The 115,343-nt window shown below is 66.4% G+C and carries 89 protein-coding genes and 2 pseudogenes (1 of these 91 running past the window's edge); 45 read left to right on the top strand and 46 right to left on the bottom strand.

Translation table 11 applies throughout. The features are described 5' to 3' along the window. On the bottom strand, positions 1 to 650 hold the 5' end (the start) of the coding sequence (gene pgm, locus ACQKQA_RS03050; protein ID WP_427553358.1) for a phosphoglucomutase (alpha-D-glucose-1,6-bisphosphate-dependent). 994 nt of this gene lie to the left of the window's left edge; 650 of the gene's 1,644 nt are visible here — the first part of the coding sequence; its start codon is at positions 648 to 650; its stop codon lies off the left edge, out of view. Between the two features lie 231 nt (positions 651 to 881). Then, positions 882 to 1,904, bottom strand: a complete 1,023-nt coding sequence (locus tag ACQKQA_RS03045) for a zinc-dependent alcohol dehydrogenase family protein (RefSeq protein ID WP_427553356.1) — start codon at positions 1,902 to 1,904, stop codon at positions 882 to 884. Positions 1,905 to 2,175: 271 nt separating this feature from the next. Between ACQKQA_RS03045 and ACQKQA_RS03040 the strand changes: the two genes are divergently transcribed. Continuing rightward, a complete protein-coding gene (locus ACQKQA_RS03040; RefSeq protein WP_075120078.1) occupies positions 2,176 to 3,090 on the top strand; it encodes a LysR family transcriptional regulator in 915 nt (304 codons plus the stop codon). A 71-nt stretch (positions 3,091 to 3,161) separates the two neighbouring features. On the opposite strand, the gene ACQKQA_RS03035 is transcribed toward ACQKQA_RS03040, so the two are convergent. The 10 genes from ACQKQA_RS03035 to ACQKQA_RS02990 all read right to left on the bottom strand — a co-directional run bounded on the left by ACQKQA_RS03035 (position 3,162) and on the right by ACQKQA_RS02990 (position 23,730). Then, a complete protein-coding gene (locus ACQKQA_RS03035; RefSeq protein WP_427553354.1) occupies positions 3,162 to 4,388 on the bottom strand; it encodes a RhtX/FptX family siderophore transporter in 1,227 nt (408 codons plus the stop codon). A gap of 12 nt (positions 4,389 to 4,400) precedes the next feature. Next, positions 4,401 to 5,903 (bottom strand): PepSY-associated TM helix domain-containing protein, encoded by a 1,503-nt coding sequence (locus ACQKQA_RS03030; protein WP_427553352.1) that lies wholly within the window; start codon positions 5,901 to 5,903, stop codon positions 4,401 to 4,403. Further along, positions 5,900 to 6,181, bottom strand: a complete 282-nt coding sequence (locus ACQKQA_RS03025) for a hypothetical protein (RefSeq protein WP_427553351.1) — start codon at positions 6,179 to 6,181, stop codon at positions 5,900 to 5,902. Before ACQKQA_RS03025 ends, ACQKQA_RS03030 begins: the two co-directional genes overlap by 4 nt. Next, complete coding sequence (locus tag ACQKQA_RS03020; RefSeq protein ID WP_427553349.1) at positions 6,181 to 8,337, bottom strand: TonB-dependent siderophore receptor; 2,157 nt, start codon at positions 8,335 to 8,337, stop codon at positions 6,181 to 6,183. Before ACQKQA_RS03020 ends, ACQKQA_RS03025 begins: the two co-directional genes overlap by 1 nt. 105 nt (positions 8,338 to 8,442) lie before the next feature. Continuing rightward, positions 8,443 to 10,140 (bottom strand): ABC transporter ATP-binding protein, encoded by a 1,698-nt coding sequence (locus tag ACQKQA_RS03015; protein WP_427553346.1) that lies wholly within the window; start codon positions 10,138 to 10,140, stop codon positions 8,443 to 8,445. After that, a complete protein-coding gene (locus ACQKQA_RS03010) occupies positions 10,137 to 11,876 on the bottom strand; it encodes an ABC transporter ATP-binding protein (RefSeq protein ID WP_427553344.1) in 1,740 nt (579 codons plus the stop codon). The genes ACQKQA_RS03015 and ACQKQA_RS03010 overlap by 4 nt, the downstream gene beginning before the upstream one ends. Beyond that, positions 11,873 to 12,910 carry a Gfo/Idh/MocA family oxidoreductase gene (locus ACQKQA_RS03005; RefSeq protein ID WP_427553342.1) on the bottom strand — a complete coding sequence of 346 codons (1,038 nt, stop codon included), beginning with the start codon at positions 12,908 to 12,910 and terminating at the stop codon, positions 11,873 to 11,875. Before ACQKQA_RS03005 ends, ACQKQA_RS03010 begins: the two co-directional genes overlap by 4 nt. Continuing rightward, the gene (locus ACQKQA_RS03000; RefSeq protein ID WP_427553340.1) at positions 12,907 to 18,342 is read right to left on the bottom strand and encodes an amino acid adenylation domain-containing protein; all 5,436 of its coding nucleotides are present in this window, start codon (positions 18,340 to 18,342) and stop codon (positions 12,907 to 12,909) included. The genes ACQKQA_RS03005 and ACQKQA_RS03000 overlap by 4 nt, the downstream gene beginning before the upstream one ends. Further along, entirely contained in the window at positions 18,339 to 22,670 is a 4,332-nt protein-coding gene (locus tag ACQKQA_RS02995; protein WP_427553338.1) for an amino acid adenylation domain-containing protein, read from the bottom strand. The genes ACQKQA_RS03000 and ACQKQA_RS02995 overlap by 4 nt, the downstream gene beginning before the upstream one ends. Before the next feature lie 166 nt (positions 22,671 to 22,836). Beyond that, positions 22,837 to 23,730 carry a helix-turn-helix transcriptional regulator gene (locus ACQKQA_RS02990; protein ID WP_427553336.1) on the bottom strand — a complete coding sequence of 298 codons (894 nt, stop codon included), beginning with the start codon at positions 23,728 to 23,730 and terminating at the stop codon, positions 22,837 to 22,839. Between the two features lie 220 nt (positions 23,731 to 23,950). On the opposite strand from ACQKQA_RS02990, the gene ACQKQA_RS02985 reads away from it, so the two are divergent. From ACQKQA_RS02985 to ACQKQA_RS02970, 4 genes are read left to right on the top strand one after another with little or no spacing between them, the layout of a single operon-like run. After that, on the top strand, positions 23,951 to 25,618 hold the full coding sequence (locus ACQKQA_RS02985; protein ID WP_427553334.1) for a (2,3-dihydroxybenzoyl)adenylate synthase: 1,668 nt from the start codon (positions 23,951 to 23,953) through the stop codon (positions 25,616 to 25,618). Between the two features lie 56 nt (positions 25,619 to 25,674). After that, positions 25,675 to 26,412: a thioesterase II family protein gene (locus tag ACQKQA_RS02980; RefSeq protein ID WP_427553443.1), complete on the top strand. Its 738-nt coding sequence runs from the start codon at positions 25,675 to 25,677 to the stop codon at positions 26,410 to 26,412. Beyond that, the gene (locus ACQKQA_RS02975) at positions 26,399 to 26,704 is read left to right on the top strand and encodes an isochorismate lyase (RefSeq protein WP_427553332.1); all 306 of its coding nucleotides are present in this window, start codon (positions 26,399 to 26,401) and stop codon (positions 26,702 to 26,704) included. The genes ACQKQA_RS02980 and ACQKQA_RS02975 overlap by 14 nt, the downstream gene beginning before the upstream one ends. Then, the gene (locus ACQKQA_RS02970) at positions 26,701 to 28,098 is read left to right on the top strand and encodes an isochorismate synthase (RefSeq protein WP_427553330.1); all 1,398 of its coding nucleotides are present in this window, start codon (positions 26,701 to 26,703) and stop codon (positions 28,096 to 28,098) included. The genes ACQKQA_RS02975 and ACQKQA_RS02970 overlap by 4 nt, the downstream gene beginning before the upstream one ends. A gap of 365 nt (positions 28,099 to 28,463) precedes the next feature. On the opposite strand, the pseudogene ACQKQA_RS02965 reads toward ACQKQA_RS02970, so the two are convergent. The 5 genes and pseudogenes from ACQKQA_RS02965 to ACQKQA_RS02945 all read right to left on the bottom strand — a co-directional run. After that, positions 28,464 to 29,474, bottom strand: a pseudogene (locus tag ACQKQA_RS02965) (chitinase); the annotation flags it as partial. A gap of 37 nt (positions 29,475 to 29,511) precedes the next feature. After that, entirely contained in the window at positions 29,512 to 30,147 is a 636-nt protein-coding gene (locus tag ACQKQA_RS02960) for a lytic polysaccharide monooxygenase auxiliary activity family 9 protein (protein ID WP_427553328.1), read from the bottom strand. 308 nt (positions 30,148 to 30,455) lie between these two features. Then, complete coding sequence (locus tag ACQKQA_RS02955) at positions 30,456 to 31,796, bottom strand: MFS transporter (RefSeq protein ID WP_427553325.1); 1,341 nt, start codon at positions 31,794 to 31,796, stop codon at positions 30,456 to 30,458. Positions 31,797 to 31,839: 43 nt separating this feature from the next. Next, positions 31,840 to 33,381, bottom strand: a complete 1,542-nt coding sequence (locus ACQKQA_RS02950) for a class I adenylate-forming enzyme family protein (protein ID WP_427553323.1) — start codon at positions 33,379 to 33,381, stop codon at positions 31,840 to 31,842. A gap of 2 nt (positions 33,382 to 33,383) precedes the next feature. Beyond that, positions 33,384 to 34,562, bottom strand: a complete 1,179-nt coding sequence (locus ACQKQA_RS02945) for an acetyl-CoA acetyltransferase (protein WP_427553321.1) — start codon at positions 34,560 to 34,562, stop codon at positions 33,384 to 33,386. Positions 34,563 to 34,705: 143 nt separating this feature from the next. Here ACQKQA_RS02945 and ACQKQA_RS02940 point away from each other — a divergent pair, with 143 nt between their 5' ends. Together ACQKQA_RS02940 and ACQKQA_RS02935 are read left to right on the top strand one after the other, a co-directional pair. Further along, positions 34,706 to 35,278, top strand: coding sequence for a LuxR C-terminal-related transcriptional regulator (locus ACQKQA_RS02940; RefSeq protein WP_427553319.1), 573 nt, complete (start codon positions 34,706 to 34,708; stop codon positions 35,276 to 35,278). A gap of 104 nt (positions 35,279 to 35,382) precedes the next feature. Further along, positions 35,383 to 36,294 (top strand): LysR family transcriptional regulator, encoded by a 912-nt coding sequence (locus ACQKQA_RS02935; RefSeq protein ID WP_427553317.1) that lies wholly within the window; start codon positions 35,383 to 35,385, stop codon positions 36,292 to 36,294. 60 nt (positions 36,295 to 36,354) lie between these two features. Here ACQKQA_RS02935 and ACQKQA_RS02930 read toward each other — a convergent pair whose 3' ends face one another. From ACQKQA_RS02930 to ACQKQA_RS02895, 8 genes are all read right to left on the bottom strand, one after another. After that, positions 36,355 to 37,395, bottom strand: a complete 1,041-nt coding sequence (locus ACQKQA_RS02930; RefSeq protein ID WP_427553315.1) for an ABC transporter substrate-binding protein — start codon at positions 37,393 to 37,395, stop codon at positions 36,355 to 36,357. Positions 37,396 to 37,449: 54 nt separating this feature from the next. Then, positions 37,450 to 38,832: an aspartate aminotransferase family protein gene (locus tag ACQKQA_RS02925; protein ID WP_427553313.1), complete on the bottom strand. Its 1,383-nt coding sequence runs from the start codon at positions 38,830 to 38,832 to the stop codon at positions 37,450 to 37,452. Beyond that, positions 38,829 to 40,265, bottom strand: a complete 1,437-nt coding sequence (locus tag ACQKQA_RS02920) for an APC family permease (protein WP_427553311.1) — start codon at positions 40,263 to 40,265, stop codon at positions 38,829 to 38,831. Before ACQKQA_RS02920 ends, ACQKQA_RS02925 begins: the two co-directional genes overlap by 4 nt. Positions 40,266 to 40,370: 105 nt before the next feature. Next, entirely contained in the window at positions 40,371 to 41,864 is a 1,494-nt protein-coding gene (locus ACQKQA_RS02915) for an aldehyde dehydrogenase (RefSeq protein WP_427553309.1), read from the bottom strand. A 16-nt stretch (positions 41,865 to 41,880) separates the two neighbouring features. Then, a complete protein-coding gene (gene argE / locus ACQKQA_RS02910) occupies positions 41,881 to 43,044 on the bottom strand; it encodes an acetylornithine deacetylase (RefSeq protein WP_427553307.1) in 1,164 nt (387 codons plus the stop codon). Beyond that, positions 43,037 to 43,711: a DUF1028 domain-containing protein gene (locus tag ACQKQA_RS02905; protein ID WP_427553305.1), complete on the bottom strand. Its 675-nt coding sequence runs from the start codon at positions 43,709 to 43,711 to the stop codon at positions 43,037 to 43,039. The genes argE and ACQKQA_RS02905 overlap by 8 nt, the downstream gene beginning before the upstream one ends. 10 nt (positions 43,712 to 43,721) lie before the next feature. Continuing rightward, positions 43,722 to 44,132, bottom strand: coding sequence for a RidA family protein (locus ACQKQA_RS02900; RefSeq protein ID WP_427553303.1), 411 nt, complete (start codon positions 44,130 to 44,132; stop codon positions 43,722 to 43,724). Next, the gene (locus tag ACQKQA_RS02895) at positions 44,132 to 45,445 is read right to left on the bottom strand and encodes a flavin-containing monooxygenase (RefSeq protein ID WP_427553301.1); all 1,314 of its coding nucleotides are present in this window, start codon (positions 45,443 to 45,445) and stop codon (positions 44,132 to 44,134) included. Before ACQKQA_RS02895 ends, ACQKQA_RS02900 begins: the two co-directional genes overlap by 1 nt. 256 nt (positions 45,446 to 45,701) lie before the next feature. Between ACQKQA_RS02895 and ACQKQA_RS02890 the strand changes: the two genes are divergently transcribed. From ACQKQA_RS02890 to ACQKQA_RS02870, 5 genes are all read left to right on the top strand, one after another. Further along, a complete protein-coding gene (locus ACQKQA_RS02890; protein ID WP_427553299.1) occupies positions 45,702 to 47,276 on the top strand; it encodes a phospholipase effector Tle1 domain-containing protein in 1,575 nt (524 codons plus the stop codon). Next, positions 47,276 to 47,932, top strand: coding sequence for a DUF2931 family protein (locus tag ACQKQA_RS02885; protein ID WP_427553297.1), 657 nt, complete (start codon positions 47,276 to 47,278; stop codon positions 47,930 to 47,932). The genes ACQKQA_RS02890 and ACQKQA_RS02885 overlap by 1 nt, the downstream gene beginning before the upstream one ends. A gap of 257 nt (positions 47,933 to 48,189) precedes the next feature. After that, on the top strand, positions 48,190 to 49,446 hold the full coding sequence (gene mexE / locus ACQKQA_RS02880; protein ID WP_427553295.1) for a multidrug efflux RND transporter periplasmic adaptor subunit MexE: 1,257 nt from the start codon (positions 48,190 to 48,192) through the stop codon (positions 49,444 to 49,446). A 9-nt stretch (positions 49,447 to 49,455) separates the two neighbouring features. After that, positions 49,456 to 52,635 carry an efflux RND transporter permease subunit gene (locus ACQKQA_RS02875; protein ID WP_427553293.1) on the top strand — a complete coding sequence of 1,060 codons (3,180 nt, stop codon included), beginning with the start codon at positions 49,456 to 49,458 and terminating at the stop codon, positions 52,633 to 52,635. Then, positions 52,632 to 54,053, top strand: a complete 1,422-nt coding sequence (locus tag ACQKQA_RS02870; RefSeq protein WP_427553291.1) for an efflux transporter outer membrane subunit — start codon at positions 52,632 to 52,634, stop codon at positions 54,051 to 54,053. The genes ACQKQA_RS02875 and ACQKQA_RS02870 overlap by 4 nt, the downstream gene beginning before the upstream one ends. Positions 54,054 to 54,257: 204 nt before the next feature. On the opposite strand, the gene ACQKQA_RS02865 is transcribed toward ACQKQA_RS02870, so the two are convergent. The 3 genes from ACQKQA_RS02865 to ACQKQA_RS02855 are packed head-to-tail and all read right to left on the bottom strand — an operon-like array spanning position 54,258 to position 57,545. Next, the gene (locus tag ACQKQA_RS02865) at positions 54,258 to 55,205 is read right to left on the bottom strand and encodes a biotin/lipoyl-binding protein (RefSeq protein ID WP_427553289.1); all 948 of its coding nucleotides are present in this window, start codon (positions 55,203 to 55,205) and stop codon (positions 54,258 to 54,260) included. Next, positions 55,202 to 55,405, bottom strand: a complete 204-nt coding sequence (locus ACQKQA_RS02860) for a DUF1656 domain-containing protein (protein ID WP_427553287.1) — start codon at positions 55,403 to 55,405, stop codon at positions 55,202 to 55,204. The genes ACQKQA_RS02865 and ACQKQA_RS02860 overlap by 4 nt, the downstream gene beginning before the upstream one ends. Next, a complete protein-coding gene (locus ACQKQA_RS02855) occupies positions 55,395 to 57,545 on the bottom strand; it encodes an FUSC family protein (protein WP_427553284.1) in 2,151 nt (716 codons plus the stop codon). Before ACQKQA_RS02855 ends, ACQKQA_RS02860 begins: the two co-directional genes overlap by 11 nt. A 209-nt stretch (positions 57,546 to 57,754) precedes the next feature. Here ACQKQA_RS02855 and ACQKQA_RS02850 point away from each other — a divergent pair, with 209 nt between their 5' ends. Further along, a complete protein-coding gene (locus tag ACQKQA_RS02850; protein ID WP_427553282.1) occupies positions 57,755 to 58,654 on the top strand; it encodes a bestrophin family protein in 900 nt (299 codons plus the stop codon). Positions 58,655 to 58,767: 113 nt separating this feature from the next. Next, positions 58,768 to 59,823 (top strand): tetratricopeptide repeat protein, encoded by a 1,056-nt coding sequence (locus ACQKQA_RS02845; RefSeq protein ID WP_427553280.1) that lies wholly within the window; start codon positions 58,768 to 58,770, stop codon positions 59,821 to 59,823. 177 nt (positions 59,824 to 60,000) lie between these two features. On the opposite strand, the gene ACQKQA_RS02840 is transcribed toward ACQKQA_RS02845, so the two are convergent. The 5 genes from ACQKQA_RS02840 to ACQKQA_RS02820 form a co-directional block, all read right to left on the bottom strand. Beyond that, complete coding sequence (locus ACQKQA_RS02840; RefSeq protein WP_427553278.1) at positions 60,001 to 60,378, bottom strand: response regulator; 378 nt, start codon at positions 60,376 to 60,378, stop codon at positions 60,001 to 60,003. A 77-nt stretch (positions 60,379 to 60,455) separates the two neighbouring features. After that, on the bottom strand, positions 60,456 to 61,637 hold the full coding sequence (locus tag ACQKQA_RS02835; RefSeq protein WP_427553276.1) for a hybrid sensor histidine kinase/response regulator: 1,182 nt from the start codon (positions 61,635 to 61,637) through the stop codon (positions 60,456 to 60,458). After that, the gene (locus tag ACQKQA_RS02830; protein ID WP_427553274.1) at positions 61,631 to 62,233 is read right to left on the bottom strand and encodes a chemotaxis protein CheB; all 603 of its coding nucleotides are present in this window, start codon (positions 62,231 to 62,233) and stop codon (positions 61,631 to 61,633) included. The genes ACQKQA_RS02835 and ACQKQA_RS02830 overlap by 7 nt, the downstream gene beginning before the upstream one ends. Next, positions 62,230 to 63,045: a CheR family methyltransferase gene (locus ACQKQA_RS02825; RefSeq protein WP_427553271.1), complete on the bottom strand. Its 816-nt coding sequence runs from the start codon at positions 63,043 to 63,045 to the stop codon at positions 62,230 to 62,232. The genes ACQKQA_RS02830 and ACQKQA_RS02825 overlap by 4 nt, the downstream gene beginning before the upstream one ends. Next, positions 63,045 to 66,560: a response regulator gene (locus tag ACQKQA_RS02820; protein ID WP_427553269.1), complete on the bottom strand. Its 3,516-nt coding sequence runs from the start codon at positions 66,558 to 66,560 to the stop codon at positions 63,045 to 63,047. The genes ACQKQA_RS02825 and ACQKQA_RS02820 overlap by 1 nt, the downstream gene beginning before the upstream one ends. Before the next feature lie 224 nt (positions 66,561 to 66,784). Here ACQKQA_RS02820 and ACQKQA_RS02815 point away from each other — a divergent pair, with 224 nt between their 5' ends. The 4 genes from ACQKQA_RS02815 to ACQKQA_RS02800 all read left to right on the top strand — a co-directional run bounded on the left by ACQKQA_RS02815 (position 66,785) and on the right by ACQKQA_RS02800 (position 71,120). Continuing rightward, a complete protein-coding gene (locus ACQKQA_RS02815; protein WP_427553267.1) occupies positions 66,785 to 67,144 on the top strand; it encodes a response regulator in 360 nt (119 codons plus the stop codon). A 97-nt stretch (positions 67,145 to 67,241) separates the two neighbouring features. Beyond that, entirely contained in the window at positions 67,242 to 68,534 is a 1,293-nt protein-coding gene (locus tag ACQKQA_RS02810) for a glycosyltransferase (protein WP_427553265.1), read from the top strand. A gap of 352 nt (positions 68,535 to 68,886) precedes the next feature. Then, a complete protein-coding gene (locus ACQKQA_RS02805; protein ID WP_427553263.1) occupies positions 68,887 to 69,792 on the top strand; it encodes an AraC family transcriptional regulator in 906 nt (301 codons plus the stop codon). Between the two features lie 125 nt (positions 69,793 to 69,917). Then, a complete protein-coding gene (locus ACQKQA_RS02800) occupies positions 69,918 to 71,120 on the top strand; it encodes an MFS transporter (RefSeq protein ID WP_427553260.1) in 1,203 nt (400 codons plus the stop codon). A 254-nt stretch (positions 71,121 to 71,374) separates the two neighbouring features. Here the strand turns inward: ACQKQA_RS02800 and pssA are convergent, their stop codons facing one another. Next, positions 71,375 to 72,718, bottom strand: coding sequence for a CDP-diacylglycerol--serine O-phosphatidyltransferase (gene pssA, locus ACQKQA_RS02795; RefSeq protein WP_427553258.1), 1,344 nt, complete (start codon positions 72,716 to 72,718; stop codon positions 71,375 to 71,377). A gap of 207 nt (positions 72,719 to 72,925) precedes the next feature. On the opposite strand from pssA, the gene ACQKQA_RS02790 reads away from it, so the two are divergent. Both ACQKQA_RS02790 and ACQKQA_RS02785 read left to right on the top strand, forming a co-directional pair. Beyond that, positions 72,926 to 73,513 (top strand): TetR/AcrR family transcriptional regulator, encoded by a 588-nt coding sequence (locus tag ACQKQA_RS02790; RefSeq protein ID WP_427553441.1) that lies wholly within the window; start codon positions 72,926 to 72,928, stop codon positions 73,511 to 73,513. Between the two features lie 47 nt (positions 73,514 to 73,560). Next, complete coding sequence (locus tag ACQKQA_RS02785) at positions 73,561 to 74,040, top strand: DUF1348 family protein (protein ID WP_427553256.1); 480 nt, start codon at positions 73,561 to 73,563, stop codon at positions 74,038 to 74,040. Between the two features lie 107 nt (positions 74,041 to 74,147). Here ACQKQA_RS02785 and sfnG read toward each other — a convergent pair whose 3' ends face one another. Further along, positions 74,148 to 75,242 carry a dimethylsulfone monooxygenase SfnG gene (sfnG, locus tag ACQKQA_RS02780; RefSeq protein ID WP_427553254.1) on the bottom strand — a complete coding sequence of 365 codons (1,095 nt, stop codon included), beginning with the start codon at positions 75,240 to 75,242 and terminating at the stop codon, positions 74,148 to 74,150. Positions 75,243 to 75,716: 474 nt separating this feature from the next. Between sfnG and ACQKQA_RS02775 the strand changes: the two genes are divergently transcribed. Beyond that, the gene (locus ACQKQA_RS02775) at positions 75,717 to 76,496 is read left to right on the top strand and encodes a TSUP family transporter (RefSeq protein WP_427553252.1); all 780 of its coding nucleotides are present in this window, start codon (positions 75,717 to 75,719) and stop codon (positions 76,494 to 76,496) included. Between the two features lie 77 nt (positions 76,497 to 76,573). Here the strand turns inward: ACQKQA_RS02775 and nudC are convergent, their stop codons facing one another. Both nudC and ACQKQA_RS02765 read right to left on the bottom strand, forming a co-directional pair. After that, a complete protein-coding gene (gene nudC, locus ACQKQA_RS02770; RefSeq protein ID WP_427553250.1) occupies positions 76,574 to 77,404 on the bottom strand; it encodes an NAD(+) diphosphatase in 831 nt (276 codons plus the stop codon). A gap of 6 nt (positions 77,405 to 77,410) precedes the next feature. Beyond that, positions 77,411 to 78,223 carry a crotonase/enoyl-CoA hydratase family protein gene (locus ACQKQA_RS02765; RefSeq protein ID WP_427553248.1) on the bottom strand — a complete coding sequence of 271 codons (813 nt, stop codon included), beginning with the start codon at positions 78,221 to 78,223 and terminating at the stop codon, positions 77,411 to 77,413. Between the two features lie 806 nt (positions 78,224 to 79,029). Here ACQKQA_RS02765 and pncA point away from each other — a divergent pair. After that, entirely contained in the window at positions 79,030 to 79,689 is a 660-nt protein-coding gene (gene pncA / locus ACQKQA_RS02760) for a bifunctional nicotinamidase/pyrazinamidase (RefSeq protein WP_427553246.1), read from the top strand. Between the two features lie 97 nt (positions 79,690 to 79,786). On the opposite strand, the gene ACQKQA_RS02755 is transcribed toward pncA, so the two are convergent. Both ACQKQA_RS02755 and ACQKQA_RS02750 read right to left on the bottom strand, forming a co-directional pair. Continuing rightward, positions 79,787 to 81,088, bottom strand: coding sequence for an ATP-binding protein (locus ACQKQA_RS02755; RefSeq protein ID WP_427553244.1), 1,302 nt, complete (start codon positions 81,086 to 81,088; stop codon positions 79,787 to 79,789). A gap of 4 nt (positions 81,089 to 81,092) precedes the next feature. Further along, the gene (locus ACQKQA_RS02750) at positions 81,093 to 81,794 is read right to left on the bottom strand and encodes a response regulator (RefSeq protein WP_427553242.1); all 702 of its coding nucleotides are present in this window, start codon (positions 81,792 to 81,794) and stop codon (positions 81,093 to 81,095) included. A gap of 203 nt (positions 81,795 to 81,997) precedes the next feature. Between ACQKQA_RS02750 and ACQKQA_RS02745 the strand changes: the two genes are divergently transcribed. The 7 genes from ACQKQA_RS02745 to ACQKQA_RS02715 all read left to right on the top strand — a co-directional run bounded on the left by ACQKQA_RS02745 (position 81,998) and on the right by ACQKQA_RS02715 (position 90,753). Further along, complete coding sequence (locus tag ACQKQA_RS02745; protein WP_427553240.1) at positions 81,998 to 83,158, top strand: efflux RND transporter periplasmic adaptor subunit; 1,161 nt, start codon at positions 81,998 to 82,000, stop codon at positions 83,156 to 83,158. A gap of 8 nt (positions 83,159 to 83,166) precedes the next feature. Then, positions 83,167 to 86,292 carry an efflux RND transporter permease subunit gene (locus tag ACQKQA_RS02740; RefSeq protein ID WP_427553238.1) on the top strand — a complete coding sequence of 1,042 codons (3,126 nt, stop codon included), beginning with the start codon at positions 83,167 to 83,169 and terminating at the stop codon, positions 86,290 to 86,292. Between the two features lie 97 nt (positions 86,293 to 86,389). Beyond that, complete coding sequence (locus ACQKQA_RS02735) at positions 86,390 to 87,031, top strand: DUF1345 domain-containing protein (protein WP_427553236.1); 642 nt, start codon at positions 86,390 to 86,392, stop codon at positions 87,029 to 87,031. A gap of 75 nt (positions 87,032 to 87,106) precedes the next feature. Beyond that, on the top strand, positions 87,107 to 87,946 hold the full coding sequence (locus tag ACQKQA_RS02730; protein ID WP_427553234.1) for an AraC family ligand binding domain-containing protein: 840 nt from the start codon (positions 87,107 to 87,109) through the stop codon (positions 87,944 to 87,946). 50 nt (positions 87,947 to 87,996) lie between these two features. Continuing rightward, on the top strand, positions 87,997 to 88,614 hold the full coding sequence (locus ACQKQA_RS02725; RefSeq protein WP_427553232.1) for a LysE family translocator: 618 nt from the start codon (positions 87,997 to 87,999) through the stop codon (positions 88,612 to 88,614). A gap of 150 nt (positions 88,615 to 88,764) precedes the next feature. Then, complete coding sequence (locus tag ACQKQA_RS02720; protein ID WP_427553230.1) at positions 88,765 to 89,709, top strand: choline ABC transporter substrate-binding protein; 945 nt, start codon at positions 88,765 to 88,767, stop codon at positions 89,707 to 89,709. 117 nt (positions 89,710 to 89,826) lie between these two features. Then, positions 89,827 to 90,753: an alpha/beta hydrolase gene (locus ACQKQA_RS02715; protein WP_427553228.1), complete on the top strand. Its 927-nt coding sequence runs from the start codon at positions 89,827 to 89,829 to the stop codon at positions 90,751 to 90,753. Positions 90,754 to 90,756: 3 nt separating this feature from the next. Here ACQKQA_RS02715 and ACQKQA_RS02710 read toward each other — a convergent pair whose 3' ends face one another. After that, positions 90,757 to 90,972: a hypothetical protein gene (locus ACQKQA_RS02710; RefSeq protein ID WP_427553226.1), complete on the bottom strand. Its 216-nt coding sequence runs from the start codon at positions 90,970 to 90,972 to the stop codon at positions 90,757 to 90,759. A 16-nt stretch (positions 90,973 to 90,988) separates the two neighbouring features. On the opposite strand from ACQKQA_RS02710, the gene ACQKQA_RS02705 reads away from it, so the two are divergent. The 5 genes from ACQKQA_RS02705 (at position 90,989) to ACQKQA_RS02685 (ending at position 96,441) form a co-directional block, all read left to right on the top strand. Further along, entirely contained in the window at positions 90,989 to 92,017 is a 1,029-nt protein-coding gene (locus ACQKQA_RS02705) for a LacI family DNA-binding transcriptional regulator (RefSeq protein ID WP_427553224.1), read from the top strand. 270 nt (positions 92,018 to 92,287) lie between these two features. Then, entirely contained in the window at positions 92,288 to 93,070 is a 783-nt protein-coding gene (locus ACQKQA_RS02700) for a sugar phosphate isomerase/epimerase family protein (protein WP_427553222.1), read from the top strand. After that, positions 93,063 to 94,067, top strand: coding sequence for a sugar kinase (locus ACQKQA_RS02695; RefSeq protein WP_427553220.1), 1,005 nt, complete (start codon positions 93,063 to 93,065; stop codon positions 94,065 to 94,067). Before ACQKQA_RS02700 ends, ACQKQA_RS02695 begins: the two co-directional genes overlap by 8 nt. 70 nt (positions 94,068 to 94,137) lie before the next feature. Then, on the top strand, positions 94,138 to 95,430 hold the full coding sequence (locus ACQKQA_RS02690) for an MFS transporter (RefSeq protein WP_427553218.1): 1,293 nt from the start codon (positions 94,138 to 94,140) through the stop codon (positions 95,428 to 95,430). Between the two features lie 18 nt (positions 95,431 to 95,448). Next, positions 95,449 to 96,441: a 2-hydroxyacid dehydrogenase gene (locus ACQKQA_RS02685; protein ID WP_427553216.1), complete on the top strand. Its 993-nt coding sequence runs from the start codon at positions 95,449 to 95,451 to the stop codon at positions 96,439 to 96,441. Positions 96,442 to 96,596: 155 nt separating this feature from the next. Here ACQKQA_RS02685 and ACQKQA_RS02680 read toward each other — a convergent pair whose 3' ends face one another. The 3 genes and pseudogenes from ACQKQA_RS02680 to ACQKQA_RS02670 all read right to left on the bottom strand — a co-directional run. After that, positions 96,597 to 97,793, bottom strand: a complete 1,197-nt coding sequence (locus tag ACQKQA_RS02680; protein WP_427553214.1) for a pyridoxal phosphate-dependent aminotransferase — start codon at positions 97,791 to 97,793, stop codon at positions 96,597 to 96,599. 36 nt (positions 97,794 to 97,829) lie between these two features. After that, positions 97,830 to 98,693: a methyl-accepting chemotaxis protein gene (locus ACQKQA_RS02675; RefSeq protein WP_427553439.1), complete on the bottom strand. Its 864-nt coding sequence runs from the start codon at positions 98,691 to 98,693 to the stop codon at positions 97,830 to 97,832. Then, a pseudogene (locus ACQKQA_RS02670) lies at positions 98,688 to 99,440 on the bottom strand (MCP four helix bundle domain-containing protein); the annotation flags it as partial. The gene ACQKQA_RS02675 and the pseudogene ACQKQA_RS02670, both read right to left, overlap by 6 nt. A 384-nt stretch (positions 99,441 to 99,824) precedes the next feature. Here ACQKQA_RS02670 and hpaB point away from each other — a divergent pair. After that, on the top strand, positions 99,825 to 101,387 hold the full coding sequence (hpaB, locus tag ACQKQA_RS02665) for a 4-hydroxyphenylacetate 3-monooxygenase, oxygenase component (RefSeq protein WP_427553212.1): 1,563 nt from the start codon (positions 99,825 to 99,827) through the stop codon (positions 101,385 to 101,387). A gap of 37 nt (positions 101,388 to 101,424) precedes the next feature. After that, complete coding sequence (hpaC, locus tag ACQKQA_RS02660; RefSeq protein ID WP_427553210.1) at positions 101,425 to 101,937, top strand: 4-hydroxyphenylacetate 3-monooxygenase, reductase component; 513 nt, start codon at positions 101,425 to 101,427, stop codon at positions 101,935 to 101,937. Positions 101,938 to 102,100: 163 nt separating this feature from the next. On the opposite strand, the gene ACQKQA_RS02655 is transcribed toward hpaC, so the two are convergent. Next, positions 102,101 to 103,063: a helix-turn-helix domain-containing protein gene (locus ACQKQA_RS02655; protein ID WP_427553208.1), complete on the bottom strand. Its 963-nt coding sequence runs from the start codon at positions 103,061 to 103,063 to the stop codon at positions 102,101 to 102,103. Positions 103,064 to 103,351: 288 nt separating this feature from the next. Between ACQKQA_RS02655 and ACQKQA_RS02650 the strand changes: the two genes are divergently transcribed. The 6 genes from ACQKQA_RS02650 (at position 103,352) to ACQKQA_RS02625 (ending at position 110,530) form a co-directional block, all read left to right on the top strand. Continuing rightward, positions 103,352 to 103,885, top strand: coding sequence for a 2,4'-dihydroxyacetophenone dioxygenase family protein (locus ACQKQA_RS02650; RefSeq protein WP_427553205.1), 534 nt, complete (start codon positions 103,352 to 103,354; stop codon positions 103,883 to 103,885). 39 nt (positions 103,886 to 103,924) lie between these two features. Then, complete coding sequence (locus tag ACQKQA_RS02645; RefSeq protein WP_427553203.1) at positions 103,925 to 105,190, top strand: MFS transporter; 1,266 nt, start codon at positions 103,925 to 103,927, stop codon at positions 105,188 to 105,190. Beyond that, a complete protein-coding gene (locus tag ACQKQA_RS02640) occupies positions 105,187 to 106,251 on the top strand; it encodes a 2,3-butanediol dehydrogenase (RefSeq protein ID WP_427553201.1) in 1,065 nt (354 codons plus the stop codon). The genes ACQKQA_RS02645 and ACQKQA_RS02640 overlap by 4 nt, the downstream gene beginning before the upstream one ends. Before the next feature lie 78 nt (positions 106,252 to 106,329). Further along, positions 106,330 to 107,631 (top strand): carbohydrate porin, encoded by a 1,302-nt coding sequence (locus ACQKQA_RS02635; protein WP_427553199.1) that lies wholly within the window; start codon positions 106,330 to 106,332, stop codon positions 107,629 to 107,631. Positions 107,632 to 107,663: 32 nt separating this feature from the next. Further along, entirely contained in the window at positions 107,664 to 109,343 is a 1,680-nt protein-coding gene (locus ACQKQA_RS02630) for a GMC family oxidoreductase (protein ID WP_427553197.1), read from the top strand. 209 nt (positions 109,344 to 109,552) lie between these two features. After that, positions 109,553 to 110,530: a bifunctional helix-turn-helix transcriptional regulator/GNAT family N-acetyltransferase gene (locus ACQKQA_RS02625; protein WP_427553195.1), complete on the top strand. Its 978-nt coding sequence runs from the start codon at positions 109,553 to 109,555 to the stop codon at positions 110,528 to 110,530. An 8-nt stretch (positions 110,531 to 110,538) separates the two neighbouring features. On the opposite strand, the gene ACQKQA_RS02620 is transcribed toward ACQKQA_RS02625, so the two are convergent. After that, complete coding sequence (locus tag ACQKQA_RS02620) at positions 110,539 to 111,633, bottom strand: DUF1176 domain-containing protein (protein ID WP_427553193.1); 1,095 nt, start codon at positions 111,631 to 111,633, stop codon at positions 110,539 to 110,541. A gap of 71 nt (positions 111,634 to 111,704) precedes the next feature. Next, the gene (gene hpaA, locus ACQKQA_RS02615) at positions 111,705 to 112,616 is read right to left on the bottom strand and encodes a 4-hydroxyphenylacetate catabolism regulatory protein HpaA (protein WP_427553191.1); all 912 of its coding nucleotides are present in this window, start codon (positions 112,614 to 112,616) and stop codon (positions 111,705 to 111,707) included. A 241-nt stretch (positions 112,617 to 112,857) separates the two neighbouring features. Between hpaA and ACQKQA_RS02610 the strand changes: the two genes are divergently transcribed. The 3 genes from ACQKQA_RS02610 to ACQKQA_RS02600 form a co-directional block, all read left to right on the top strand. Continuing rightward, positions 112,858 to 113,517 carry a fumarylacetoacetate hydrolase family protein gene (locus ACQKQA_RS02610; RefSeq protein WP_427553189.1) on the top strand — a complete coding sequence of 220 codons (660 nt, stop codon included), beginning with the start codon at positions 112,858 to 112,860 and terminating at the stop codon, positions 113,515 to 113,517. A gap of 10 nt (positions 113,518 to 113,527) precedes the next feature. Further along, entirely contained in the window at positions 113,528 to 114,328 is an 801-nt protein-coding gene (locus ACQKQA_RS02605) for a fumarylacetoacetate hydrolase family protein (RefSeq protein ID WP_427553187.1), read from the top strand. Further along, positions 114,329 to 115,343 (top strand): aldehyde dehydrogenase family protein (locus ACQKQA_RS02600; protein WP_427553185.1); only part of this gene is annotated, 1,015 nt, incomplete at its 3' end.

Here is a 115,343-nt window from a genome sequence, read left to right as displayed (position 1 = left end):
ATCAGGTCGGCGACATAGCTGTTGACGTAGTCGTGGCGGTGGGTGGTCGGGGCTTTCAGCGCCTGCTCGTAGCTGATGCGCTTGACGCCGGCCAGCTTGTTGGCCAGCAGTTCGTTGGCCTTGGCTTCGATCCACTTGGTGATGTGGGTGTCGGCCGGGCCGCCGTTGGTGGGGTTGTACTTGAAGCCACCGCTTTGCGGCGGGTTGTGCGACGGGGTGATCACGATGCCGTCGGCCAGGCCGCTGGTACGGCCGCGGTTGTAGCAGAGAATCGCATGGGACACCGCCGGCGTCGGGGTGTACTCATCGCCCGCGGCGATCATCACGGTCACGCCGTTGGCGGCCAGTACTTCCAGAGCGCTGGCGCCGGCCGGCGTGGACAGTGCGTGGGTATCGATGCCGACGAACAGCGGGCCATCGATGCCCTGGGACTGGCGATACAGGCAGATCGCCTGGCTGATGGCCAGGACATGCCATTCGTTGAAACTCAGATCGAACGAGCTGCCACGATGCCCCGAGGTGCCGAAGGCGACACGCTGGGTGGAGATGGCGGCATCGGGCTGGCCGGTGTAATAGGCCGTTACCAGTCGCGGAATATCGACCAACAATTCTGTCGGTGCCGGCTTGCCCGCAAAAGGACTGAGTGTCATGCAAAACCTCGGGAAAAGGATGGTTCGGTGAGTGCTGCGCAGTTTACTGGCAGTTTGACCGCAGCGCGACGGGATCTATCCGTGACGGCCCGCACAGTCGGCAGGCGTAACGGTCTGTCCAAGATAGGCCATTCCCCGCAAGCGCGCAGAAGCCCCTCGGGACCGAGGCCGGAATAAGGAAAGGAGAAACAGAAACGCCAGGGCCCACGATGGTGGGCCCTGGCATCGGGATCAGGCCGGTTCGACCTGCAAGGCGACCCGTTCGCGACACGGACACTCGTCCATGTAGCGGTGGGCTTCGACGAACTGGTCGAAGCCGAAGACCCGGGTCTTCAGCGGTATCAGCACCCGATCCGCCGTCAGCTGGTTGATGTCGCGCAAGGCGCGCTGCAGGGCCACCTGGTCCTGGACGATGCCCAGTTCGGGCTTGCCGGTGAAGTTGCCGATGCAGTGCACGAAAAACTGGATGTTCTTCTGGAACGCCGCGCAGGCCGGGAACGGGGTCTGGTTGCCGCCCTGCAGGCCGTACAGCACCAGGCTGCCACGCGGCGCCAGGACATCGCCGAGCATCGACATCTGCGGGCCGCCCAGGCCATCGAACACCACGTCGACGCCGCGGTTGTCGGTGTACTTGTTGATCTGCATGAGCAGGTCCTGCTCTTCGGTGACGATGACCTTCTCGGCACCCAGGGACAGCAGGTATTCACGCTCTTCGGCGGTCTTGGTCGCGGCGATCACCCGCACGCCGAGCGCCTTGCCCAACTGGACGAAGGACGGACCGGCGCAATGGCTGGCATCGGTGACCAGGGCGAACTGCCCGGGCTTGACCCGCGCCAGGTCGGCATAGGCGAAGTAGGCCACCAGCAGCGGCGTGTAGTGCACGGCCGCTTCGATCGGGCTGAGCACGTCGGGATAGCGGGTCAGCGCCGAGCGCGGCAGCACGATCAGTTCGCCGTAGACTGGGTAATCGTTCGGGCTTTCGGCCGGGAAACTGGCGACCTTGTCACCGACGGCCAGGTCGTCGACGCCTTCGCCGACGGCGGTCACCACGCCGGCCATCTCATGGCCCAGGCCGGACGGCAGGCGGGCATGGGAGGACGCCAGGTTCTGGCGCCAGAGTACGTCGTACCAACTGATGCCGATCGCTTCGACACGTACCTGCACTTCGCCTGGCGCAGGCAAAGCGGCCGCATGCTCTTCGCACTTGAGCACCTCGGCCGGACCAAACTTGTGAAAACGGATCGTGCGGGACATCGCAAACCTCGTCAAAGTAACCTCTAATGCCCTGAACTCTATCTGGGCTTTCTGGCCAAGACCATCAGTGGCTATTAATAGTCGACATGCCTGTCATTGATTCCGCAGCACCTGCAACAACGCCAAAACAGCGTGCCAGAGCGAAGGGCTGCTTACAGGAAAAAAACAATTAGCCGGTGCAGAGTAGCAGCCTTTCCCCGTAAGATTCATGCCGGCCATTGTTCTCATATGGCTGCTCTCGTCAAGTTTGCTGACTCTGCCAGGACTCAAGATGAATCGTAATGACCTGCGTCGTGTCGACCTGAACCTGTTGATCGTGTTCGAAACACTGATGCATGAACGCAGCGTGACCCGGGCGGCGGAGAAACTGTTCCTCGGCCAGCCGGCCATCAGCGCGGCGTTGTCGCGCCTGCGCAGCCTGTTCGACGATCCGCTGTTCGTGCGCACCGGGCGCAGCATGGAACCTTCGGCCCGGGCGGTGGAAATCTTCGCCCTGCTCTCGCCCGCCCTGGACTCGATCTCCACCGCGGTCAGCCGCGCCGCCGAATTCGACCCGGCGACCAGCACCGCGGTGTTCCGCATCGGCCTGTCCGACGATGTCGAGTTCGCCCTGCTGCCGATGCTGCTCAAGCGCCTGCGCGCCGAAGCGCCGGGCATCGTGCTGGTGGTGCGCCGCGCCAACTACCTGCTGATGCCGGCCCTGCTGGCTTCCGGCGAAATTTCCATCGGCGTCAGCTACACCCAGGACCTGCCGGCCAACGCCAAGCGCAAGGTGCTGCGCCGCAGCCTGCCCAAGTTGCTACGGGCCGACAGCATGCCGGGCGCCCTGAGCCTCGACGACTTCTGCGCCCGGCCCCACGCCCTGGTGTCGTTCGCCGGCGACCTCAGCGGCTTCATCGACGAAGAACTGGAAAAACTCGGACGCAAGCGCCACGTGGTGCTCGCAGTGCCGCAGTTCAACGGCCTGAGCACCCTGCTCACCGGCACCGATATCGTCGCCACCGTCCCGGACTACACCGCCGACGCCCTGACCGCCGCTGGCGGCGTGCGCGCCGAAGACCCGCCCCTGCCGACCCGCAGCTTCGAGCTGCATATGGCCTGGCGCGGCTCCCAGGACAACGACCCGGGCGAACGCTGGTTGCGCTCGCGGATCCAGATGTTTTTTGGCGATCCGGACAGCCTCTGAAACCAGGGGATACCCCCTTGCACGCCTGATCGGCACATCGTTCCCACCCGGGAACGATGCCTGCCTCTCCCCTAAACCTGCGCCCTGCGCCCGGCCCGATAGCGGGCCAGGTTCGACGCCACCAGCAATGCCAGCAGCGCCATCGCGGCGCCGGCGAGGAAGCCGCCGCTGTAGCCGACCTGGGCGGTCAGGGCCAGCAAGAGCGAGGACGAGAGCATTTCGCCGAGGTCGCGGGTGCTCTGCACCGCGGTCATGTCGGTGCCGGCCTGGTCGCCCTGCGCGGCGAAGGCCATGGAGGCGGTCATGATCGCCACCGAAGTCGCCCCGGTGGCGAACGAACCCAGGCCTACCGCCAGCCAGATCAAGCCGATCTGCGGCGCCACCGTTCCCGTGGCCTGCAGCAGCCAGATCATCGCGGCGCAGCCGGCCATGCCCACCGCCAGCATGAACGCCGGCCACAAGCCCAGGACCCGGATCAGCCAGGCGCCGCCCCCGCAACCCAGGACGATGGTCACCACCCCGCCGCTGATGCCCAGCTGGCCGATGGCCTGCAAGGACCAGCCGGCATCGTTGAGGAACAGCTTCGACAGGCCGAACCCCGAGACCGAGGTCATGGCCGACAGCAACGCCAGCAGCACCAGGGCCAGGGCCTGCGGCCGCTTGATAAAGCGCAGCAGGCTGGCGTGCGCCACGTCCCGCTGCATTGGCGCGACCGATGCCGCGCTCAGCCAGCCGACGCAGCACAGGCTCGCCAGCGGCACCAGCGCCAACAGGCCAAAGGCGCTGGCCTGCCCCAGGTAGCCGCTGAGCAGCAAGGTCCCGGCGCCGCCGACAAAGAAGCCGACCATGGTGCCGCCGACCTGGATCGCGTTGATCCGGGCCAGCAGGTCGCCACTGAAATACTCGGCGGCCATGCCGTCGGTGGCGATGTCCTGGGTGGCACTGGCCAGCGAGGCGAGGATCAGCAGGGCCACGGCCCAGCCGGCGGTTTCGACACTCAGGCCGATGCTCGCCAGGGTGGCGATGCACAGCAGCACCAGCACCTGCATCGGTATGATCCAGCTGCGCCGCCGCCCCAGGCGGGCGTTCCAGTGATTGTCGACCACCGGCGCCCAGATGAACTTCACCACCCACGGCACGCCCACCAACGGCAGGAAGGCCAGGGCGTGGAGCGCGGCGCCGTCGTGGCGCAGCAGGGTCGGCAAAGCGTCCATGGCGATGCCGAAGCAAATGCCCTGGGACAGGTACAACAGGGCGAACGTCAGCACCATGCGCCAGTGTTTCAATAGATCCAGCATGTGAGTCTCCAATCAGTAAGCGTTGGCGTCGGCAATCCGTGCCGAACGCGTAGAAAAAACCAGCCGGCGCGCCGCCCACAGCGCGCTGGCGCCGCCCAGCGACAGCACCAGGTCGACGGGCCAGACGGCCAGGTTCTGGTGGCTCAGGCTGGCGCCCAGGTGCAGCGTCCCGGCGGCCAGATACGCCACGCCGGCCACGGCCAGCAGCAAAGGCAGCGGTTGCCGCCGCGGCGGCAGAACGCAGGCCAGCAAAAGGCTGGCGCCCCAGCCACCCCAGAACCACCAGCCCAGGCCATGGCGCGGAAGCAGTCCCAGGCTGACTAGAGCCCCCGCGCAGAGCAGCACGGCGCTGGCCACCAGCAAGCCGCCGCAGCCGCCGACCACCAGGCGCAGCAGCACCTGCCAACCGGCGCCCGGCCGGACCCGCCGCCGCTCCAGCCACAGGTACAGGCCGCTGAGGACCAGCCCCGCCGCCGCCAGCGCCATGCTGAAATGCAGCGCGCGCAGCAGCGGCCCCGCCTGGGGCAGCCAGCGATAGTCGGCAAAGTGCAGCGGCTGCACGGCAATGAACGCCTGCAACCAGAAGCTGCGCCCGCTGGCACTGCTATTGCCCAGCGGCAAGCCGTCGTCCCCGCGGTAGGTATGGCGCTCGAACACCGCAGTGCTGGGCAGCCCCTGCTGAATGCCGGCCACTTCCAGCCACGCCTGGGGCTCGCCCCAGCGATGCAGCGCGATGCTCTGGGCGACGAAGCCCGGGTGCGCCGCGGCGTCGTTGCGCAGCAGCCAATCGAGATCGAGCGCCGGCGCCGCAGTGGCCTGCGGGTCGACCTGGGGCGGCGCGCCCAGCAGTTGCATGAACGCCTGCTGCGGCGCCCCGGGAAACGCCTGCCCGGCCAGGCCCAGGGTGCCGAGGGCGCCCAGCCCGGACAGCGCCCCGGTGACCCCGAACAGCACCAGCCAGGGCCCGGCCCAGCAGCCGATCAAGCTGTGCAGGTCATGGGCCAGCACCCGCGCCCCCCGGTCCCGGCGCAAGCGCTTGAGGTCCCGCAGGCGCCCGCTGTGCAGAGCGCTGCCGGCCACGATCAGCAGCAACAACACCACACCCAGCAGGCTGACCAGGACCCGTCCGGGGAAACCGAGGAACAGGCTCTTGTGCAGGTTGAACGGGATATCCGCGGCGCTCACGGGCGCCAGTTCGCGGCCCGTGGCCGGGTCCAATACCAGGGCGCAGTCCTTGGGTGACGCGCAGAGTTCCACCGCCGGATGAGCGCTGTCCGGCAGGCGAATGCGCAATTCCCCCAGCGCCAGGCCCCGGGCGCGGGCGATGTCCAGCCATTGCCCCAGCGGCAGCGCCGGCCCCGGGGCCAGCGCCGCCGGGCCGCGGAACCAGGTGCGCAACTCTTCATGGGCCATGCTCCAGGCCCCGGTCAGCAGAATCACGAACAGCAGCGCGCCGAACACGCCGCCGGCGCCGGCATGCACGCGCTGCACCAGCGCCCGGGGTGCGCCCATCATGACCAGGCCCCGTCCCACAGCAGCCAGGGGGTGAACAGCAGCAACCAGACGCCCGAGCGATAGACCACGCGCTGGCGATCGGGGGCCAGCAGCGCCCACAGCAGTACCGCCACCAGGAATCCCAACCCGAGGAAGATGCCGGCGTACAGACGCTCCAGCCCGCCGCCCCAGGGATAATGCCGCGCCAGCAGCACCGCCAGTTGCAGGCTGCTGAGCACGCTGCCCGCCAGCGCGAGGCCGACGCGCAGCGGCCAGGGCCCGAGGCCTGGCGCGGCCATCAGAACGTGCCTCGCAGGGTCAGGTTGAGGCTGCGCGGCTCGCCGTAGCGGTTGTTCCAGTTGGGGCTCGCCAGGCTCTGGTAATACTTGCGGTCCGCCAGGTTGTTGCCGTTGACCGAGGCGGTCCAGTGCTCGTCGATGCGATAGGCCACCCGCGCATTGAGCAAGGCGTAGCCGCCCTGCTCCATCGACACGCTGCCCGATTGCGTGGAGAAATCGCTCTGCGCCTGCACCCCGGCGCCCAGGCTCCAGCGCCGGTCCTGCCACGGCAGGTCGTATTGGCTCCACAACCGCAGCAGGTGCCGCGGGGTGAACTCGGCGTAGCGCGCGCCCGAAGAACTGCTGGTGTCCTTGAGGTACTCGGTGGTGGTGTAGGTATAGCCGGCGAACAGGCTCCAGTCGGGGGTGAGGTAGCCGCTGCTTTCCAGCTCGAAGCCCTGGCTGCGGACCTTGCCGCCGCTGATGTAGAAGGTGTTCGGCCCCGCGCCCGGGTGGTCCGGGTCGACCTGGGGGTTGTTTTCCAGGTCGATGCGGAACGCCGCCAGGGACAGATTCAGGCGGCCGTCCATCAACTCGCCCTTGATCCCGGTTTCGTAGGTCTTGCCCTCCACCGGCTTGAGCAACTCGCCGTTCCAGGTCTGCAAGCTCTGCGGCTGGTAGACCTCGGCGTAGCTGGCGTACCACGACCACTGTTGGGCGAAGTCCCAGATCAGGCCGCCGTAGGGGGTGATCTCGCGCCCGGGCTTGAGCCGGTCGCTCGGCGCATCCTGCTCCCACCAGTTGGCGCGGGCGCCCAGCACCAGGGTCAGCGGCTCCAGCAGCTTGAAACGGGTCAGCGCATAGACCCCCTTGGAGGTGATGGTGGTCGAGCCCGGCGAGGTATAGGGGCCGATCCCCGGCTTGGGCACGCTGTGGGGGTCCCAGCGATAGACGTTCACCGGCACGTTCAGCGGCGTGGTGAAGCTCGCCGTGCGTTGCTCGGTTTCGCCCTGGCTGTAGTTGCTGCCCAGCAACAGTTCGTGGCTGCGGCCGAACAAGGAAAACGGCCCGTTGACCGAGGCATCCAGGCTCTTCTGGGTGCTCTCGAACTTGTACGCCCCGCTCATCAGGCGGGCACCGTCGCCGGTCAGCGGGTCGATGGCACCGAAGGCGCCGGCATAGCGCAGTTCGGAGTCGACGTCCTGGTACTCGGCGGCGACCTTGGCTTTCCAGTCGTGGTCCAGTTGCTGCTCCAGGGAGCCGAAGAACCGCCGCGTGGTCCACTGGAAGCGGTCCCAGTCGACATCCAGGTAAGTGGAACGCGGCAGGTTCAGGCTCGAACCGTCCTTGGCCATCGGCACGCCGGCCATGTTGGTCACCGAATCGATGGTCTGGTACTGCGCGCCCAGGGTCAGCAGGGTGTCCGGGCTCAGGTCGAACTCGGTGATGCCGTAGAGCAACTGCGTATCTTGCTGGCCGATGTCGTAGAAGTAGTCGCGGTCTTCATAGGCCGCGACCACCCGTCCCCGCACGTTGCCGGTCGCGGTCAGCGGCCCGCCCACGTCCACCTCGCCCCGATAGCGGTCCCAGGAACCGCCGCTGAGGGTGGTGCTGGCGGCAAACGCCTGTTGCGGGCGCTTGCGCACCAGGTTGACCGTGGCCGCCGGGTTGCCGGTACCGTGCAGCAAGCCGTTGGAGCCGCGCAGGATCTCGACCCGTTCGTACACCGCCATGTCCTGCGGCGAGCTGGCCGTGTCGCCGAGCAAGGCCGGCACGCCGTCCAGTTCGAAGGAATTGACCTTGAAGCCGCGCACGTAATACGCGGTGGTCAGCAACTGGAACGGCTGCACGGTGACCCCGGTGGCCTGCTGCATCACTTCGTCGAGGCTGAACAGGTTCTGCTGCTCGATGCGCTCGCGGTCCATCACGCTCACCGATTGCGGGGTTTCCCGCAGCTTGAGCGGCAGCTTGCCGATGGTGGTGACGCCCGGGGCGATGGCCCCGGCCGAAGTGTCCTCACCGGCGATCTCGATATTGCCCAGCTGCAGCGTCCCGCTGTCGTCCTGGGCGGCGACGGCCATTGCCAAAGGGTTCAGGCCCAGTACCAGGACCATCCCCAGATGCGTCCTGCCGCGCCTCGAACCCGCCCCTGCCTTTACTGCTCCCCGGTATGACATTGCCCCGTCCATTTTTCGATAACAATTCTCATTAGTATCTTTTAAACGGACGATCGGACTTTTCGATTTAGTGACTTTTTCAATCGATGGCGGGCACGAATGCACCTAGGCATCGGCCCGGTTCCGCTCGACGAACCGCGCATACCAGGGGTGCGTCGCCAGCAGGTGCTCATGGCTGCCGCAGCCGCTCAAGCGCCCCTCCTCGAGCACCAGGATCTGGTCCGCATCGCGCACCAGCGCCGGGTTGTGCGACACCAGCACCAGCGTGCGCCGGCCGTGCAGCGCCCGCAGGCTGCGGTTGACCCGCGCTTCGCTGCGCGCGTCGAGGCTGGCGGTGGGCTCGTCGAGCAACAGGATCGGCGCCTCGGACAGCAACGCCCGGGCCAGGCCGACCCGCTGCCGCTGGCCGCCCGACAGCAAGGCGCCGCCCGGGCCGACTTCGCTGTGCCAGCCCCCCGGCAGGCTGTCGAGCGCCACGTCCAGCGCCGCCTGTTCGGCGGCCTGGGCCAGTTGCGCCGGGGTCGCCTGCGGCCGCGCCATGCTGACGTTCCACAACAGGCTGCCGGCGAACAGGCCGCTGTCCTGGAACACCTGGGTCATGTGCGCGGCCAGGGTCTGTTCGCTCAGTTGGCGGATGTCCACCTGCCCCAGCCGCACTTCGCCGGCCTGGGGGTCCATCCCCCGCCCCAGCAACGCCAGCAGCGTGCTCTTGCCCGCCCCCGACGGGCCGACGATCGCGGTGCAGGTGCCCGGGGCGCAGTGCAGGTCGAGATTGTCGAGCAGCGGCTCGCCGTTCTCCCCGTAAACCGTCAGGCCCTGCCCCTGCAGGCTGGCGTCCAGCGGTTGCGCGCCGGGCTGCGGGCTGTGCAGGGTCGACGCCGCCAGTACCGCCAGCACCTGCGACAGGGCCTGCCAGGCCATGCGCAAGGCCTGGTCCAGTTGCGCCAGTTGCGACAGCGGCTCGATGAAGCGCACCAGCAAGACCAGCACCGCCACCAGCAACGCCCCCGACAAGCTTCCAGCGCCCACCGCCAGCACGCCGCCGACCAGGACCGCCGAGAACACCATCTGCACCGCCGTGGCGAACCCCAGGCTGGCGGGCAATGCGCGGCGATTGAGCAAGCGGGTCGCGCGATGCTGTTCCCGCAGCCCTTCGTGCAGGGCGCGCTGCCCCTGGCTGGCGGCGCCGGCGCTGCGGATCAGCGACTGCTGTTCGGCGAAGGCCTGCAACAGTTGCCCGGCGTGGCGATCCACCTCCTGGCGCCGTTGCTCCAGGTCCAGGCTGCGCCGCCCGGCCCAGCGCAGCAGGCCGAACAGCGGCAGGTAGGCCAGCGCCAGCAGCAGCGCCAGGCGCGGCGCGATGGCGAACAGGCCGAGCACCACCACCGTCGGCGTGACCAGGGCGGTCACCAACGGCGCCAACAGATGGGCGGGAATCCCCATGCTGTTGAACACCGGCCCGCGTACCAGCCCTTCCCGGTCCTGTTGCCGGCCCCGCGGCAGCCGGGGCAAATGCTCCAGCAGGCGCGATACCAGCCCCGCCGCCAGGCTTGCCCCGGCCAGGTAACCGCGACGCTGCGCGGCATAGCTGACCAGGGCGTGGAGCAACGTCAGCCCCAGCAACAGCCACACGCTCTGCGCCACGGCGGCGTCCGCGGCGTCGAACCAGGCCAGGATCAGCGGCACCAGCGCCAGTCCCGCCAGGCCATCGAGCACGGCAGCCACGACCATCCAGGCCAGGGCGCTGCGCAGCGCTCTCCAGGCGCGATCCGGCAGTTGGCGCAGGGGCGAAAGAAAACTCATGACACAGACTCCAAATGATCGGCGCTCGGCATCTGCTCGAGCCACAACTGACGGTAAAGGCCCTCGACGGCCAGCAAATCCTCATGGCATCCGCGCTGCACGATCCGGCCGTCGCACAGCACCAGGATCTGCTCGGCATGGCGGATGGTTTCCAGGCGGTGGGCGACGATCAGCCGGGTGCGCCCGGCGGCGCCGTACCTGAGGGCCGCGCGCAAGGCGCGTTCGGTCTGCGGGTCGGTGGCCGATGTCGGCTCGTCCAGCAGCATGATTGGCGCGCTGGACAACAGCGCCCGGGCAATGGCCAGGCGCTGCAACTCGCCGCCGGAGAGGCGCACATCGTCGCCGGCGATGCTCGCGTAGCCCTTGGGCAGGGCCATGATCCGGCTGTCCAGGCACGCCGCCCGCGCCGCCTCGCGAATCTGCGCGAGGCTGGCGTCGGGCCGATACAGGGCAATGTTCTGCGCCAGGGACAGGCGCAGCGCGCCGGCGTGCTGGAACACCAGCGCCAGGTGCTGCTGCAACGACTGGCTGGCGATCTGCCGGACATCCACCCCGCCCACCAGCACCTGCCCGCGGTCCACGTCCATGAACCGCGCGATCAGCCCGGCCAGGGTGCTCTTGCCCGCGCCCGAGGGCCCCACCAGCGCCGTGGTGGTGCCCGGTTCCAGCCGCAGGTCGATGGTCGACAGCACCGGCACCGCGCCATGGGCGAAACACACATCGCGCAGTTCCACGCTGGAGTCCCGGGGCGCTTGCGGCGCGTCGGGCTCCGGCAGCGGCGGCGTGCTCAACACCTCCTGCAGGCGCTGCGCGCTGACCCGCGCGCTGTTGAGCGCATCGAAGCCGTGCCCCATCGCCAGCACAGGGGCGGCCATGGCGCGCAACAGCAGCAAAAAGCCGCACAGCTGCGCCGCGCCGACCGCGGTCAGCCCCGGCAGCAGCGCCCCCAGCACCACCCAGGCCAGGAGCCAGGGCGCGCTGAGCAGCACCTGGATCACCGCGGCCAGGTGGCCGGCGCGGCTCACCCAGTGGCTGAAGCGCTGGTCGAACCGCTGCACCGCCTGTTGCAGGCGCTGGTGGATGCCGGCCCCGGGAAACTGGCGCACCAGCCCCAGGTTGGCGGCGAACTGGCTGTAGTCGCTGAACAACTGGCCGATGGCCGCGTTGCGCTGCTCGACGTCTTCCCGGTAATGGGCCGAGCCCAGGCGCCAGTAGCCCAAGGCCCCCAGCCCCAGCGGCAGCAGGCACCAGAGCGCCAGGACGCTGTCACTCCACAGCAGGTACGCGAGGGTGGCCAGGGGAATCAGCAGCAGGTTGACCAGGTCGGTCGGCGCATGCCCCACCAGTTGGTGCAGCGCCCGCACATCCTGCTCGGCGTAGCGGGTCACGCCTTCGCTCCCCAGCCGGGCGAACCAGCCCATGGGCAGGCGCTGCAGATGCTCGGCCAGGCGTACCCGCAAGCCGTTGCACAGGTTGGCATCGACTTCGTGGGTCAGGTGCAGCGCCAGGGTCTGGCCGCACAGCCACAGGGTGGAGCCGACGACCGCCAGCAGCACCCAGGCGGACACCCCGGGCGCCAGCGGCGGCGCCCGGTGCAGGCTGTCCGCCAGTTGCCCCAGGGCGATCAACGGCAGCAGCGAGCTGATCCCGGCGACGGCCTGCACCGCCACCGCCAGCCACAAGCGGGCGCGAAAAGGCCGCAACAGCGCCTGCAGTTCAGGCCCGAGCAGGTTCATCTGATCGCCTCCAGGGCCCGCTCCAGGCGGGCCGCCGGCAACGCCCGGGGCGGCGTCTCGGGGAAGCCGATGGCGGCCGTCACCTGCTGCCACAGCCCGACCACGTCCAGGCTGCGCTGTTGCAGGCGCGCCAGCCCGACGCCGTCGATCAAGGGTTGCAGGGCGCTGGCCGCGGCCTGGGGCCAGACCTGGCCGTAGACAGTCGCCCATTCCGGGCAGGCGTCCATCAGCACTTCGGCGCAAGGCAAGGCCTCACCGCCCAGGTCGAACAAGCCGTCGGCGTCCTCCCGGGGCGCGCGCACCGCAGGCATCCACAGCAACGGCCCGTGGGGCGAGGCCAGCAGCAAGGTGCCGCTGTCGGTGGCGAGGCTGATCCGCTGCAGGAACTGCATGCGGCCGTCGTCGGCCGCCGCCAGTTCGTTGACCACCCGCAGCGACACCGGCACCTCGGCCATGGCCAGGCTGATATCGCGCCACGGCGACAGCGCCGACGCGGGCGGGTCCAGCGACCAGGGCCCCACCGACTCCAGCAACGCCGCCAGCAGGTCCAGGGTCGCGTAGCTCACCTGCACCGCGCAGTTGGCCTCGATGTGGCGGATCCCCTGCTGGCGATGCAGTTGCCGGCCAAGCTCGATGAAGCGCGCCACCCACGGCAGTTGCGGGTAGAAGCTGTTGAGCAGGCAACGCCGCTGCAGGCGCGCCGCCGTGCGCAACAGCTCATGCCACTCCTGGGGCAACAGCGGGTGTTCGATCAAGACGTCCAGGCCGCGGGCCATCAGCGCTTGCGCCAGGGCCGGGCCTTGCTCGCCCCGCGCCGCGCCGCCCACGGCCACGCAGGCCAGGCGGGTGTCGTCGGGCACCTGCTCCAGGGCGTCGAAACAGGGCACGTCCAGGCGCCGGGCCAGGGCCTGCGAGCGGCGGCTGCCCTGCCCCAGCACGCCCACCAGTTCAAGGTGTTCGGCGGCGGCGACGCCCGCGGCATAGAACTGGCCGAATCGCGAGCCCACCACCAGGGTTTTGACGGGGTTGTTCATGGACGGTGTTCCTCCAGCAAATGACGACTGAGCCCGGCGTTCAGGCAATCGAAGTGATTGCCGCGCAGGGTCTGCACGGTGAGCGGCGCCAGCGTTGCCGCCTGCCACCAGGCACGCAGGCTGGCCTGGTGATCGGCGATCAGCGGGTTGCCGACGCTGGGCACGAACAGCCGCACGGCCCCGACATAAGGCGCGTTGTCGCTGTAGTGGCTGGCCCGCACGGAATGGGCGAAGACCCGGTACAACTGCTCGTTGGCGATGCCGCGGGCGGCGGCTAGCACCCGGGACTTGAGCGACGCTGCGTCGAAGTCCCGCAGGATCGCCTCCAGGCTGCCCGCGGCCAGGTGCTGCGGGCAGTCCTGCAACGCTTGGCCCAGCGCCCCTTGCAGTTGTTCGGCGGACGGCAGGCCCAGCGCCTCGCCGTCCAGGCCGAGGGTGGTGGCGAAGCTGTAGAGGATCAGCAACTCATCGTCCACCCGGTACGGAATGCGGTAGCTGGAGACAATGTCCACCTGGCGCACCTCGGCCCCCAGTTGCAGCAGGGCCTTGGCCAGTTCCAGGGTCACCAGCCCACCGGAGCAGTAGCCCAGCAGGTCGAAGCGGCGCCGGCCGCTGTCCCACAGGGCCTGGGCATAGCGCTTGCCGAGGGTCGCGTTGACGTGTTGCGGCGCGAGGCGCAGGTAGTCCTCGCTGTCGTGCACCGCCAGCCCCAGCAGCGGACCGCTGCCGGCCAGCTCGGCGATCAACCCGCGATACGGCAACAGCGTGCCCAGGCCTTCATGCACCAGCACCCGAGGGATGCCGTCGCCGGCGGCCAGTTCGCTCAGGGCATCCGCCCGCCGGCGCCCGGCCAGCGGCGCACGAGCCATACCTTGGGCTGGGGCCGGCGCCGACGTCGCTGGCGCGGCCTGCGCCGCGGCGCCCGGCTGGCTGCCTGGCTCCTCGCCCGCTTCGCTGCGCAGCCGCTGCGCCAGGCCGGCCGGGGTCGGCTGGCTGAGGGCCCAGCGCAGCAGGCGGTCGAAGGGTTGCTCCCGGGCCAGGGGTTCCTGTTCCCGCAGGCCGGCGATCAATTGTGCGATCAGCAGCGAGTCGCCGCCGGCGGCGAAGAAGTCCTGCTCCGCCGACAGGCCGCTGCAATCGAGCACCCGTTCCCAGTGGCCGATCAGGCGCCGGACCAACTCGTCCGCCACCTCGGCCCGGACCTGGCGCACCGGCTCCAGCTGGCGCTGCTGCGCCTGGTCGGCCAGGGCGCGGCGGTCGATCTTGCCGTTGGCCGTCACCGGCAGGCGGTCCAGCACCCGGACCTGGGCCGGCACCATGTAGCGCGGCACGCGCTCGGCGATAAACGCCAGCAGGGTCTCGGCCGCCAGCCGTGGCCGGTCGGTCTTGACCCGCGCCACCAACAGGTCGTAGCCCAGCAGCGACAGCGGGCTGCGGGACGACGCCAGGGACTGGGCGCGATCCCCCGGCTCGCTGTCGAGCCACTCCAGCCACTGCGGCGTATGCACGAACAACTGGCCGTTGGCCGCGCGCACGTCGCGGGGTGTTTCCATCATCAGGCTTTGGCTGATGCTGATTTCCCGGTGTTCGCGGGTCAGTTCCTGGATCACCAGCCAGGCATCCGCCTGCATCAGCTGGCGCAGGCCGGCCAGCAGGCCCGGGGTGTCCAGGGCGTTGTTCAGGGCCCCGGAACTGAGCAGCAGGTCCAGCGAACCGGCTGGCAGGCCCTGCTCGCAGGCGGGCTTGTTCATGTCGAAGTGCATGAAGCGCACCCAGGGGTACTCGGCGAAGCGTTCCCGCGCGGCATTGAGGAAGTAGCTGGACACATCGCTGAACAGGTAGTCGATCTGCACCCCGGCCGCCACCAGTGGCGCCAGCGCCGGGATGACCGCGGCACTGGCTGCGCCGGTGCCGGCGCCGACCTCGAGAATGCGCCAGGTGCGCTGGCCTTCGCGGGCGACTATGGCGCTGACCGCCTCGGCCATGGCCCGGTGCAACGCCTGGGCGTGCAGGCCTTTGCTGTACATCGCGTCGGCGATATGCGCCGAACCCTCGGGGAACATCAGGCTCGCCGGGCTCAGGCGGCCGTCCAGTTGCTCGGCCAGGCGCATGGCGCTGCCCCGCAGGTAGTCCACCAGTTCCGCAGGCCACAACCCGGGCGGCGCCAGCTCGGCGAAACGGGCCCAGGCCTGCGCCTGGTCGAACTCGCCCGGCTCCACGGTGCAGCGCCAGCCTGCGCCTTCGGCTTGCAGGTAGCCGCTGGCGGTCAACAGGCTCAGCCAATGCCGCAACAGCCGTTGCTGGCCGGGCTCAAGCGCCAGGGCCTGGCACAGGGGGGCAAATTCCACGCATTGCCCCCGCCCCAGCAAACCGCTGCCCGCCAGCCAGTGCAGCAGCGAGGCGTCCGCCGCCCGGTCCAGCGCCGCCAGGGCGGCCTGGATCGCCTCCCGCGGGCCGAAATCCGCCTGTTCCAGGGTATTGCGCGCCTGGGCCAGGACCTGCTGCATCTCCGTGTCCAGGCGTTGCGGGTTCGCAGCCGCGGCCTGCAGGGTGACAAAGCTGCACAGCGAGCGCTCGTGACGCTCCCCCAGCAGCACCGTGGTGCTGGCCGCGATCTGCGGATGGGCCAGCCAGCCGGCGTCGATTTCCGCCAGCTCGATGCGATGGCCACGGATTTTCACCTGATCGTCCTGGCGCCCGAGGAACTCGATCAGGCCGTCCTCGTCCAGGTAGCGGCCCTGGTCCCCGGTGCGGTACAGGCGTCGCCCGCTGGCATGGGTGATAAAGCGTTCGGCGCTGCGCTGCGGGTCTTCGGCGTAGCCCAGGGCCAGGCCGAGGCCGCCGATATGGATCTCGCCGCGCACGCCCAGCGGGCATTGCCGGCCCAGGCTGTCGAGGACTTCCAGGGTCTGGCCCTTGAGCGCCCGACCGTAGGGGATGCTCGGCAAGGCGGTATCGGCCGGGCGGATCGGATGTTCCACCGACCAGATCGCCGCCTCGGTCGCGCCGCCCAGGCTGAACAGCCGGCTCTCGGGCCAGCGCTGCCACCAGCGGGTCGGCAAGGTGGTGGGGATCCAGTCCCCGGACCACATCACGCAACGGGGCCCGGGAATCGCCGCCGGCTCCGTCTCCAGGTAATCCATCAGCATCTGCCCCTGGGCCGGCACCGAGTTCCACAAGGTCACGCCGTGCTCGAGCATCAGTTGCGCCCAATGGGAGGGGTCGGCCCCTCGATCGGGGTCCGGCAACACCACCTGCGCGCCCACCGCCGTGGCCCCGAAGAAGTCGTACACCGAGAGGTCGAAACTCAGCTCCGCCAGCCCCAGCACCCGGTCTTCGGCGTTGACCCCGTAGCGCTGGTTGATGTCGTCCAGGGTGTTGACCACCGCGCCGTGGCTGAGCATCACGCCCTTGGGCGTGCCCGTGGAGCCGGAGGTGTAGATGATGTAGGCCAGGTCGCCGGCCCGTACCGCCCGCGGTTCCCGCGGCGGCCACTGGCGGTCGGCCGGCAGGCGATCGATGGCGATGCGCGGCAACTCAAGGGCCGCCGGCAGCGTCTCGGCCTCCAGGGTAATCACCGCCGCCATCCCCGCGTCCCGCAGGATGGCTTCGCGGCGCAGGGCCGGCTGGCGGATGTCCACCGGCACATAGGCCGCGCCCAGCTGGGTGATGCCCAGCACCGCCATCAGTTGCCAGGCGCTCTTGGGCAGCATCACCGCCACCCGCGCGCCCGGCGCCACCTCCAGGGCCTCCAGCGCCGAACGCACGGCCTCGGCCTGCTGGGCGACCTGGCGATAGCTGTAGTTACCGTCGCGGTCGCTGATCACCGGCGCGTCCGGGGTGCGCAGCGCCTGCCGGGCGAAGCCGCCGGCGATGTTGCGGTCCTGGGCCGTCTCGCCCGAGAGGCGCGGCGCCTGCTGGCGCGGCAGGACGATATCGCCCCGGACCTGCCACAGCTGCGCGTCCCGGGACAGGCGCAGCAGCAGATCGACATAGGCCTCGAACATCTGCGCAGCCATGCCCTCCGGGAGGACCCCGGCGCGCACGTCCCAACCGATCTGCAAGCCGCCGTACTGGTCACTGACCTGGCAGTCGATCCAGACCTGGGGCGTTTGGCTGATCATGTAGCTCGGCGGCTGCAGCAGGTGCCCCGCCTCCCCCAGCAGGCGTTCGACGCTGCCGATGCCGCTGGTGAAGACCACCGGCATCAGGTCGGCGCCGCGGCCCTGGACCCGCGCCAGTTCGCGCAGCACATCGACCCCGGTGAAACGGCTGTGGTCCAGGTCGTCGAACAACTGCGCGCCAATGCGCCGCGCCCGCTGCACGAAGCTCGCGCCACTGGTGCCATGCACCTCCAGCAGGCTCAGGGCGGTGAAGTCGCCCAGCACCTGGCCCAGTTGCGGGTGCAGGTCCGGCCGGTTGAGCACGGTGAGGTTCAGGCAGAAGTCCGGCGTCTGGCTCCAGCGCCCGATGACCTCGGCGAAGGCCGCCAGGGTCACGCCGGCGGCGCTGAGGCCCTGGGCGCTGGCCAGGGAACAGAGGGCGTTCCATTGCGCCGCGCCGAGCACGCCGTGGTGGTGGACGAAACGGGTGGAACGGATGCCGGCGTCGTCGCTCAGGGGCAGGTCCGGGCGCCCGGGCAGGCTGTCCAGGCGCGCCAGCCACCAGGCCTTGTCGTTCTGCCAGGCGACGCTTTCCCGCGCCTTGTGTTCGTGTTGCAGGTAGTCGCGAAAGGTCGCCTCCAGCACCGGCCAGTGCCGCACCGGCTCCAGGTAACGCTGGGTCAGCTCCACCAGCAGCAGTTGCAGGCTGGCGTAATCGATCAGGGTGAAATCCACCGAGCAATGCAGGATCGCCTGCTCGGCGCCCAGGCTCAGTTCGGGCAACAGGATCGGCCACTGGTCGAGGGCATGACAGGCATGGTCCAGGCGCTCGCGCACCTGTTGCAGGTGAGCCTCGAAGGCCTGCGGCGCGGCCTGGCGCAGGTCGTGCAGCGGCAAGCGCTGCCACGGCACCTGGCCCTGCACGCATTGACGGCTGTTGTCCTGCACCACCGCGCGCAACATCGGGTGGCGCCGCACCAGGGCGTTCCAGGCATGCTCCAGCTGTTCGGCGTCGACGTTTGCCGGCCAGGGGTATTCGACATACAGGTGGCAGGCGTTGCCGCCGTACTCGAACGCCGGGTTGCGCCCCAGCACATAGGCCCCCTGCACCGCGCTCAGGGCGAAGGGTTGCAGCGCCCGTTCGGGGTCCGAGCGCCAGTCCGAGCGGGGCGACAGATGGACCATCAGCGCTTCGCGCTGGGCGCGGATGCGCTGCGCCAGGGCCGGGTCGAGGGCGCCTTCCGGCGCACGAAAATGCAGCTTGCCTTCGCTGGTCCAGAGTTCGATCTGGCGTTCGCGGCAGATGTGCAACAGGTCGTCCAGGTTCATAGCACGCCCTCCTCGAGAGTGACGCTGCGCGCCAGCAGCGCGGCCATGCCGGCCAGGGTCGGCTGCAGATAGAAATCGCTCATGCGCAGGCTGACGCCCATTTGCTCGCGCACACTGGCCAGCAACCGGGTGGCCAGCAGGCTGTCGCCCCCCAGGCTGAAAAAGGTTCCTTGGGCACTGCGCACCGGGCGGCCGAGCACGGCCTCCCAGCACGCAGCCAGGGCCTGCAGCTCGATGGGCAACTCGCCCGCCTCGCCGTCCGCCGGCTGCCGACGTTGCAAGGCCTGCGTCAGGCTGGCCTGCAAGCGGCCGCGGTCGATCTTGCCGTTGGCGTTGAGCGCCAGGCGCGGCAGGCACCACAGGTGTTCGGGGCGCATCGCCTGGGGCAAGCGCTGCTGCAACCATTGCTGCAGCTCGTCGCTGGCCAGCGTGTCGCCCGCCGCCCTGGCGCCGACCAGCAGCATCGCCGGGTTGCGCCACAGGCAGTGCAGGTCGGCAAAGCCACCCTGGCCGAGCAGCCGCGCGATCTGCGCGGCCTCGGGCAAGGCCGGCGGGCGGCTGTCCAGCAGCGCCGCGCCGACCAGGCGCAGCGGCGAATCGCGCAACAGGTCGGCCAGCAACAGCCGGCCCTGGGGCTTGAGCAGCGCCCGGGCCAGGTTCAGGCCGTCGCCGGGCTGCCCATAGCTGTGCAACGCGGCGAAGCTGATGACCAGGTCGTAGCCGGCCCAGTGCTCGGCGGGCAACAAGCCGTCCAGCAACAGGTGCCCGGTGACATGCGGGCGCTTGCCGGCGGTGGCGGTAGCGGCGGCCAGCAGGCCGGGGCTGGTGTCGAACAGGGTCACCTGCAGGTCGCAGTGGTCCAGGTGGTTCAGCCATTGATCGAGCAACTGCCCGCCGCGCACATCCAGCACCGCCACCTTCAGCGGCCCGGCCTGGGCGTTGCACTGTTGCTGCACCGCGCCGCTCAGCACCTCCAGCAGTTGGCGCCCGGCCGGCAGGTTCAGGGCCATGGCCTGGGGCGCCAGCAGCGGATCGAACAGCACTTGCGCGGCGCCGTCTTCAGTGCGCAGCAGCCCCTGCAGCGAGCCGACCATGGCCTGCAGGTCCGCCTCGCGCCAGCCCAGTTGCGCCAGCGCGTCGCCCAGGCTCAGCGACTCGGCGGGTTGGCGTTGCAGCCACTGGCGCCAGGTGTCGAGCAGCGGCCGTTCGGGCAGCGGCGGGCCTTGCAGCAGCCGTTGCAGCAACTCGAGGGTGACCCGGGCCTCCGCCTGCGGGGTGTCGTCCAGCGCCGACGGCCCCTGCAAGGCATCCGCCGCCACCTCCAGCGGTGGCGCGCTCGTCACCAGCACCGCACCGAGGCTGGCGACGCTGCCGGGCAAGACCGCGGCGCAGGCGCTGTCGATCAGCGGATGGGCATTGAGCGCCGCCTCGATTTCCCCCAGTTCGATGCGTTGCCCGCGCACCTTGACCTGCTGGTCGATGCGCCCGAGGAACTCCAGGGTGCCGTCGCTCCAGAAGCGCCCGCGATCCCCGGTGTGGTACCAGCGCCCGCGGTCGTCGCTGCGAAAACGTTGCGCGGTCAGGCGCGGGTCGTTGCGATAACCCCGCGCCAGGCTGCCGCCGCCGATCAGCAGTTGCCCCACCACCTGGTCGGGCACATCCCGCCCGTTGCCGTCCACCACCCGATAGGCCTGGCCCGCCAGGGGCTTGCCATAGGGGATCGACGGCCAATGGCCGGGCACTGCATCGATGCTCTGCAGGTTCGACCAGATCCCGGCCTCGGTGGCGCCGCCCAGGCCGTACACCCGGCATTGCGGCGTGGCGTGGCGGCGCAGGCGCGCGGCGAGGTCCAGGGCGATCCAGTCCCCCGACAGCAGCACCGCCCGCAGGCTCTGGTAGCGACAGTCTTGCGCGGCAATGCCCAGGGCCATTTCCAGCAGCGCCGGCGCCGAGTTCCACAGGCTCACCCGGTGCTCGGCGATCAACTGCGCCCAGCGCGCCGCGTCGCGGGTTTCCTCCGGTTGCAGCAACACCAGGCGGGCGCCCTGCCCCAGCACGCCGAACAGGTCGAACACCGACAGGTCGAAATCCAGCGCCGACACCGCCAACAGGCAGTCGTCGCGGTCGATGCCGAGTTCGGCCTGCAGCGCATCGATGGTGTTGATCGCCGCGCCGTGGCTGACCTCGACGCCCTTGGGAATCCCGGTGGAGCCGGAGGTGTAGATCACGTAGGCGCTGGCCTGCGGCGCCTGCGGGCGCGGGGCGGCCAGGGGCGTCGCCTGCTCCAGGCACGCCGGGTCCAGCCAGCGCAACGGCGGGCTGTCGGGGGTGAGCGTCGGCGGTTGCTCGGCGATCACCAGGGCGATCCCCGCCGCCGCTTCGATCAGGCCACGGCGGGCCGGCGGTTGCGCGGTGTCCACCGGCACGTAGCAGCCGCCCGCCGCCAGCACGCCGAACACCGCGACGATCTGCCCCAGGCCGCGGGGCAGGCAGATTTCCACCGCCTCGCCCGGGCGCATCCCGGCCTCCAGCAGGCCGCCGGCCACCCGCAGCGCACGCGCCGCCAGCTCGCCGTAGGTGCAGCGCTGCTCGCCGCAGATCAATGCCAGGGCGTCCGGCCGCTGGGCGCTCTGGCGGAAAAAGTCCTCCAACAGACCGCGCCCCGGGGCCAGGGCCGGCACGCTGTTCTGCCGCTCGCGCCGGGCCTGTTGCGCCAGGGGCAGCAGCACCGGCTGCGGCTGGTCCCAGTCGCTGTCGGCCAGGCGCTGCACCAATTCGACATAGGCCTGGAACATCGCCTCCAGCACGCCCTCGGCGAACAGTTCGGCGATGCTGTCCCAGGCCAGCAACAGGCCGTCGTCGACCCGGTACAGCTGGTGGTCGAGCCACACCTGCGGAGTTTGCGAGAGCATGTCGTGCAGGTCGCCGAACACCTCGCGGAAGCTCGCCGGAATGAAACCCGCCTCGTTCAGGTTGCTGGAGAACACCACCGGCGCCGAACGCGGATGCCCCTGGCGCCGGCCTTCGCGCAGCACCTCCAGGGCAGGAAACGCCGAACGGTCGATGGTTGCATGCAGGCCCCGCTGGAACTGCCGCGCCGCTTCGGCGAAGGGCAGCTGCGGCGCGTCCTGGCATTCCACCAGGAGCAAGGTGGTGAAGTCGGCGATCGCCCGATCGATGTCGGGATGGTCGTCGTGGCGGTCGAACAGGGGCACGTTGAGCAGGAAGTCCGGCTGCTCGCTCCAGCGCGCCAGCACCGCGTTGAAGGCGGTGGCGAACACGCAGGACAGGGTCAGCCCGTGACGGGTGGCCTGGGACTGCAGGCGCTCGGCCTCGGCGCGGCTGAGCACGAAGGCCTGGCGACTGAAGCGCGGCTCGCGGATCGACTCAGGCGCGCGCGCCAGGGGCAGCGCCGGGCCGTCGGGCAATTGCACCAGGCGCTGGCACCAGTATTCGCGATCCCGCTCATAGGCTTCGGCGCGCCGCTGCCGGCGGCGGTTCAGGTAATCGGCAAAATGCAGGGACGGCGCCGGCAACAGGGCGGCCGGCGCCTGGTAGGCCTGGCCCAGCTCCGCCAGCAACAGGCGCAGGCTTTCCACGTCGGCCGCCAGCAGGTCGACGCTCAGCCACACCCGGTCGCGGCCATCGGGCCACTGCACCAGGCCCACCAGCATCACCTGCCCGGCTTCGACCGCCAGGCACTGGTGCGAACGCCAATGGCGCAGCTCGTCCCAGGCCTGTTGCGCGGCGGGCAGCGACAGCCGGCGCCAGTCCTGATGGTCGAACGCCGGCTGTGGCGGCGTCGCCAGGATGCGTTGGCGCCCGTCGTTGAAACTGGCCCGCAGCATCGGATGCCGGGCCTGCACCAGGCTCACGGCCGCGGCCAGACGCTGGGGGTCGATGCCCTGGCAGGCGAACTCAAGCCAGGCGTGGCAACTGATGTTGCCCAGCACTTCGGCCGGTCCGCGCCCCAGCCAGTAGGCCTGCTGCACCGCGCTGAGCTCGAAGCTCTCGTCGGGCGCCGCCGCGGGTGCCACAGGCGCCAGCGGCGCCTGGCTCGGGGCCTGGCCGCGCAGCAGCGCCAGCCAGGCGCCGATCCATGGCTCGGCGCTCAGTTGGGCAAAATCGATCCGTAGCCCGTGGCTGCGCAGGCGCTCTTGCAAGTACATCAGGCGGATCGAGTCCAGCCCGCAGCCGAGGAGGTTTTCCTCGTCGCCCAGGCTGTCGATCTCGTCCGCGGTCGCTCCCAGCAACTGGGCCAGGTGTTCGATCAACCAGCTACGCAGCGGGTTGGTCGAGGTCGTGTCTGCTGTTGTCAGCTCGCTCATGAAAAGCTTCCTGTGGCCAGTCGAGATAAAGTCTGCGGCTCACCAGAATGGAAGCCATTATCAAATGAGACTTTATCGCAAGCAGATTTTCAGGAAGCGCCCGGGGCTTTAGATCCACGGGCCTTTTCATTCGATTCAGGGACAACGGCCCGCAGGCCGGGGTCCGTCAGCGGATCTCGCTGGGCGATACGCCGTAGCGTTTGCGAAAGGCGATGGAGAAATGTGCCGGGCTATAGCCCACGCCGTAGGCCACGGTGGAGACATTGCTCTCTTCGTCGCTGAGCATACGGTGCGCTTCGCTGAGGCGATGTTCGTGCAGGTAGCCGAACACGCTGGTGCCGAACACCTTGCGAAACCCCGCGGTGAGCTTGCGCGGGCTCATGCCGACATGGCTGGCCAGGGCATTGAGGCTCGGCGGTTCGAGCAGCGAGCGCACCAGGCGGTCCCGCGCCGCGTGCACCCGCTCGACGTCCGAAGCGGTGATGCGCAGCTTCTGTTCCGGCTGCCCGCGCTCGCCCAGCAGGAACTGCGCGCTCAGGGCCGTCAGTTCCAGCGCCTTGCCGCCCAGGTACAGCGAGCGGCTCGGGCCCTGCATCGGGCAAGTGGCGATCTGCGTCGCCAGGGCCTGCATCGCCCGCGGCGCCGGACGCACCATCATGTAGGGGTCGCCACCGCCGCCGGCCAACAGCTTGCGCGGCGCCATGCCCAGGTGCCGGTCCAGGGACTCCAGGTCCAGTTGCACGATGGTGTAGCGCAGCGGCGTCGAGGTGCCGTAGATCTGCGACGAGGTGAACTCGCCGTCGTTGACGATGGTGCACAGGCTCGGGCCCTTGATCGATTGCTCGGCGTGCCCGGGGATCCGGCAAGACAGCTCGCCGCTTTGCACCAGGATCAGCTTGAGACCGCGCTCCAGCGGGTCTTCGACCCAGTCCTCGGTCTCGGACCAGAGGGTGCCGGTCACCAGCGTCATGTGCGGTTCCAGATAGACCGTTCCGGGTTGGTTGCCCTTGGGTTCGGCCTGGGTTTCCTGTTGATTCGGGGCGATGATCGTAATAGTCATGGGTTTTCCCTTGATCCTGAGGCCATTACGCGGGGGTGACCTGAATATAAGGGAGGCTTTTAAACCCTAAACCTCCCTGTTTGAAGCCACTGCGTATTTCATCTAATGAAAAAGTCGCGGTACCGAAAGCCTTCGCGTTGAGAAGCCGTCGACAAAGGACAATGATAATAGATCTCATTTAGCCATTTGTAGCCATTTATTTCTACAAATAGGAGATTCCATGTCATTGCTCCCCTCCTCCCGTATTCCCGACTCCGTGGGCGACGCGCCCGACTGGCCGGCCGCGTTTGCCCAGCGCTACCGCGAGGCCGGCTACTGGCAGGACCAGACCTTCACCCAGGCGCTGGAGGCGGCGGCCGCCCGCAACCCCTCGGCGATCGCGATCAGCGACGGCCCCTTGCACCTGAACTACCGCGAGCTGGTGGACCGCTGCCGGCGCCTGGCCGGCGGCTTGCGCCGGCTGGGGGTACAAGCCGGCGACAACGTGGTGGTGCACCTGCCCAACGGCAGCCGTTTCATCGAAGTGTGCTTTGCCCTGTTCCGCCTGGGCGCCCGGCCGATTCTCGCCCTGCCCGCCCACCGTCAGCTGGAGATCGGCGGCTTTTGCAGCTTCGCCCAGGCCTCGACCTACATCGGCTGCGACCTGCTGGAAGGGTTCGACTGCCGCCAGATGGCGCGCCAGCTGGCCGCGGCCAATCCGCACCTGCGCCAGGTCGTGATCGATGGCGACAGCCAGGAATTCACCGCCCTCGGCGAGCTGTACGGCGGCGAGCCGCTCGCAGAGGATGCCGGCTGCGCCGAGGCGGTGGTCTGTTTCCAGCTGTCGGGCGGCACCACCGGCACCCCCAAGCTGATTCCGCGCCGGCACGCCGAATACCTCTACAACGTGCGCGCCAGCAGCGAGGTCTGCGGCCTGGACGCCAGTACCGTGTATCTCGCCGCCCTGCCCATGGCCCACAACTTCACCCTGTGCTGCCCCGGCGTGATCGGTACCCTGCTGGCCGGCGGCCGGGTGGTGTGTACCCGGCGCTCCGACCCGGACACCTGCTTCGCCCTGATCGGCGCCGAGCGGGTCACCGTCACCGCCCTGGTGCCGCCGCTGGCCATGCTCTGGCTCGACGCCCAGGCCCAGCGCCAGGCCGACCTGTCGAGCCTGCGCCTGCTGCAGGTCGGCGGGGCGAAACTCTTGAGCAGCGCCGCGGCAAGGGTCACGCCGGTGCTCGGCTGCGCCTTGCAGCAAGTGCTGGGCATGGCCGAAGGGTTGCTCTGCTACACGCGCCTGGACGACCGCGAGGAGCTGATCCTGCACACCCAGGGCCGCCCGTTGTGCGCCGACGACGAAGTGCGCATCGTCGACGAGCAAGGACAGCCGGTGCCCGACGGCGAAGTCGGCGAACTGCAAGTGCGCGGGCCCTACACCATTCGCGGCTACTACCGCCTGCCCGAACACAACGCCAAGGCATTCACCGCCGACGGGTTCTATTGCAGCGGCGACCGGGTGCGGCGCACCGCCGAGGGTTACCTGGTGGTCGAGGGCCGGGACAAGGACCAGATCAACCGCGGCGGCGAGAAGGTCGCCGCCGAGGAAGTGGAAAACCTGCTGATCGAGCATCCGCAGGTGCACGACGCGGCGCTGGTGGCGATGCCGGATGCGGTGCTGGGCGAATCCACCTGCGCCTTTATCGTCGCCCGCGATCCGGCGCCGTCGGCGTTCGGCCTCAGGCAGCACCTGCGCAGCCAGGGCCTGGCCGCGTTCAAGGTGCCGGACCGCATCGAGTTCGTGGCGCAATTCCCGCAGACCGGGGTCGGCAAGGTGAGCCGCAAGGATTTGCGCGAACAGCTGCGCGTGGCCTGGCTCGACGCCAACCGCGGGAGCGCCGCCTCGTGAGGCCGGACCTGTTGGCCCAGGGCGAGCGCTGGGTGCGGCCCTATCGCCTGTCGCCGATGCCGCGCTGGCGCCTGGTGTGCTTCGCCCATGCCGGCGGCAGCGCGAGCTTTTTCCGCGACTGGGTCGGCGCCCTGCCTGCCGACGTCGACCTGCTGGCCATCCAGTACCCGGGGCGCGAGGACCGCTTCAGCGAACCCTGCCTGACGGACATGCACAGCCTCGCCGAGGCCGCGAGCCAGGCGCTGCTGGGTTACGCCGACCGGCCCCTGGCCCTGTTCGGCCACAGCCTCGGCGCCGTGGTGGCCTACGAGGTGGCCATGCGCCTGGAGCGACAGGCGATCGCCGTCGACCACCTGTTCGTTTCCGCCCACCCGGCCCCGCAGTGCCAGCGCGGCGGGCACCTGCACAGCGGGCCGGACGAAGCCTTGCTGGACGATGTGCGCCGCCTGGCCAGCCGCCCCAATCCCCTGCTGGAAGACCCGGCCCTGCGGGAGCTGTTCCTGCCCAGCCTGCGCAGCGACTACCGCATCGTCGAGACCTACGGCCGTGCGCAACCGCTGCCGCTGGGCAGCCGAATCGAAGTGTTCTACCCCGAGCAAGACCCCGAGGTCGATCTCGAGGAAGCCCTGGCCTGGCAAGCCGCCAGCCACCAGCCACTGCACCTGCGGCGCTGGGACGGCGAACACTTCTACCTGATCGAGCAGCGCCAGGCGCTGCTCGATGCCCTGGCGGCCACGCTGTTCGGCCCCGCCCACTCCCATCCCCTGAGGAAACCTGTTCATGAAAACCCCTGACGCTTGCGAGGGCCTACCGGACATCCGGATCGCCATCGACTCACTGGACCACCAGATCATCGAGCTCATGCGCCAACGTATGGCTTACGTCAAAGCCGCCGCCCGTTTCAAACCGACCGAAAGCAGCATCGCCGCGCCCGAGCGGGTGGCGCAGATGCTCCCGCAACGGCGCCAGTGGGCCGAGGAAGCCGGGCTGGAAGCGCACTTCGTCGAAACCCTGTTCGCCCAGATCATCCATTGGTACATCGCCCAGCAGGTCCGGCACTGGCGCGCCACGAGAACCCCGGCATGAGCGCCTTTACCCAACTGGCGGAACACGCCGGGGAGCTGACCCGCGTGTTCGAACAGGCTCGCCAGCGTGCCGCCGGGCAAGGCGCGCCAGTGTTGGCCAGCTATGCCCTGGAGATCGGCGAACTGGACCTGCTGGAGCTGTTTTGCAAGGCCGACCGGCCCCACGCCGAAAGCCTGTTCTGGCGCGCTGCCGATGGCGGCCGGAGCCTGTTCGGCTGGGGCGTGGCGGCGCAACTGAACGGCACCGGCGAGCAACGTTTCGCCACAGTGGACCGGCAATGGCAGCACTGGCTGCAGAGCGCGGTGATCCATGGCCCGCAGCCGCCGGCGATCTGCGGCGGCTTCCGCTTCGATCATCAGGTCGCGGCCAGCGAGGCCTGGCAGGGCTTTGGCGACGGTTCGATGCTGCTGATGACCTTGCTCCTGGTGCGCGACGGCGAGCAGTGCTGGCTGGTGTGCCAGCAGCGGATCGGCGCGACCGACGATGCCGCCAGCCGCTGCGAGCACGTGCTGAACGAATGGTACGGGCTGATGGATCACTACCTGTCGCCGGCGGCCTCGACGGTCGCGCCGCGCCATACCGGCGACCGCTGCCTGCCTCGCGCCGCCTGGGAAAGCAAGGTCGCCCATGCGCTGGACGTGCTGCATGACACCGCGCTGAAAAAGGTCGTGCTGGCGCGCGAGGTGCACAGCGAGTTTTCCCATGCCGTCAGCCCCGGCCGCACCCTGGCGCGCCTGGCCAGCAACGATCCCGCGGCCTACCTGTTCGCCTTCCGCCGCCAACAGGCGTGCTTCATCGGCGCCTCGCCGGAACGCCTGGCGAAGCTCCACGACGGGCGCCTGCAAACCCTGGCGCTGGCCGGCACCAGCCGCCGCGATCCGGACCCGCAGCGCGATGCCGAACTGGCGCGGGCGCTGCTGGACTGCAAGAAAAACCGCCACGAACACGCGGTGGTGGTGCAGATCATCCAGAGCGACCTGGCACCCTGGGTGGACCGGCTGCGGGTACCGGAGTCGCCCTCGATCCAGCGCCTGAGCCGGGTGCAACACCTGAGCACGGTGATCGACGGCCAGCTGCGCCCGAACGCCAGCCTGTTGCAGGTGGTGGCGACCCTGCATCCGACCCCCGCGGTCGGCGGCCACGAGCGACGCCAGGCCATGGAGCATATCCGCCAGTTCGAAGGGTTCGACCGCGGCTGGTACGCCGCGCCGCTGGGCTGGCTGGATGCGCGGGGCAACGGCGAATTCATCGTCGGCCTGCGCTCGGCCTTGCTCAACGGTCGGCAAGCCAGCCTGTTCGCCGGCTGCGGCATCGTGCAGTGCTCCGACCCGGCCAGCGAATACGAGGAAACCTGCATCAAGCTGGCCGGCATGCAGGCAGCCTTGCAGGCTTGAGCCCCAGGCGGGCCGGGGCAGCGTCTGGAGACGATTTTCAAGGGGCTGCATGGCAACTCGTCGTTCCAGTCCCGCTCGTGGGTCCGGTAGGCCTGGGTTGACGCGACGGTGAAGGAGTGCTGGCTGGATATCGGTGTCTGCACTGCTTCATCTCCACCTGCGCTTCGGGGATCCGGCTAGCCTCTGCAGGCCTCATCGGCAAAAAAAATCCGATGCCTTGCGGCATCGGATTTTCATTGCTTGCCCTTAGCGATCAAGTCAATGGGCTTGACTGTCGAGCAGCCGGCACGTCTGCCGGATGTCTCATCGATCGAGTGCTAGTGGGCGGCCTGCGGCAGGGACTCGTCCTGCGTCGAGGGGGACGGCTTGCCACCGTTGATCAACGGCCCGTAGCGCCGGCTGAACTCCTGGTTGTAGGCCACGTGGTCCTTGTTGAACCCGTTGTCCCAGTTGACCGACCAGGTCATCAGGCCCTTGATCGACACCCCTTTGGCATGGAGGCGTTTGAACGCATTGGAAACGGCCGTCGGGTTGACCACGTACCCGGTGGCAGCGGCATCGACGTTGGCGGGCAGGCCAATGACGAATTTGTCAGCCGGGATCTTGGTGAAGCCGCGAGTACCACTGACCAGGCTTTCGGTCAGGTAATAGAGGAAGTCCTCTTTCATGGCATCGTTGTTCTGCGCGATCCATGCCCCCCTGCCATTGTTGGCCTCCTGAACCCAGAGGCCGTCGCCGCCCTGATTGTAGAACTGCGGCGCGATGAAGTCGTAGTAGCCTTCCAGGGCCTTGAGGTAGCCGACATATCGACCGGCAGCGGTCAGATAGGGGAACTCCGGTGCCATGCTGATGATGAAATGCTTGCCCTCGGCAGCATAGTGATCCTTGACCAGCTTCAGCGCGGCAGGCAGGACCGTCTTGTTGCTGGCGGCATCAATCGCGCTCTGTTCGAGATCGATGTCCAGCCCGTCAAAGCCGTAGGTTTCCACCAGGCGGATGATTTCATTGGCCAGCGGCTGTTCGTGGCCCGGGTTCAACGCGATATGAGCGTCAGCGCCTCCCAGGGACATCAGCACCGCCCTGCCCTGGCTGTTCAGCACGCCCACCTGGCGACGAAACTCGGCATCGGACAGGTTGTACGGCTTGAACGTCGGAATACCGCTGCCTTTCATGAACGCCACGACCACCACGTTGTAGTCCCGGGGCACATCCTCCAGGCTCATATTGGCAAACTGCCCGCGCTGGTAGCCGTCCGCAGGGCCGGCCGGCCAGTTGTGCCAGTAGCCCATGAGAATCTGCTTGCCATCCAGGCTCGGCATCCGCGCCGCGGCGTCATCCTTCGCGGCTTTCAGTTGGGTAAAGTCAATCTTTAACATGTTCTAATCCTTCAGAACGTTTGGACGATCCGCAGACTTACTTGAAGTCGACGTCGAAGGCTTGATAGAAGGCGTTGCCGGTATTGGCCACGATCCACATCAGGACAATCACGTGACGGCCCTTTTTGTTGGCCGGAAGCTTCACTTCGTGATCGACCTTGGCCTTCAATTCGCCGGCATGGCTGTAGTAAGGCACCTGCGGATAGAAGTCCTCGGCGAAAGGTTGAGCCTCCAGTTGCGCACGGGTGATGCGCTGTTTCGGATCCCAGCCGTCCTTGGTGATCAGCCAGCGATAGCCACGGGTGGTATGCGGTGCGGTGTACTGCCAGGTCACCTTGAAGATCTGGCCTGGGTCGACGTTGAGCATCGGCCAGGTGAAGGCGCGGTTGAGCTTCTTGCTCATTTCCTCATCGGTGAAGTTGACGCAGTCCCGGGCATCGGCCTTGCCACCGCTGAGGATGAAGCCATCGGCCGGTGGCACGACGCTTGGGTTGTCCGACTCGAACGGTGCGGGGAACGGACCTGCCGCCAGGGCCGGGAAGTTCTTGCCGCCTTCCATTTCATTGACCTGCCAGCCGCCCAACAGGCCCAGGTCGATCGCGACTGCGCCGCGGGAGGCTGGGGAGGTGACGCGACCATGGCGAAGCGGTGCTTGGGTTTGTGGTTTGTTCATGTTTATTGCTCCATTAATTTAAGAAACTCTCCCTTTCCAAAGGAGAGGTCTGCAAACTAACCGAGCTGGATTTTTTGTCCACGCGCCCATTTTTCGTTCTGCATCACGCTGGCAGAGGAATCGCCCGAGAATACTGGATAAATAACCAGTATCACTAGAATTATCCTACCTACCCTGAGGCAAAAGTCCTACACGCCCAAGCGGTGCTTGTCAGTGTCATGGGCAATGCACAAACCACCCCATACCTGCCAATGACACCGGGCGACCGAATGGCGCCAACCCACCAGGGCCGGCGCCGGCCGGTGGGCTCAAGGTTGCGGATTGACCAGCAGTGGCGCAGCCCCGCTGCGCGGGTGCCGGACGTCGTGGGTACAGGCGACGAAGTCCTCCCTGCGCAGCACGACCAGGGCCAGCAGCGACGCGACCCCAGTCGCCACGTAGAAGTACCAGGGCGCAGTGATGTCGCCCGTGACTTTGATCAGCCAGGTGGAAATCAGCGGCGCGCTGCCGCCGAACACCGCCACCGGGATGTTGTAAGCCACGGCGATGCCGGTGGAGCGGATGCGGGTCGGCAGCAACTCGCTCATCAGGGCATAGGTCGAGGACGCATAGAGCCCGAACAGGATCGCCACGGCCATCAGCGGCCAGAACAAGGTGGCCGGGGTGGCGTTGGGCGCGGCCTTGAAGAACCAGTACATGGCCAGGGTCGCCAGGGTACCGATCACCATCAGGAACGGCTTGCGTCCATAACGGTCGGTGAAGGCACCGCCGAAGGGCATGACCACCGCCGCCGAGAGGCTGGCGACGAACACATAGAGCAAGGTGGTGCCGCTGTCGAACCTGAGGGTGTTGGACATGTAGGTCGAAGCGAAGGTCAGCACCAGATAGAAGATCGAGCTGTGCAGGGTAATGATGAAGAACACCAGGGCGATCGAGCGCTTCCACTGCCAGACCTCGCGCAGCGGCGCCTTGGCGGTCTGCCCGGCCTGCACCAGGGCCAGGAACTCCGGGCTGTCCTCCAGCTTCAGGCGGATATACAGCGAGATGAAGCCCAGGGGACCTGCGATCAGGAACGGGATCCGCCAGCCCCAATCCTGCATCAGCTCGGCGCCAAGGGCCCAGGTCATGCCATTGGCCACGGCGCCCCCCAGGAGCAAGCCGAGCACGGCGGTGACCATCAGCCAGCAGGTGGCGAACCCCCGGCGCCCGGGGCTGGCGTATTCGGAAATGAAGCTGGTAATGGTGCCGATCTCGCCACCGGCGGAGAACCCCTGCACACAGCGGATCAGCACCAGGATCACCGGCGCGGCGATGCCGATGCTGGCGTAGGTCGGCAACAGGCCCAGCAGGCAGGTGGAGCCGGCCATCATCACCAGCACCGTGATCAGGGTCTTGCGTCGGCCGATCTTGTCGGCCAGGGGGCCGAAGAACAGGCCGCCCAGGGGCCGGATGAAGAAGCTCAGGGCAAAGGCCGCGAAGCTCGCCAGAAGGCTGCTGGAGGGATCGTCGGAGACGAAGAAGGCCTTGCCGATGTACAGGGCCAGGAAACCGTAGACGCCATAGTCGTACCACTCGATCAAGTGGCCGGAAGTGGCGCCGATGAAGGCCCGGCGCCGCTGGCGCTGGGAGTTGGAAGGTGACACGCCCATTGTGGGGACTCCTGTCGTAGTGCGATCCATGAAATGCAGCGTTTCAGAGGTTGATCAAGGGCCCGGAGGGATCCTGCAACCACTGACGCAGTCGGGTCTTGAGAATCTTGCCATAGCTGTTCTTGGGCAGCTCGGCGCAAAACAGGTACTTCTTCGGTTTCTTGAACGAGGCCATGCGCGCCAGGAACCAGTGGTTGAGCGCTTGCGCATCGAGGCTGCCGGGCGTGCGCGGCACCACGAAGGCCACCACTGACTCGCCCCAAAGGACGTCGGCCTCCCCCACCACGCAGACATCGAACACCTCGGGGTGCTGCATCAGCACTTCCTCGACTTCCCGCGGGTAGATGTTGCTGCCGCCGGAGATGATCACATCCTTGCAGCGATCGGTCAGGGTCAGGTAGCCCCGTTCGCTCAGGAAACCGATGTCGCCGGTGAGCAGCCAGCCGTCCACCAGGACCTCCTGGGTGGCTTGCGGATTGTCCCAGTAGCCCTGCATCACCGTAGCCCCGCGCACGGCGATCACCCCAGGCTCGCCAGGGGCCAGGGATTGGCCGGCAGCATCCACCACCCGCACCTCGACGCAGGCGTGGGCCCGCCCTACCGAGGCGGCAATGGCCGGCCATTCGGCATGCCCGCGGTCGGCAATGGCTTCCCGGGAGAGCGCGCTGATGGTCATCGGGCATTCGCCCTGGCCGTAGATCTGCACCAGCCGCGGACCGAAAGTGTCCAGGGCCTGGGCGAGGTCCGCCAGGTACATCGGCCCCCCGCCGTAGACGATGGTCTTGATCCCTTCGCCGCAATAGCCCTGCTGCCGGGCCTGCTCCACCATGCGCTTGACCATGGTCGGCGCGGCAAACAGGCTGACCTGGCCCAACCCCTGCGCCAGCTCGAACAACTCCGCCGCCTGGAACCCCTGGGACACCGGCACCACGTGCCGGGCGCCGCATCGCACATGGATGAAATTGTAGAGGCCGGCGCCGTGAGACATCGGCGCGGCATAGACCACTGCGTCATCCCCGGCCACCGGATCCACGTCCAGCGGGTAGCACAAGGACATGGCGATCAGGTTGCCATGGGACAACATCACCCCCTTGGGGCGCCCGGTGGTACCGGAGGTGTAGAACAGCCACGCCAGGTCGCTGTCCTCCCGCGGGTGCGGCTCCAGCAGTTCATCGCTCGGCACCGGGTCTTGTACGGCCAGCCCGGGCGCGACCCGTTCGTGGCAGCCGGCCGGCAGGGCCACGGTGTCGAAACTGTGGCCCTCATCGGTGTAGATCAGCCGGGCCCCGGCATTGCCGGCAATCCAGGCGGCTTCCGTGGCATGCAGCTTGCTGTTGATCGGAACCGCCACCGCCCCGCTCCACCAGATGGCATACAACAGTTCGAGATAACCGCAGCTGTTCTTCATCAGCAGCGCCACCCGGTCGCCAGGCACGATGCCGTACCCGTGGCGCAGTTGCAGGGCGCGCGCCCGGGCCTGCGCGGCAAACCCCTGGTAGTCGGCGACCTGCCGGCATCCCTCGAACAGAGCCGCCCGCCGGGGCCAGCGCTGGGCCGCATCGCGCAGCCAATGGGCGATATTCATCCTCAGGCCTTGATCGCTTGCAGGACGCTGGCGTAGTTGGCCACCGCCATGCCGCCCATGTTGAACAGCAAGCCGAACTCGGCACCGGGCACCCCCAGGCCGATGGGTTTGCCGATCAGTTGGGCAAAGCCCAGGGCATGCATCGAGACCCCGGTGGCCCCCACCGGATGCCCCTTGGCCTTGAGCCCGCCGGACAGGTTCACCGGCAGGCGCCCGCCCTGGCGCACGGTGCCGTCGTCGAGGGCCCGGTGCCCCTCGCCCCTGGGCGCCAGGCCCATGGCTTCGTAGATCAGCAGTTCGGCAATGGTGAAGCAGTCGTGGACCTCCGCGAAACTCAGGTCGCCGAGGGTCACGCCGGCCTGGCGCAGGGCTCCGTGGATGGCCCGTTTCGGCCCCTCGAAGGCCAGCACGTCGCGGCGCGACAAGGGCAGGAAGTCGTTCACCTGGGTCATGGCGCGGATCGCCACCTGGCGTCGCATCGAACGGGCGCGCCGGGGCGAGGCCAGGATGATCGCCGCCGCACCGTCGCTGATCAGCGAGCAGTCGGTCAGGCGCAGTGGCGGTGCGATCAGCGGGTTGCCCTGGGAAACGTTGTTGCAGTGTTCGAAATCCATCACTCGGTGCATCTGCGCCAGGGGGTTGGCCATGGCATTGGCGTGGTTCTTCACCGCGATCATGGCCATCGAGGCCAATGGGCTGTGGTAGCGGTCGGCGTACTGCTGCGCCACCTGGCCAAAAAGCTGGGCGAAGCTCAGGCCGGCCTCCTGGAGAGCGTTCTGGTAACCGGCGCCGGACAGGGCCCGGGTGACTTCGACGGTGCTGTTGCCGGTCATTTTCTCCGCACCGACCACCAGTACCAGTTCGGCGGCGCCGCTGCGGATCGCGTTGATCCCGGCCTGGATCGCCGCCGAGCCGGAGGCGCAGGCGTTCTCGCAGCGGGTAGCGGGCTTGAAGCGCAGGTGGGGGTCGGCCTGGAGCATCAGCGAGGCGGGAAAACCATCCGCTACCAGGCCGGAGTTGAAGTGTCCGAGAAACAGCGCGTCGATCTGGGCAGCCTCGATCTCAGCGTCTGCCAGGGCCTCGCGGGTAACCTGGACGATCAGGTCCTCGAGGTTCAGACCGTCCAGACGACCGAAAGGACTATGGGCGGCAGCGACGATGGATACGGAATCGTGAGTCATGGTGATTTTCTTCTGTCCTTGAAGCGGGTATTCCATACAATGATTCAGCACCCGAATCACACGCTAGTTGGGGCAACTACGTACGCCAGTAAGTAGTACCCACCCTCAAGCTGCACGCCAATAAACCCGAGGCAGGATGCCCGATGACCGTAGACGCCCAGCGATTCCAGGACCTCGAGCGCCTGGCTTTCCAGGTTTCCCCCGCCCCGCAGATGATCACCGGGCATCGCCGGATGCTCGACTGCAACCAGGCCTTCGTTCGCCTGTTCGGCTACGAGCGCGAACAGTTACAGGGCCACCTGACCCTGCTGTTGTACCCCTCCCAAGCCGACTACCAGAGCATCGGCGAACGCAGCGAGCACTGGCTGCGCAACGGGCCCGGTGCCTTCTACTCGGACGAACGCTTCATGCAACATCGCAACGGCGAGGTGTTCTGGGCCCGGGCCCACGGTTTTTCCCTGACGGCCGAGGATCCGTTCAAGCTGATGGTCTGGCATTTCGAGCGCCTGGACCGCCAGCCGGCGCCAACGATTCAGTTGACCCCGCGCGAACGGGAGATCTCGCTGCATATCGTCAATGGCCTGACCTGCAAGGAAGTGGCGCGCCAGTTGGGCATTTCCCATCGCACCGTGGAAGTCCACCGCGCCCGGTTGATGAAGAAGCTTCAGGCCAAGAACAGCGCGGAGCTGGTGTCGAAGATCATCTTCATCCGTTGAACGCCTGCCCAGCGAAAATATCCCCACTGCCGAACAAAATCCGCTGCAGCGCCGGCCGGCGGAGCGGGTATCGTGGAGCCAAACAATCAGCCCAGAGGTGCACTGTGGCGTCCTATTCCTTGCGTCAGTTGAAGTATTTCGTCACCACCGTCGAGTGCGGCAGCGTCGCCGAGGCGTCGCGCAAGCTGTATATCGCCCAGCCGTCGATTTCCACGGCGGTCAAGGGCCTGGAAGACAGTTTCGGCGTGCAGTTGCTGATCCGTCATCACGCCCAGGGGGTGTCCCTGACCCCCGGTGGCGCGCGTTTCTACCGCAAGGCCCAGGAACTGCTGCGCATGGCCCATGAGTTCGAGCAGAACGCCCTGGCCGACAACGATGTGGTGTGCGGGCAGATCGATATCGGATGCTTCGAGACCGTCGCCCCGCTCTACCTGCCACGGCTGATCGCCGGTTTTCGCCAACGCTTCCCGGGGGTGGAGATCCGCCTGCAGGACGGCGAGCAGCAGGAACTGGTGCAGGGCCTGACCGGCGGGCGTTTCGACCTGGCGATCTTCTACGAGCATGAACTGGACAGCACCATCGAGACCGAAGCGCTGATGGCGCCGCAGCGGCCCTACGCCCTGCTGCCAGCCGGGCACCGCTTTGCCGGGCAGGCCCAGGTATCCCTGCGCGACCTGGCCCTGGAGCCGATGATCCTGCTGGACGTACAGCCCAGCCGTACCTACTTCGTGAGCATCTTCGAGGAGCTGCAGCTGACGCCGAATATCGTCTTCGGCTCGCCGTCGATCGAGATGGTGCGCGGCATGGTCGGCCAGGGGTTTGGCTTTGCCTTGCTGGTGACCAAGCCCCATGGCAACCGCACCTACGACGGCCAGGAGCTGGTGTGCGTGAACATCGCCGAGGACGTCACCGGCTCGGCGCTGGTGGCCGGCTGGCTGAAGCGGGCGCAGCTGACCAAGCCCGCGCAGTTGTTCGTCGATTACTGCAAGGAACAGTTCAAGGCCTGGCTGGCCTGAGGCCGTGCACCGATGGGAGTGGCTCCGGCCACTCCCACGCGCCTTGGCGATGGCAGCGCTTTAGCGCGCCGCCCAGGCGTTGAAACGCTGCTCCAGCTCCTCGCCGTGATCCACCCAGAAGGCCGCATCCACGGCCCGCGCCCCGGCCAGGTTGGCCTGGGCGGTGGGCAACTGCTGTTGCACCGCTGGCGGCAACAGCGACAGCGCCTCGCGATGCACTGGCCCGTAGGGGATCGCCTCGGAAAACACTTTCTGCGTCTGCGGCTGGCTGGCGAAGGCGATGAAGTCCTCGGCCAGAGCCTTGTTCGGCGTGCCCTTGACCACCGCCCAGTACTCCGGGTCGTACAGGCTCTGCGGCCAGACGATGCTCAGCTTCATGCCTTCCTTCTGCGCCGAGGCGATCCTGCCGTTGTACGCCGCGCTCATCACCACATCCCCGGCGATCAGCCATTGCGGCGGCTGCGCCCCCGCCTCCCACCACTGGATATGGCCCTTGATCTGGTCGAGCTTGGCGAACGCCCGGGTCACGCCCTCGGGGGTGCCCAGCACCTTATACAGCTGGTCCGGCTTGACCCCATCGGCGAGCAAGGCGATTTCCAGGGTGTACTTGGCGCCCTTGCGCAAACCGCGCTTGCCGGGAAAGTCGGCGACATTCCAGAAATCCGCCCAAGAGGTCGGCGCCTTGGCCAGCTTGTCCTGGTCGTAGGCCATGACCATCGACCAGACATAGGTGGCCACCCCGCACTCGCTCAGGGTCCCCGGGACGAACTGCGCCGGGTCGCCGAAACGCGCCGGATCGAGGCGCTCGAACAGGCCTTCGTCGCAACCGCGCAACAGCTCCGGGCTTTCGACTTCGACCACGTCCCAACTGGTATGGCCGACATCGACCATGGCCTTGATTTTCGACAACTCCCCGTTGTATTCGCCGGCGACCACGCGTCCTGCGCCGCTGGCGTTGAAAGGTTGGAAGTAGGCCTTGTCCTGGGCCTGCTTGGTGGCACCGCCAAAGGAGATGACAGTGAGGCTCTGGGGCGCGGCCGAAACGCCGGTGCACAACAGGGCCAGGGCAAAGGGAACACAGCAACGCAAGGATCTGGACATGAAGCGGTTCCTCTGATGGGCCGGCGCGCCCGCACGCGCCGGCCGCTTATGGGCTTACAGGCGACCGAATTCGCGGGCGGTGCGGTCTACGGCGATACGGGTCTTGTCGACCAGTTCATCGATGTCGGCGTGGCTGGCCACCAGGGCCGGGGCCATGATCATCCGGCCCAGGGTCGAGCGGATGATCAGGCCCTCTTCGAAGCCGATGGTGCGGCAACGCCAGGCCATGTCGTTCTCGTTGGCGAAACGCTTGCGGCTGGCCTTGTCTTCGGCGAACTGCAAGGCCGCGACCAGTCCGGCGCCCTGCACTTCGCCAATCAACGGATGCGGCTCGAACACCTCGCGCAGGCAGCGTTGCAGGTAAGGTCCGGTGTCTTGCTTGACCTGGCTGACGACGCCTTCGTCGCGCAGGGCCTTGAGGTTGGCGATGGCCACCGCCGCCGCCACCGGGTGTCCGGAATAGGTCAGGCCGTGGGCGAACACCCCGCCTCGCTCCACCAGCACTTCGGCCATGCGCCGGGACAGGATCAGCCCGCCCATGGGGATGTAGCCGCTGGTCAGGCCCTTGGCGATCGACAGGGTGTCGGGCTCGAAACCGAAATGCTGGTGGGCGAACCACTCGCCGGTGCGGCCGAAGCCGCCGATCACTTCGTCGGCGCACAGCAGCACGTCGTACCGGCGGCAGATGCGCTGGATCTCGGGCCAGTAGCTGTCCGGCGGGAAAATCATGCCGCCAGCGCCCTGGAAGGGTTCGGCCACGAAGGCGGCGACGTTCTCGGCCCCCAGTTCGAGGATCTTTTCTTCCAGCTGCCGTGCCGCGCGCAGGCCGAACTCGGCCGGGGTCAGGTCGCCTGCGTGGGCAAACCAGTAGGGTTCGTCGATGTGCGCCACATCCGGGATCACCCCGCCCATCTCGTGCATGAACTTCATGCCGCCCAGGGCCGTGGCGCCGAGGGTCGAGCCGTGGTAACCGTTCCAGCGGCCGATCATGATCTTCTTCTGCGGCTGGCCGAGGATCTGCCAGTAGCGCCGTACCGTGCGGATCAGCACCTCGTTGGCCTCGGAGCCGGAGTTGGTGTAGATCGCGTGGCTGTAGTGCCTGGGCAACAGGCTGAACAGCAGCTCCGACAGCTCGACCACCGCCGGGTGGGTGGTGTGGAAAAACAGGTTGTAATACGGCAGTTGCTCCAGCTGCTGGCTGGCCGCGGCGGCCAGGTCCTTGCGGCCGTAGCCGAGGTTGGTGCACCACAGGCCCGACATGCCGTCCAGGTAGCGTTTGCCGTCGTTGTCCCACAAGGCCAGGCCTTCGCCGCGCACGATCACCCGCGGGCCTTCGGCGTTCAGCGCCTTCTGGTCGAGGAACGCATGAATATGGTGCGCAGCATCCGCGGCCTGATAGTCGCCGGTGCTACGGACAGGTTTGGCTTGAGCGGTCATTGCGAATCTCCTTGGGGTTTTTTATCGGGATTGCCGAGCACGCTGGACAGCGGCTCCGGCTTGAACAGCGGCTTGCCCATCACGCCCTTGATCCACAGCACTGCGATGATCGAGACGATCAGCAGCACCAGGCCTGCGTAGGCAAAGATCGAAAGGGTCATCTCCGGGCTGGGCGAGACGTTCCATATCGCAAACAGCATGCCGGCGATACCGAACAGCTGCGGCAGCGGGTAGAACGGCGTGCGGAACGGCCGCGCCACCTGCGGGTAGCGCCGGCGCAAGGCGATGACGTTGATGTGGGTGACGATGTAGGCCAGCAGCCAGGCCAGGGCGGCCGAGAGCAGCAGCTGGTTGATCGCGTCAGCATGGTCGTGCATCAGCAGCAGCGGCAACCCGGTGACCGCGGCGATGAACAGCACCGCCACCCAGGGCGCACCGGTACGCCGGCCCTGGCGCTTGAAGATGCCGAAGGCCTGGCCGTTGCGGGCCATGCCGAACAGCATGCGCGGGATAGCCGCCAGCGAACTGTTGAGGGTGCTGCAGGTGGCGGTGATCGCGGCGGTGACCAGGAACACCTTGCCGGACTCGCCGAACACCGTGGTGGCGAACAGGTAATGCGGCAGGCCGTTGCTGGTCAGCTCGGCCTGGGGCACGGTGAGTAAGGCGCCGAGGGCGTAGAGGCTGATGATGGCGAAGATCACGGTCAGGCCGAGCATCATCGAACCGGGGATATTGCGCTCCGGGCGCCGGGTTTCCTCCACCAGCGGACAGACGAACTCGGCGCCGACGAAGCCCCACACCGCCATCGCCGTCAGGGCGATCACCCCCAGGCCCAGGGGGTTCCAGCCGGCGCGGTCGAACAGCGAGGGGTTGGGCGCGACTATGTCGCTGCTCATCGCGCTCAGGCCCATCACCAGCAACACCAGGGTCATCACCACCGCCAGCAGCGTCTGCAGGCGGGCGAAGATGTCGATGTTGAACAGGTTGAACACGGTGAACAGCGCCAGCACCCCCAGGGCCACGCTCAACGGCGGCATGGAATGCGGGTAGACCTTGTCGATGATGAACTCCATCAGCAACAGCTCGGCCGACAGGGCGAACATCGCCACCACTATGTAGCCGGAAAAGGTCGCGAGGATCGCCGGGAATTGGCCGATGGCGACTTCGGTGTAGGTGCTCAGGCTGCCGGCGCGGGGAATCATCAGCGCCAGCTCGGAGAACGAACAGGCGTAGCTCAGGGCCAGCAGGTAGGCCAGGCCCAGGGGTACGATAAAGCCCAGCCCGGCGATGCCGACGCCTTGCAGCATCAGCACCATCACGCCTTGGGACACCACCAGGCCGATGGCCACCGCCAACAGCGCGGTGAGGCCAAGTTTCTTGCGACTCGCGGGCGGCGCCAGGGCGCCGGTTTGCACGCTTGCATTGCTGTTCATCGGTTGCTCCGTATTGTTGTTATTGGCAAGAACAGATGGGTTGCCTGTACCGGCCTTATCGCGGGCAAGCCCGCTCCTACAAGGACGGTGGAGACCTCGGGGCGCTCAGTTGCGCAGCTGGATCCAGGTGGTTTTCAACTGCGTGTACTTGTCGAACGAATGCAGTGACAGGTCGCGGCCGAAGCCCGACTGCTTGCCGCCGCCGAAGGGCACGGTCACATCCAGCGCATCGACGGTGTTCACCGACACCGTGCCGGCATTCAGCCGCCGCGCCACCCGGTGGGCGCGATTGAGGTCGTCGGTCCAGACCGACGCCGCCAGGCCATAGATATGCGCGTTGGCCAGGGCCACCGCCTGCGCTTCGTCGTCGAACACGCTGACCGCCAGCACCGGGCCGAACACCTCTTCCCGGGCCAGGGTCATGTCGGCGGTCACCTCGGTGAAGATGGTCGGCTCGATGAAATTGCTCGAACCGTCGACGCTCAGTTGCCGGCCGCCGCACACCAGTTGCGCGCCTTCGGCCCGGGCCTGTTCGATGTACTGCATGATTCGCTGCGCCTGCCGCCCATCGACGATGGCCCCGGCCCGGCTCGCCGGGTCCAGCGGGTTGCCCGGCTGCCACTGGCGCGCCTTGGCCTGCAGGCGTTCGACGAACTCGGCGGCAATCGAGCGCTGCACCAGCAACCGCGAGTTGGCCGAGCAGACTTCGCCCTGGTTGAAGAAGATGCCGAACGCGGCTTTCTCGGCCGCCAGGTCCAGGTCCTGGCAGTCGGCGAATACCAGGTTCGGGCTCTTGCCGCCGCACTCCAGCCAGACCTGCTTGAGGTTCGATTGCGCGGCGTACTGCATGAAGTACTTGCCTACTTCGGTGGAGCCGGTGAACGCCAGGGCGTCCACGTCCATGTGCAGGCCCAGGGCGCGACCGGCCTCCTCGCCCAGGCCCGGCACCACGTTGAGCACGCCCTTGGGGATGCCGGCTTCGATAGCCAGCTCGGCCAGACGCAGGGCCGAAAACGGCGACTGCTCGGCCGGCTTGAGCACCACACTGTTGCCGGCGGCCAGGGCCGGGGCCAGCTTCCAGGCGGCCATGTCCAGCGGGAAGTTCCACGGCACCACCGCGCCGATCACCCCCAGCGGCACCCGGGTGATGGTCGCCAGGACATTGCTCGCGCTCGGCGCCACTTGGTCGTAGAGCTTGTCGAGGCTTTCGCCGTACCAGGCGAACACCTGGGCGGCGCCCGGCACATCGATGTTCCAGGCATCCGCCACCGGCTTGCCCATGCTCAGGGAATCGAGCAAGGCCAGTTCGTCGCGGTGCTCCAGCATCAGCTGCGACAGACGCAGCAGGATCGCCTTGCGCTCGCTCGGCGCCATCTGCGCCCAAGGCCCCTCTTCGAAGGCGCGGCGGGCGCTGCGTACCGCCCGGTCGACCTCGACCTCACCGCAGGCGGCCACTTGGGCCAGCAGCTTGCCGGTGGCCGGGTTGATCGCCGGCAAGCGCGCCCCGCTTTGGGCCTGGCACGCTTCGCCGTCGATAAAGGCGCTGTCGATCAGGCGTTGCCGCTGCGCCAGGGCTGTCCACTCGTTGAAGTCTTTCACCGCGGATTCCTTATCGTTATTCGTTGTTGGAAAGGTATTCGGCCAGCCGGTCCATCAATCGGTCGCAGGCCACCAGCTGTTCGACGCTGACGAATTCGTCGGGCTTGTGGCCCTGATCCATGCTGCCGGGGCCGCAGACCACCGTCGGGATTCCGGCCTGGTGGAACAGCCCGCCCTCGGTGCCGAAGGCCACGGTGCCAAAGGCATCGCTGCCGCACAGTTGCGCCACCAGCCGGGCGGCGGCGCTTTCGGGAGCGGTGGCCAGACCGGGATAGGCCGAGATCGGCTCGAAGCGGATCGCCGTGTCGGCTTTGATCGCCTGCATGGCGGGCAGCAGGCTCTGTTGCGCATAGGTTTGCAGCTCGTCCACCACCGCCTGGGGCTCGAAGGCCGGCAAAGCGCGCACCTCGAAATCGAAGCGGCAGTCGGCCGGGACTATGTTCAGCGCGGTGCCGCCCTGGATCAGCCCAACCTGCACGGTGGAGAACGCCGGGTCGAAACGCGGGTCGTGGTGTTCCGGCGCGGCCAGGCGCTGGCCGATCTCGCCGAGGCGGCCGATCAAGCGCGCCGCCTGCTCGATGGCGTTGACGCCATAGGGCGCATAGGCCGAATGGCACGGCGCGCCGCGCACATGGCAACGCATGGCCAGCTTGCCCTTGTGGCCGAGCACCGGTTGCAGTTCGGTGGGCTCGCCGATCAGGCACAGGGCCGGTTGCGCGATGCACTGGGGCAACAGCTCCAGCAGGCCGCGCACGCCGAGGCAACCCACCTCCTCGTCATAGGAGAACGCCAGGTGCACCGGCCGGCGCAGCGGGCTGGAGAGAAACAGCGGCACCGCGGCCAGTACCGAGGCCAGGTAACCTTTCATGTCGGCGGTGCCGCGGCCGTAAAGCTTGCCGTCACGCTCGGTGAGGCGGAACGGCTCGAAGGTCCAGGGCTGGCCGGTCACCGGCACCACATCGGTATGCCCGGAGAGCACGATGCCGCCCGCCACCGCCGGGCCGATGCTGGCCAGCAGGTTGGCCTTGGTCCGCTCAGGGTTGTAGATCAGTTCGCAGTCGACACCCAGGCCGAGCAGGTAGTCGCGGACGAACTCGATCAGGGCCAGGTTCGAATCGCGGCTGACCGTGGCGAAGCCGATCAGCTTGGCCAGCAACGCGTGGCTGCGCGGCTCACTCATCGCCCGGCACTCCGTAGCTGGGGGCCAGGGTCGGGTTGAGGGCGCGAGTCAAGTAGTCCTGCAGTTGCGGTTCGTAGGCACTCCAGAGGCTGTGCAACTGGCCGATGGGATTCTCCTCGGCCCAGTCCACCCGCAGGTCGACGATGGGCCACACCAGTTCGTCGACCACCGACAGCGCCGCCGAATGCACCGCCCCCGCCTCGCCTCCAGCGTCCTGACCGGCCTGCAAGGCACTGAGCAGGCGCTCTGCCAGGCAGCCCTCGCTGCTCTCGAAGGCCGCGACCATGCGCTCGATCACTGTGCTGTTGGCCAGCAGGTTGCCGGCCGCCACGCATTGCTCGCCGGCCAGCGCGTTGTGGATGCCCAAGGCGTGGTTGCCGCTGAACAGCGCCGTGCGCCCCTGGGCATCCACCACCGCCACCTGGCGGTACTGGCTGTAGCCGTTGCGGGTCAGCGCCTGGTCCAGCGCCTGCTGCGGCGTCAGGCCGTCACCCAAGCCGTCGAGCACCTGCGGGCCCAGCGCCGGCAAGGTGATGTTCTGGCTCGACACCGCGCCGACCCCGCTGCGTAGCCAGGGGCAGCGGGCGCCGACGGCGATGCTCGAGGAACTGATGGCGATGCCCAGCTGGCCGGTTTCGGCGCAGCGGCCGACGATGGAGAAAGTCATGGCGCGCTCCTTATTCGGGGATGACCGCGATCACGTCGATTTCCATCAGCCACTGGGGCTGGCCCAGGGCGCTGACCACCAGCCCGGTGGAGATCGGAAACACGCCCTTGAGCCACTTGCCGACCTCCTGGTAGACCGGCTCGCGGTAGCGCGGGTCGATCAGGTAGGTGGTGGTCTTGACGATATGGCTGAGGTCGCTGCCGGCCTCCTCGAGCAGTTGCTTGACGTTGCGCATGGCCTGCTCGGCCTGGGCCCGTGGATCGCCGAGGCCGACCAGGCGGCCCTCGAAGTCGGTGCCGACCTGGCCGCGCACATACACGGTATTGCCGGCGCGCACCGCCTGGCACAGGTCGTTGTCCAGGGACTGGTTCGGGTAGGTGTCCTTGGTGTTGAACATGCGGATGCGGGTATGAGTAGGCATCAGCGGGCTCCCATGAGGCTGGCAGGTTGAGTGGAGGATTCGAGGTCGGCCCGACGCTGCGTGGCGTCGCGGTAATCGGAGTAGATGCGCTGCTTCACGATGTGCTCGGCGATGTGCCGGGCGTCGTGCCACACGCCCCAGATAAAGGCCGAGCCGCGCCGCGACAGCCACGGCAGGCCCACGAAATACACCCCCGGCTCGCTGGACACGCCGCGCTGGTGCCGGGGCTTGCCGTTGTCCTTGAAGGCGTCGACCTGCAGCCAGCTGTAGTCCACCGAATAGCCGGTGGCCCAGATGATGGTGCCGACGCCGGCCTGGGCCAGGTCGAGTTCAAGGATCGGCTGGGTCAGGCACGGCGGGTCCGGGAGCATGACCCGGGCTTCGGGCTCCTCCGGCAGGTCCAGGCCGTTGCGGGCGATATAGGCATCGGCGGCATCCAGCAGCGCCAGGTAGTTTTCATCGCCGCGGGCAATGTTCTCGGCCAGGTTGGCTGCGAAACCCACCACACCGTCCTTGAAGGATCGGGTCAGGCCGACCAGGGTCATGCCCTGGTGCGCCAACCGCCGGAAGTCCACGGTATGGCCGCCACGGGCGCCGCTGACGGCGATGGTCACGTGCTCCTTGCCCGGTTGCATGGTCTCGGCGTCCCACTCGCCGAGCACCCCCAGCCACCAGCAGAAGTCCCGGTTGCGATAGGCCCGTGGCGGGCGGTCATGGGCGCCGACCGAGAGGTAGACCCGCTTGCCGGCCCGTTGCAGCTCGTCGGCGATCTGCACCCCCGAGGAGCCGGCGCCCACCACCAGCACCGCGCCTTCGGGCAGCTGCTGCGGATTGCGGTAGGCCGCCGAATGCAGCTGCAGCACACGCCCGTCCTGCGGGGCGATCGGCGGGATGACCGGGCGCTGGAACGGGCCGGTGGCCACCACCACTTGCCGGGCCTCGATCACGCCATCGCTGGTGTCCACGGTGAAGCCCGGGCGGTTGGCGTTGCGCACCACCTGCCTGACCTCGACCCCGGTGCGGATCGGCGCGTTGATCTGGCGGGCATAGCTTTCGAAGTAGTCGGCCACCTGATCCTTGGCGGCGAAGGCATCGGGGTCGAGGTCGAATTCCAGGCCCGGGAACCGGTCGTGCCAGGCCGGGCCGTTGGCCACCAGCGAATCCCAGCGCCCGGTGCGCCAGGCTTCGGCGATGCGGTTGCGCTCCAGCACCAGGTGCGGCACGCCCAGGCGGCTCAGGTGTTCGCTCATGGCCACGCCGGCCTGGCCGGCGCCCACTACCAGCGTGTCGATTTTGTTGTTGTCGATTGTCATGTCTGCGCCCTGCTGAGTGATCCCACGCCGGTGGCCGTGGGAGGTGTAGGTCGCATTCTGGGAGAGGTCAGGAAATGACGAAATTATGATTTTTGTGGTTGCTGGTGAGGAAAAAACTGGCTGGCTGGTTTGCTTGCGATAGCGCCCTACAACTGAATCAGCCGCAACCGAACGCGTTGCAGAATAGTCCTAGATCCATCGCCAGCCCTTCCCGGTACGGTCTTCAGCACCCTCTTCGACCGCACCAGGACCACCCATGGCCAACAACGGACCCGGACCGATGCCCCGCCTTTTACGGCCCGCCAATCCCAATCAAGCACCCGCCGAACACACCGCCGAAACCGAACAGCCCAGCTACGGCGAACAGCTGTGGGCGCAGTACGAGAAGTACGCCAAAGAGCCCACCCCGCCGCCGGCAAAAACCCAGGTGGTACTGCGTATCGGCGTATTCTTCGATGGCACTGGCAATAACGCCGGCAACTCGGCGATGGGTGAATTATGCGGGGCTCAACACCCTATTGAAGCCGGGGATCTCGATGGCAGTTGCAAGCCCTATATGAGCGACCCGGAGAGTAGTTATGGGAATGGGGTGAGCAATATCAAGCGGTTGAGTGATTTGTACTATTCCGCACAGGAGGCTGAAGGTGAGGGCCTACAAAGACGGGCCTTTCGCTCCATCTATATCGAGGGTATAGCCACGAGGACTGGCAAGAAGGACAGCCTGATCACCTCGGGGACGGGGCGTGGTGGCACGGGAGTCTTAGGCTGTGTGCAAAAGGCATTTATTGAGATCAAACAACGTATTGGCCTTTTCTTCGAGCAAAACCCCGACAGCGAAATATCGTCCCTGACCTTTGACACTTTCGGCTTTAGCCGAGGCGCCGCAGCAGCTCGGCACTTTGCCAATGAAGTCGTACGCTGGCTCGGCCCGCTTGAACTGATTCTGCGCGACCACTCCAATGCCTTGAGCCCTCGCTTCAACCGACAGTACGGCCACGATATCGATATGGGCTTTATCGGCCTGTTCGACACCGTGCCGTCGGTTGCCGGGCTAAGCAATCTGGGCAATGTGCGCAGCGCCATTGCCCCCGGTATCAAGCTGCACCTCGACCGCCGCTACTTTCGCTCGGTGGTGCAACTAGTCGCCCGCGACGAGTACCGGGCCAACTTTGCCCTGAGCCGGGTCAAACCCGACCACGCCGAAATCACCCTGCCCGGTGCGCACTCGGATATCGGTGGCGGTTATCTGGATGAGGTGCAGGAGTGTGTGCTGGTCAGCCCGATGCAAGCGTTGGAGGTACCGATCACTGCTGAGGTGACCCAGACCTCGATTTACCGGGATGCGCTCCAGGCAAGAACACACTGGCTGGCGAAGGGTTGGCCCGCGCAATGGCTGGAGATCGTCACACCGGAACCACTGTTGCTGCCCCAGGAGCCACAGGATCGCCTCTCCCCCCAAAGAAAACGGGTGTATGCCGGCCTGCAACTCAAGAGGCCTATGAACAATAAATTGTCGAGGGTGTATCTGCGCGTCATGTATGAACTGGCTAGGAAGAACGGTGTGCAATTCGAGGACATCCCGGAGACTCCCGAGTACGCGATTCCATCGGAGCTTCAAGCACTGTGTGACAGGTTTGTCACCGGTGACTACAGTACGACGCCAACCGAGGAAACCTTGCTTAAGCTGCGCTATATCCATCTCTCGGCTCACTGGAACCACCCGCTGGGCAAACGGGACGGCGGCAGCCTTAAAATCGTCTATATCAACACCCCCACGGTGGATGCCGTGCGGGTGCAACATCCTCACGTACCTGACAGGACGCTTTGGTAATGAGAGCATTCATCGCCCTGTTGGGCGCACTGCTACTAACTGGCTGCCTGGCCAGCGATCCACTTTCCGCAAGAAACGACCCCAAAAGTCCCTGGTGGGAGCTTGGCTTCACCGAGCCCTACTACATGAAGGTCTGGGTTGAAGACAGTGCAGTAGAAGATATCAACGGCAAACTGTTTCGCCACACGGGCCGCGGGACGGCATCAGGCGGCGCCCTTGGTTACCAAAAAGAATGGGCCAGGGGCTGGAGAGAAGTGGGTGGTGATGGCAAATCGGTGATAGGTGCCGATCTGCCCCAACGCATTTTCGTGCGCTGGCAGTCGGTAGTGGAACCGCAAACCTATCGGGCATGGATCGATATCCCGGAAGAAGCCCGACAGATCATGCGCAAGACGACGGCCCGTCGTTGCCCGGAAACGCCGCAAAAAACCGCAAGCTACATGGCCTCGGTCAATCTGGGGTTGGCGCCGGGTGGCATCGTTCAAGTGTGGGTGCGAGATGAATGTCATCACCCTATCAAGGTCGCCCGTGTCCAAGCTGAAGTTGAACCATTAGGACCGAGCCAAGGAAAAAACAACGGGCGTTACGCCTATAAGGTCAGCGAGAAATCCAGGCGCTATATAGAGCAATACGGCATCCCCTATGGCAGCTGGTAATCAGCCCTCTTCCGACAAGGAGCGCCCTGCTATATATGCATCGCGCTCCATCCCGCTCACCCCACCATCCGTGCACTTTCGGAAACAATGAAATTCCATTCAAGGAATTGATAGCCCCCTAACGAAAGGTGCATGCTAGAGGGCTTGCTCCGTGCTTATATCATTCCGAATGATAGTTACCTTCGTCTCATTCGATTCGTGAGATACAACCCTGCCGAGCATCATCCGCCCATCTCAAATACATTGGCGGATGATCCATGGAACAGTCACTCAAACCCTTACGCTTCCCTCTCGCGGTGTTGGCCGTGCTGGTGATGAGCGCCTGCGGCAAGGCTCCGCAAACCGCCGGTAACATGCCCGCCGCCAAAGTCAGTGTGGCCAAGGTGATCGAGCAGCCAGTCAACGAGTGGGACGAGTTCACCGGGCGCCTGGAGGCGCCCGAAACCGTAGAGATCCGGCCACGGGTTTCCGGGCAGATCGACCAGGTGGCCTTCACCGAAGGCGCCCTGGTGAAGAAAGGCGACCTGCTGTTCCAGATCGACCCGCGCCCGTTCCAGTCCGAAGTCCGCCGCCTCGAAGCCCAGCTGCAACAGGCCCGCGCCACCGCCACCCGCAGCGAGAACGAAGCCCAGCGCGGCGAACGCCTGCGCACCAGCAACGCCATTTCCGCCGAACTGGCCGACTCGCGCACCACCGCCGCCCAGGAAGCCCGCGCCGGCGTTGCCGCGATCCAGGCGCAACTGGACCTGGCGCGCCTGAACCTGAGCTTCACCCGGGTCGTCGCGCCCATCAGCGGCCGGGTCAGCCGCGCGGAAATCACCGCCGGCAACCTGGTGACCGCCGACGTCACCGCGCTGACCAGCGTGGTTTCCACCGACAAGGTCTACGCCTACTTCGACGCCGACGAGCGGGTGTACCTCAAGTACACCCAACTCGCCCGCCAGGGCCAGCGCGGCCAGACCACCCCGGTCTACCTCGGCCTGTCCAACGAAGACGGCCACCCGCACCTGGGCCAGATGAACTTCGTCGACAACCAGGTCAACCCGCAGACCGGCACCATCCGCGGTCGCGCGGTGTTCGACAACAGCGACGGCAGCTACACCCCCGGCCTCTATGCACGCCTGAAGCTGGTGGGCAGCGGCACCTACTCCGCCGTGCTGATCAACGACGAAGCCGTGGGCACCGACCTGGGCAAGAAATTCGTGCTGGTGATGGCCGCCGACAACAAGCCGGCGTACCGCGCGGTCGAGCTGGGTCCGAAGATCGAAGGCCTGCGTATCGTGCGCACCGGCCTGAACAAGGACGACACCATTATCGTCAAGGGTCTGCAGCGAGCCCGTCCGGGCGCGCCGGTCAACCCCGAAGAAATTCCGATGGCCAGCAAGGAAACCCTCGCCGCCCTGGCGCAACAACGACAAGCCCTGGAAGCCAGCAACCTGCCTCGCGTCGCCCCTGCCAAAGGCGCGCCCGAAGCCGCTGCGAAACTGGCCAGCGCTGCGACTCCACGGGGTTAAGGACTCAAGATGAATTTTTCCCAATTCTTCATTTCACGGCCGATCTTCGCCGCGGTGCTGTCGCTGCTGATCCTGATCGCCGGTTCCATCTCGCTGTTCCAGCTACCGATCAGCGAATACCCGGAAGTGGTACCGCCGACCGTGGTGGTGCGCGCCAACTTCCCGGGCGCCAACCCGAAAGTCATCGGCGAGACCGTGGCCGCTCCCCTGGAGCAGGCCATCACCGGCGTCGAGAACATGCTCTACATGTCCTCGCAGTCCACCTCCGACGGCAAGATCACCCTGACCATCACCTTCGCCCTGGGTACCGATCTGGACAACGCCCAGGTGCAGGTGCAGAACCGGGTGACCCGGACCGAGCCCAAGCTGCCTGAAGAGGTGACGCGCATCGGTATCACCGTGGACAAGGCCTCCCCCGACCTGACCATGGTGGTCCACCTGACCTCGCCGGACAAACGCTACGACATGCTCTACCTGTCCAACTACGCCATCCTCAACATCAAGGACGAGCTGGCGCGCCTGGGCGGCGTGGGCGACGTGCAGCTGTTCGGCATGGGCGACTACTCGCTGCGGGTCTGGCTCGACCCGAACAAGACCGCTTCGCGCAACCTGACCGCCACCGACGTGGTCACCGCCATTCGCGAGCAGAACCGTCAGGTCGCCGCCGGTACCCTGGGCGCGCCTCCCGCGCCGAGCGCCACCAGCTTCCAGATGGCGGTCAACACCCAGGGTCGCCTGGTGAGCGAGGAAGAGTTCGAGAACATCATCATCCGCGCCGGCAGTAACGGCGAGATCACTCGCCTCAAAGACATCGCCCGGGTCGAGCTGGGGTCCAACCAGTACGCCCTGCGCTCGCTGCTGAACAACCAGCCGGCGGTGGCGATCCCGATCTTCCAGCGCCCCGGCTCCAACGCCATCGAGATCTCCAACGAAGTGCGGGCCAAGATGGCCGAACTGAAGAAGAGCTTCCCGGAAGGCATGGACTTCAGCATCGTCTACGACCCGACCATCTTCGTCCGCGGCTCCATCGAAGCGGTGGTGCACACCCTGTTCGAAGCCCTGGTGCTGGTGGTGCTGGTGGTGATCCTGTTCCTGCAGACCTGGCGCGCCTCGATCATCCCGCTGGTGGCCGTGCCGGTCTCGCTGATCGGTACCTTCGCCGTGATGCACCTGTTCGGCTTCTCGCTCAACGCCCTGTCGCTGTTCGGGCTGGTATTGGCCATCGGTATCGTGGTGGACGACGCCATCGTGGTGGTGGAGAACGTCGAGCGTAATATCGGCCTCGGGCTGAACCCGGTCGAAGCTACCAAGCGCGCCATGCGCGAGGTGACCGGGCCAATCATCGCCACCGCCCTGGTGCTCTGCGCGGTGTTCGTGCCGGCGGCCTTCATCAGCGGTCTGACGGGGCAGTTCTACAAGCAGTTCGCCCTGACCATCGCGATCTCCACTGTGATCTCGGCCTTCAACTCCCTGACCCTGTCCCCAGCCCTGGCCGCGGTCTTGCTCAAGGAGCACCACGCACCGAAGGACCGCTTCTCGCGGCTCCTGGAAAAACTCCTGGGCGGCTGGCTGTTCACACCGTTCAACCGCTTCTTCGACCGTGCCAGCCATGGCTACGTCGGCACCGTGCGCCGAGTGATCCGCGGCAGCGGCATCGCCCTGTTCCTCTACGCCGGCCTGATGGCGCTGACCTGGCTGGGCTTTGCCCACACACCGATGGGCTTCGTCCCGGCCCAGGACAAGCAATACCTGGTGGCCTTCGCCCAACTGCCGGACGCCGCCAGCCTGGACCGCACTGAAGACGTGATCAAGCGCATGTCCGACCTGGCCCTGAAGCAGCCCGGCGTGGAAAGCGCGGTGGCCTTCCCCGGCCTGTCGATCAACGGTTTCACCAACAGCCCGAACAACGGCATCGTGTTCGTGACCCTCAAGCCCTTCGACGAGCGCAAGGACCCGAGTATGTCCGCCGGGGCCATTGCCGGCGCCCTGAACGCCCAGTACGCCGATATCCAGGACGCCTACATGGCGATCTTCCCACCGCCGCCGGTACAGGGCCTGGGCACCATCGGTGGTTTCCGCCTGCAGGTCGAGGACCGCAGCGGCATGGGCTACGACGAGCTGTATAAAGAAGTGCAGAACGTGATCGCCAAGAGCCGCAGCGTGCCGGAACTGGCCGGGCTGTTCACCAGCTACCAGGTCAACGTGCCGCAGGTCGATGCCGCTATCGACCGGGAAAAGGCCAAGACCCACGGCGTGGCCATCAGCGATATCTTCGACACCCTGCAGATCTACCTGGGTTCGCTGTACGCCAACGACTTCAACCGCTTTGGCCGCACCTACCAGGTCAACGTCCAGGCCGAACAGCAGTTCCGCCTCGAGGCCGAGCAGATCGGTCAGTTGAAAGTGCGCAACAACAAGGGCGAGATGATTCCGCTGGCGACCTTCATCAAGGTCAGCGACACCGCCGGTCCCGACCGTGTGATGCACTACAACGGCTTCGTCACCGCGGAAATCAACGGCGCGGCCGCACCGGGCTACAGCTCCGGCCAGGCGGAAGCGGCGATCGAGAAACTGCTCAAGGAAGAACTGCCCAACGGCATGACCTACGAATGGACCGAGCTGACCTACCAGCAGATCCTCGCCGGTAATACCGCGCTGTTCGTCTTCCCGCTCTGCGTGCTGCTGGCCTTCCTGGTACTGGCTGCGCAATACGAGAGCTGGAGCCTGCCGCTGGCGGTGATCCTGATCGTGCCGATGACCCTGCTGTCGGCCATCACCGGGGTGATCCTGTCCGGTGGCGACAACAACATCTTCACCCAGATCGGCCTGATCGTACTGGTGGGCCTGGCCTGCAAGAACGCGATCCTGATCGTCGAGTTCGCCAAGGACAAACAGGAAGAAGGCCTCGACCCGCTGGCCGCGGTGCTGGAAGCCTGCCGCCTGCGTCTGCGGCCGATCCTGATGACCTCGTTCGCCTTCATCATGGGTGTGGTGCCCCTGGTGTTCTCCAGCGGCGCCGGTGCGGAAATGCGCCATGCCATGGGGGTCGCGGTGTTCTCCGGGATGCTCGGCGTGACCTTCTTCGGCCTGCTGCTGACCCCAGTGTTCTACGTCCTGATCCGCAACTACGTGGAGCGCAGCGCCGCCCGCAAAGCGACCCGAGCCCTGAAACTGGAGACGCAACAATGAGTTCGAAAGTCTTCCTGCCAAGCTTGCTGGTACTGGCCCTGAGCGCCTGTGCCGTTGGCCCGGACTACCAGACCCCGACCACCGAGGCGGCGCACATCAGCGCCGCCACCGACGGCGCCGCGGGCCAGAAGAACTTCGACCGCGCACGTTTCGAAGGCATCTGGTGGCAGCAGTTCGACGACCCGGTGCTCAACCAGCTGGTGACCCAGTCCCTGCAGGGCAACCGCGAATTGCGCGTGGCCTTCGCCCGCCTACGGGCCGCCCGGGCGATTCGCGACGACGCCAGCAACGACGCCATGCCAACCATCACCAGCCGCGCCAGCAGCGACCTGGCCAAGGGGCAGATCCCTGGCCAGACCACCCGCCGGGTCAACAGCGAACGCTACGACCTGGGCCTGGACATGGCCTGGGAACTGGACCTGTTCGGCCGCATCCAGCGCAACCTGGAAGCCACCGACGCCGACCAGCAGGCCGCCGAGGCCGACCTCTACCAGTTGCAAGTCACGATGATCGCCGAGCTGGTGGATGCCTACGGCCAGCTGCGCGGCGCCCAGCTGCGGGAAAAGATCGCCCTGGCCAACCTGGAGAACCAGCAGGAGTCGCGCAAGATCACCGAAAGCCTGCGCGAAGCCGGGGTCGGCGATCAGCTCGACGTGGTTCGCGCCGACGCGCGCCTGGCGGCGGTGGAAGCCAGCGTGCCGCAACTGCAGGCCGAACAGGTGCGCCAGCGCAACCGGATCGCCACCCTGCTGGGCGAGCGCCCGGATAAGCTCAGCGTCGACCTCAAGCCCGCGCAGCTGCCGGCGATCGCCAAGGCCCTGCCGATCGGCGACCCGGGCGAACTGCTGCAGCGGCGCCCGGACATTCTCAGCGCCGAGCGCCAGCTGGCCGCCGCCACCGCGCGGATCGGCGTGGCCAAGGCCGACCTGTTCCCCCGGGTCAGCCTCAGCGGTTTCCTCGGTTTCACCGCCGGGCGCGGTTCGCAGATCGGTTCCTCGGCCGCCAATGCCTGGGCCCTGGGCCCGAGCATTACCTGGGCCGCCTTCGACCTGGGCAGCGTGCGCGCCCGTCTGCGCGGCGCCAACGCCGAGGCCGACGGTGCCCTGGCGACCTATGAGCAGCAAGTGCTGCTGGCCCTGGAAGAGTCGGAAAACGCCTTCAGCGATTACGGCAAGCGCCAGCAACGCCTGATCTCGCTGATCCGCCAGAGCGAGTCGAGCCGTGCCGCCGCCGACCTGGCGGAGATTCGTTACCGCGAGGGCACCGTGGACTTCCTGGTGCTGCTCGACGCCCAGCGTGAACGCCTGGCCGCCGAAGACTCCCAGGCCCAGGCCGAAGTCGACCTGTATCGCGGCATCGTCGCCATCTACAAGGCCCTGGGCGGTGGCTGGCAGCCAGAGACGGTGGCCAGCAAGTAAGGCTTCAACCCTGCTCCTTTGGTTGGCCGCAACCAACCAAATCTTTGCCCCGCGCTCTCATTCGGTCGCGGGGCTTTTTTTCGTCCCTGGAAAAGCATCGCGGGCAAGTCGGATCGCCGCCCGCTCACTCCTACAGACACGCATGGAACTGTAGGAGCGAGGCTTGCCCGCGATGACGCTCGTTCAAACACCGCAATCCATCACTTACTCCAACACCGTCACCGTCGCCGTGGTCCCGGCGCGCAACTTGCCCTTGCCCGGGTAATCGGGGTCGATGGCGATCCGCACTGGCACCCGCTGGGCCAGCTTGACCCAGGTGTAGCTGGGATTGATGTTGGCCAGCAGGCGGCTGCCCTGGGAGTTCTCGCGGTCGGTGATGGCGAAGGCGATGCTCTGCACCTTGCCGTTGAAGGTTTCGCCGCTCATCAACTGAATGCGCACCGCGCTGCCCTCCTCGATCCGCGGCAGCTTGGTTTCCTCGAAGTAACCGCTGACATAGAAGGAATCGCTGTCCACCAGGGCCAGCAAGGCGCCGCCGGCACTGGCGTAATCGCCCTGGCGGGTCTGCAGGTTGGTCACGTAGCCGCTGACCGGGGCTTGCACCCGGGTGCGCTGCAGGTCCAGCTCGGCCTGGGTCAGCGCCGCCTCGGCCAGGTGCACGTTGGCCTGGGCCAGGCCGAGATTGGCCTGGTTGCGCAGCAGGTCGGCCTGGGCCACTGCCACGTCGGTGCTGGATTTCTCCCACTCCTCGCCGGAAATCGCAAAGCCCTGCTTCAGGGTGCGACGCCGCTGCTCCTCGCTTTGCCGTTGCTTGAGCAGCGCCGTGCTGGAAGTGATCGCCGCCTCGGACTGGCCGAGGCTGGCCCGCGCCACTTCCACCGAACGCTTGGCATGCTCCACGGCCAGGGCATAGCGCGCCGGGTCGATCTCCAGCAGCAACTGGCCCTTGTCCACGTGCTGGTTGTCCTCCACCCGCAGGCTGACGATGCGCCCGGCGACGTCCGCCGACAGCGTCACCACGTCGGCGCGCACCCGGGCATCGCGGGTCCAGGGCGCGCGGGTGTAATGCTCCCAGGCGAACCCGCCCAGCACCAGCGCCAGTAAGACGGCGACCAGGGTGATCGTTCGGGCCAGGGTGTTTTTCAGGTTCATAGGCTTCCCATCAGCAGGATTGCGGTGGCGCAGACGCAGGCATACAGCGCCCCTTCGAACAACGCTTCGTGCCAGACGAAACGCAAGACCCCAAGACGCCGCAGCCCCCAGTCCAGCACCAGGAAAATCGGCAGGGCCAGCAACAGGGCCTGGGCAATGGGCGGCAGGTAGACGCCGCCGACTTCAAAATCAATGGGCAAGGGCCGGATCTCCTGTTTCCGTGGGGTGCAGCATGGGGCCGTAGCGCTCCAGAAAGGCGCCGACGATCAGCAGCGAGACGCGCATGCGAAACACCGACCACAGCTGTTCGTGGGCCTGAGGCCGGTCGTCGCCGTGCAAGGTGTCCAGGTGATCCCCCAGCGCTCGCAGCTGCGCCAGAAGCTCGCTCGCCTCTAGCCCACCGCGCCCCGCCACATAGCGCCCGACGCGGCGCAGCAACTGTTGCAGGCTGGCGTTGCCCTCAGGGCTCAACCAGGGATTGTCCAGGCTCTGCTGCTTGAGCTGGTGCATCGCCACGCCCAGGGTCATGCAGGCCAGGCTGGTCTCGAAACGCTCGCCGGAAGCCCGATCGCCGGCGACCGCAGGCAACAGCCCGAGCATCTGGGTCAGGCGGTCGACCATGCGGCTCTCGAAGACAAACTGTTGCTCGTCGCTGGCCGCAGTTTTCTGCAGCGCATACACCTGTTCCCGAGTGTCGCGGAACAGGCGGCGAATACGCAGTACCGGGTTGAACGGAAAGATGAAGGCGTACACCAGCAACGACAACACCCCGCCGCTGACATAGGCCCCGGCGAACTCGAACCAGAGCGCGGCGCTGTTCTGCCAGGCGCCGATGTTCTGCGGGCCGATCATCAACAGGCTCGACAGCCCCAGGCCCATGCCGATCCCGGCGGTCATCGGGCTGGCCAGGCCCACCGCGACCGTATACAGCAGCGGCACCAGCAACAGCGCCAGCCACTCGAAATCGCCAATCAGCGGCACCAGGGCGAACACATAGACCGCCGAGATCAACAGCGCCAGGGCCTGGCCGCGCATATAGCTCTGCGCGGCCAGCAAGGGCCGGGGAAAGGTCGCCATCAGCGAACAGAGAATGCCCACCAGGACCATGCTCGAGCGCGCCCCGTCCCAGGCGGTTTCGATCCAGATCAGCCCGGCGACCATCAGCGCGGTAAAGGCCCGCAGGCCATTCATCGCCGCCAGCGGCCAGTCCAGGTGCAGCGGGTTGGCCCGGCCCTGGCGATACAGGCAACTGGCCTGGCGGCCGTCCTGGATCGCGTCGCTGAATTCGAGAATGTCTTCGAGCTGCTTGAGCATCCGCGCCTGTTCCCAGCGCAGGGCCCAGGCCAGGGAGCGCAAGGTGGCGGGCAAGGTTTCGGCCGAGCGTTCGGCGCGCCGGGCCTGTTCGTCGAAGCGCTGCTGCAGCGGGCCGAACTGCTGCCGCGACGCGGCGGGCAGCGCCCGCCCGTGCAGCGCCAGCTCATCGAGAAACGCCAGCTCGTCGGCGCGCAGCTTCTGGATTTCCTCCGGCAGCTCACCGACCCAGCGCGCCCGCAGCAATTCGCGCTGGTGACGCAGGACGGTGAGGCGCGACGTCAGCAGCACCAGCTGGTTGCCCAGCAGTTGCACCAGGCCGTCGGCACTGCGCAGGCGCGGCGCATCGAAATACAGATGCCGACGCAAGCCTTCCAGGGCACTGATCTCCCCCAGCAGTTGCATCTGCCGCTTGTGGAAGTCGGCCTCGCTCTCGTCGGTGCGGATCGCCGCCGCGGCGTGGGTGGCGAGCAGCTTGAGCACCTGGTCGATCTTGGCGAAGTAGCCGGCGGCCACCGTCTCCGGGCGCGCCGTCAGCAGGCTGACCACACAGACGCAGGCCACCGCCAACAGGGTCTCGGTAAGCCGGGTGATGGCCAGCATCAGGGTGTTGCCCTGGTCCGGGATCGCCAGCATCGCCACCACCACCGCGGTGTAGCCGCTGAGCACGAACGCCTGGGAACTGGTGTAGCGCAACAGCGTGCCGCCAGCGGTGCACAGCGCCAGCCACAGGCCGAGGGTGACCAGGAATGGCAGCGGCGCCTGGGGAAAGATCGCCATGATCAGCACCGCCACCGCGGCCCCCAGGGTGGTGCCGAGCACCTGGCCGAAGCTGCGGGCCAGGGCCATGCCGGCCAGGGGCTGGCTGACGATGATCACCGCCATCAGCGACCACTTGGGCTGGTCGAGATCGAAGACGAACGCCAGGTACAGGGTCAGCAGGCCCGCGGCAATGGTGCGCAAGGCGAAGCGCAGTACTGCGCCTCCCGGATGGCACACGATCCTGAAATAGTTGATCAGCGGCTGCATGGGTATTTTCTGGACAAAGGGACACCTGCGGCTAGCGTAGTCAATCTGCGGCCGGGAAAGCTTATCGCCCCGACCTTCCCGGGAGGAAGAGCATCTTGCCCGAAGCCTTCATCGATCGCCTCAATCGCCTCGTCGACAAGACCGATTGGACAACCCAAGCCCCGGCTTCTAGCCTTGCCCCGCCGCGCCAGCCCTGAGTCGTGCCCCCGATGATCATCCGCCCCAAGCCGAACCTGCTCGGCATCCTGTTTGCTCTCAAGGGCTCGATCGCCAGGCGCATCGCCCTGCGCTGCCTGCTGCTGACCCTGCTGGCCGCGGCGATCGTGCTGGTGGAAACCTTAAGCCCGGCGTACTTCTCCAAGGTCAATGCCACGCCCTTCACCCTGCTCGGGCTGTCGCTGTCGATCTTCATGAGCTTTCGCAACAACGCCTGCTACGACCGCTGGTGGGAAGGCCGCAAACAACTGGGGCAGATGATCGTCGAGGTGCGCTCGCTGATTCGCGAAAGCCAGATCCTCCAGGACCCCGCCGAGCGCGAACGCCTGTTGCGCGAACTCTGCGGTTTCGCCCACGGCCTGATCGCCCGCCTGCGCCACGAAGACGAGGCCGGCGCCGCCCAACCCTGGGTCGGCCAGGCCATCGAGCGCCAGCACCCGAACATCCCCGACAGCCTGTTGCAGGGGCTGGGCCGCCGCTGTTCGGTGCTGGCCGAGCAAGGGCTGATCAGCGAGTGGCGCTACACCCAGCTGGAAACCCGCCTGGTCAGCCTGAGCCAGGTCCAGGCCAGCTGCGAGCGGATCAAGAACACCCCGCTGCCCTACCCCTACACCTTGCTGCTGCACCGCACCATCTACCTGTTCTGCCTGCTCCTGCCGTTCGCCATGGCCGAGCCCCTGGGCTGGCTAACGCCCCTATTCACCGCCATCGTCAGCTACACCTTTCTCGGCCTGGACGAAATTGGCGACGATCTGGAAGACCCGTTCGGCTTCGACGACAACGACCTGCCGTGCAATGCCATCCTGCGCACCCTGGAGCGGGAAATACTGGCGGCCCTCGGCCAGCGCGAGCTGCCGCCGGCCCTGGAGCCGGTCGACTACGTGTTGACATAAAGGCCCTGGCCTGGCGGTCCGGAGCGGACATGAGCGGCCAGCGGGTTTGACTCCGCGGGAAACCTGACCGAAGCTTGCGCCTTCGTAAAGTCGCCCCCGCCATGGATGCCTGCATGACCAAACCCCGTCGCAACCTGCTGATCAGTCTGCTCGCCGTAGTGGCCCTGGGCCTGGCGTGGCAGTTCCTGCGCACCGCGCCACCGGTGGTACCGGACGCGATCAAGCACGGCTACGGCAAGGCCCTGGAACAGGCGCGCAACGGTCAGCCCGGGGCCGCGCGGGTGCTGTATCAGCAGTTGGCGCGCCCTGACCTGTCGGACAGCCGGCGCATCCGCCTGCTGGCCGAGCTGCCCAACTACCCCAGCCCCCAGGCGCTGAAACTGGTCGACGCCGACCTGCACCACGCCGCGGCCGAAGTCCGCCAGGCGGCCATCCAGAGCGTGCTCGGCCTGGTCCCCGCAGGCCAGCGCAGTCTGCTGATCGGCCCGTTGCTGGACGACGAGGAACAGAATGTGCGTTTCGCCGCTGTCACCGCCCTGCTCGGCCTGACGCCGGATGAACAAGGCCTGTATTTCGGGCCGCTGCAGCAAGTGATCGATGAATACACCCAGGTGCTCAAGGCCCAGCCGGAGAACGTCGAGGCGCAATACCAGCTGGCGCGCCTGTACCTGCACAACGCCAACCTGGCCAAAGCCCAGCAGACCCTGGAACAGGCCCTGCGCCTGCAACCGGACAACCTGCAGGCGGTGATCCTGCAGCTGGAGGTCCTGGATCGCCAGGGCCAGAGCGAAACCGCCCGCCAGTTGCTGGCCAGCCAGTTGCAGGCGCAACAGGACTCGGCCTACCTGCAACACGCCCTGGGCATGTGGCTGCTGCACCACGAGCAAGGCGAGTTCGCCCTGCTCGGCCTGTCCCGCGCCGTGGAGCTGGAGCCGAAAAACGCCGACTACCGCTACGACCTGGCCACCACCCTGCACAGCGAAGAAGAGCTGGAAGCGGCGCAGAAACAGCTCGAAGAAATCGTCCAGCGCCAACCCGCCAACCGCAAGGCCCGGGTCCTGCTGATCAATTACTGGAAAGAAAGCGGCCAACTGCAGAACGTGCAGATCCTCCTGGCCCAGCTGGAACAGCAGAACCCCGACGACCCGGCCTTGCAGCAGGGCCTGTAACCGCTGCACTCCTGTAGCCGCTGCCGAGCGCAGCGAGGCTGCGATCGCCTGCAAAGCAGGCGTGAAACCAGGCAACGCACTCCACCTAACCCACCGCAAAATCAGGTTTTGCGACCGCTGCGCGGTCGATCGCAGCCTCGCTGAAGCTCGGCAGCGGCTACAGTGCAGCGGTTGTAGTCACGCCAGCAGCTCCTGGATCTGCTCGTGCAGGCTGTCGAGGTCGAAGGGTTTGGCCAGGATCGGCGCGCTGCGGGCGATGGGGCTGCCGGATTCGAGAATCTCGGTGGGATAGCCGCTGATGAAAATCACCTTGAGGTCCGGGCGCAGCTTCACCGCGGGCTCGGCGATCATCACCCCGGTGATTCCGCCCGGCAGCCGGTAGTCGGTGATCATCAGGTCCAGGTGCGGCTTGCTGGCCAGGATCTCGAACGCCTGCTCGCCGTTTTCCGCCTGCAGCACCCGGTAGCCCAGGCCCGACAGGTAGTCGGCGAGCAACATCAGGATCACCGGTTCATCTTCGACGATCAGTACGACGTCTTGTGCATCTTCACTCATGAGAAGCCTTTGTTCGGTCAATAGCTGCTGATACGACCCTCCGGTTGTCCAGAAGGTTGCGTGGGGCCGGTGTTTTCCTACAGCGGCAGACAAACGCGAAACTGGGCACCTTCGCCGACCCTGCTGTCGACTTCGATGCTACCGCCATGGGCCGTGACGATCTGCTCGGAAATGAACAACCCCAGCCCGAGGCCGGCCACCGCATGCTGAGCTGAGACGCGCTCGAACTGCTGGAAGATACGCGCCTGGTTTTCCTCGCCGATGCCGATCCCGTAATCGCGCACTTCGACCCGCGCCTGGGCGCCGGCCCTGTAGACCCGTACCTCGATCGGACTCTTGGCACCATAGCGCAAGGCATTGCTCAGCAGGTTGGAAATCACCTGTTCGATACGAAATTCATCCCACTGCCCGACCACCGCGTCCTCGGCCTCCAGGGTCAACGACGACTCGGCGGCCTCGACCTGGGGCGCGAAGTTCTGCAGCAGGCCACGCACCAGTTGCGCCAGATCGACTCGGCTCGGCCGCAGCGACAGCTTGCCGGTGCGGATCCGCGAGATATCCAGCATGTCCTCGATCAGGCGGATCAGGCTTTTGATCTGGCGTTCGTCGCGATCGACCATCGCGTGCATCTTGTCCAGGGTGAACGCCGCGGCGTTGTCCCGGGCCAGGTGCATCTTGCGCAGCTGGGTTTCCAGGATCAACCCGTTCAACGGCGTGCGCACTTCATGGGCGACGATCGACATGAAGTCGTCGCGCATGCGCACCGCCTGCTCCAGTTCGTTCTGGGTCAGCTGGAGCTTGTGCAGCAGCGCCTCCTGTTCGCGCCGGCTCTGCTCCAGGGCCTCGACCTGCTGCTTCATGGCCTTGCTCTGGCGGTACAGGTCGACGAACACACTGACCTTGCTCTTCACCGCATGGATATCCAGCGGCTTGTGCAAAAAGTCCACCGCGCCGCTTTCATAACCCTTGAAGGCATAGTCCAGTTCGCGCCCGGCGGCGCTGACGAAGACGATGGGGATGTTCCTGGTCTTCTCCATGCCGCGCATCAGCTCGGCCAGCTCGAAACCGTTCATGCCGGGCATCTGCACATCGAGGATGGCCAGGGCGAACTCATGCTGGAGCAGCAGCGCCAGGGCCTCGTCCGCCGACAGCGCCTTGTACACCAGGCGGTCCTCGCGCTTGAGCAACGCCTCGAGGGCCAGCAGGTTGTCCGGCAGATCGTCGACGATCAGCAACTTGGCCGGGATATGGCTCAGCATGCGCTTCGTTCCAGTTCGGCCAGCAAACGGCTGATGCCGTGCAAAGGGAGAATGTAGTCCGGGCGGTGCAGCGCGATGGCCGCCGCGGGCATGATCGGCACCTGGGCTTCGGCCGGGTCCTGGACGATGCTCAGGCCGCCGCGGCGCTTGACCTCGGCCAGGCCCTGGGCGCCGTCCTGGTTGGCCCCGGTCAACAGCACCGCGGCCAGGCGCGGGCCGTAGGCATCGGCAGCAGAGCCGAACAGGTAATCGATGGCCGGGCGCGAATGGTGCACCCGGTCTTCCTGGCTCAGGGACAGGCTGCGGTCCTGCTCCACCGACAGGTGATAACCCGGCGCGGCGACATACAGGGTGCCGCGGTGGATGGGTTGCTTGTCGCGGGCTTCTTGCACCGGCAGCGCCAGGCGCTGGGCGAACACTTCGGCCAGCTGGCTGCGACGTTCGTCGGGCAGATGGATCACCACCACGATCGGCAGGCCGAAGCCTGCGGGCAACGCGGTGAAGATCGTCAGCAACGCCTCGACGCCACCGGCCGAGGCACCGACCACTATGGCCTCGACCTGAGGCAAGGCGGTTTTGCAAAGGTCAGCGCTCATGATTTGCGGTAGATCCGTTCTTCTTTGACCAGGGGTTCGAAATGCCCGCCGTAGGCTGAAAAATCCACGGTCTCCTTGCTGCCCAGCACCAGGAAACCGCGGTGGCAGAGCGATTCGTGGAACAACCCGAAGGCCCGATCCTGCAACTTCTTGTTGAAATAGATCAAGACATTGCGGCAGGAAATCAGCTGGGTCTCGGAGAACACGCTGTCGGTCGCCAGGCTGTGGTCGGCGAAGGTCACGTTCTCGCGCAGGGTCTTGTCGAAGATCGCGTAGTCGTAGGCCGCCGTGTAGTAGTCGGCGAAGGAACGCAGACCGCCGGCCTGCTGGTAGTTCTGGGTGTAGGTGCGAATGTTCTCCAGGGAAAAGATGCCCTGCTTGGCCTTCTCCAGGGAGCGGGGGTTGATGTCGGTGGCGTAGAGGATGGTGCGCTCCAGCAGCCCCTCCTCGCGCAACAGGATGGCCATGGAATAGACCTCCTCGCCCGTACTGCAGCCGGCGATCCAGATCTTGATCGACGGATAGGTCCTGAGCAGCGGCACCACTTCCTGGCGGATCGCCAGGAAATGCGAGGGGTCGCGAAACATCTCGCTGACCGGAATCGTCAGCAACTGCAGCAACTGCATGAACGCGCCCGGGTCGTGCAACACCCGCTCCTGCAGGGCGGAAATGGTCTTGCACTCGAACTGGCGCAGGGCATGGTTGATCCGGCGCTTGATCGAAGCGCCGGAATAATCGCGGAAGTCGTAGCTGTACTTGAGGTAGATGGCTTCGATCAACAGACGCAGTTCGATCTCGGTATTGCGCTCCACTAGACTCGTTCCATCTTGGGCAACCAGACGCGGATCAGGGAAAACAGCCGGTCGAGGTCGATCGGCTTGGCCAGGTAATCGTTGGCGCCAGCCTGCAGGCAACGTTCCTGATCGTCCTTCATGGCCTTGGCGGTCACCGCGATGATCGGCAGCTTGCGCCAGCGCGGCTCCTTGCGGATTTCGACAGTGGCTTCATAACCGTCCATCTCGGGCATCATCACGTCCATCAGCACCAGGTCGATATCCTCGACTTCATTGAGCCTGGCGATCGCCTCAAGGCCATTACGGCCGATGACCACGTTCGCCCCCTTATGCTCCAGGGCGCTGGTGAGGGCGAAGATGTTGCGTACATCGTCGTCCACCAGCAGGATCGTGCGCCCCTCGAACACCTTGTCGCGGCTGCGGGCCGCTTTGAGCATCTTCTGCCGCTCATGGGACAACTGGGATTCGACTTTGTGCAGGAACAGCGTCACTTCGTCCAGCAGACGCTCCGGCGAGCGCGCGCCCTTGATGATGATCGAACGTGAATACTTGCGCAGGTCCGCCTCTTCGTCGCGGGTCAGGTTGCGCCCGGTGTAGACGATCACCGGCGGGAACGAGCAGATGTCCTCGGTGGACATGCGCTTGAGCAGATCATTGCCGAGCATGTCCGGCAGTTTCAGGTCGATGATCATGCAGTCGTAGAGGTTGTCGCGCAGCAGCTCCAGGGCCTCCTGGGCCAGGCCGACGGCGGTGATCTCGATGTCGTCGTCGCCGATCAGCCGGGCAATGCTGTCGCGCTGCAGGTCGTCGTCCTCCACCAGCAGCACGCGCTTGACCTTCTGGGTGAGCTTGGCTTCCAGGCGGGCGAACACGTCCTTGAGTTCTTCGCGGGTGGTGGGCTTGACCGCGTAGCCGATGGCGCCCATGTGCATGGCGGCTTCGACCCGGTCTTCCACGGAAATCACATGCACCGGAATATGCCGGGTCGTGGCGTGTTCCTTGAGGCGCTGCAACACCGTCAGGCCGGAATGGTCCGGCAGGCGCATATCCAGCAGGATCGCGTCCGGCACGAACTGCTCGGCCAGGCGATAACCCTCGTCGGCGCCATGGGCCACCAGGCACTGGTAACCCAGCTCATGGGCCAAGTCATACAGAATGTGGGCAAAGTCCGCTTCGTCCTCCACCACCAGGATGCAGCGGCCGGCGAACGGCGCCTTGTCGCGGTCGTCGGCGAAACGCCGGATCTCCACCTCGGGCTCCGGCGGCAACGGGGCCGGGGCCGGTTTGCTCGGCCGCAGCGTGACCACCGCGGCGGCCGGCCGCGACTGGTTGCGCTCCTCGGGCGAGCGTTCGACGTACTGCTCCGGCAGCAGCAGGCTGAAGACACTGCCCTGCCCCGATTCGCTGGCGACCGTGATCGATCCACCGAGCAGCGCCGCCAGGTCGCGGGAAATCGACAAGCCGAGCCCAGTGCCGCCGTAGCGGCGGTTGGTGGTGCCGTCGGCCTGGCGGAACGCCTCGAAGATGCTTTCCTGCTGCTCCGGCGCGATGCCTATCCCTGAGTCGCTCACGGCAAAGGCAATGCCCCCCCCAGGCTGGCGGGACACGCTCAGGCCGATCTGGCCCTTCTCGGTGAACTTCACCGCGTTGGACAGCAGGTTCTTCAACACCTGCTCGACCCGCTGGCGGTCGGTGAACAGCATCGAAGGCGCGTCGGGCTGCAGCTCGACCTGGAACCCCAGGCCCTTGTCCGCCGTCAGCGGCTGGAACAGCCCCTGCAGGCCTTCCACCAGGCGCGCGACACTGGTGTTTTCCGGACGCACGTCGAGCTTGCCGGCTTCCACCTTGGAAATGTCGAGAATGTCGTTGATCAGGTTGAGCAGGTCGTTGCCGGCGGAATAGATCGACTCGGCGAACTGCACCTGTTCGTCACTGAGGTTTTCCTGGGGGTTTTCCGCCAGCAGCTTGGCCAGGATCAGCGAGCTGTTCAGCGGTGTGCGCAACTCGTGGGACATATTGGCGAGGAATTCGGACTTGTACTTGCTCGAACGCTGCAGCTCCTCGGCCCGCTCCTGCAACTGCGCCTGCGCCTGGTTCAGTTCGCTGTTCTTGCAGTCCAGGGCGTCGCGCTGCCGCGCCAGGGCCTGGGCCTGCTCGGCCAGTTGCTCGTTGCTCTGTTCCAGCTCCACCTGCTGGGCTTCCAGGTTGACCTGGGACTCCTTGAGCACCCGCGACTGTTCTTCGAGTTCCTCATTGGCGGTCTTGAGTTCTTCCTGCTGCACCTGCAGCTCTTCGTTGAGCTGCTGGGTCTGGGCCAGCACGGTCTGCAGGCGCTGGCGATAACGCGCGGCTTCGATGGCGGTACCGATATTGCCGGCGATCCGCTCCAGCAGCTCGATATCGCGCTCGCCGAGGGCCCGCAGGAAGCCCAGTTCGATCACCCCGTTGACTCGCTCGTCGTCGCTGGTCGGCACCACCAGCACACTGCGCGGCGCGCCTTCGCCCAGGCCGGAACTGACCTTGAAGTAATCGCCAGGCACCTCGTCCAGGCGGATCGGCCGGCCCTGCTGGGCCGCCTGCCCGACTATGCCTTCGCCGATGAGAATCGACTGCTCGCGAGCTTCCTGCTCACGGGAGAAACCGTAGGTGGCCACGCGTTTGAGGCCGCCGGGCTCTTCGCGCACATAGATCGCCGCCACGGCGCTGCCCAGGTAGTGCGCGCAGAACTGCAGAGTATTGCGGCCCAGCACGTCCAGAGTCAGTTGCCCCAGCAACTGCTCGGCCAGTTCGGTCTGGCCGCTGCGCAGCCAGGCCTGTTGCTCCAGGCTCTGGGCGCTTTTCTGCTGGGTGGCGAGGTTGTCGCCGTAGCTTTTCGACAGGCTGAGCAGGTCGCGGCGCCCGATATAGGCCAGCAGACCGCTGAACCCCACCACGAACAGCAGGTACAGGGCCACGCTGAAAATGGTGGTGCGGGACACATGGTCACTGCGGTCGAGGCGCAACTGCTGCTCCAGCGCCACCGCGTCGTCGTATTCCTTGCGCATCTGGTCGGTCAGGCGCTTGCCCCGGCCAGACTTCACCGCAGCGCGATAGTCGCCGTCCTGGCGGCGCAGTTCGATCATGTTCTTGGCGTGCAGGCTCCACTCGTCCTGCAAGGCTTGCAGGCGCTTGAAGCGATCGACCTGCTGCGGATTGTCCGCCACCAGCTCGCCCAACTCGCGCAACTGGCTGAAAATCTGCGGCTTGGCCACTTCGTAAGGGTCGAGGAAATGCTCGTCGCCGGTGATCAGGAACCCGCGCATGCCGGTTTCCAGGTCGACCGTCAGCTTCGAGGCCCGGTTGATGCCGTTGATCACCCGGTCGCTGTGCTGGACCGACTGGATCACCGACAGCAGATAGCTGATCAGGACCACGAAGACCGCCGCGCTGAGCACGCCTACCCCCAGGGGCAGCGCGACGTTGCGACTCAAAAGCTTGCGAAAACTCTGTTCATCAACCGACATTGGAGCCCCTGTCGAAGTGTCAACGTCCATGGAAATTGCCCCAACGGCGGGCAATCTATCTATTCTTCCGAAGCCCCAGTCGCCATTTTCCATCCTGGACTGCCAGCCCTCGAGTAGACGGATGATTCTGGCACAGCTTGTACAGGTCCGCTTTTTTGTACAGCTTCTGGAACTTATCGTCAGGCATTATTTACTGAGGCAAGCAGCAGGCCTTTCACTGCGCTGCCCCTCTTCCCTTTTTCGAGAACCTGCCTATGCCCGCCACCGATTCCACCATCCTGGTCGTCGAAGACGACGCCATCGTGCGCATGCTGATTGTCGACGTGCTGCAAGAGCTGGAGTTCAAGGTATTGGAAGCCGCGGGCAGCGAAGCAGCCCTGACCCGGTTGCAGGATAGCGGACTGCGGATCGACCTGCTGATGACCGATGTCGGCCTGCCCGGCATGGACGGCAAGGAACTGGCGACCCGCGCCCGTGCCCTGCGCCCACAGCTGCCGATCCTGTTCGCCAGTGGCTACGCGGAAAACCTCGAGGTGTCCGCCGGCACGGCGGTGATCGCCAAGCCTTTCTCCATCGATCAGTTGCGCGACAAGGTCCGGGCGATCCTGGGCTAGGGACCCCGGGCGCCAATCCTGCAGGCGTCAGTCGGGCCGGGCTGTGGTTTAATGGCGCCCCCGCAGACACCCCCTCGCTTTTCAGGAATACCCGCCCATGAGTTCGAGCCCCGCCACCAAAGTCCTGGTCATTGGTTACGTCTGGCCCGAACCCCGCTCCTCGGCGGCCAGCGGGCACCTGATGCAGATTCTCCAGGTCCTGCTCGGGCAAGGCTGGGACATCACCTTCGCCAGCCCGGCCAATCCCGGCGAGCACAAGGAAGACCTCACGGCCCTGGGCATCCGCGAATGCCCGATCGAGCTGAACAACAGCAGTTTCGACCGTTTCATCGCCGAACTGGCGCCGGATATCGTGCTGTTCGACCAGTTCATGATGGAGGAGCAGTTCGGCTGGCGCGTCGAGCAGCAGTGCCCCGACGCCCTGCGGGTGCTGGAGACCTCCGACCTGCAAAGCCTGCGCCACGCTCGCCACCAGCGCCTCAAGGAACGCCTGAAAACCAGCGACGACCAGGATGACTTCAGCGCCCTGTTCGCCCCCGCCGCCGCCCAGGAGTTCGCCGGCATGGCCGACACCGACCTGGCCCGGCGCGAGATCGCGGCGCTGTATCGCTGCGACCTGAACCTGATGATTTCCGAGTTCGAGATCGAGCTGCTGGTCAAGCAGTTCGGCCTGGCGCCGGCCCTGCTGCATTGGTGCCCGCTGATGCCCGCGTCCATGCCGCAAAGCTATGTGCCCTTCGCCGACCGGGCGCACTTCCTGAGCATCGGCAACTTCCGCCACGCGCCGAACTGGGACGCGGTGCTGTGGATGAAGAATGCCGTGTGGCCGCTGATCCGCCAGCAGTTGCCGGGGGTGCAACTGCACATCTATGGCGCCTATACCCCGCCCAAGGCGGCGGCCCTGCACAATCCGGCCCAGGGCTTCCATATCATGAACTGGGCCGAGGATGCCTTGCAGGTCATGTCCACGGCGCGGATCTGCCTGGCCCCGCTGCGCTTCGGCGCGGGCATCAAGGGCAAGCTGCTGGACGCCATGCTCTGCGGCACGCCGAGCGTCACCACACCGGTCGGCGCCGAAGCCATGCACGGCGACGCGCCCTGGCCGGGGGCCATCGCCGAGTCGGCCAGCGCCCTCGCCGCGGCGGCGGTGCGCCTGTACCAGGACCAGGAACTGTGGCACGAAGCCCAGGAACAGGGCCGCCAGCTGTTGGCCGCGCGCTATCGGCAACAGGTCCACGGCCCGGCCCTGATCGAGCGCCTGCAACACTGCCGGGCGAACCTTACGCAACTGCGCCGCGACAACTTCACCGGCGGCATGCTGCGCCACCATCACCACAAGAGCACCCAGTACATGGCGCAATGGATCGAGGCGAAAAACCGCCTCGCCTGAGGCGCCCCCGACAACTACCCCCAAACCCCGTAGCCGCTGCCAAGCACCAGCGAGGCTGCGATAGGGCCTCAGGCCCTCTGCGATCTTGAAAACGCCGCGCCCGTTCCGGGCGATCGCAGCCTTCGGCAGCGGCTACAGGGACCGAGCCGCGCCTCGAACATTGGCCAACCCAAACCCCGTAGCCGCTGCCAAGCACCAGCGAGGCTGCGATAGGGCCGCAGGCCCTCAGCGATCTTGAAAGCGCCGCGCCCCTGCAGGTCGATCGCAGCCTGCGGCAGCGGCTACACCAGCACTGGTGCTGGACATCCGATGGAGGCATGATCTGGCGCTACAACGATAAAAGCGCAGCGCCATGAGCCGATCCGCGAGAGTCACCGACCCTTCCTACGAACTGATGGACGACCACAACGGCCTGTCGATCATCTATCGCCAGCACGGTTTCCCATGCCCCCTGGTGCGCTGGCACTTCCACAAGGAATACGAGCTGCACCTGATCGTCGCCAGCGCCGGCAAGGTGTTCATCGGCGACTACATCGGCAACTTCCACCCCGAATCGCTGTTCCTCACCGGCCCCAACCTGCCCCACAACTGGATCAGCCAGGTGGCCGAGGACGAGGTGGTGCCCAAGCGCGACATGCTGGTGAACTTCACCGACGAGCTGTTCGAAAGCGGCTACCAGGTGTTCGCCGAACTCAAGACCCTGACCCCGCTGCTGGAACGCGCCCAGTACGGCATCGAGTTCCGCTGCAAGCGCACCATCGCCCTGGCCATGGACCTGATGCAGCGGATCGCCGACTCCAGCGGCGTGACCCGGCTCGGGCACTTTTTCATCCTCCTGGAACAACTGGCCGCCTGCGACGACTACCAGCTGCTGTCCGGCGCCACCCGGGCGCAGCTGGCGGACGAGCATAACGTCGACCGCACCAACCGCGCGGTGGACTACATCTTCGCCCACTACGCCCGCGAACTGCCGCTGGAAGAAGTCGCCGACTACCTGGGCATGAAACCCACCTATTTTTCCCGGGTGTTCAAGCAGGCCACCGGACGCTGCTTCGTCGAGTTCGTCAACCGCCTGCGCATCAGCAAGTCCTGCGAACTGCTGGCCGACGGCGACAAGCCGGTGACCGAGGTGTGCTTCGAGTCCGGCTTCAACAACATCTCCAACTTCAACCGCCGCTTCCAGCAACTCAAGGGCATGACCCCGTCCCACTACCGGCGCCTCGTCGTGCAGCGCCTGACCGAACAGAACCTCGCCTGATCCCTGTAGGCGCAGCGGCCCTCACCCACCCTGCTGCTCTGGCATCAACTGCGCCAATAACCCTGGGCTTCGGCGCACTTTATCTGTAACGTCCGTGCCTTCCCGACTTTCATGGAAGACCTTGCATGCCCCCTGCAACGGCCCCGGCGCCGCTGGCCGCCTCGCCCTTCAACCTGTTGCCGCTGATGGTCGCCAACATGGCCTGCACCATGTCGATGATGGCCTTCGTCTCGCTGATCGGCCCCATCGTCCGGGTGCTGGGCCTGGCCACCTGGCAGGCCGGCGCGGCGGTGACCGTGGCCGGGGTGATCTGGATGCTCCTGGCGCGGCCCTGGGGCCAGGCCAGCGACCGCTTCGGCCGGCGCCGGGTGCTATTGCTCGGCACGGCTGGCTTCACCCTGGCCTACTGGGCCCTGTGCCTGTTCATCGATGTCTCGCTGCGCCTGCTGCCGAGCCTGTCTGTCGCCTTTATCGGCCTGATGCTCGGGCGCGGCCTGATCGGGGTGTTCTACGCGGCCATTCCGGTGGGTGGTTTTGCCCTGATCGCCGACAACGTCGAGCCCGAGCACCGGGCCCGCGCCATGGCCACCCTGGGCGCCGCCAACGCCGTCGGCCTGGTGCTGGGGCCTGCGGTGGCCGCGCTGCTCGCCCGCGTCAGCCTGAGCCTGCCGCTGTACGCCATGGCCGTGCTGCCGCTGGCGGCGTTTCTGGTGCTGCTGTACAAGCTGCCGCGCCAGGAACTGCACCTCAAGCAGGCACCGCGCTCGGTGCGCCTGAACGACCCGCGGTTGCGCCGGCCCATGGCCGTGGCCTTCGTCGCCATGCTTTGCGTGTCCATCGCCCAGATCACCGTGAGCTTCTACGCCCTCGACCGCCTGGGCCTGAACCCGGCCGACGCCGCCCAGGCCGCCGGCATCGCCCTGGCGGCGGTCGGCGTGGCGTTGATCTGCTCGCAACTGGTGGTACGCCAGCTGGAATGGCCACCGCTGAAGATGATCCGCGCCGGCGCGCTGCTGGCGGCCAGCGGTTATGCCGGCTGCATGCTGGTCGACAGCACCTGGGGACTGTGGCTGGCGTTTTTTGTCTCGGCGGCGGGCATGGGCGCGATCTTCCCCTCGTTCTCCGCCCTGGCGGCGAATGCCGTGGAAGCCGCCGAACAAGGCGCCACGGCCGGCTCCATCGGTGCGGCCCAGGGGTTTGGCGTGGTTATCGGCCCGCTGGCCGGCTCGCTGATCTATGCCGTCGAACCGCGGCTGCCGTACCTGATGGCGGCGGTGTTGCTGCTGTTGGTGGCGGGTTGGCCGGCGGCGAAACGCACCGGCAACTGATCCAAAGGCCCTGCGCCAGCGCTACATCGATCCCGACGCGCACAACGACGATGTAGCCGCTGCCGAGCGTAGCGAGGCTGCGATCGAGGCCGCAGGACTCGCCAGGCAGGCACCGCGCTTTTCCAGATCCTGCGTGGCGTCAGGTTTAGCGGCCCTGCGGGCCGATCGCAGCCTCGCGAGCTCGGCAGCGGCTACACGCGTGTCAGACGGAGGAGTTGTGCTGTGACCGCCCAGGCATCCCGCTCAACGCTTCTTCAGAGAATTCGATACAGCAACCGCTCGATCCGCACCCGGCTGACCCGGCGCAGGAATTTGCCGACCGCCGCCGGGTAGTCCACCAGGGTTTCCAGGCGCTGGAAGTGCTCGATGCGCCGGGTGTGGCGGAAAATCGTTTCCAGCTCCTGGCGCCGCGGCTCCAGCAGCTCGCCCTTGGGGTCGTCGAGCAGCAAGGCGTTTTCCAGGTCGAGACGGAAGGCCCGGGGGTTGAGGTTGTTGCCGGTCAGCAAGGTGTAGCGCTGATCGATCCACATGCCCTTGAGGTGATAGGTGTTGTCGCCGTCGCGCCACAGGTGCAGGTTCAGGCGGCCGCTGTCGATGGCCGACTGATGACGCTTGGCGAAGCGCCGCAGGCTGATCTCGTACAGATAAGGCAGCGCGGCGATGACCTTGAACGGCTCGCTCGGCGGAATGTAGAAGTCGTTGGCGGTCTTGTCGCCGACGATGATGTCGATCTTCACCCCGCGCGCCAGGGCGCGGTTGATTTCCCGGGTCACCGCCAGCGGCAGGTTGAAGTACGGCGTGCAGATCGTCAGCTGCTGCTGGGCGCTGGCGATCAACTCGCAGATGACCCGGCTCAGCGGGTTGTTCTTGCCCACACCGAGCAACGGGCTGACCGTCAGTTGATCCTTGATCACCCCGCCGGCACTGGTGTCGTAGGCCGCGTGCTTGAGGCGGCTGCGCAGGTCGCCGATGTCGTGGCGCAGGCTGCGGGTGGTCGGCAGGTTCGGCAGGTCCAGGCGATGCACCGCCCGCGAGGCCACCAGGCCATGCTGGACCAGGTGCTGCATGGAGTCGGCCAGCGCCTGGTTGTGCAGCAGGTGGTAGCGGTCGAAGCGGTATTTGTCGAACTTGTGCAGGTACACGTTGTTCAGGCTGGCGCCGCTGTAGATCACGCAATCGTCGATCACGAAACCCTTTAGGTGCAGCACGCCGAACAGCTCGCGAGTCTGCACCGGCACGCCGTACACCGGCACCACGCTTTCGTGGGTGCGGGTCATTTCCTGATACCAGGCCGAGTTGCCCGGCTGTTTGCCGGCGCCGATCAGCCCGCGCTGGGCCCGCAGCCAGTCGACCACGACCACCACGTCCAACTCCGGACGCGCGGCCTTGGCGGCATGCAGGGCATCGAGGATTTCCTGGCCGGCTTCATCCTGTTGCAGGTACAGCGCGACGATATAGATGCGCCGGGTGGCCTGGGCGATCTTTTCCAGCAGGCAACGGCGGAATTCGGCGGCGCCATCGAGGATGGACAGTTCATTGGCGGCCAGCGGGAAGCTGCGCAATTTGGGCAGCAGGGAACGTTTGAAAAGCGACGGCATAGGGCTCGCAGAAGGTCGAATCCAAAAGAGCGCAAGAGCTTACACCAAGGTGCCGGTGCGGGTCTTGCGGGTCACTGTGAAGATTTGTCGCCTGCCTTCTCGCGCCTGCCCCGCAACCGCGGGTGAATGGACAAGCCAAGATAATAAATTCGCGCATCGAAAAATAACTTGTTGACCAAGGAGAACGATCGTTCTACTGTACGCCACATGAACGAAATCACTAGCAACGACACACGCGACATCATTCTGGATGTCACCGAAAAGTTGATCTACAAAAGTGGCATCGCCGCCACGGGCATGGATCTTCTGGTGAAAACCGCCGGCGTCTCCAGAAAGAGCATCTACCGCTACTTCACCACCAAGGACGAGTTGGTGGTCGCCGCCCTGCAACGCCGCGACCAGCGCTGGATGCACTGGTTCACGAGCGAGGTGGACAAGGCCCCGACCCCGGCCGCGCGCCTGCTCGAGCTGTTCACGGTGCTGGGCAGCTGGTTCGCCTCCGAGGACTTTCGCGGCTGCGCCTTCATCAACACCAGCGGCGAGACCGGCGACCCGCAGGACCCGGTGCGCCAGGTGGCCAGGGAACACAAACAGAAACTGCTCGACTACGTGTCCGGGCTCTGTAAAGAACACGCCGCTGAAAAAACCGGCACCGAGGATCCGGAGGAGCAAGCCCGCCAGCTGCTGATCCTGATCGACGGCGCCATTACCGTTGCACTTGTGATGGGTGATCGCAGTGCTGCCGATAATGCGCAATGCATGGCGCGAAAGTTATTGGACCTGCCATTGTTCTAAACAAGTTCGACCTACTGCTGAACCTCAACTTTCATTGGAGACTTTAAATGTCATCTAACGCTGAAGTTCGTCCGCCGCTTCCCCCTTTCACCCGCGAATCGGCCATTGAAAAGATCCGCCTGGCCGAAGACGGTTGGAACTCCCGCGATCCGCAGCGGGTGTCCCTGGCCTATACCCTGGACACTCAGTGGCGTAACCGCGCCGAGTTCGCCCACAACCGCGAAGAAGCCAAGGGCTTCCTGACCCGCAAATGGGCCAAGGAGCTGGACTACCGCTTGATCAAGGAGCTCTGGGCCTTTACCGACAACCGCATCGCCGTGCGTTACGCCTATGAATGGCACGACGACTCGGGCAACTGGTTCCGCTCCTACGGCAACGAAAACTGGGAGTTCGACGAGCATGGCCTGATGTTCAACCGCTACGCCTGCATCAACGACATGCCGATCAAGGAAAGCGAGCGCAAGTTCCACTGGCCGCTGGGCCGCCGCCCGGATGACCATCCGGGGCTGTCCGAACTGGGTCTGTAACCGTCCCGGTCTCCTGTAGGAGCGCGGCTTGCCCGCGATAGGCACGACGCGGTGCGTCAGGCAGTCCGCCTATCGCGCGCAAGCTTCGCTCCTACAACGGCCCCGCCTCAGGCCACCGCCTCCTCCCGTTTCAACGCTGCCTTGGCTTCCAGCTCCCGCACCAGCGGCAACACCCGCTTGCCGAAGTACTCCACCTCTTCCTGGAAATGCAGGAACCCCGCCAGCACCAGGTCCACGCCCACCGCCTTCAGCGCCACGATGCGCTCGGCGATCTGCCGTGGCGTGCCGATCAGGTTGGTCTTGAACCCGTCGTTGTACTGCACCAGGTCCTCGAAGCTGGACTTGGCCCAGTTGCCCTCGCCTTCCGGCGATGCCTTGCCCGCCTGTTTCGCCGCGTCGCCAAAGGCGTTCACCGCTTCGGGATCGGCCTGCTCGATGATCTCGGCCAGCACCGCGCGTGCCTCCTCTTCGGTGTCGCGGGCAATCACGAAGGCATTCACTCCGATCTTCACCGAATGATTATTCGCCGCGGCCTTGGCGCGAATGTCGTCGACCTGGGCCTTGATCCCTTCCGGGGTGTTGCCGTTGGTGAAATACCAGTCCGACACCCGCGCCGCCATATCCCGCGCGGCGCGGGAGCTGCCGCCCTGGAACACCTCCGGCTGGCCCAGCGGCTTGGGCTTGAGGCTGTAGTTGTCGAAGCGGTAGAAGTCGCCACGAAAGCTGAAATGGTCCTGGCTCCAGATGCCCTTGAGCGCGCGGATGAACTCTTCGGAACGCCGATAACGCTCGTCGTGCTCCAGCCAGTGCTCGCCGATGGCCTGGAACTCGCCCTTGAACCAGCCGCTGACGATATTCACCGCGATCCGCCCCCCGGTCAGCTGGTCGATGGTCGCCAGTTGCTTGGCCGCCAGCGCCGGCTGCCAGGGACCGGGCAGGATCGCGGCGATTACCTTGAGCTTCTCGGTGGCGCCCAGCAGCGCATGGCTGAAGGCCACGGACTCATGCTGGAACTCGGCGCCGTAGCCGGCGGTGAAGCGGATCTGGGTCAGGGCGTAGTCGAACCCGGCGGCTTCGGCGAGCTGCGCCAGCTTGCGGTTGTAGTCGATACCCCAGTGGGTACGCTGCTCGATCTTGCTGACCACCAGCCCACCGCTGACATTCGGCACCCAGTAGGCAAATTTCACGGCTTGCTGACTCATTGGCTTGTCCTCGCGACTGAAGTGTCCGGGGGATAGAGCAGCAACCGTGCCACCTGGAAAACCCCGACCCCGCCGCCACCCTGTAGCCGCTGCCGCAGGCCGCGATCACCCGGGACGGGCGCGGCGGTTTCAAGGTCGCTGAGGTCCTGCGGACCTATCGCAGCCTCGCTGGCGCTCGGCAGCGGCTACGGGTTTTGGGGTGGCCAACGCTCGAGGCGCAACTCGGTCCCTGCGGCAGCGGCTACGGGAGTCAGCTATTGGGGAACGGGGCGATTTGTTGATGCGCTGTTGGCAGGGCAACAGTATTTGTGCGGCAGATCGGCAATGGGCCAAAGCACGGCAAGCCCGAAAGATGTTTTGCAAACAGCTTGGAGATAAGGCCCTGGAGCGGGTCGCCGGCATCCGAGGTTATGGGTAAGATACCGAGCTTTCCCGCAGTCCTTCTGCGCTCCCGCCGAACAATAAGCCGATCCCATGCCCTTCGAACTCAGCGTAGATTTGACCACCCTCGCCGTCCTGGCCCTCGTTGCCTTTATCGCCGGTTTCATCGATGCCATTGCCGGTGGCGGCGGCCTGCTCACCACGCCGGCGCTGCTCACCGCCGGCCTGCCCCCGCACCTGGTGCTGGGTACCAACAAACTGAGTTCGACCTTCGGCTCGGCCACCGCCAGCTTCACCTTCTACCGGCGCAAGCTGTTCCACCCTCGGCAGTGGACCCACGCCATAGTCGGCACCCTGGTGGGCGCGCTGACCGGCGCGGTGGTGGCCCATTACCTGCCGGCCGAATGGCTGAACAAGATGCTGCCGGTGATCGTCTTCGCCTGCGGCGTGTACCTGCTGTTCGGCGGCACGCCGAAAGCGCCCCTGGACAGCGAAGCGCCGATCAAGAAAAAGTGGCAATCGACCCAGGGCTTCGGCCTCGGTTTCTATGACGGCGTGGCCGGCCCCGGCACCGGCGCCTTCTGGACCGTCAGCAGCCTGCTGCTCTACCCCATCGACCTGGTCAAGGCCAGCGGCGTGGCGCGCAGCATGAACTTCGTCAGCAACGCGGCGGCGCTGGCGATCTTCATTTTCTCCGGCCAGGTGGATTGGGCCATCGGCCTGAGCATGGGCCTGTCGTTGATGGTCGGCGCCTTCTTCGGCGCCCGCACCGCCATCAGCGGCGGCGCCAAGTTCATTCGCCCGGTGTTCATCACCGTGGTCCTGGGCCTCACCGTGCGCCTGGCCTGGCAGCACTGGTTCAGCGCCGTTTAAGCCCCTGAAACGACAGCGGGCGAATCCAATGGATTCGCCCGCCTTGCCCTTCTTTACCGCCTTCTTCTAGCCGCCGCTCAACCCGGGAAGACCGGCTCCGCCAGCCCCAGGCGCCGAGCCACATACAGATCGATCAGGTAGCGGGCAATCGAGCGCGACGCCGGCAGCGGCGGCAGCTCGCGCACGTTGAACCACTGCGCATCCTCGATCTCGTCTTCCTGGGGCACGATCTGACCGCCGGCGTACTCGGCATGGAACCCCAGCATCATCGAATGGGGGAACGGCCAGCACTGGCTGCCGATGTACTGGACGTTCTTGACCTCGATCTGCACCTCTTCGCGCACCTCGCGCACCAGGCAGTCCTCGGCCGACTCCCCCGGCTCGGCGAACCCGGCCAGGGTGCTGTAGACCCCGGGCACGAACCGCGGCGAGCGCGCCAGCAGCACCTCGTCGCCGCGGGTGATCAACACGATCATGCTCGGCGAGATCCGTGGATAGCTGCGCAGGTCGCAGGGCTCGCAATACATCGCCCGCTCGCGCGCCACCTGGGTCATGGGCTTGCCGCAGTTGCCGCAGAAACGGTGCTCGCGGGCCCAGGTGCCGATCTGCGCGGCATACCCCAGCACCTTGTAGAGGGTGTGGTCGCCGTCGAGCATGAACGCCCGCAAGCCCTTCCAATTGCACCCCGGCACCTCGGCGACACTGTGCAGCTCGAGCAGGTACACCGGCTCGCCGTCCAGGTGGCCGATGCCATGCTCGGCGAGGATCGCCAGGTCCTGGCGCTTGAGCCATTCCCGGGGAAACAGCGCGCCGTTGTCGTCGAACAGAAAGCCTTGCGGGCCGCGGGCCACGGCCCAGCCGCCGGGCAGGTCGATATCCAGTACTGCGGTGGTCCAGCGTGAAGTCATGTTCAATCAGTCCAGAAATTCGGGTTTCTGTTTGCTCATATGGGCGGCCATGGCCACGCGCAGGTCGTTGGATTGCAGCATGGCGGCGTTCCAGGTAGCGATGTATTCCAGGCCGTCGTCGATCCGGTGGTCACGCATGTAGCTGAGCATTTCCTTGGTCCCGCTGACGGCGATCGGCGACTTGCTGGCGATCTCCCGGGCAATGCCCATCACGCCATCGAGCAGGCTCGCGCTATCGGCGTAGGTGCGATTGACCAGGCCGATGCTGCGCGCCTCTTCGGCACCGAAGGTGCGCCCAGTGTAAGCCAGTTCGCGCAACATGCCGTCGCCGATGATACGCGGCAAACGTTGCAAAGTGCCGACATCGGCGGCCATGCCGATATCGATTTCCTTGATCGAGAATTGCGCGTCCTCGGCCGCGTAGCGCATGTCGCAGGCGGAGATCAGGTCGATGGCGCCGCCCAGGCAATACCCCTGGATCGCCGCCAGCACCGGCTTGCGGCAATGATCGACGGCGTTGAAGGACGCCTGCAGCTGCAGGATCTTGCGCCGCAACAGACGCGCATTGCGCCCGACGTCCTTGCCCAGCTCATTGGCCACGCCGGCCAGCATCATCAGGTCGATACCGGAAGAAAAGTGCTTGCCGGCGCCGCTCAGCACCACCACACGGACCGCGTCGGTGTCGTCGATCCAGCGGAAGATCTCGATGATCTCGCTCCAGAACGCGGCATTCATCGAGTTGATCTTCTCCGGCCGGTTGATCTGCACATGGGCGATGTTGTCAGCAAGTTCAACGCGAAAGGCTTGATATTCGGACATGGCAGCATTCCTTACCGGGCAAAAAAATGAGGCCCGAACTATAGCAAGGGCCCATAGCGCGCAGTAAGGCAGCGCATCGGCCAAAACCGGGACTGGCACCACCAACCGAGCACCCGCCCTTGTAGCTGCTGCCGAGGCTGCGAGGCTGCTATAGGACCGAAGGTCTTCCTGTGATTTCAAGATCCTGCGCCCCCTGCGGGGTCGATCGCAGCCTCGCCAGGGCTCGGCAGCGGCTACAGGTGCGCCGACCGGGAGGTCGCGCTTGGCTTTTGATCTTGCTTTTGATTCACCCGCCCCATCGGCAGGCCGAGTGGAGGTGTTCATCAGGGGGTAGGCGCGCAGCGCCCCTCGACGAAGTCGAGGACATCGAGAGGAGGTCGAAGCGAAGCCGACCGGAGGCGATGCCCCCTGATGGACACCGGAGCGAGGGAACCTGAGCGCAGCGAAGGCCGTACGCTAGGGGCAAGCGTTTTTGGTTCCTTTTTAGGCGTTTGTAAAAAGGGACTCGCCGTAAGGGCGAAACCCTAAGTGGCCGTGACCGCAGGAATGGATATGTACACCGTCCAAAACATGCAGCGCCAGAACGGACGCAATCGCGGGCAATCGAGCGTCGACCGGCCGCTCCTACAGAAGCAGAACCAGTCAACTGTCACCCATGTGCTTGAACTCTTCTGTCACCCATGTGGGTGAACCACATCCCGCAACCCTGACCGAAACGCTTGCCGACCACCCGAAGCCCCAAGCCCACCGGGCAAGCTATGCTCTGAACTCAACGGACTGATCGCCCCACCCCAAGGAGCCTGAACATGCAAACCCCAACCACCCCCTGCCCCTCCCGCGCGGCCCTGCTGGTCATCGACGTCCAGAACGACTTCATCCCCGGCGGCGCCCTGGCCGTCCCCCAGGGCGAGCAGATCGTGCCGCTGATCAACCGCCTGGGCAGCCACTTCAAACAGGTGGTCATCGCCCAGGACTGGCACCCGGCCGGACACATCTCGTTCGCCTCCAGCCACGAGGGCTATACCCCGAACGACAGCATCCAGCTGCCCTATGGCCCGCAAGTCCTGTGGCCCGACCATTGCGTGCAGGCCAGTCGTGGCGCCGAACTGCACCCGCAACTGCACCTGCCCCACGCCCAGTTGATCCTGCGCAAGGGCTGCAACCCGGATATCGACAGTTACTCGGCCTTCGTCGAGGCGGACCGCAGCACCACCACGGGCCTGGCCGGCTACCTCAGCCAGCGCGACATCGACACGGTCTACCTGGTGGGGCTGGCCCTGGACTACTGCGTGGCCTGGTCGGCGCTGGATGCGCGGGCAGCGGGCTTCAATACCTCAGTGGTGGTCGATGCCTGCCGGGCGATCGACCACAACGGTTCCCTGGACCAGGCCATCCGCCAGATGCGCAGCGCCGGCGTGAACCTGATCGGCTCCAGCGAACTGCAGTTGACCGTCGGCCACCGCTGACCCGTCTCTGGATCGCCTGCGACGGCGGCAGCCCAGGGTGCCTGGTTGTCCGCCATCGCGCGCAAGCTGCGCTCCTACAGGAGTCGAGCTGCGTCGCTCAGGCCGGCGTCGGCAGCCACAGGCGGAAACGCGCGCCGCCCAGCGGCGAGGCCTCGACCGTCAGGGTCCCGCCCTGGGCTTCCAGGGCGCGGCGGCTGATGGCCAGGCCGAGGCCGAAACCGCCGGTGGCGCGGTCGCGGCTGCGGTCCAGGCGGTAGAAGGGTTCGAACACCCGCTCGCGCTCGTCGTCGGGAATGCCGATGCCATCGTCGTCGACCCAGATCTCACAGCCGCGGTCGCAAACCAGTACCCCCACCTGAATACGCTTTTCGCAATAACGCGTAGCGTTGCGCAGCAGGTTCTGGATCGCCCGGGCGGTCAGTCGTGGGTCAAGGGTGAAGCGTTCCAGACTGCCGTGCAGCAGCACGTCGATCACGATGTCCGGGGACGCCAGTTCGTCGTCGACGCTGCCAAGGATGCTGTCGATGAACTCGTCCAGCGCCACCTCGACCTGCTCCGGCAGTTGCGCCGGGTTCTGCAGGCGGCTGTAGGACAGCAACTCGAGCACCAGTTCGTCCAGCTCGCGGATATGCGCCACCAGCCCTTGCAGGCGTTCGCGGCTGGTCGCCGGCAGGTCGTCGGAGAGCGCCAGGGCCAGCCCGAAGTCGAGCCGGGTCAAGGGCGTGCGCAGTTCATGGGAGACCGCGTTGAGCAAGTCGCGCTGCTGGTTCAACAGGTTTTCGATATCGCCGGCCATGGTGTCGAAGACACTGGCCAGACTGCCGATGTTGGAGCTGGCGGCAATCTGCGTGCGTTCGCTCAAGTGGCCTTTGCCGAAGCGCTCCGCCGCATGCTTCAGGCGCTCCAGATCGCGCCAGTGCGGCCGCAGCCAGAACAGCAGGCAAGCGAGCAGGGTCGCGCCGATCAACACGTTGATGCCCCAGTACAGCAGGTTGACGTCGATCGGGTCCGGCGGCACCACCATCTGCACCACCATCTGCTCGTTCAGCGGCGCCACCGCCAGGGTGCGCCAGCCCCAGTCGCCGACCCGCACCACGTTCTCGCCGCGCTGCAGACGTTCGCGCTCGTACAGGCTGAACTCGGCATCGTCGTTGCGGGCCAGCACGATGTGCAGCGGCTTGAACTCCTGGTCCATTTCCGCGGCCATGGCCGGCCACTGCTCCGCCGGCACGCTGTGGAACTGTTTGACGATCAGGGTCTGCACGCCCCGGGAAAAATCGAGGTTGTAGGTCAGGAAGCGCTCCTGGAACACCCGCACCACCAGATCCGGAGCCAGATAAATCGCCGCACTGTAGGAAACGATCGTCACCAGGTACAGGCGAACCAGGATTCTCAGCATCGGTTCAGCATTCCCATTCGGAACGGCTGAACAGGTAACCCTTGCCCCACACGGTCTTGATCTTGCGCGCCTCGCCGGCATGGTCGTCGAATTTGCGCCGCAGCTTGGAAATCGCCACGTCCACCGAGCGATCGGTGCCGTTGAACTCGATGCCCCGCAGGCGTTGCAGGATCTGGTCGCGGCTCAGCACCTCGCCGGCATGCCGGGCCAGCACCACCAGCAGGTTGTATTCGCCGCTGGACAGCTCCACCAATTGCTCGCGCCAGCTCACGGTCCGCTCCGACAGGTCGATACACAGGTTGCCCATGAGAATCCGGTCGCTGGCGGTCTGCGGCTCGCCGAGGCTGCTGCGGCGCAACAAGGTACGCACCCGGGCCAGCAACACTCGCGGCTCGCAAGGCTTGGTCACATAATCGTCGGCGCCCATTTCCAGCCCCAGCACCTGATCGTGGCTATCATCACGGGCGGTCAGCATCAGGATCGGCAGCGCGGCCGAGTCGGCGCGCAGCAGGCGGCAGACCTGCAAGCCGTCGAGGCCGGGCAGCATCAGGTCGAGGATCACCAGGTCCGGCGGATTGACCCGCGCCCGCTCGCGTACCTGGTCGCCGCGACTGATGACGTTGACCTGATAGCCGTTGCGCTCCAGGTAGCTGGCGATCAGTTCGGAAAGTGCCGGGTCGTCTTCGACCAGAAGGATGTTGGCCATGGGTAGCAGTCTTTGAGTGAAGAAAAACACAGCGACAACGTTCCCTAAGGACGCCGTCGCCCGATCAGCGAGGCACAAAGGATATACAACCTCGTCGATACGCGAGCATTCGCTTCACACTTTTTCACACAGCACCTACACAGCTTCACAGCGGTTTTTGCGGCCTGCCCTTAGCATTCCGCAGTCATCATTGGGGTATCAGCATGTCGAAAAACCTGTTTGCGCCGTTCTGCCTGCTATTGCTGGCCGCCGCGCTGAGCGCTTGTGACAAGTCCTCCACCGCCGAAGAACAGGCGCCAGTGGCCAAGGTGCGCATCGAAACCATCCAGACCCGCCCGCTGTCGATCAGCAGCGAGCTGAGCGGGCGCATCGCCGCGCCGCGCGTCGCCGAAGTCCGCGCGCGGGTGGCCGGGGTGGTGTTGCAGCGGACCTTCCGCGAAGGCAGCGACGTGAAACAGGGCGAGGTGCTGTTCCGCATCGACCCGGCGCCGTTCAAGGCCGACCTCGACAGCGCCCAGGCCAGCCTGCGCAAGGCCGAGGCCAATGCCTTCCAGGCCCGGCTGCAGGAACAGCGTTATGCGCAGTTGATCGAAGACAAGGCCATCAGCGCCCAGGAATACGACAACGCCCGGGCCAACGCGCGCCAGACTGCCGCCGACGTGGCCGCCAACCAGGCCGCGGTGCAGCGGGCCCGGCTGAACCTGGGCTACGCCACCGTCACCGCACCGATTTCCGGGCGCGTCGGCCGCGCCCTGGTCACCGAGGGCGCGCTGGTGGGCCAGAACGAAAGCACGCCACTGGCGCTGATCCAGCAACTGGACCCGATCCATGCCGACCTCACCCAGTCCACCCGCGAACTCAACGACCTGCGCCGGGCCTTCCGCGCCGGCCAGTTGCAGCAAGTCGGCCAGGACCAGGCCAAGGCCACGCTGATCCAGGACGACGGCAGTCCCTACCCGCTGCCGGGCAAGCTGCTGTTCGCCGACCTCAGCGTCGACCCGAGCACCGGCCAGATCATCCTGCGCAGCGAGTTCCCCAACCCGGACCTCGACCTGCTGCCCGGCAGCTTCATTCGTGTGCGCCTGGAACAAGCGGTGAACGCCCAGGGCATCAGCGTGCCGCAGCGGGCCATCCAGCGCGACAGCGCCGGCATCGCCCAGGTGCTGCTGGTGGATGCCGAGCAGCGGGTGGTGCAGCAGCCGGTGCAACTGGGCGCCGCGCAACAGGACCGTTGGATCGTCACCGAAGGCCTCAAGGCCGGCGACCGCATTGTCATCGAAGGCCTGCAGCACGCCCGTCCGGGTGAACAGGTGCAGATCGACGACAGCCCTCTTCCCCTCGCCCAGGCCACTGGAACCCGGTAGGAGCCCCCATGCCGCAATTCTTTATCGACCGCCCGGTATTCGCCTGGGTGGTCGCCCTGTTCATCCTGCTGGCCGGCGCCCTCTCCATCCCGCAGTTGCCGGTGGCGCAATACCCCAACGTCGCGCCGCCGAGCATCGAGATCTACGCGGTGTACCCGGGCGCTTCGGCGCAGACCGTGGACGAAAGCGTGGTCAGCCTGATCGAGGAAGAGCTCAACGGCGCCGACCACCTGCTGTACTTCTCCTCCCAGAGCAGCCTGGGCAGCGCCACCATCACCGCCACCTTCCAGCCGGGCACCAACCCGGAAATGGCCCAGGTCGACGTGCAGAACCGCCTCAAGGTGGTGGAGCCACGCCTGCCGCAAGCCGTGACCCAGCAAGGCTTGCAGGTGGAAAAGGTATCGGCCGGCTTCCTGCTGCTGATCACCCTCACCTCCAACGACGGCAAGCTCGACGACGTGGCCCTCAGCGACTACCTGGCGCGCAACGTGATGAACGAGATCCGTCGCCTGGACGGGGTCGGCAAGGCCCAGCTGTATGGCGCCGAACGGGCCATGCGGGTGTGGATCGACCCGCAGAAGCTGATCGGTTTCAACCTGACCCCGGCCGACGTCAACGCCGCGATCGTCGCGCAGAACGCCCAGGTGTCGGCCGGCAGTATCGGCGACCTGCCGGGCCGCTCGACCCAGGAAATCACCGCCACCGTCCTGGTCAAGGGCCAGCTGTCGACACCGGAAGAGTTCGCCGACATCGTCCTGCGGGCCAACCCGGACGGCTCCACCGTGCGCATCGGCGACGTCGCGCGGGTGGAAGTCGGCAGCCAGGAATACCAGTTCTCCACCCGCCTCAACGGCAAGCCGTCCACCGCGGTCGGCGTGCAGCTGTCGCCGGGGGCCAACGCCCTGCACACTGCGACCCTGATCCGGGCGAAGATGGACGAGCTGTCGCGCTACTTCCCGGCCGGCGTGGAATACAAGATCCCCTACGACACCTCGCCCTTCGTCAAGGTCTCGATCACCAAGGTGATCTACACCCTGGGCGAGGCAATGCTGCTGGTGTTCGCGGTGATGTTCCTGTTCCTGCAGAACATCCGCTACACCCTGATTCCGACCCTCGTGGTGCCGGTGGCGCTGATGGGCACCTTCGCCACCATGCTGGCCCTGGGGTTCTCGATCAACGTGCTGACCATGTTCGGCATGGTCCTGGCCATCGGCATCCTGGTGGACGACGCCATCGTGGTCGTAGAGAACGTCGAGCGGATCATGGCCACCGAGGGCCTGTCGCCGAAGGAAGCCACGCGCAAGGCGATGCAGCAGATCACCGGCGCGATCGTCGGCATCACCCTGGTGCTGGTGGCGGTGTTCCTGCCGATGGCCTTCATGGCGGGTTCGGTGGGGGTGATCTACCAGCAGTTCTCGCTGTCGATGGCCACCTCGATCCTGTTCTCGGCCTTCCTCGCCCTGACCCTGACCCCGGCCCTGTGCGCCACCCTGCTCAAGCCGATCGCCAAGGGCGAGCACCATGAAAAAGGCGGCTTCTTCGGCTGGTTCAACCGGCGCTTCGAACACCTCAGCGACGGCTACCAGCGCTGGGTGGCCTATGCGCTGCAACGCTGCGGCCGCTACCTGCTGGTGTACGGCGTGCTGCTGGTGGGCCTGGGGCTGCTGTTCAGCCGCCTGCCCTCTTCGTTCCTGCCGGTGGAAGACCAGGGCTACACCATCACCGACATCCAGTTGCCCCCGGGCGCGAGCAAGAATCGCACGGTGCAGGTGGTGGAACAGATCGAGGCGCACAACGCCAGCGAGCCGGGGGTCGGCGACAGTACGGTGATCCTCGGCTTCAGCTTCTCCGGCAGCGGGCAGAACGCCGCACTGACGTTCACCACCCTCAAGGACTGGTCAGAACGCACGGTCGACGATTCGGCGCAAGCCATCGCCGACCGCGCCAACATCGCCTTCAGCGACATCAAGGACGCGGTGGCCTACGCCGTGCTGCCGCCGCCAGTGGACGGCCTGGGCACCTCCAGCGGCTTCGAGTTCCGCCTGCAGGACCGTGGCGGCCTCGGCCATGCCGCGCTGATGCAGGCCCGTACCGAGCTGCTGGCCGCGGCGGAGAAAAGCCCGATCCTGGCCAACGTGCGCGAAAGCGCCCTGGCCGAGGCGCCGCAGGTGCACCTGGAAGTCGACCGCAAGCAGGCCAACGCCCTGGGCGTGTCCTTCGCCGATATCGGCAACGTGCTGTCCACCGCGATCGGTTCCAGCTACATCAACGACTTCCCCAACCAGGGGCGGATGCAGCGGGTGGTGGTCCAGGCCGAGGGCGATCGCCGCAGCCAGGTGGAAGACCTGCTGAAGATCCATGTGCGCAACGACCTGGGCAAGATGGTGCCGCTGTCGGCCTTCGCCAAGGCCCGCTGGACCCAGGGCCCGACCCAGTTGACCCGCTACAACGGCTACCCGGCCATCAGCATTTCCGGCGAACCGAGCCCGGGCCACAGCACCGGCGAGGCCATGGCGGAAATCGAGCGCCTGGTCAGCCAACTGCCGACCGGCCTGGGCCAGGAATGGACCGGCCTGTCGCTGCAGGAACGCCTGTCCGGCAGCCAGGCCCCGCTGTTGATGGTGCTGTCGCTGCTGATCGTGTTCCTGTGCCTGGCGGCGCTCTACGAGAGCTGGTCGATTCCCACCTCGGTGCTGCTGGTGGTGCCGCTGGGGGTGCTCGGCGCGGTGCTGGCGGTGACCCTGCGCGGTATGCCCAACGACGTGTTCTTCAAGGTCGGGCTGATCACCATCATCGGCCTGTCGGCGAAAAACGCGATCCTGATCATCGAGTTCGCCAAGAGCCTGTACGACGAAGGCCACGACCTGGTGGAGGCCACGGTGCAGGCCGCGCGCCTGCGCCTGCGGCCGATCGTCATGACCTCGCTGGCGTTCATCCTCGGCGTGGTGCCCCTGGCCATCGCCAGCGGCGCCAGCTCGGCCAGCCAGCAGGCCATCGGCACCGGGGTAATCGGCGGCATGATCACCGCGACCCTGGCGGTGGTGTTCGTGCCGGTGTTCTTCGTGGTGGTGATGAAGCTGGTCAAGCGTCGGAGCACACAGGCTCGGGAGCAAAGCGCACCGCAGGCGCAATGACACCCAGGCACCGCCCGTAGCTGCCGCTCCCGCCCACGGCGGCAGCTACCCGGGCTCCATGCTAAGGTTTGGCGCAACCCTGACCCTGTGAGCCGCCATGCCGCACCTTCTGCGTACCCACCCCCGCCTGACCGCCGGCGCCCTGATCGGCGTCGCGGCGGGCATCCTGGCCCCGGCCGACCTGCTGCTCAGCAAAATCCTCATCGGCTGGAACGCCGGGGTCTGGAGCTACCTGGCGCTGATGTTCTGGCTCACCGCGCGGTCCAGGGCCGACGACGTGAAGCGCATCGCCGAGGTCGAAGACGAAAACGCCGGGCTGGTGTTGCTCATGGTGTGCATCGCGGCCATCGCCAGCCTCGCCGCCATCACCTTCTCGCTGGCCGGCGGCAAGGACCTGGAGACCAGTCGGCGCCTGCTGCACTACGCCTTTACCGGTCTCACGGTGCTGGGCTCCTGGCTGCTCATCGGGGTGATCTTCAGCGTGCACTACGCCCGCCTCTACTACACCTGGGGCGGCAAGGACCCGGCCCTGCGCTTCGCCGAAGGCCTGATCACCCCCAATTACTGGGACTTCCTGTATTTCTCCTTCACCATCGGCGTGGCGGTGCAGACCTCCGACGTTGGCGTGGCCACCCGCGAACTGCGCAAGATCGTCCTCGCCCAGTCGCTGATCGGCTTTGTGTTCAACACCGCGATCCTCGGGTTTTCCGTCAACATCGCCGCCGGGCTGTTCAGCTGATACCGCACAAATGTTCTAGACCCGGGCCAGCCGGCGGGCGCCTACTGCGATTCCCGCCCTCGCCACGGACCTTCCATGAACGCGCACAACTGGCTCGACCTGGCCCAGGACGCCGACACCGGCATCGAAACCCTGCGCGCCCACTTCACCGGCCATGCCTACGACCCGCACTGGCACGACAGTTATCTGGTGGGCGTGACCGAAGAAGGTGTGCAGCAATTCCACTGCCGGCGCGAGCGCTATCACAGCACCCCGGGCAAGGTGTTCCTCCTCGAGCCCGGGGAAATCCACGACGGCGACGCCCCCACCGAAGGCGGCTTCACCTACCGCATGCTGTACCTCGACCCCCAGTGGCTGGAACATGAGCTGGGCGCGCTGTTCGAGGAGGCGCCGGCCAACAGCCAGTTGAGCTTCGCCACCACCCTGGCCAGCGACCAGCGCCTGGCCCGGGCCACCAGCGACGCGTTCCACAGCCTGCATCACCGCGAGCTGCGCATCGTCCGCCAGAGCGCCATGGACCGCTTGTTCGACCAACTCACCGGGCACCTGCGCTGGCGCCGACGCTACAACGAGGACCCGCGCCTGCCCCTGGTGGCGCACAAGGCCCGGGACTACCTGCATGCCCACGCCCAGCAGGACATCAGCCTGAACGAGCTGGGCGCGGCCTGCGGCGTCGACCGCTTCCGCCTGACCCGCGCCTTCAAGGCCGCCTACGGCCTGCCACCCCATGCCTATCTGGTGCAACTGCGCCTGGCCAAGGCCCGGCGCCTGCTGGCCCGCGGCGAACAACCGGCCGTCGTGGCCATGGCCCTGGGGTTCGCCGACCAGAGCCACATGGGCCGCTGGTTCGTCCGCGCTTACGGCATGACGCCGGCGGCGTACCGCAAGCGCTGCTCAAATCTTCCAGACGCCTGAACATCCGCCAGTGAAGATCGCTCACCGATCCTCACTGGAGTCTGCCCGCCATGTTGTCCTCCTCCCTGCCTAGCCTGCTGCCCTTCCTGCTGTTCGCCTTCGTCGCCTCCATCACCCCGGGGCCGACCAATATCCTGGTGCTGAGCAACAGCGCCCGTTACGGCTTCAAGGCCGCGCTGCCGATCATCCTCGGCGCCTGCGCGGGCGCCGCCGGCATCGTCTTGCTGGTGGGCAGCGGCCTCGGCCAGACGCTGATGAACGTGCCCGGCCTGCCCGCCGCCATGCGCTGGGCCGGGGTCATCTGGCTGAGCTACCTGGCCTGGCAGATATTCCGCGCGCCGCCCGCCGCCATCGACCCCGAGGCCGGCGACACGTCCCGGCGCCTGGGCCTGTTCGGCGGCGCCAGCCTGCAGCTGGTCAACCCGAAGACCTGGATGATGGCCCTGGCCGTGGTCAGCGTATTCGCCGGCAACGGCAGCGAACGCCAGAGCCAAGTGCTGTATCTGTCGCTGGTGTTTTTCCTGGTGTCCCTGCCTTGCATCGGCGTCTGGGCGATACTCGGCGCCGGCTCCGCCCGGCTGTTGCGTTCGCCGACGGCCATGCAGCGCTTCAATCGGGGCATGGCGCTGTTGCTGTTGGCCTCGGCCTGGTTGAGCCTGTTGGCCTGAAAGGTTCGGGCCTGGCGTGCGGCGAGTCGCCCCAGTGCAAAAGCCGGTCGCCTGAGGGCGCTTGTGCAGCGGGCAGGCTACGTAACTTGAGCCCACGGCGCAGCAAGACGCCGCCTCTGACAATAACAACCTGCCGGACGAGACCCTGCGATGAAAAACCTGTTCAACCCTTGTCTCCCGATCCTCTGCGGCGCCCTGTTGTTCAGCGCCGGCACCTGGGCCAGCGAGCCCGCTTCCTGCAAGACCGTGCGCATGGGCGTGGTCAACTGGACCGACGTCATCGCCACCAGCGGCATGGCCGAGGTGCTGCTGACGGGCCTGGGCTACGACAGCAAACAGACCAGCGCCGTGCAGCAGATCATCTTCGCCGGCATCCGCGACAAACGCCTGGACATCTTCCTCGGCTACTGGAAGCCGGCGATGGACAAGAACATCGCGCCCTTCCTCGAGGCCGGCCAGGTCAAGGTCATGGCGCAACCGAGCCTGGCCGACGCCCAGGCCACCCTCGCCGTGCCGGACTACGTCGCCGCCGCGGGCCTGAAGACCTTCGCCGACATCGCCCGCTTCAAGGAACAGCTGGGCGGCAAGATCTACGGCATCGAGCCCGGCAGCGGCGCCAACACCACGATCAAGACCCTGATCGACACCGACCATTTCGGCCTCAAGGGCTTCAAGCTGATCGAGTCCGGCGAGGCCGGGATGCTGGCGGCGGTGCAACGGGCGATCAACCGCAAGGAGTTCGTGGTCTTCGTCGGCTGGACCCCGCACCCGATGAACATCAACATGCGGATCGCCTACCTGACCGGCAGCGAAGACGTCTACGGCCCCAACGAAGGTGCGGCCAGCGTGTCCACCGTCACCGCCCCGGACTACGCCGAGCGTTGCCCCAACGTCCATCGCCTGCTGCAGAACCTGACCTTCACGGCGGCCCAGGAAAGCCAGCTGATGGTGCCGATCATGGAACGCAAGACGCCCCAGGAAGTGGCGCGGCAATGGCTGCGCGAACACCCCGAAGACCTGCAACGCTGGCTCGCCGGAGTCAGCAGCTTCGATGGCAAGGACGGCGTGGCGACGGTGCAGGCCAGTTTGAAATAGCGGCGCCCTGCCGCCCCTATCGCGAGCAAGCCTCGCTCCTACAGGATCACACTGCTTCTGTAGGAGCGAGGCTTGCCCGCGATGACGTCCTCCCCGACAACGGATATCCCCCCGGTCATGCCCCACTACCCACTCTCCCCCGAACTCGCCGCCTTCGTCGCCAAGACCCTGGGCTTCACCAGCGTCGACAACAGCTTCAATGCCCAGCGCGACAGCTACAGCCGCATGTGCCAAGCCTTCACCCCACCCCGCCCGGACGGCCTGCGAGTCAGCGACGTGCAACTGGCCGGAGTGCCGGTACGCGCCTATTGCCCGAGCCGCCCGATGCCCGCCGACGGCTGGCCCTGCCTGCTGTACCTGCACGGCGGGGGCTGGGTGGTGGGCGACCTGGATTCCCACGACTTCATCACCGCCTACCTGGCGGCGCAGTTGCAGGTGCTGGTGATTGCCGTGGATTACCGCCTGGCGCCCGAACAGCCATTCCCTGCTGCCTTCGATGATTGCCTGGCGGTGTGGCGGGCCTTGCAGGCCGGCGCCAGCCCCTTCGCCCTGGATAAGCGGCGCCAGCTGGTGATCGGCGACAGCGCCGGCGGCAACCTCGCCGCGGCCCTGTGCCTGGCCCTGCGCGATGCCGGCCAAACCTTGCCCGCCGCTCAGGTGCTGCTGTATCCCGGCCTCGGCGGCGGCGCCGACCTGCCCTCGCGCCAGCAATGCGCCGACGCGCCCCTGCTTGGCAGCAACGATGTGGAGGACTACCTGGACCTGTACCTGCCGGCCCTCCACCGCCAGTCGCCCTATGCCCGCCCCCTGCTGGCCACGGATTTCAGCGGCCTGCCCGCGGCCTTTATCGCCCTGGCGCAGTTCGACCCACTGCGCGACGACGGCGAGCTGTACCACCGCCGGTTGCTGGCCGCCGGCGGCCGCAGCCAGCTGTACCCGGGCCTCGGCCTGGTGCACGGCTGCCTGCGGGCCAAGGGCCTGGCGCCGGAGGTGGATGCGCTGTACGGCGCCCTACTCGACTACCTGCGCGCGTGCCTGCAATAGCCTTCATCCAGGAAAACCGCGATCACCGGCAACGCAGGTGCCAGACGCTTCCCTCTGCCAAAGAAGGCCGCCATCGATCGCCTGCATGACATTTTTTTCATCCCGCTGACGCCAATCGCTCTTGACGGCAAAAGCGCTTTGCTGTTTCCTGAAACCGGTTTCAGCGATGCGGCAGAACGTCGCACCTGAAACGGATACACCCCATAACAAGAACGCCAATGACAGGTCCTCGCCCGTGAACAGCTTTTCCGCCGCCCAGCGCAGCCGCGTGACCATGCTCGACGTCGCCGAACGCGCCGGGGTCTCCAAGGCCAGCGTGTCGCGCTTTATCGGCGAGGACCGCGCCCTGCTCTCCGATGCCATCGCCCAACGCATCGAACAGGCGATCAGCGAGCTGGGCTACCGCCCGAACCAGATGGCCCGCGGCCTGAAACGCGGGCGCACGCGCCTGATCGGCATGCTGGTGGCCGATATCCGCAACCCTTATTCGATTGCAGTGATGCACGGCGTGGAAACCGCCTGCCGCCAGCACGGCTACAGCCTGGTGGTGTGCAACACCGACCGCGACGACGAACAGGAGCGCCAGCACCTGGCCAACCTGCGCTCGTACAACATCGAAGGCCTGATCGTGAACACCCTTGGCCATCACCTGGACGAGTTGCGCGAGCTGCACCGGGAAATGCCCATGGTCCTGGTGGACCGCAAAGTCGAGCAACTGCACAGCGACCTGGTCGGCCTCGACAACCCCCAGGCCGTACAGTGCGCCATCGAGCATTTGCAGGAGTGCGGCTACCGCGACCTGCTGCTGGTCAGCGAACCCCATGACGGCACCAGCTCGCGGCTCGAGCGCAGCGAAGGTTTCAAGGCGCAGATCCGGCAGCGCCCGGCGCTGCAAGGCGCCGTGGTGGAAACCGGCGCCACGCTGAACCAGCAGCTGCAACAGTTTCTCGTCGCCCCGGGCCCTGGCCCCAAAGCCCTGTTCTGCGCCAACGGCGTCGCCGCCCTGGCCGCGACCCGGGCCCTGCGCGAGCTGGGCTGCCCGCTGTTCGACGAGATCGGCCTGATCGCCCTCGACGACCTCGACTGGTACCCGCTGGTGGGCGACGGCATCACCGCCCTCGCCCAGCCCACCGAACGCATCGGCGCCAGTGCCTTCGAGTGCCTGCTCAAGCGCTTGCGCGGCGATACCGAACCGCTGCGGGTGCTGGACTTCCCGGCCGAGCTGATCGTTCGCGGTTCTACCCGACAGCGAGGGGTTCTGTAACCACTGATCGACTTGCGAATCGCGGTGCCGGTGTAGCCGCTGCCGAGCGCAGCGAGGCTGCGATCGAGGCCGAAGGACTCGCCAGGCAGGCATTGCGTTTCCCCAGTTCCTGCGAGGTATCAGGTTTTGCGGCAACTGCGTTGCCGATCGCAGCCTCGCTGCGCTCGGCAGCGGCTACAGGGAACGGCGCAGGCATGAAGACAGGGAAATGAGCTTCTTTTGGGGGCTTTTTTTTGAGAAGAAATGAAACCGGTTTCAGAGGCCACAACAATGAATAGATCGCCTGTTTCCATCAGCCTTTCCAGCTACGGCGCCGAGCGGGTCCGCGAGCTGGGCCAGGGCCATTTCATCGCAGTGCTGGCCGCCGCTGGCGCGTCGCGCATCGAATGGCGCGAGGAGCTGCTGACCGACGAAGACCCGGCCCGACTGGCCCAGGCCACCCGTGAGCAGCAGCTGGAAAGCGTGTTTTCATCGCCATTGGAACTGTGGGTGGCCGGGCGCAACCAGGCCAACCCGACACTGGAACAGACGCTGCAACGAGCCCAGGCCTTCGGCGCGAAAAGCCTCAAGGTGTCTCTGGGCTATTTCACCGAACACAACGACCTGCCTCAGCTGGGCCTGCTGCTGGCGCGCTACCCGGTGCAACTGCTGGTGGAAAACGACCAGACCCTGCACGGCGGACGCATCGAACCCTTCCAGCGCTTCTTCGCCGAGGTCGAGCGGCACCGGCTGCCGGTGCGGATGACCTTCGACATCGGCAACTGGCAATGGCAGGAGCAGTCCGCCTCCGCCGCCGCGCGCCTGCTCGGCCGGCATGTCGGTTATGTGCACTGCAAGGCCGTGGCCCGGCGTGCCGACGGCAAGCTGGTGGCGATCCCGCCGGGCCTGGCCGACCTGCACCTGTGGGAGCAGCTGCTGCGGCACATGCCCCAAGGCATTACCCGCGCGGTGGAATACCCGCTGCCAGGCGACGACCTGGTGCAACTGACCCGGGAGCACGTCGCCACCCTCGCCCGCCTCGGCCAATCCCGCCTGGAGCATGCCCATGTCTGAACTCGATATCCTGTCGTTCGGCGAAACCATGGCGATGTTCGTCGCCGAACAGAGCGGCGACCTGGCCCGGGTCGGCCACTTCCACAAGCGCATCGCCGGCGCCGACAGCAACGTCGCCATCGGCCTGTCGCGCCTGGGCTTCAAGGTCGGCTGGCTGAGCCGGGTCGGCGCCGATTCCCTGGGGCGCTTCGTCGTCGACAGCCTGCAGGCCGAAGGCGTGGATTGCCGTTTTGTCGCCACCGACCCGCGGCACCCCACCGGTTTCCAGCTCAAGTCCCTGGAAGAGCACGGCGACGATCCACGGGTGGAATACTTCCGCCGTGGCTCGGCGGCCAGCCACCTGAGCGTCGACGACATCGCCCCCGCCCTGCTGCGCGCCCGCCACCTGCACGCCACCGGCATTCCTCCGGCGCTGTCGGCCTCGGCCCGGGACCTGTCCCATAGCCTGATGGGCCGGATGCGCGCCGCTGGCCGCAGCCTGTCCTTCGACCCGAACCTGCGGCCCAGCCTGTGGGGCAGCGAAAAACTGATGATCCATGAAATCAACCGCCTGGCCGTGCTCGCCCATTGGGTGCTGCCGGGATTGAGCGAAGGCCGCCTGCTGACCGGTCGCGACGACCCGGCCGACATCGCCGCGTTCTACCTGGACCAGGGCGTCGAGGCCGTGGTGATCAAGCTCGGAGCCCATGGCGCCTATTACCGCACCCAGCTGCACGAGGGTTTCGTCGAGGCCGTGCCGGTGGCCCAGGTGGTCGACACCGTGGGCGCCGGCGACGGTTTTGCCGTCGGCCTGATCAGCGCCCTGCTGGAGAACCACAGCATGGCCGAGGCCGTGCAGCGCGCGAACTGGATCGGCAGCCGCGCGGTGCAGAGCCGCGGCGACATGGAAGGCCTGCCGCGCCGGGAGGATCTGCAGGCAGCCGCCTTGCAGCCGATCGCGCCACCACCCGCGTCATCGTCCCCGGCAGGAACAAGCTCGCTCGCGATCAGCCCTTGAACACCCCCGCTACCCATTGAACCCACGCGTTACCTGTTGCGACAAAAACAACAAGCTCAGGAGCACCCTTATGCAAACGCTGAAACTCGCCACCCGCCGCTGGTGGTACATCATGCCCATCGTCTTCATCACCTACAGCCTGGCGTACCTGGACCGCGCCAACTACGGGTTCGCGGCGGCCTCCGGGATGGCCGCCGACCTGATGATCACCCCCGGCCTGTCCTCCCTGCTCGGCGCGCTGTTCTTCCTCGGCTACTTCTTCTTCCAGGTGCCGGGGGCGATCTACGCGCAGAAACACAGCGTGAAGAAACTGATCTTCGTCAGCCTGATCCTCTGGGGCGGCCTGGCCACCCTGACCGGGGTGGTGTCCAACGCCTGGATGCTGATCGGCATCCGCTTCATGCTCGGCGTGGTCGAGGCCGCGGTGATGCCGGCGATGCTGGTCTACCTGTGCCACTGGTTCACCCGGGCCGAACGCTCGCGGGCCAACACCTTCCTGATCCTCGGCAACCCGGTGACCATGCTCTGGATGTCGGTGGTCTCGGGTTACCTGGTGGAGCATTTCAGCTGGCGCTGGATGTTCATCATCGAAGGCCTGCCGGCGGTGCTCTGGGCCTTTATCTGGTGGCGCCTGGCCGACGACCGCCCGAGCGCGGCGAACTGGCTCAGCGACCGGGAAAAGCGCGACCTGGAAAGCGCCCTGGCCGCGGAGCAGGTGGGCATCAAGGCGGTGAAGAACTACGCCGAAGCCTTCCGCTCGCCCAAGGTGATCGTCCTCGCCCTGCAGTTCTTCTGCTGGAGCATCGGCGTCTACGGCTTCGTGCTGTGGCTGCCGTCGATCCTCAAGCACGGCGCGCAGATGGACATGGTCGAGGCCGGCTGGCTGTCGGCGCTGCCCTACCTGGCCGCAGTGATCGCCATGCTCGGGGTGTCCTGGGGCTCGGACCGCATCCAGAAGCGCAAGCGCTTCGTCTGGCCGCCGCTGCTGATCGCCTCCGTCGCCTTCTACGGCTCCTACCTGCTGGGCGCCGAGCACTTCTGGTGGTCCTATGGCTTGCTGGTGCTCGCCGGCGCCTGCATGTACGCGCCTTACGGGCCGTTCTTCGCCATCGTCCCGGAGATCCTCCCGGCCAACGTCGCCGGCGGCGCCATGGCGCTGATCAACAGCATGGGCGCCCTGGGCTCGTTCGGCGGCTCTTACCTGGTGGGCTACCTGAACAGCGCCACCGGTTCGCCGGGCGCCTCCTACCTGCTGATGAGCGGCGCGCTGCTGCTGTCGGTGGTCTTGACCCTCTTTCTCAACCCGGGCGCCGGCGACCGCAGCCCTAGCCCGCTGCCGGTGCGCCGCCTGGTGCATTCCTGAATCGAATAGGTGAACCCGATGAAAAAACAGATCGTGCTGTACAAGAAACTCTCGCCGCCACTGATGGCCCGGCTGCATGAACAAGCCCAGGTGACCCTGATCGAAGACCTGGGCGCCCAGGGCCTGGCCAAGCTGCGCAGCGCCCTGCCCGGCGCCCAGGGCCTGCTCGGCGCCAGCCTGCGCCTGGACGCCGAGCTGCTGGACCTGGCACCGCGCCTGGAGGCCGTGGCCAGCGTTTCGGTGGGCGTCGACAACTACGACATCGACTACCTGACCCGCCGCGACATCCTGCTCAGCAACACCCCGGACGTGCTCACCGAGACCACCGCCGACACCGGTTTCGCGCTGATCCTGGCCAGCGCCCGGCGGGTGGTGGAACTGGCCAACCTGGTGCGCGCCGGCCAGTGGAACCGCAACATCGGGCCGCTGCATTTCGGCAGCGACGTGCACGGCAAGACCCTGGGCATCATCGGCATGGGACGGATCGGCGAAGCCCTGGCCCAGCGCGGTCATTTCGGCTTCGGCATGCCGGTGATCTACCACAGCAACAGCCCGAAACCGGCGGTGGAACAACGTTTCGGCGCCCGTTACTGCAGCCTGCCGCAACTGCTGCAACAGGCCGACTTCGTCTGCCTGACCCTACCGCTGACGGACCAGACCCGGGGCCTGATCGGCCGTGATGAATTCGCCCTGATGCGCCCGGAGAGCATCTTCATCAATATTTCCCGGGGCAAGGTGGTGGACGAGCAGGCGCTGATCGAAGCCCTGCAGAAGCGGCAGATCCGCGCGGCCGGGCTGGATGTGTTCGAGCGCGAGCCCCTGGGCCACGACTCGCCGCTGCTGCAGTTGAACAACGTGGTGGCCACCCCGCATATCGGCTCGGCCACCGTCGAGACCCGTGAGGCCATGGCCCGCTGCGCGGTCGACAACCTGCTGGCGGCCCTGGCCGGCCAGCGCCCGGCCAACCTGGTCAACCCCCAGGCCTGGGAGCGCCGCAAAGCCGCGGTCTGAGCCCGGGCCTGACACAGCCCTGTAGGAGCGAGGCTTGCCCGCGATGGACTTGAGAACGCTGCGTACATCCAGTGAGTACGCGTCTTCGTTGACGACCATCGCGAGCAAGCTTCGCTCCTACAGGATCAAGTGCAGCCCAGCGTCTTCGGCGGCAGCTACAAGCGCTTGACCGGCCGGCCTTCGAGCAGGTCCTGGGTGCACTGGACGATGCGCTGGCAGGCATCGGCCAGGCGCTGCTGGTCGACCACCAGGCCGATGCGGATATGCCCCGCCGCGCTGGGGCCGAAGGCCTCGCCGGCGAGCACCGAGACCCCATGTTCCTCCAGCAGCCGCTCGGCGAACTGCTGGGCGCCCAGGCCGGTCTCCCGGACATCGACCATGACGAACATGCCGCCGTCCGGCTTGACCGGTTTCAGCCCCGGACACTGGCTCAACTGCTCGCACACCAGGTCCCGGCGCTGGCGATATTCCTCGCACATCTGCGCCAGTTCCGGCAGCTCGGCCTCCAGCGCCACCACCGCGGCGTTCTGCACGAAATCCGGCAACCCGTACAACATGCACAGCGCCAGATTGCTCAAGTGCCCGGCCAGGGCCGGCGGTGCCACCACCCAGCCGACCCGCCAGCCAGTCATGGCATGGGACTTGGACAGGCTGTTGATGGTCGCCGTACGTTCGGCCATGCCCGGCAGGCTGCCGGGGCTGATGTGCTCGCCGTCGAACAGCAGGTCGCTGTAGACCTCGTCGGAGATCAGCCACAAGTCATGCTCGATGCACAGCCGCGCCAATGCCTGCCAGGTGGCCCGGGACAGGCTGGCGCCGGAAGGGTTGTTCGGGCTGTTGAGCATCAGCGCCCGGGTCTTGGGGGTGATGCGTGCGGCGACCGCCGCCGGCTCGACGCGAAAACCGTTGCCGGGCTGCACCGGAACCGGCAGGACCTTGGCCCCGCAGGCGCCGAACACACCTTCGTAGGTGACGTACATCGGTTCGGCCACCAGCACCTCGTCACCGGGGTTGAGCAGGCACTGGGCCACGGAAAACACCGCGCACTGCGCCCCCGGCAGCACCACCACATGCTCGGCGCCCACCGCCTGGCCGCTGCGGGCGGCATGCCGGCGGGCGATGCGGGTGCGCAGCGAATGGTTGCCGCGCACCTCCGAGTAGTGGGTATCGCCCGCCAGCAGGCTATCGATGGCGGCCTGGACAATGGGCCTGGGGGTATCGAAATCCGGGTCGCCGATGGTCAGCAGCAATACATCGACGCCCTGCTCGCGCAGCTCCAGGGCGCGGTAATGGATTTGCCAAGCGGCGGCACCTTCGCCGTCGATCCTTTGGGTCAGGGCTGAATAGCGCATCTCGCTCTCCTTGGGCACGCATTCAACAACCCTAACTCAAATCACAAAGCGCGCCACCATCGCATTCAAATCCACCGCCAGGCGCGACAGCTCATGGCTGGCGGCGCTGGTCTGGTTGGCCCCGGCGGCCGATTGGGTAGCCAGGTCGCGGATATTCACCAGGTTGCGATCGACCTCGCGGGACACCTGGGCCTGCTCCTCCGAGGCGCTGGCGATCACCAGGTTGCGCTCGTTGATCAGGTTGATCGACTCGGCGATCTGCTCCAGGGCCACGCCGGCGGCGCGGGCCATTTCCAGGGTGCTCTGGGTGCGCTGGTTGCTTTGCTGCATCGACTGCACCGCCTCGCCGGTGCCGTTCTGGATGCCGGCGACCATCTTCTCGATCTCCTGGGTCGACTGCGCGGTGCGATGGGCCAGGGCCCGCACCTCATCGGCCACCACCGCGAAACCGCGCCCGGCCTCGCCGGCACGGGCCGCCTCGATCGCCGCGTTGAGGGCCAGCAGGTTGGTCTGCTCGGCGATGGCGCGGATCACGTCCAGCACCTTGCCGATGTCACGGCCCTGGCTGGCCAGGCCTTCGATCATCACCGAGGTGCTTTGCACGTCGTGGGTCATGGTCTGGATCGCGTCGACGGTTTCCACCACCCGGTCGCGGCCTTCGCGCGCGGCCTGGGTCGACTGGTGCGAGGCTTCGGAGGTCGACACCGCGTTGCGCGCCACCTCTTCCACCGCTGCGGTCATCTCGTTGACCGCGGTGGCCGCCTGTTCGATTTCGTTGTTCTGCTGCTGCAGGCCACGGGAGGCTTCTTCGGTGACCGCGTTGAGCTCTTCCGCGGCCGAGGCCAGCTGGGTCGCCGAGCCGGAGATCTGTTCGATGGTCTTGCGCAGGTTGCCCTGCATGTCGCTCAGGGCGCCGAGCAGACGGGCCGGTTCGTCCGTGCCGTCGATCTCGATGGCCTTGGTCAGGTTGCCTCCGGCGATGGTCTGCGCGGCGAGCACCGCGCGGTTCAGCGGGGCAACGATGCTGCGGGTCAGTAGCAGCGCCAGCACCACCGTGAGCAAGGCCGCGACCAGCGCCACGGCGATGATCCCGGCGATCGCGCTGCGGTAGTGGTCGCCGGCCTGCTCCGAGGCCTGGGTGGCGTCGGCCTTGTTGATCGCCACCAGCTGGTTCAACTGCTCGCCCATCTGATCGGTGCCGTCCTTGATCCGCGTGTTGATCAGGGTGCGCATCTCCTCGAGCTTGTTCTGCCGCGACAACTCCATCATGTCGCTCTGCGCCTGCAGGTACTTGTCCAGGGTGGCGGCGAAGTTCTTGTACAAGGCCGTTTCCTCTGCCCCCGCCGGCAAGGCGGCGTAGCTGGCCTGGGCCTGGCGCACCTTGTCCACCAGCGCGTCGATACGGGTCTGCGCTTCCTGCAGGCTGGCCGGTTCGCGGTTGACCAGCACGCGGAACGAGAGAATCCGCAGGCGCAGCACGTTTTCGGTGACGTTGCCGAGGAACCCTACGCTGGGCAGTTGGTTGCTTTCCATATCGATGGAAGCCTGTCGGATGACCGACATGCGGTTGACGGCAAACACACCCAGCGCGATGACCAGCAACGCGATGAACGCAAAACCGAGGAAGGCTCGAGGCGCGATATTCATATTACGTAGGGACATAGGATGACTCTCGGGGGTAGAGGACTGCGGGCATCCATGCGCCAGACCCTGTCACCAGCCTGACAGGCGGGCACCACTGTTGTAGTTGGTCTGTGGGCCTAATACCGATATCGGCCGGGCTTTAGGTTTTTTGCGGGTATTTGTAAAAAAAAGTTTCTACAGCGCCGAGTGTTTCAAGGCTGATACAACCTGCCTGGCCGGGCCTCCGCCAGCGCCTGCTCCACCGCCCCTCCACGGCCCTGCGTCGACTCGCTCGCCCCCCATGAAAAGTGCAATTCATTCGCCGGAAAAGCCATTCAGTCGCCGCCCCGCCCTGCCCATCATGGGCCCCAGCTCACTGATAACGCATAACAACGACTGGAGTGAATGATGAAACCCGAAGACTTCCGTGCCGAGACGAACCGCCCGCTGACCGGTGCCGAATACCTGGCCAGCCTGCGCGACGATCGCGAAATCTACATTTATGGCGACCGGGTCAAGGACGTGACCCGCCACCCGGCGTTCCGCAATTCCGCCGCCTCCATGGCGCGCCTCTACGATGCCCTGCACGATCCGGCCACCAAGGACCAGCTGTGCTGGGACACCGACACCGGCAACGGCGGCTACACCCACAAGTTCTTCCGTTCGGCGAAAAGCGCCGACGAACTGCGCCAGCAACGCGACGCCATCGCCGAGTGGTCGCGCCTGACCTACGGCTGGATGGGCCGCAGCCCGGACTACAAGGCCGCCTTCGGCAGCGCCCTGGGCGCCAACCCGGCGTTCTACGGGCGCTTCGAAGACAACGCCCGCACCTGGTACAAGCGCATCCAGGAAGCCTGCCTGTACCTCAACCACGCCATCGTCAACCCACCCATCGACCGCGACAAACCGGTGGACCAGGTCAAGGACGTGTTCATTTCCGTGGACGAGGAAGTCGAGGGCGGGATCATCGTCAGCGGCGCCAAGGTGGTGGCCACCAACTCGGCCCTGACCCACTACAACTTCGTTGGCCAGGGCTCGGCCCAGCTGCTGGGGGACAACACCGACTTCGCCCTGATGTTCATCGCGCCGATGAACACCCGCGGCATGAAGCTGATCTGCCGCCCCTCCTATGAACTGCAGGCCGGCATGAGCGGTTCGCCGTTCGACTACCCGCTGTCCAGCCGCTTCGACGAGAACGACGCGATCCTGATCATGGACAAGGTGTTCATCCCCTGGGAAAACGTGCTGATCTACCGCGATTTCGAGCGCTGCCGCCAATGGTTCCCCCAGGGCGGTTTCGGCCGGCTGTTCCCGATGCAGGGCTGCACCCGGCTGGCGGTCAAGCTCGACTTCATCACCGGGTTGCTGGTCAAGGCCCTGCAGTGCACCGGCTCCCTGGAGTTTCGCGGGGTCCAGGCCCAGGTCGGCGAAGTGGTGGCCTGGCGCAACCTGTTCTGGTCCCTGACCGACGCCATGCACGGCAACGCCAGCGAATGGCTGAACGGCGCCTGGCTGCCCAGCACCCAGGCCTTGCAGGCCTACCGGGTGCTGGCGCCCCAGGCCTACACCGACATCAAGAAGATCATCGAACAAGTGGTGGCCAGCGGGCTGATCTACCTGCCGTCCGGGTCCCGCGACCTCAAGGACCCCATGCTCAACCAATACCTGAGTACCTACTGCCGGGGCTCGGCGGGCATGGGCCACGAGGAGCGGATCAAGATCCTCAAGCTGCTGTGGGACGCCATCGGCACCGAGTTCGGCGGCCGCCACGAGCTGTACGAGATCAACTACGCCGGCAGCCAGGACGAAATCCGCATGCAGTGCCTGCGCCACGCCCAGGCCAGCGGCTCGATGCAGGCCATGACCGCGCTGGTGGACCGCTGCCTCGGCGACTATGACCTCGACGGCTGGACAGTGCCGCACCTGACCAACCCGGACGACATCAACATGCTCGACCGCATCCGTCAGTAACCGTTGCCCCCTGTAGGATCCCCCCGAGGAATTTGTCATGACTCAGCTCGATCCCAAGCAACAAGCCTTCCGCGATGCCATGGCGCACATGACCGCGGCGGTCAACGTCATCACCAGCAACGGCCCGGCCGGGCGTTGCGGCATCACCGCCACCGCGGTCTGCTCGGTCACCGACAGCCCGCCCAGCCTGATGGTCTGCGTCAACCGCAACAGCGCCCTGAACCCGGTGTTCAAGCGCAACGGCCAGCTCTGCGTCAACGTGCTCTGCGGCGAACACGAAGAGGTCGCCCGGCACTTCGCCGGCATGACCGGGGTGGACATGGAGCAACGCTTCAGCCTGCACCCCTGGCGCCACGGCCAGGGCGCCCTGCCGGTGCTCGACGGCGCCCTGGCCAGCCTGCAGGGGCGCATCACCGAGGTGCAGGAAGTCGGCACCCACTCGGTGATGCTGGTGGAGCTGGATGAAATCTGCGTGCGCGAACACGGCGATTCGCTGGTGTATTTCAGCCGTGGTTTCCATCGCCTGCAACGGGCCATACAGGCAGCCTGATCTGCTGTTCTTCTGCTTTTCTGTAGGAGCAGCCGGTCGACGCTCGATTGCCCGGGATGGATTTACAACGATAACGCGCAGTGGCAGGTACATCGCCGCTGCGCGGCTATCGCGAGCAAGCTTCGCTCCTACAGGAGTACTGCTGCCAAGCCCGCGGCAGCGGCTACACAATCCTGCGCACTTCGCTGGGCGTCCGGCCGTAATGCGCCTTGAACGCCCGGGCGAAGTGGGCCTGGCTGGTGAAGCCGTGGCGGTAGGCGATTTCGCCGATATCCAGGCCCAATCCCCGTGGGCTGCTCAGCAGGTCGTGGGCCTGCTGCAGGCGTTTTTCCAGGATGAAACGGCTGGGCTGGGTGCCTTCCAGGGCAAACAGGCGGGTCAGGTGCCGGGGTGAAATACCGGTTTGCGCCGCCACCCGCTCGCAGCTCAGGCCCGGGTCGGCCAACTGCTCGCCGATGCACTGCTTGGCCGCCAGCAGGTAAGACGCGCTCAGGGCATTGATCCGCCGCTCCCCCGTCTGCCCGGCGATCAGGCTGCCCAGCAGTTCCAGGGCCTGGTTCTGATAATCGTCGGCATCCTGGCTCAGCGGCTGCTGGAAGAAACCGCGGGTGCGCTCGCCCAGGGTACGCAACAGCAGGCGCTGCACGCCGCTGTGGGCGCCAACCTTCAACGGGCGGTCGAAACGCTTGAGGCAGCGCTCGGCGAACAGCGCCTGGGGCATGTCGAAAATGAACTGGCGCATCGGCCCGGAGAACCCGAACAGGTAGGGTTTGTCGGTGCGGTAGACGATCAGCTCGCCCGGCTCGAGCAACTGGCAGGCGCCATCCTGGTAGAAGAACGAACCGCTGCCGGTGACGAAGGACACGAACACCGACTCCTTGGGCACCGTACGAATCATCGAGCTGTCGCGCTCGACCACATGCTCGTTGCCCTCGATCTGCGCCAGGCGCATGCCCTGCAGCTGCAGGTTGTCCTGGCGGGCGGCGAACCCGCTTTCGCAGAAAGAACTGCATTTTAGGCCCACCAGGGTGGAGGCGTTGTAGTCCTCCCAGAAAGCCAGTCGCAGGTCCTGGGCCACATCCTGGGTGCAGGCATGCCGGGTTTCGAGCAAGGCGCATGGAGACATTTTTATTCTTCTCATGGCTAGGGAGCGTTGCCGGTCGGCAAGGCCGCGACCGGATAGCGTGAAGCCACGGAACACAAGGGCCGCGGCCATTCATTAACATATGAACCTTAGAAGCTGTCAACGTGAAACGCTGTGGGCACAAGACGATTGGCGGGGTAAATATCGTCCCTGAGTCCTGTAGGAAAGGTCCTGTCCGCTCCAGTCAACAATCCCGTCCGATTCGATAAAACCTCGCCCGCGCCGCACGCCTACAGTCGCCTCGACTCCCCCAACGAAGAGAGGCCGACCATGCCCGAAGCCGCCCACCGTGAATTCTGGAAAGACCTGCAACCGATCGCCAACTGCTTCCAGCCGGACGCCAAGCCGGAGGTCTACCTGCCCGATGCCGCCAGCGACGACCTGAAGCTCTACGTGCCCTTCACCGAAACCGTGTCCTCGCGGCCGCTGTGGATCTCCCCCTGCGAAAACCGCTGGTGCGACATCCTGATGGCCAGCAGCGCCGGGCTGGTGAACCGGCATTACCACCCCCACGAAGTGTTCGCCTACACCCTGTCCGGCAAGTGGGGCTACCTGGAGCACGACTGGACCGCCACCGCCGGCGACTTCGTCTACGAGACCCCGGGCGAAGGCCACACCCTGGTGGCCTACGAACACGAGCAACCGATGCGCGCGTTCTTCATCGTCAAGGGCCCGCTGATCTGGCTCGACGAACAGGGCGAGCCGGACGGCTATTTCGACGTGCACTCCTACATCGCGATGTGCCGCGCCCACTACGCAAAGATCGGCCTCGGCGCGGCCTATATCGACACGCTGTTTCGCTGAGCGCCCGACTTTCACCTGCCCCTCCCGCGGAGAACCCCCATGGCTTACAACAACAATAAAGCCGCTTACGAGAACATCCTGCTGGGCGTGCTGTTCCTGACGTTCGGCTTCGTCTTCTTCGATCGCCTGGCCCTGTCCTTCCTGTTCCCGTTCATGGCCGACGAGCTGCAACTGAGCAACAGCCACCTGGGCATGCTGTCGTCGGTCCTGGCCCTGGCCTGGGCGGTGTCCGGCGCGCTGGTCGGGGCCTGGTCGGACCGCCACGGCAAACGCAAGCCGCTGCTGATCGTCGCGGTGATCCTGTTCTCCCTGTGCTCGGCGCTCTCGGGGCTGGTCAGCGGTTTTCTCAGCCTGCTGCTGTTCCGCGGCATCATGGGCCTGGCCGAGGGGCCGATCCTGCCGCTCTCGCAATCGCTGATGGTGGAGGCCTCCTCGCCCCATCGCCGGGGCCTGAACATGGGCCTGTTGCAAGGCTCGGCGGCCGGGCTGCTGGGCGCGGTGGTCGGCCCGCCGGTGCTGATCGCCCTGGCCGAAGCCTACGGCTGGCGCCATGCCTTTATCGTGTCGCTGCTCCCCGGGCTGCTGATCGCCCTGCTGATCTGGCGCTACGTGCGTCGCGATGCGCCGCCGCTGCCGGCCAGCCACGACAGCGCCAAGGCCCCGGTCCGGCGCCTGGCCCTGCTGAAAAGCCGCAACATCGTGCTCTGCACCCTGATCAGTTGCGTGTTCCTCACCTGGTTCGTGATCCTGATCTCCTTCACCCCGACCTTCCTGGTCAAGGTCCGTGGCTACAGCCCGGCGAGCATGGGCACGGTGATGAGTTGCCTGGGGGGCGCCTGGGTGCTGTGGGGCTTCGGCGTGGCAGCGATCTCCGACCGGTTCGGCCGCCGCCCGACCCTGGTGCTGTTCTCGTTGATCGCCGCCTGCTGCCCACTGGCCCTGCTCTACGCCGACAGCCCGCTGCTGATGGGGGCGCTGATGCTGCTGACCTACACCGGCCTGGGCTGCTTCACCCTGTTCATGGCGACCATCCCGGCGGAGACCGTGCCCCGGGAAGTCATGGCCACGGCCCTGGGCCTGATCATGGGCATCGGCGAACTGGTGGGCGGCTTCGTCTCGCCGACCATCGCCGGGTTCGCCGCCGACCGCTTCGGCCTGTCGATCGTCATGTGGATCTCCTGCGGCGGCGCCCTGCTGGCCGCGTTGCTGGCCCTGTTCCTCAAGGAAACCGCACCGGCGGTGCTTGCTCGCGGGCGCCGCGTCGAACCCTCCCCGTCCTCTGCCCTGCAAGGAAACCAGCCATGAAAGCATTGCGTTGGCATGCCGCCCGAGACCTGCGCCTGAGCGAACTGCAACAGCCCGAGCCCGGACCCGGCGAGGTGCTGGTCCAGGTGGCCTACTGCGGTATCTGCGGCAGCGACCTGCACGAATACGCCGACGGCCCGCACTCGATCCCGCACCATGAGCCCCACCCGCTGTCCGGGTGCCGCGCGCCCCTGACCCTCGGCCACGAGTTCTGCGGCCAGGTGCTGGCCGTGGGTGCGGGGGTCGAGGGGGTCCGGGTCGGCAGCCGGGTCGCGGTGGAGCCCGAATACCGCTGCGGCGATTGCCAGTATTGCCACGCCGGCCAGTACAACCTCTGCCAGTCCATGGGCTTCATCGGCCTGATGGGCGACGGCGGTTTCGCCGAACAGGTGCGGGTCCCGGCCTATATGCTGCACCCGCTGCCGGACGCGGTGAGCTTCAAGCAGGCCGCGGTGCTGGAACCGGCGGCGGTGGCGTTCCACGCGCTGAACCAGAGCAGCCTGACGGCCGGCGACTGCTGCGTGGTGTTCGGCCTCGGTCCCATCGGTCTGCTGCTGATCCTGCTGGCGCGCCTGCGCGGGGTGGAACGGATTCTGGCCGTGGACATCTGCCCCGAACGCCGGCAACTGGCCCGCGACTGCGGCGCCCTGGAGGTGCTCGACGGCCGTGCCGAGGATCTGCTGCAACGCTTGCAGGCGCTGAGCGGCGGCGGAGTCGACACTGCCTTCGAGGCCGCCGGCAGCCAGCAGACCCTGGACCTCGCCCTGCACGCCCTGCGCAAGGGGGGCGAGGCGGTGCTGGTGGGCTTGATGGGCGACGCGCGGTTCGATGCCTTCCACCTGGTCAACCACGAACTGCGCCTGCTGGGCAGCGTCGGCTACCGCAACGCCTACCCGCCGCTGATCGAACTGCTGGCCAGCGGCCGCCTGGACCTGACCCGCCTGGTCACCCGCTGCGTGACCCTGGAACAGGCCGTGGAACATGGCTTCGAGGCGCTGTTGCGGGACAAGCGCCAGATCAAGGTGCTGGTCAACCCCACCCCGTCGCTGGCCAAGGCGTAAACCTGTAGCCGCCTACGGCAACGGCTACAGCAACACCCGAACGCTCACCACAAGAACAACAAGAAACGAGTATCGACCATGAAAAGCATTTCCCTGCTGTGCCCGCTGCTGGCCGCGACCCTGTGCGCCCCGCTGTGCCAGGCCGACACCCCGACAAGCCATCGCGAAGGCCCGCTGGCCGGGCTCGGCGAGCAACTGGCCGGCTACGGCATCCAGCCCCATGTGCAGTTCTGGAGCCTGTCGATGAAGAACCTCGACACCGGGCCCCGCGAACACAGCTTCGGCAACAGCGGCGACCTGTTCGTCGGCGCCGATATCGACCTCAAGACCCTCGCCGGCCTCGAAGGCGCGGCCTTCCACTTCGAAGAAACCCTGTTCATCCTCGACAACGGCACCGGCCAACCGACCTCCCGTGCCTGGCAAGGCGCCGCCGGCAGCTACTTCGCCGGCGCGCCGATCCACAACGACATCACCAGCAACCAGCTGAGCCTGCTGACCTACCAGCAGACCTGGCTCGACGGCCGGCTGGACATGAGCCTGGGGCGCACCAACGCCCGGCGCTACTTCTATATCTACAACTGCGAAACCGTGGTCACCTGCAACGACCCGATCGTCGACAGGTCCACCGGCGTCCTGCCACCGCCCTACGGCAGCTGGGGCGGCTACCTGAAGTACCAGCCGACGCCCGGCTTCTACCTGCATGGCGGCGCGTTCGAATCGAATCCGGTGGACTACCTGAAAAAACGCAAGGGCCTGGACTTCAGCACCGACGACGCCAGCGGCACCAGCCTGCTGCTGGGCATCGGCAGCCAGGACGACGGCGCCTACCGTTCCCACTACGAACTCAACGGCTACTACAACACCTCCAACCAGTACGACCCGCTGACCGGCGCCAGCGAGCACGGCACCGGCGGCGCCTTCTTCAAGTTCCAGCAAGGCTTCTGGCGCGCCGACGGCGGCCGGGGCACCGCGCCCCAGGCGCTGCTGGCGTTCGGCTCGCTGTCGGTGGCGGCCGATGATAAGCAGCCCTTCAGCCATTTCGCCGAGGCTGGCCTGACCTACCTTGCTCCCTTCGACCGGCCCCGGGACAAGCTCAACCTCAAGGCCAGCTACCTGCGCCTGAACGACCACCAACTACGCTTCCAGCAACAGGCACGGATCGCCAACGGCGGCGACGCCCGCCTCGGCGAGCGCAACGTCTACGCCATCGAGGCCAACGGCCACTTCGCCCTGGGCCGCCATCTGGCGCTCGAACCCAGCATCCAGTACCTGATCAACCCGGACAACTTCTACAACCCCGAGGCCCGCGAGCTGAGCGGCAACGGCTTCGTCGTCGGCCTGCAAGTCATGTACGACGTCGGCGCGGCACTCGGGCTGTGAACCTGCTTTCAACTGCCAACGAGGTATCTCCCATGACTGAATCCACCCCGCGCTCGTTCGACTACATAGTGGTCGGGGCCGGCTCGGCCGGTTGCGTGCTAGCCAATCGTCTGTCCGCCGATCCGGCGCTCAGCGTCTGCCTGATCGAGGCCGGCCCCAGCGACCAGCGCCTGTTCCCCGGCGCCTATGTACGCACCCCGGCGGGCATCATTCGCCTGATCGCCAACCCGAAATGGAACTGGATGCATAGTTTCAGCGCCCAGGCCGCCAGCGGCGACCATCCGATCCCCTGCCCCCGGGGCCGGGTCTGGGGCGGCTCCAGCGCGATCAACGGGATGATCTATATCCGTGGCCACCGCAGCGATTACGACCGCTGGGCCGCGGCCGGCAACCGGGGCTGGAGCTACGCCGAGCTGCTGCCGTACTTCCAGCGTTCCGAGCATTTCGAGCCCGGCGCCTCGCCCTGGCATGGCCAGGGCGGCGAGCTCAACGTCGCCGAGCAGCGCAGCCCGAGCCCGGTCAATGAGGTGTTCTACCAGGCCGCCCAGGAGCTGGGCTGGCGTTACAACCCGGACTTCAACGGCGAGGAACAGGAAGGCTATGGCCCCTTCCATGTCACCCAGGTCAACGGCGAACGCTGCAGCGCCGCGCGGGCCTTCCTGTACCCGGCGCTGACGCGCCCCAACCTCTGCGTCCTGAGTTCGACCCTGACCCACCGCGTGCTACTGGAGGGCGACCGCGCCTGCGGCGTCGAGGTCAGCCAGGACGGTCAGGTGTTCCGGCTCCAGGCCCGGCGCGAAGTGATACTCAGCGCCGGGGCCATCAACTCGCCGCAACTGTTGCTACTGTCCGGCATCGGCCCGGCCGCGGAACTGCAGCGCCACGGCATCGCCCAGCGCCACGAACTGCCGGGGGTCGGCCACAACCTGCAGGACCACCAGGACGTGGTGCTGATGTACCGCAGCGACAGCCAGCTGACCTACGGGATTTCCCCCAAGGGCCTGCTGCCCCTGGCCCGCTCGCCCTGGCAGTACCTGACCCGGCGCAGCGGCCCGCTGACCTCCAACACCGTGGAGTCCGGCGCCTTCCTGCGCCTGCAGCCCGAGGACGCGGCGCCGGAACTGGGCCTGATCGTCGCGCCCGCCTTGAAGAACCAGCCCCAGCGCCTGGTGCCGCTGGGCCATGGCGTCAGCCTGCATATCGCCGTGATGCACCCGCAAAGCCGTGGTCAGGTGCGGCTCAATTCCGCCGCCCCCCATGACAAGCCGATCATCGACAGCCACTTCCTCAGCCACCCGGAGGACCTGCGCAAGCTGGTGGAAGGCGTGCGCCTGGTGCGCCGGCTGGCGGCGAGCCCGGCCTTCGCCCGGCGCCTCGAGGGCGAGTTGGTACCCGGCGCCCACGTCGAGAGCCAGGCGCAGATCGAACAGTGGATTCGCGACAGCCTCGGCACCGTGTTCCACCCGGTCGGCACCTGCAAGATGGGCCATGACGATCAGGCGGTGGTCGACGACCAGTTGCGGGTCCATGGCGTGCAGGGGCTGCGGGTGGCCGACGCGTCGATCATGCCGACCCTGACCACGGGCAACACCAATGCCGCGGCGATCATGATCGGCGAGAAAGCCGCGGACCTGCTGCTGGGTAAACCGGCGCCGACGCTGCACGCCCCTGCCCGTCTGGAGGAACAGGCACCCACCCTGGCCATCGGCTGAAGAATGTCCCTTGTAGGAGCGAAGCTTGCTCGCGATGGTCGTTAACGATGGCGCGTACTACCTGGATAAACGCGGCGCTCTCAAGTCCATCGCGAGCAAGCTTCGCTCCTACCCATTGATCGGCGTTGGTCCATGGGCCGGGCGACAATCTGGATTTTGGCATTGTCTGGGCATATAGTTGCACCATACAACTATATGCGAGGCTCGCCATGTCTTCCGAACACGCGCTGGTGAATCAGATCCGCAACGAATCGCGCAAACTGGTGCGCGAACTGGGCTTCATGGGCAACACCCTCGCCGGCTCCGACCTGCCGCCCTCGGCGGTGCATGCGCTGATCGAACTCGATCTGCACGCCCCGCTCACCGCCGCCCAGCTGGGCAAGACCCTGAATCTGGAAAAATCCTCGGTAAGCCGCCTGCTGGGCAAGCTCGTCGAACGCGGCGACATCCAGGAAAGCCCCAGCCCCACGGATGCCCGGGAAAAACACCTGGGCCTGACCGACAGCGGACGCAAACAGGTCGCCGCCATACATGCCTTCGGCACTGCCCAGGTGGAACAGGCCCTGCGCCTGCTCGCGCCGCGCCAGCAAAGCCTGGTGGTCGATGGCCTGCGCAGCTATGGCCAGGCCCTGGAGGCCTGCCGCCTGGGGCAGCCGCAGATCGCGACCGCGGCACCCACCGTGCATCGGGGCTATCGGCCGGGCATGATCGGGCGCATCACCGAGCTGCATGCGCACTACTACGCGCGTCTTGTCGGCTTCGGGCAGTTCTTCGAAAAACAGGTGGCCACCGGCCTCGCGGAGTTCAGCGAGCGCCTGGATCACCCCGACAACGGCATCTGGCTGGCCATGCTGGACGAACAGATCGTCGGTTCGATCGCCATCGACCTGGGCGCGCCCGCGGCCCACGCCTCCGGCGCGGACAAGGTTGCCCACCTGCGCTGGTTCATCCTCGACGACTCGGCCCGCGGCAGCGGCACCGGACGCCGGCTGCTAGAAACGGCGCTGGAGCATTGCGACCGGGTGGGCGCGACGTCCTGCTACCTGTGGACCTTCAGCGGCCTGGACGCCGCCCGGCATCTGTACGAAGCGTTCGGCTTCCGCCTGGTGCAAGAACAACCCGCGGCGCAATGGGGCAAGACCGTGCTGGAGCAACGCTTCGAGCGCCGCCATCCGGACCTGGGCTGACTGGCGCCTCAGTGGGTGGCCGGCGGGGCGATATTCCACAGCCGCGGCCAGTCTTCGGAAGACAGGCCGTTGCAGGTCGGCATCTGGCGGTAATCGCTGAGCTGGAAGGCTTCGCCGTCAAACAGCCAGCGTCCGGTTTCGCCACAGTCGCCAATGCCCCGCGCCAGATAGAAAGTCGTCAGCACCCCGGTCCGTGGATCGTAGTGGGCGCCACCCGAGCCGTCCGCGTTGTCCATGGGCAAGGCTTGCCGGTGCAATTCCTCCCGCTGCGGCGGATCGCTGCGCGACCAGCTGTTGATCAGGTAGTCGCAGTTGTAGGCTGCGCAATCGCTGAGTACCACGGTCAGCGCCCGTTGCGCGGTCAGCGGATAGACCTCGACCTGGGGCTCGGGCACATAGTCCTCGTCGTCATTGGGCGTCCCCGGTACGGCGAACTTCTGGGCGGCCGCCGCGATACGGCTGCGCTCGGCCTCCGTCAGCTCGGGCGCCCCCGGATAAGCCCGCAACTGCCCGGGCAATGGCCGCGCCGGCACTGCGCTGGCCGGAAGCGGGCCAGGACGCCACAGCGCGGTCACGCCGCCGACCCGGCCCTGGACCGAGTCCATCAGCAACAGCGCGGCGGATAACCCGCGCAGCGATACCCGGGCCTCGTCGTGCCCCGCCAGTTTCAGTTCGTCGGCATTGCGCAGGCGTTCCAGCCACTGCCGGGCCCGGGTCGGGTCGGCGATTTCATAACGGGTCACCTCCTTCTGCGCGCCCTTCTTCTCCGGCAACAGCACCAGGGCCTCCAGCAGCGCAGGCTCCAGCGCTTGGCCGTCGAGCCGCAGCGCCGACAGCTCGGCGGGGTCGCCGCGCTGGTCCAGGCGAATGTCCAGGGGGCCATCGGGGCCGGCGCGCCGCTGGATATGCAGGGTCAGGTCGCTGTACTCCACCCCGTGCTGGCCACTGGGCGCGCTCAGGGTGTGGCAGCTGCGCAGGTTGTCGCAACCGGTGATCCAGTCCTGGGTCTGGCGCTGCAAGGGCACCTTTTCCGCGGCGTTCTGGGCCAGCGCCTGGCCGGCGCTGAGCGCCAGCAAAAGAGCGATCAGGGAGCGCTGCAACATGGGACTTTCCTTGTCGGGCAAAAGCACCGATTGTCCCACGCCCCGCGCCTGCCCTCACGGCCTTTTTGCCATCAGCCCGGGCGATTTGCCGCGCCCTGGCGCGCCCGGTACTCCCCCGGCGTCATCTTCGCGTAGCGCTGGAAGAAGCGGCTGAAATACGCCGGGTCCTTGAACCCCAGCTGGTAGCAGATTTCGTTCACTGAGCTGGCGGTAAACAGCAGCAGACGCTTGGACTCCTGCATCAGGCGCTCATACACCAGGCGCTTCGACGGCAGGTCGGCGATACGCCGGCAGACGTCATTCAGGCGCGCCTCGGTGACGCCGATCTGGCTGGCATACCGCACCAGCGGCCAATGCTCCAGGTACTGGGCTTCGATCAGCTCGTTGAAGCGCTGGAAGATCTGCAGGTCCTCATGACGCGCCGGGTGGGCCTCGAGGGAGTTGGCCGAGAGTCTGAGCAGGCTGATCAGGATCAGCCGGGTCAGGGCTTCCAGCGCCGGCTCGTGCCCGGCGCCCTGCCCCTCGACCTCCTGCTGCAACTCATCGAACAGCAGCTCCAGGCGCCGTGCCTCGGCGGCGAACCCGGGCTCCAGGCGCGCCAGCGCCACGCAGGCCGGGGCGATCTGCGGGCCGCTGGCGAGGCGGCTGTCGGCTTCGAGCAGTTCCCAGACCAGTTGCTGACGCACCGTGAGCACATGGCCTTCGCTGTCGGCCTCGGTGACGAAGGCATGGGCGATGGTCGGCGGCGTGAGGAAAAACATCGGCCCCGATTCCAGGTATTGCCGGTCGTCGAGGTAGACCCGCACCGCGCCGCTCTTGACGTAGTGCACCTGAAAAAACCGGTCGTGACGATGGGCCGGCATGTTACGGCCGAAGAACCCGGCGAGGTTGCTCAGCTTGTCGTAATGCACCTGGGAGTCGGCGTAACGCTGGTCGTAGACCTGACCGATGTTGATGTTGGGAATCGGCTGGCGATCGCTCATGGTGGCCTGTCTCTTCTTATTGTCGCGCGCGGCGCTTTCTGGCTTCGCCCGTGGCGCCTTTTGTTTTTGCCTGCGGCAAACGCCCACATCCTGCGGGATTCGCAACCTGTCCACCACCCGGGGAACGACAGGCCGCGGCCGACTCGCGAACGGCGCTTGACGATCGTTAACATATTAAATATAACGTTAACACATTAACGAATTCACCTCGTCTTCCGCGATGCTCAGGAGAACAACCACAATGAGCCGTGCACTGCATGAAGTCGCCACCGGCACCCTGTTCGGCGTCGCGCTGAACTATCAGGGCCTGTTGCGCAGCCACCTGGAATCCTTCGTCCAACCGCCGTACCAGCAGCCGCCGGTCAAGCCGGTGCTGTTCATCAAGACCCCCAATACCCGCAACGTCCACGGCGGCGCCGTGGTCTATCCGCAAGGCGTCTCGCGCCTGCAGCCGGGCCCGGCGCTGGGCGTGGTGATCGGCAAGAACGCCAGCCGCGTCAGCGCGGAAAACGCCCTGCAGCACGTCGCCGGCTACACCATCGTCAACGAATTCAGCCTGCCCGAAGACAGCTACTACCGCCCCGCGGTCAAGGCCAAGTGCCGCGACGGCTTCTGCGCCCTCGGCCCGGAACTGGTGCCGGCGGCCCAGGTTGCCGACCCCCATGGGCTGGAACTCAAGCTGTGGGTCAACGGCGAATTGCGGCAGCACAACAGCACCGCCAACTTCGTGCGCGGCATCCCGCAACTGATCGCCGAACTCAGCGAGTTCATGACCCTGCACGCCGGCGATGTGCTGATCACCGGTACCCCCGAAGGCCGGGTCGACGTCCGGCCGGGCGACCTCGTCGAAGTGGAAATCAGCGGCCTGGGCCGTCTCGTCAACCAGGTTGTCGCCGAATAAGGAGCCGCCAATGAAACACGCCCGCATCCGTTATCAAGGCCAGGTCCACGAAGTCGTAGTCAACGCGCCCAACAGCGTGCAACTGGCCGATGGCCGTGTGCTCGCCGAGGATCAAGTCGAGTGGCTGCCCCCGGCCACCGGCAGCATGTTCGCCCTGGGCCTGAACTACGCCGACCACGCCGCCGAACTGGCCTTCAAGCCGCCGACCGAGCCGTTGGTCTTCATCAAGTCCCCCGGTGCCTATACCGGCCACCGGCAGATCACCTGGCGCCCGGACAACGTCGCCTACATGCACTACGAGTGCGAACTGGTGGCGGTGATCGGCAAGACCGCGCGCAACGTCAAGCGCGCGGACGCCCTGGACTACCTGGCCGGCTACACCCTGTGCAACGACTACGCGATCCGCGACTACCTGGAAAACTACTACCGCCCCAACCTGCGGGTGAAAAACCGCGATGCGACCACTCCCATTGGCCCGTGGATAGTCGATGCCGCCGACGTGCCCGAGCCGAACAAACTCAAGCTGCGCACCTGGGTCAACGGCGAGCTGCGCCAGGAAGGCAGCACCGCGGACATGATCTTCGACATCCCCTACCTGATCGAATACCTCTCCAGCTTCATGACCCTGCAACCCGGCGACATGATCGCCACCGGCACCCCGGAAGGCCTGTCCGACGTGGTCCCTGGCGATGAAGTGGTGGTGGAAGTCGAAGGCGTCGGCCGGCTGGTCAACCGCATCGTCAGCGAGGCGGAGTTCTTCAGGATCAAGGCGCAACACGACACGCAACGAGCGGCCAAGGAGCACGCATAAATGATCAAACACTGGATCGATGGCCGCGAGGTCGAAAGCCAAGACGTCTTCACCAACTACAACCCGGCCACCGGCGATGCCATCGGTGAAGTGGCCAGCGGCGGCGCCAGGGAAATCGCCCAGGCCGTGGCGGCGGCCAAGGAAGCCTTTCCGAAATGGGCCAACACCCCAGCCAAGGAGCGGGCGCGGCTGATGCGCAAGCTGGGCGAACTGATCGACCAGAACGTGCCGCAACTGGCGGAACTGGAAACCCTCGACACCGGCCTGCCGATCCACCAGACCCGGAACGTGCTGATCCCCCGCGCCTCGCACAATTTCGACTTCTTCGCCGAGGTCTGCACCCGCATGGATGGCCACAGCTATCCGGTGGACGACCAGATGCTCAACTACACCCTGTACCAGCCGGTGGGCGTGTGCGCCCTGGTGTCGCCGTGGAACGTGCCGTTCATGACCGCCACCTGGAAGACCGCGCCCTGCCTGGCCCTGGGCAACACCGCGGTGCTGAAGATGAGCGAGCTGTCGCCGCTGACTGCCAACGAACTGGGGCGCCTGGCCCTCGAGGCGGGCATCCCGGCCGGCGTGCTGAACATCGTCCAGGGCTACGGCGCCACCGCCGGCGATGCCCTGGTGCGCCACCCGGACGTGCGGGCCATTTCCTTCACCGGCGGCACCGCCACCGGCAAGAAGATCATGCAGACCGCGGGGCTGAAAAAGTACTCCATGGAACTGGGCGGCAAGTCGCCGGTACTGATCTTCGAGGACGCAGACCTGGAGCGTGCCCTGGACGCCGCGCTGTTCACCATCTTCTCGCTGAACGGCGAACGCTGCACCGCCGGCAGCCGGATCTTCATCCAGGAAAGCGTCTACCCGCAGTTCGTCGCCGAATTCGCCGCCCGGGCCAAACGACTGATCGTCGGTGATCCAACCGATCCGAAGACCGACACCCGCCAGGCGCACATAAGGCGCGGCCAGTTGCACCCGCGAACCGGCCGCGGCGCCATCGCTCAACGCCAAG

The organism is Pseudomonas sp. NPDC089530, from assembly GCF_050280705.1.
Classification (GTDB): domain Bacteria; phylum Pseudomonadota; class Gammaproteobacteria; order Pseudomonadales; family Pseudomonadaceae; genus Aquipseudomonas.
The sequence above is the reverse complement of the archived record's forward strand: the minus strand, read 5'-3'. Positions and strand labels throughout refer to the sequence as shown.

Coding starts and splice junctions, on each gene's coding strand:
- ACQKQA_RS03045 (WP_427553356.1), bottom strand. CDS start 1,904: ATGTCCCGCACGATCCGTTTTCACAAGTTTGGTCCGGCCGAGGTGCTC.
- ACQKQA_RS03040 (WP_075120078.1), top strand. CDS start 2,176: ATGAATCGTAATGACCTGCGTCGTGTCGACCTGAACCTGTTGATCGTG.
- ACQKQA_RS03035 (WP_427553354.1), bottom strand. CDS start 4,388: ATGCTGGATCTATTGAAACACTGGCGCATGGTGCTGACGTTCGCCCTG.
- ACQKQA_RS03030 (WP_427553352.1), bottom strand. CDS start 5,903: ATGATGGGCGCACCCCGGGCGCTGGTGCAGCGCGTGCATGCCGGCGCC.
- ACQKQA_RS03025 (WP_427553351.1), bottom strand. CDS start 6,181: ATGGCCGCGCCAGGCCTCGGGCCCTGGCCGCTGCGCGTCGGCCTCGCG.
- ACQKQA_RS03020 (WP_427553349.1), bottom strand. CDS start 8,337: ATGTCATACCGGGGAGCAGTAAAGGCAGGGGCGGGTTCGAGGCGCGGC.
- ACQKQA_RS03015 (WP_427553346.1), bottom strand. CDS start 10,140: ATGAGTTTTCTTTCGCCCCTGCGCCAACTGCCGGATCGCGCCTGGAGA.
- ACQKQA_RS03010 (WP_427553344.1), bottom strand. CDS start 11,876: ATGAACCTGCTCGGGCCTGAACTGCAGGCGCTGTTGCGGCCTTTTCGC.
- ACQKQA_RS03005 (WP_427553342.1), bottom strand. CDS start 12,910: ATGAACAACCCCGTCAAAACCCTGGTGGTGGGCTCGCGATTCGGCCAG.
- ACQKQA_RS03000 (WP_427553340.1), bottom strand. CDS start 18,342: ATGAACCTGGACGACCTGTTGCACATCTGCCGCGAACGCCAGATCGAA.
- ACQKQA_RS02995 (WP_427553338.1), bottom strand. CDS start 22,670: ATGAGCGAGCTGACAACAGCAGACACGACCTCGACCAACCCGCTGCGT.
- ACQKQA_RS02990 (WP_427553336.1), bottom strand. CDS start 23,730: ATGACTATTACGATCATCGCCCCGAATCAACAGGAAACCCAGGCCGAA.
- ACQKQA_RS02985 (WP_427553334.1), top strand. CDS start 23,951: ATGTCATTGCTCCCCTCCTCCCGTATTCCCGACTCCGTGGGCGACGCG.
- ACQKQA_RS02980 (WP_427553443.1), top strand. CDS start 25,675: ATGCCGCGCTGGCGCCTGGTGTGCTTCGCCCATGCCGGCGGCAGCGCG.
- ACQKQA_RS02975 (WP_427553332.1), top strand. CDS start 26,399: ATGAAAACCCCTGACGCTTGCGAGGGCCTACCGGACATCCGGATCGCC.
- ACQKQA_RS02970 (WP_427553330.1), top strand. CDS start 26,701: ATGAGCGCCTTTACCCAACTGGCGGAACACGCCGGGGAGCTGACCCGC.
- ACQKQA_RS02960 (WP_427553328.1), bottom strand. CDS start 30,147: ATGAACAAACCACAAACCCAAGCACCGCTTCGCCATGGTCGCGTCACC.
- ACQKQA_RS02955 (WP_427553325.1), bottom strand. CDS start 31,796: ATGGGCGTGTCACCTTCCAACTCCCAGCGCCAGCGGCGCCGGGCCTTC.
- ACQKQA_RS02950 (WP_427553323.1), bottom strand. CDS start 33,381: ATGAATATCGCCCATTGGCTGCGCGATGCGGCCCAGCGCTGGCCCCGG.
- ACQKQA_RS02945 (WP_427553321.1), bottom strand. CDS start 34,562: ATGACTCACGATTCCGTATCCATCGTCGCTGCCGCCCATAGTCCTTTC.
- ACQKQA_RS02940 (WP_427553319.1), top strand. CDS start 34,706: ATGACCGTAGACGCCCAGCGATTCCAGGACCTCGAGCGCCTGGCTTTC.
- ACQKQA_RS02930 (WP_427553315.1), bottom strand. CDS start 37,395: ATGTCCAGATCCTTGCGTTGCTGTGTTCCCTTTGCCCTGGCCCTGTTG.
- ACQKQA_RS02925 (WP_427553313.1), bottom strand. CDS start 38,832: ATGACCGCTCAAGCCAAACCTGTCCGTAGCACCGGCGACTATCAGGCC.
- ACQKQA_RS02920 (WP_427553311.1), bottom strand. CDS start 40,265: ATGAACAGCAATGCAAGCGTGCAAACCGGCGCCCTGGCGCCGCCCGCG.
- argE (WP_427553307.1), bottom strand. CDS start 43,044: ATGAGTGAGCCGCGCAGCCACGCGTTGCTGGCCAAGCTGATCGGCTTC.
- ACQKQA_RS02905 (WP_427553305.1), bottom strand. CDS start 43,711: ATGACTTTCTCCATCGTCGGCCGCTGCGCCGAAACCGGCCAGCTGGGC.
- ACQKQA_RS02900 (WP_427553303.1), bottom strand. CDS start 44,132: ATGCCTACTCATACCCGCATCCGCATGTTCAACACCAAGGACACCTAC.
- ACQKQA_RS02895 (WP_427553301.1), bottom strand. CDS start 45,445: ATGACAATCGACAACAACAAAATCGACACGCTGGTAGTGGGCGCCGGC.
- ACQKQA_RS02890 (WP_427553299.1), top strand. CDS start 45,702: ATGGCCAACAACGGACCCGGACCGATGCCCCGCCTTTTACGGCCCGCC.
- ACQKQA_RS02885 (WP_427553297.1), top strand. CDS start 47,276: ATGAGAGCATTCATCGCCCTGTTGGGCGCACTGCTACTAACTGGCTGC.
- mexE (WP_427553295.1), top strand. CDS start 48,190: ATGGAACAGTCACTCAAACCCTTACGCTTCCCTCTCGCGGTGTTGGCC.
- ACQKQA_RS02875 (WP_427553293.1), top strand. CDS start 49,456: ATGAATTTTTCCCAATTCTTCATTTCACGGCCGATCTTCGCCGCGGTG.
- ACQKQA_RS02870 (WP_427553291.1), top strand. CDS start 52,632: ATGAGTTCGAAAGTCTTCCTGCCAAGCTTGCTGGTACTGGCCCTGAGC.
- ACQKQA_RS02865 (WP_427553289.1), bottom strand. CDS start 55,205: ATGAACCTGAAAAACACCCTGGCCCGAACGATCACCCTGGTCGCCGTC.
- ACQKQA_RS02855 (WP_427553284.1), bottom strand. CDS start 57,545: ATGCAGCCGCTGATCAACTATTTCAGGATCGTGTGCCATCCGGGAGGC.
- ACQKQA_RS02850 (WP_427553282.1), top strand. CDS start 57,755: ATGATCATCCGCCCCAAGCCGAACCTGCTCGGCATCCTGTTTGCTCTC.
- ACQKQA_RS02845 (WP_427553280.1), top strand. CDS start 58,768: ATGACCAAACCCCGTCGCAACCTGCTGATCAGTCTGCTCGCCGTAGTG.
- ACQKQA_RS02840 (WP_427553278.1), bottom strand. CDS start 60,378: ATGAGTGAAGATGCACAAGACGTCGTACTGATCGTCGAAGATGAACCG.
- ACQKQA_RS02835 (WP_427553276.1), bottom strand. CDS start 61,637: ATGCTGAGCCATATCCCGGCCAAGTTGCTGATCGTCGACGATCTGCCG.
- ACQKQA_RS02830 (WP_427553274.1), bottom strand. CDS start 62,233: ATGAGCGCTGACCTTTGCAAAACCGCCTTGCCTCAGGTCGAGGCCATA.
- ACQKQA_RS02820 (WP_427553269.1), bottom strand. CDS start 66,560: ATGGACGTTGACACTTCGACAGGGGCTCCAATGTCGGTTGATGAACAG.
- ACQKQA_RS02815 (WP_427553267.1), top strand. CDS start 66,785: ATGCCCGCCACCGATTCCACCATCCTGGTCGTCGAAGACGACGCCATC.
- ACQKQA_RS02810 (WP_427553265.1), top strand. CDS start 67,242: ATGAGTTCGAGCCCCGCCACCAAAGTCCTGGTCATTGGTTACGTCTGG.
- ACQKQA_RS02805 (WP_427553263.1), top strand. CDS start 68,887: ATGAGCCGATCCGCGAGAGTCACCGACCCTTCCTACGAACTGATGGAC.
- ACQKQA_RS02800 (WP_427553260.1), top strand. CDS start 69,918: ATGCCCCCTGCAACGGCCCCGGCGCCGCTGGCCGCCTCGCCCTTCAAC.
- pssA (WP_427553258.1), bottom strand. CDS start 72,718: ATGCCGTCGCTTTTCAAACGTTCCCTGCTGCCCAAATTGCGCAGCTTC.
- ACQKQA_RS02790 (WP_427553441.1), top strand. CDS start 72,926: ATGAACGAAATCACTAGCAACGACACACGCGACATCATTCTGGATGTC.
- ACQKQA_RS02785 (WP_427553256.1), top strand. CDS start 73,561: ATGTCATCTAACGCTGAAGTTCGTCCGCCGCTTCCCCCTTTCACCCGC.
- sfnG (WP_427553254.1), bottom strand. CDS start 75,242: ATGAGTCAGCAAGCCGTGAAATTTGCCTACTGGGTGCCGAATGTCAGC.
- ACQKQA_RS02775 (WP_427553252.1), top strand. CDS start 75,717: ATGCCCTTCGAACTCAGCGTAGATTTGACCACCCTCGCCGTCCTGGCC.
- nudC (WP_427553250.1), bottom strand. CDS start 77,404: ATGACTTCACGCTGGACCACCGCAGTACTGGATATCGACCTGCCCGGC.
- ACQKQA_RS02765 (WP_427553248.1), bottom strand. CDS start 78,223: ATGTCCGAATATCAAGCCTTTCGCGTTGAACTTGCTGACAACATCGCC.
- pncA (WP_427553246.1), top strand. CDS start 79,030: ATGCAAACCCCAACCACCCCCTGCCCCTCCCGCGCGGCCCTGCTGGTC.
- ACQKQA_RS02755 (WP_427553244.1), bottom strand. CDS start 81,088: ATGCTGAGAATCCTGGTTCGCCTGTACCTGGTGACGATCGTTTCCTAC.
- ACQKQA_RS02750 (WP_427553242.1), bottom strand. CDS start 81,794: ATGGCCAACATCCTTCTGGTCGAAGACGACCCGGCACTTTCCGAACTG.
- ACQKQA_RS02745 (WP_427553240.1), top strand. CDS start 81,998: ATGTCGAAAAACCTGTTTGCGCCGTTCTGCCTGCTATTGCTGGCCGCC.
- ACQKQA_RS02740 (WP_427553238.1), top strand. CDS start 83,167: ATGCCGCAATTCTTTATCGACCGCCCGGTATTCGCCTGGGTGGTCGCC.
- ACQKQA_RS02735 (WP_427553236.1), top strand. CDS start 86,390: ATGCCGCACCTTCTGCGTACCCACCCCCGCCTGACCGCCGGCGCCCTG.
- ACQKQA_RS02730 (WP_427553234.1), top strand. CDS start 87,107: ATGAACGCGCACAACTGGCTCGACCTGGCCCAGGACGCCGACACCGGC.
- ACQKQA_RS02725 (WP_427553232.1), top strand. CDS start 87,997: ATGTTGTCCTCCTCCCTGCCTAGCCTGCTGCCCTTCCTGCTGTTCGCC.
- ACQKQA_RS02720 (WP_427553230.1), top strand. CDS start 88,765: ATGAAAAACCTGTTCAACCCTTGTCTCCCGATCCTCTGCGGCGCCCTG.
- ACQKQA_RS02715 (WP_427553228.1), top strand. CDS start 89,827: ATGCCCCACTACCCACTCTCCCCCGAACTCGCCGCCTTCGTCGCCAAG.
- ACQKQA_RS02700 (WP_427553222.1), top strand. CDS start 92,288: ATGAATAGATCGCCTGTTTCCATCAGCCTTTCCAGCTACGGCGCCGAG.
- ACQKQA_RS02695 (WP_427553220.1), top strand. CDS start 93,063: ATGTCTGAACTCGATATCCTGTCGTTCGGCGAAACCATGGCGATGTTC.
- ACQKQA_RS02690 (WP_427553218.1), top strand. CDS start 94,138: ATGCAAACGCTGAAACTCGCCACCCGCCGCTGGTGGTACATCATGCCC.
- ACQKQA_RS02685 (WP_427553216.1), top strand. CDS start 95,449: ATGAAAAAACAGATCGTGCTGTACAAGAAACTCTCGCCGCCACTGATG.
- ACQKQA_RS02680 (WP_427553214.1), bottom strand. CDS start 97,793: ATGCGCTATTCAGCCCTGACCCAAAGGATCGACGGCGAAGGTGCCGCC.
- ACQKQA_RS02675 (WP_427553439.1), bottom strand. CDS start 98,693: ATGCAGGGCAACCTGCGCAAGACCATCGAACAGATCTCCGGCTCGGCG.
- hpaB (WP_427553212.1), top strand. CDS start 99,825: ATGAAACCCGAAGACTTCCGTGCCGAGACGAACCGCCCGCTGACCGGT.
- hpaC (WP_427553210.1), top strand. CDS start 101,425: ATGACTCAGCTCGATCCCAAGCAACAAGCCTTCCGCGATGCCATGGCG.
- ACQKQA_RS02655 (WP_427553208.1), bottom strand. CDS start 103,063: ATGTCTCCATGCGCCTTGCTCGAAACCCGGCATGCCTGCACCCAGGAT.
- ACQKQA_RS02650 (WP_427553205.1), top strand. CDS start 103,352: ATGCCCGAAGCCGCCCACCGTGAATTCTGGAAAGACCTGCAACCGATC.
- ACQKQA_RS02645 (WP_427553203.1), top strand. CDS start 103,925: ATGGCTTACAACAACAATAAAGCCGCTTACGAGAACATCCTGCTGGGC.
- ACQKQA_RS02640 (WP_427553201.1), top strand. CDS start 105,187: ATGAAAGCATTGCGTTGGCATGCCGCCCGAGACCTGCGCCTGAGCGAA.
- ACQKQA_RS02635 (WP_427553199.1), top strand. CDS start 106,330: ATGAAAAGCATTTCCCTGCTGTGCCCGCTGCTGGCCGCGACCCTGTGC.
- ACQKQA_RS02630 (WP_427553197.1), top strand. CDS start 107,664: ATGACTGAATCCACCCCGCGCTCGTTCGACTACATAGTGGTCGGGGCC.
- ACQKQA_RS02625 (WP_427553195.1), top strand. CDS start 109,553: ATGTCTTCCGAACACGCGCTGGTGAATCAGATCCGCAACGAATCGCGC.
- ACQKQA_RS02620 (WP_427553193.1), bottom strand. CDS start 111,633: ATGTTGCAGCGCTCCCTGATCGCTCTTTTGCTGGCGCTCAGCGCCGGC.
- hpaA (WP_427553191.1), bottom strand. CDS start 112,616: ATGAGCGATCGCCAGCCGATTCCCAACATCAACATCGGTCAGGTCTAC.
- ACQKQA_RS02610 (WP_427553189.1), top strand. CDS start 112,858: ATGAGCCGTGCACTGCATGAAGTCGCCACCGGCACCCTGTTCGGCGTC.
- ACQKQA_RS02605 (WP_427553187.1), top strand. CDS start 113,528: ATGAAACACGCCCGCATCCGTTATCAAGGCCAGGTCCACGAAGTCGTA.